General features: G+C 43.2%; 112 protein-coding genes, 1 pseudogene and 1 other annotated feature (1 of these 114 running past the window's edge). Of the genes and pseudogenes, 64 read left to right on the top strand and 49 right to left on the bottom strand.

Going from position 1 to position 115,343, the window contains the following annotated elements; translation table 11 throughout:
* Nucleotides 1–21: the 3' portion of a cupin domain-containing protein gene (locus tag CS562_RS23090; protein WP_099858352.1), read on the top strand. It extends 684 nt beyond the left edge of the window; 21 of the gene's 705 nt are visible here — the last part of the coding sequence; its start codon lies off the left edge, out of view; the stop codon is at nt 19–21.
* Nucleotides 22–143: 122 nt separating this feature from the next.
* Here the strand turns inward: CS562_RS23090 and CS562_RS23085 are convergent, their stop codons facing one another.
* Nucleotides 144–1,190, bottom strand: a complete 1,047-nt coding sequence (locus CS562_RS23085) for an aromatic ring-hydroxylating oxygenase subunit alpha (protein ID WP_099858351.1) — start codon at nt 1,188–1,190, stop codon at nt 144–146.
* 360 nt (nt 1,191–1,550) lie between these two features.
* Between CS562_RS23085 and CS562_RS23080 the strand changes: the two genes are divergently transcribed.
* On the top strand, nt 1,551–1,997 hold the full coding sequence (locus tag CS562_RS23080; RefSeq protein WP_099858350.1) for a carboxymuconolactone decarboxylase family protein: 447 nt from the start codon (nt 1,551–1,553) through the stop codon (nt 1,995–1,997).
* A 37-nt stretch (nt 1,998–2,034) separates the two neighbouring features.
* The gene (locus tag CS562_RS23075) at nt 2,035–2,961 is read left to right on the top strand and encodes a sigma-70 family RNA polymerase sigma factor (protein ID WP_099858349.1); all 927 of its coding nucleotides are present in this window, start codon (nt 2,035–2,037) and stop codon (nt 2,959–2,961) included.
* 145 nt (nt 2,962–3,106) lie between these two features.
* Here the strand turns inward: CS562_RS23075 and CS562_RS23070 are convergent, their stop codons facing one another.
* Together CS562_RS23070 and CS562_RS23065 are read right to left on the bottom strand one after the other, a co-directional pair.
* Complete coding sequence (locus tag CS562_RS23070; protein WP_099858348.1) at nt 3,107–4,063, bottom strand: hypothetical protein; 957 nt, start codon at nt 4,061–4,063, stop codon at nt 3,107–3,109.
* 216 nt (nt 4,064–4,279) lie between these two features.
* The gene (locus CS562_RS23065) at nt 4,280–4,906 is read right to left on the bottom strand and encodes a spore coat protein (protein ID WP_256716815.1); all 627 of its coding nucleotides are present in this window, start codon (nt 4,904–4,906) and stop codon (nt 4,280–4,282) included.
* Nucleotides 4,907–5,055: 149 nt separating this feature from the next.
* Between CS562_RS23065 and CS562_RS23060 the strand changes: the two genes are divergently transcribed.
* The 3 genes from CS562_RS23060 to CS562_RS23050 all read left to right on the top strand — a co-directional run bounded on the left by CS562_RS23060 (nt 5,056) and on the right by CS562_RS23050 (nt 7,469).
* Nucleotides 5,056–5,589: a hypothetical protein gene (locus tag CS562_RS23060; RefSeq protein ID WP_099858347.1), complete on the top strand. Its 534-nt coding sequence runs from the start codon at nt 5,056–5,058 to the stop codon at nt 5,587–5,589.
* A gap of 32 nt (nt 5,590–5,621) precedes the next feature.
* Nucleotides 5,622–6,353: a DUF1361 domain-containing protein gene (locus CS562_RS23055; protein ID WP_099858346.1), complete on the top strand. Its 732-nt coding sequence runs from the start codon at nt 5,622–5,624 to the stop codon at nt 6,351–6,353.
* An 87-nt stretch (nt 6,354–6,440) separates the two neighbouring features.
* Nucleotides 6,441–7,469 (top strand): serine hydrolase domain-containing protein, encoded by a 1,029-nt coding sequence (locus tag CS562_RS23050; RefSeq protein WP_099858345.1) that lies wholly within the window; start codon nt 6,441–6,443, stop codon nt 7,467–7,469.
* A 108-nt stretch (nt 7,470–7,577) separates the two neighbouring features.
* Here CS562_RS23050 and CS562_RS23045 read toward each other — a convergent pair whose 3' ends face one another.
* A complete protein-coding gene (locus CS562_RS23045) occupies nt 7,578–8,543 on the bottom strand; it encodes a serine hydrolase domain-containing protein (RefSeq protein ID WP_099858344.1) in 966 nt (321 codons plus the stop codon).
* 459 nt (nt 8,544–9,002) lie between these two features.
* On the opposite strand from CS562_RS23045, the gene CS562_RS23040 reads away from it, so the two are divergent.
* The 7 genes from CS562_RS23040 (at nt 9,003) to CS562_RS23010 (ending at nt 15,412) form a co-directional block, all read left to right on the top strand.
* Nucleotides 9,003–9,212 (top strand): hypothetical protein, encoded by a 210-nt coding sequence (locus CS562_RS23040; protein ID WP_257219585.1) that lies wholly within the window; start codon nt 9,003–9,005, stop codon nt 9,210–9,212.
* Between the two features lie 198 nt (nt 9,213–9,410).
* Nucleotides 9,411–10,478 (top strand): ankyrin repeat domain-containing protein, encoded by a 1,068-nt coding sequence (locus tag CS562_RS23035; protein ID WP_099858343.1) that lies wholly within the window; start codon nt 9,411–9,413, stop codon nt 10,476–10,478.
* 298 nt (nt 10,479–10,776) lie between these two features.
* On the top strand, nt 10,777–12,081 hold the full coding sequence (locus CS562_RS23030; RefSeq protein ID WP_099858342.1) for an SPFH domain-containing protein: 1,305 nt from the start codon (nt 10,777–10,779) through the stop codon (nt 12,079–12,081).
* Nucleotides 12,081–12,824, top strand: coding sequence for a hypothetical protein (locus tag CS562_RS23025; protein WP_099858341.1), 744 nt, complete (start codon nt 12,081–12,083; stop codon nt 12,822–12,824). The genes CS562_RS23030 and CS562_RS23025 overlap by 1 nt, the downstream gene beginning before the upstream one ends.
* Nucleotides 12,825–12,843: 19 nt before the next feature.
* Nucleotides 12,844–13,230 (top strand): hypothetical protein, encoded by a 387-nt coding sequence (locus CS562_RS23020; RefSeq protein WP_076289034.1) that lies wholly within the window; start codon nt 12,844–12,846, stop codon nt 13,228–13,230.
* A gap of 755 nt (nt 13,231–13,985) precedes the next feature.
* Nucleotides 13,986–14,570: a cupin domain-containing protein gene (locus CS562_RS23015; protein ID WP_063563127.1), complete on the top strand. Its 585-nt coding sequence runs from the start codon at nt 13,986–13,988 to the stop codon at nt 14,568–14,570.
* A 170-nt stretch (nt 14,571–14,740) separates the two neighbouring features.
* A complete protein-coding gene (locus CS562_RS23010; RefSeq protein WP_099858340.1) occupies nt 14,741–15,412 on the top strand; it encodes a hypothetical protein in 672 nt (223 codons plus the stop codon).
* Nucleotides 15,413–15,481: 69 nt separating this feature from the next.
* Here the strand turns inward: CS562_RS23010 and CS562_RS23005 are convergent, their stop codons facing one another.
* Nucleotides 15,482–16,369, bottom strand: coding sequence for a LysR family transcriptional regulator (locus tag CS562_RS23005; RefSeq protein ID WP_063563125.1), 888 nt, complete (start codon nt 16,367–16,369; stop codon nt 15,482–15,484).
* Between the two features lie 112 nt (nt 16,370–16,481).
* Between CS562_RS23005 and zwf the strand changes: the two genes are divergently transcribed.
* From zwf to CS562_RS22965, 8 genes are all read left to right on the top strand, one after another.
* A complete protein-coding gene (gene zwf / locus CS562_RS23000) occupies nt 16,482–17,999 on the top strand; it encodes a glucose-6-phosphate dehydrogenase (protein ID WP_099858339.1) in 1,518 nt (505 codons plus the stop codon).
* Nucleotides 18,000–18,041: 42 nt separating this feature from the next.
* Complete coding sequence (gene fsa / locus CS562_RS22995) at nt 18,042–18,707, top strand: fructose-6-phosphate aldolase (RefSeq protein WP_024630525.1); 666 nt, start codon at nt 18,042–18,044, stop codon at nt 18,705–18,707.
* A 59-nt stretch (nt 18,708–18,766) separates the two neighbouring features.
* Nucleotides 18,767–20,185, top strand: coding sequence for an NADP-dependent phosphogluconate dehydrogenase (gndA, locus tag CS562_RS22990; RefSeq protein ID WP_076289037.1), 1,419 nt, complete (start codon nt 18,767–18,769; stop codon nt 20,183–20,185).
* A gap of 286 nt (nt 20,186–20,471) precedes the next feature.
* Nucleotides 20,472–21,575, top strand: a complete 1,104-nt coding sequence (locus tag CS562_RS22985; protein ID WP_099858338.1) for a metallophosphoesterase — start codon at nt 20,472–20,474, stop codon at nt 21,573–21,575.
* Nucleotides 21,576–21,944: 369 nt separating this feature from the next.
* The gene (gene licT / locus CS562_RS22980) at nt 21,945–22,787 is read left to right on the top strand and encodes a BglG family transcription antiterminator LicT (RefSeq protein ID WP_099858337.1); all 843 of its coding nucleotides are present in this window, start codon (nt 21,945–21,947) and stop codon (nt 22,785–22,787) included.
* 144 nt (nt 22,788–22,931) lie between these two features.
* Complete coding sequence (locus CS562_RS22975; protein ID WP_099858336.1) at nt 22,932–24,851, top strand: beta-glucoside-specific PTS transporter subunit IIABC; 1,920 nt, start codon at nt 22,932–22,934, stop codon at nt 24,849–24,851.
* A 59-nt stretch (nt 24,852–24,910) separates the two neighbouring features.
* Entirely contained in the window at nt 24,911–26,374 is a 1,464-nt protein-coding gene (locus CS562_RS22970; protein WP_099858335.1) for a glycoside hydrolase family 1 protein, read from the top strand.
* A 124-nt stretch (nt 26,375–26,498) separates the two neighbouring features.
* Nucleotides 26,499–27,092 (top strand): 5' nucleotidase, NT5C type, encoded by a 594-nt coding sequence (locus CS562_RS22965; protein ID WP_099858334.1) that lies wholly within the window; start codon nt 26,499–26,501, stop codon nt 27,090–27,092.
* Between the two features lie 33 nt (nt 27,093–27,125).
* Here the strand turns inward: CS562_RS22965 and CS562_RS22960 are convergent, their stop codons facing one another.
* Nucleotides 27,126–28,007 carry an AraC family transcriptional regulator gene (locus CS562_RS22960; RefSeq protein WP_076289042.1) on the bottom strand — a complete coding sequence of 294 codons (882 nt, stop codon included), beginning with the start codon at nt 28,005–28,007 and terminating at the stop codon, nt 27,126–27,128.
* A gap of 137 nt (nt 28,008–28,144) precedes the next feature.
* On the opposite strand from CS562_RS22960, the gene CS562_RS22955 reads away from it, so the two are divergent.
* The 10 genes from CS562_RS22955 to CS562_RS22910 all read left to right on the top strand — a co-directional run bounded on the left by CS562_RS22955 (nt 28,145) and on the right by CS562_RS22910 (nt 40,352).
* Complete coding sequence (locus tag CS562_RS22955) at nt 28,145–30,856, top strand: alpha-L-rhamnosidase (protein WP_099858333.1); 2,712 nt, start codon at nt 28,145–28,147, stop codon at nt 30,854–30,856.
* A gap of 171 nt (nt 30,857–31,027) precedes the next feature.
* On the top strand, nt 31,028–31,423 hold the full coding sequence (locus CS562_RS22950) for a VOC family protein (protein ID WP_099858332.1): 396 nt from the start codon (nt 31,028–31,030) through the stop codon (nt 31,421–31,423).
* 49 nt (nt 31,424–31,472) lie between these two features.
* Nucleotides 31,473–32,000, top strand: coding sequence for a GNAT family N-acetyltransferase (locus tag CS562_RS22945; protein ID WP_099858331.1), 528 nt, complete (start codon nt 31,473–31,475; stop codon nt 31,998–32,000).
* A 151-nt stretch (nt 32,001–32,151) separates the two neighbouring features.
* The gene (locus CS562_RS22940; RefSeq protein WP_099858330.1) at nt 32,152–33,240 is read left to right on the top strand and encodes an acyltransferase; all 1,089 of its coding nucleotides are present in this window, start codon (nt 32,152–32,154) and stop codon (nt 33,238–33,240) included.
* A gap of 179 nt (nt 33,241–33,419) precedes the next feature.
* On the top strand, nt 33,420–33,980 hold the full coding sequence (locus tag CS562_RS22935) for a DEAD/DEAH box helicase family protein (RefSeq protein WP_099858329.1): 561 nt from the start codon (nt 33,420–33,422) through the stop codon (nt 33,978–33,980).
* 21 nt (nt 33,981–34,001) lie between these two features.
* On the top strand, nt 34,002–34,307 hold the full coding sequence (locus CS562_RS22930) for a hypothetical protein (RefSeq protein WP_099858328.1): 306 nt from the start codon (nt 34,002–34,004) through the stop codon (nt 34,305–34,307).
* 741 nt (nt 34,308–35,048) lie between these two features.
* Nucleotides 35,049–35,888 (top strand): BglG family transcription antiterminator LicT, encoded by an 840-nt coding sequence (gene licT / locus CS562_RS22925; RefSeq protein ID WP_063563219.1) that lies wholly within the window; start codon nt 35,049–35,051, stop codon nt 35,886–35,888.
* 366 nt (nt 35,889–36,254) lie between these two features.
* On the top strand, nt 36,255–38,165 hold the full coding sequence (locus tag CS562_RS22920; protein WP_099858327.1) for a beta-glucoside-specific PTS transporter subunit IIABC: 1,911 nt from the start codon (nt 36,255–36,257) through the stop codon (nt 38,163–38,165).
* Nucleotides 38,166–38,199: 34 nt separating this feature from the next.
* On the top strand, nt 38,200–39,642 hold the full coding sequence (locus CS562_RS22915) for a 6-phospho-beta-glucosidase (protein ID WP_099858326.1): 1,443 nt from the start codon (nt 38,200–38,202) through the stop codon (nt 39,640–39,642).
* Between the two features lie 311 nt (nt 39,643–39,953).
* Nucleotides 39,954–40,352: a RidA family protein gene (locus CS562_RS22910; protein ID WP_099858325.1), complete on the top strand. Its 399-nt coding sequence runs from the start codon at nt 39,954–39,956 to the stop codon at nt 40,350–40,352.
* Nucleotides 40,353–40,473: 121 nt separating this feature from the next.
* Here CS562_RS22910 and CS562_RS22905 read toward each other — a convergent pair whose 3' ends face one another.
* A complete protein-coding gene (locus CS562_RS22905; protein ID WP_099858324.1) occupies nt 40,474–41,634 on the bottom strand; it encodes a S8 family peptidase in 1,161 nt (386 codons plus the stop codon).
* A gap of 210 nt (nt 41,635–41,844) precedes the next feature.
* Here CS562_RS22905 and CS562_RS22900 point away from each other — a divergent pair, with 210 nt between their 5' ends.
* The 5 genes from CS562_RS22900 to CS562_RS22880 all read left to right on the top strand — a co-directional run bounded on the left by CS562_RS22900 (nt 41,845) and on the right by CS562_RS22880 (nt 44,685).
* On the top strand, nt 41,845–42,378 hold the full coding sequence (locus CS562_RS22900; RefSeq protein ID WP_257219584.1) for a GNAT family N-acetyltransferase: 534 nt from the start codon (nt 41,845–41,847) through the stop codon (nt 42,376–42,378).
* Nucleotides 42,379–42,466: 88 nt separating this feature from the next.
* A complete protein-coding gene (locus CS562_RS22895; protein WP_099858323.1) occupies nt 42,467–42,925 on the top strand; it encodes an SMI1/KNR4 family protein in 459 nt (152 codons plus the stop codon).
* A gap of 110 nt (nt 42,926–43,035) precedes the next feature.
* A complete protein-coding gene (locus tag CS562_RS22890; RefSeq protein ID WP_099858322.1) occupies nt 43,036–43,896 on the top strand; it encodes a Cof-type HAD-IIB family hydrolase in 861 nt (286 codons plus the stop codon).
* A 31-nt stretch (nt 43,897–43,927) separates the two neighbouring features.
* Nucleotides 43,928–44,188, top strand: coding sequence for a hypothetical protein (locus CS562_RS22885; RefSeq protein WP_099858321.1), 261 nt, complete (start codon nt 43,928–43,930; stop codon nt 44,186–44,188).
* 314 nt (nt 44,189–44,502) lie between these two features.
* Nucleotides 44,503–44,685, top strand: a complete 183-nt coding sequence (locus CS562_RS22880; protein ID WP_024630505.1) for a YjfB family protein — start codon at nt 44,503–44,505, stop codon at nt 44,683–44,685.
* A gap of 102 nt (nt 44,686–44,787) precedes the next feature.
* Here the strand turns inward: CS562_RS22880 and CS562_RS22875 are convergent, their stop codons facing one another.
* The 6 genes from CS562_RS22875 to CS562_RS22850 form a co-directional block, all read right to left on the bottom strand.
* The gene (locus CS562_RS22875) at nt 44,788–45,525 is read right to left on the bottom strand and encodes an HAD family hydrolase (RefSeq protein WP_076289053.1); all 738 of its coding nucleotides are present in this window, start codon (nt 45,523–45,525) and stop codon (nt 44,788–44,790) included.
* A 71-nt stretch (nt 45,526–45,596) separates the two neighbouring features.
* The gene (locus tag CS562_RS22870) at nt 45,597–46,646 is read right to left on the bottom strand and encodes a zinc-dependent alcohol dehydrogenase (RefSeq protein ID WP_076289054.1); all 1,050 of its coding nucleotides are present in this window, start codon (nt 46,644–46,646) and stop codon (nt 45,597–45,599) included.
* A gap of 278 nt (nt 46,647–46,924) precedes the next feature.
* Nucleotides 46,925–48,163, bottom strand: coding sequence for an aspartate aminotransferase family protein (locus tag CS562_RS22865; protein ID WP_076289055.1), 1,239 nt, complete (start codon nt 48,161–48,163; stop codon nt 46,925–46,927).
* Nucleotides 48,164–48,253: 90 nt separating this feature from the next.
* Entirely contained in the window at nt 48,254–49,462 is a 1,209-nt protein-coding gene (locus CS562_RS22860; RefSeq protein ID WP_099858320.1) for an MFS transporter, read from the bottom strand.
* Nucleotides 49,463–49,725: 263 nt separating this feature from the next.
* Nucleotides 49,726–50,358, bottom strand: coding sequence for a DUF1963 domain-containing protein (locus CS562_RS22855; protein WP_099858319.1), 633 nt, complete (start codon nt 50,356–50,358; stop codon nt 49,726–49,728).
* Nucleotides 50,359–50,428: 70 nt separating this feature from the next.
* The gene (locus CS562_RS22850; RefSeq protein ID WP_099858318.1) at nt 50,429–51,313 is read right to left on the bottom strand and encodes a hypothetical protein; all 885 of its coding nucleotides are present in this window, start codon (nt 51,311–51,313) and stop codon (nt 50,429–50,431) included.
* A 200-nt stretch (nt 51,314–51,513) separates the two neighbouring features.
* Between CS562_RS22850 and CS562_RS22845 the strand changes: the two genes are divergently transcribed.
* Nucleotides 51,514–52,206, top strand: coding sequence for a pseudouridine synthase (locus tag CS562_RS22845; RefSeq protein WP_076289059.1), 693 nt, complete (start codon nt 51,514–51,516; stop codon nt 52,204–52,206).
* 98 nt (nt 52,207–52,304) lie between these two features.
* On the opposite strand, the gene CS562_RS22840 is transcribed toward CS562_RS22845, so the two are convergent.
* From CS562_RS22840 to CS562_RS22830, 3 genes are all read right to left on the bottom strand, one after another.
* Nucleotides 52,305–53,228: a DMT family transporter gene (locus tag CS562_RS22840; RefSeq protein ID WP_099858317.1), complete on the bottom strand. Its 924-nt coding sequence runs from the start codon at nt 53,226–53,228 to the stop codon at nt 52,305–52,307.
* Entirely contained in the window at nt 53,225–54,076 is an 852-nt protein-coding gene (locus CS562_RS22835) for an AraC family ligand binding domain-containing protein (RefSeq protein WP_099858316.1), read from the bottom strand. Before CS562_RS22835 ends, CS562_RS22840 begins: the two co-directional genes overlap by 4 nt.
* A 204-nt stretch (nt 54,077–54,280) precedes the next feature.
* Nucleotides 54,281–55,408, bottom strand: coding sequence for an NADH:flavin oxidoreductase (locus CS562_RS22830; protein ID WP_099858414.1), 1,128 nt, complete (start codon nt 55,406–55,408; stop codon nt 54,281–54,283).
* 225 nt (nt 55,409–55,633) lie between these two features.
* On the opposite strand from CS562_RS22830, the gene CS562_RS22825 reads away from it, so the two are divergent.
* Together CS562_RS22825 and CS562_RS33060 are read left to right on the top strand one after the other, a co-directional pair.
* Nucleotides 55,634–55,891, top strand: coding sequence for a TetR/AcrR family transcriptional regulator (locus CS562_RS22825; RefSeq protein ID WP_099858315.1), 258 nt, complete (start codon nt 55,634–55,636; stop codon nt 55,889–55,891).
* Nucleotides 55,892–55,903: 12 nt separating this feature from the next.
* Nucleotides 55,904–56,218 carry a TetR-like C-terminal domain-containing protein gene (locus CS562_RS33060; RefSeq protein ID WP_257219592.1) on the top strand — a complete coding sequence of 105 codons (315 nt, stop codon included), beginning with the start codon at nt 55,904–55,906 and terminating at the stop codon, nt 56,216–56,218.
* Nucleotides 56,219–56,366: 148 nt separating this feature from the next.
* On the opposite strand, the gene CS562_RS22815 is transcribed toward CS562_RS33060, so the two are convergent.
* Nucleotides 56,367–57,620, bottom strand: a complete 1,254-nt coding sequence (locus CS562_RS22815; protein ID WP_076289064.1) for a cytochrome P450 — start codon at nt 57,618–57,620, stop codon at nt 56,367–56,369.
* 97 nt (nt 57,621–57,717) lie between these two features.
* On the opposite strand from CS562_RS22815, the gene CS562_RS22810 reads away from it, so the two are divergent.
* The 3 genes from CS562_RS22810 to CS562_RS22800 all read left to right on the top strand — a co-directional run bounded on the left by CS562_RS22810 (nt 57,718) and on the right by CS562_RS22800 (nt 59,834).
* Nucleotides 57,718–58,875, top strand: coding sequence for a YhgE/Pip domain-containing protein (locus tag CS562_RS22810; RefSeq protein WP_099858313.1), 1,158 nt, complete (start codon nt 57,718–57,720; stop codon nt 58,873–58,875).
* 71 nt (nt 58,876–58,946) lie between these two features.
* Entirely contained in the window at nt 58,947–59,492 is a 546-nt protein-coding gene (locus CS562_RS22805) for a PadR family transcriptional regulator (RefSeq protein WP_180287207.1), read from the top strand.
* A 33-nt stretch (nt 59,493–59,525) separates the two neighbouring features.
* Entirely contained in the window at nt 59,526–59,834 is a 309-nt protein-coding gene (locus CS562_RS22800) for a Dabb family protein (RefSeq protein ID WP_076289067.1), read from the top strand.
* Nucleotides 59,835–59,944: 110 nt separating this feature from the next.
* Here CS562_RS22800 and CS562_RS22795 read toward each other — a convergent pair whose 3' ends face one another.
* Nucleotides 59,945–61,006: an S-layer homology domain-containing protein gene (locus CS562_RS22795; RefSeq protein ID WP_099858311.1), complete on the bottom strand. Its 1,062-nt coding sequence runs from the start codon at nt 61,004–61,006 to the stop codon at nt 59,945–59,947.
* A gap of 355 nt (nt 61,007–61,361) precedes the next feature.
* Between CS562_RS22795 and CS562_RS22790 the strand changes: the two genes are divergently transcribed.
* The gene (locus tag CS562_RS22790) at nt 61,362–62,678 is read left to right on the top strand and encodes a nucleobase:cation symporter-2 family protein (protein WP_099858310.1); all 1,317 of its coding nucleotides are present in this window, start codon (nt 61,362–61,364) and stop codon (nt 62,676–62,678) included.
* 151 nt (nt 62,679–62,829) lie between these two features.
* Here the strand turns inward: CS562_RS22790 and CS562_RS22785 are convergent, their stop codons facing one another.
* The gene (locus tag CS562_RS22785; protein ID WP_076289070.1) at nt 62,830–63,270 is read right to left on the bottom strand and encodes a YhfM domain-containing protein; all 441 of its coding nucleotides are present in this window, start codon (nt 63,268–63,270) and stop codon (nt 62,830–62,832) included.
* 225 nt (nt 63,271–63,495) lie between these two features.
* Between CS562_RS22785 and CS562_RS22780 the strand changes: the two genes are divergently transcribed.
* The 4 genes from CS562_RS22780 (at nt 63,496) to tyrS (ending at nt 67,646) form a co-directional block, all read left to right on the top strand.
* Nucleotides 63,496–64,965, top strand: coding sequence for a protein adenylyltransferase SelO (locus CS562_RS22780; protein WP_099858309.1), 1,470 nt, complete (start codon nt 63,496–63,498; stop codon nt 64,963–64,965).
* Between the two features lie 66 nt (nt 64,966–65,031).
* A complete protein-coding gene (locus CS562_RS22775; RefSeq protein WP_180287206.1) occupies nt 65,032–65,490 on the top strand; it encodes an Imm63 family immunity protein in 459 nt (152 codons plus the stop codon).
* Nucleotides 65,491–65,495: 5 nt separating this feature from the next.
* A complete protein-coding gene (locus tag CS562_RS22770; RefSeq protein ID WP_099858307.1) occupies nt 65,496–65,945 on the top strand; it encodes a DMP19 family protein in 450 nt (149 codons plus the stop codon).
* Nucleotides 65,946–66,044: 99 nt separating this feature from the next.
* Nucleotides 66,045–66,266 (top strand) — a binding site (T-box leader).
* Between the two features lie 120 nt (nt 66,267–66,386).
* Entirely contained in the window at nt 66,387–67,646 is a 1,260-nt protein-coding gene (tyrS, locus tag CS562_RS22765; protein ID WP_063563092.1) for a tyrosine--tRNA ligase, read from the top strand.
* Between the two features lie 153 nt (nt 67,647–67,799).
* Here the strand turns inward: tyrS and CS562_RS22760 are convergent, their stop codons facing one another.
* From CS562_RS22760 to CS562_RS22745, 4 genes are all read right to left on the bottom strand, one after another.
* Nucleotides 67,800–68,078 (bottom strand): YxcD family protein, encoded by a 279-nt coding sequence (locus CS562_RS22760; protein WP_024630486.1) that lies wholly within the window; start codon nt 68,076–68,078, stop codon nt 67,800–67,802.
* 5 nt (nt 68,079–68,083) lie between these two features.
* Nucleotides 68,084–68,587: a hypothetical protein gene (locus CS562_RS22755; RefSeq protein WP_076289074.1), complete on the bottom strand. Its 504-nt coding sequence runs from the start codon at nt 68,585–68,587 to the stop codon at nt 68,084–68,086.
* Between the two features lie 99 nt (nt 68,588–68,686).
* Nucleotides 68,687–69,253 carry a PadR family transcriptional regulator gene (locus CS562_RS22750; RefSeq protein WP_076289075.1) on the bottom strand — a complete coding sequence of 189 codons (567 nt, stop codon included), beginning with the start codon at nt 69,251–69,253 and terminating at the stop codon, nt 68,687–68,689.
* A gap of 186 nt (nt 69,254–69,439) precedes the next feature.
* Nucleotides 69,440–70,003 (bottom strand): beta-class carbonic anhydrase, encoded by a 564-nt coding sequence (locus CS562_RS22745; protein WP_063563089.1) that lies wholly within the window; start codon nt 70,001–70,003, stop codon nt 69,440–69,442.
* Nucleotides 70,004–70,227: 224 nt separating this feature from the next.
* On the opposite strand from CS562_RS22745, the gene CS562_RS22740 reads away from it, so the two are divergent.
* The 16 genes and pseudogenes from CS562_RS22740 to CS562_RS22665 all read left to right on the top strand — a co-directional run.
* Nucleotides 70,228–71,742 carry a carboxypeptidase M32 gene (locus CS562_RS22740; protein WP_099858306.1) on the top strand — a complete coding sequence of 505 codons (1,515 nt, stop codon included), beginning with the start codon at nt 70,228–70,230 and terminating at the stop codon, nt 71,740–71,742.
* Nucleotides 71,743–71,888: 146 nt separating this feature from the next.
* Nucleotides 71,889–72,890, top strand: coding sequence for an ABC transporter substrate-binding protein (locus tag CS562_RS22735; protein WP_076289077.1), 1,002 nt, complete (start codon nt 71,889–71,891; stop codon nt 72,888–72,890).
* A 30-nt stretch (nt 72,891–72,920) separates the two neighbouring features.
* Nucleotides 72,921–73,715: an ABC transporter ATP-binding protein gene (locus CS562_RS22730; protein WP_076289078.1), complete on the top strand. Its 795-nt coding sequence runs from the start codon at nt 72,921–72,923 to the stop codon at nt 73,713–73,715.
* A 38-nt stretch (nt 73,716–73,753) separates the two neighbouring features.
* Nucleotides 73,754–74,545, top strand: coding sequence for an ABC transporter permease (locus CS562_RS22725; RefSeq protein WP_371121628.1), 792 nt, complete (start codon nt 73,754–73,756; stop codon nt 74,543–74,545).
* Nucleotides 74,546–75,001: 456 nt separating this feature from the next.
* Complete coding sequence (locus CS562_RS22720; protein WP_076289079.1) at nt 75,002–75,979, top strand: aromatic acid exporter family protein; 978 nt, start codon at nt 75,002–75,004, stop codon at nt 75,977–75,979.
* 75 nt (nt 75,980–76,054) lie between these two features.
* On the top strand, nt 76,055–76,615 hold the full coding sequence (locus tag CS562_RS22715) for an outer spore coat protein CotE (RefSeq protein WP_076289080.1): 561 nt from the start codon (nt 76,055–76,057) through the stop codon (nt 76,613–76,615).
* Between the two features lie 112 nt (nt 76,616–76,727).
* A complete protein-coding gene (locus CS562_RS22710) occupies nt 76,728–77,978 on the top strand; it encodes a putative amidoligase domain-containing protein (protein ID WP_257219583.1) in 1,251 nt (416 codons plus the stop codon).
* A gap of 199 nt (nt 77,979–78,177) precedes the next feature.
* Nucleotides 78,178–80,982 carry a DNA mismatch repair protein MutS gene (gene mutS / locus CS562_RS22705; RefSeq protein WP_099858305.1) on the top strand — a complete coding sequence of 935 codons (2,805 nt, stop codon included), beginning with the start codon at nt 78,178–78,180 and terminating at the stop codon, nt 80,980–80,982.
* 21 nt (nt 80,983–81,003) lie between these two features.
* Nucleotides 81,004–83,223 carry a DNA mismatch repair endonuclease MutL gene (gene mutL / locus CS562_RS22700; RefSeq protein ID WP_099858304.1) on the top strand — a complete coding sequence of 740 codons (2,220 nt, stop codon included), beginning with the start codon at nt 81,004–81,006 and terminating at the stop codon, nt 83,221–83,223.
* Between the two features lie 17 nt (nt 83,224–83,240).
* A complete protein-coding gene (locus CS562_RS22695; RefSeq protein ID WP_099858303.1) occupies nt 83,241–84,026 on the top strand; it encodes a class I SAM-dependent methyltransferase in 786 nt (261 codons plus the stop codon).
* Nucleotides 84,010–84,957, top strand: a complete 948-nt coding sequence (miaA, locus tag CS562_RS22690) for a tRNA (adenosine(37)-N6)-dimethylallyltransferase MiaA (RefSeq protein WP_373561759.1) — start codon at nt 84,010–84,012, stop codon at nt 84,955–84,957. The genes CS562_RS22695 and miaA overlap by 17 nt, the downstream gene beginning before the upstream one ends.
* Before the next feature lie 240 nt (nt 84,958–85,197).
* The gene (locus CS562_RS22685; protein WP_099858301.1) at nt 85,198–85,419 is read left to right on the top strand and encodes a hypothetical protein; all 222 of its coding nucleotides are present in this window, start codon (nt 85,198–85,200) and stop codon (nt 85,417–85,419) included.
* 234 nt (nt 85,420–85,653) lie between these two features.
* Nucleotides 85,654–85,896: an RNA chaperone Hfq gene (gene hfq / locus CS562_RS22680; protein WP_017687918.1), complete on the top strand. Its 243-nt coding sequence runs from the start codon at nt 85,654–85,656 to the stop codon at nt 85,894–85,896.
* A gap of 168 nt (nt 85,897–86,064) precedes the next feature.
* Nucleotides 86,065–88,731, top strand: coding sequence for a penicillin-binding protein 1A (locus tag CS562_RS22675; RefSeq protein WP_099858300.1), 2,667 nt, complete (start codon nt 86,065–86,067; stop codon nt 88,729–88,731).
* Between the two features lie 282 nt (nt 88,732–89,013).
* Complete coding sequence (locus CS562_RS22670; RefSeq protein WP_099858299.1) at nt 89,014–89,577, top strand: ribonuclease FAU-1 family protein; 564 nt, start codon at nt 89,014–89,016, stop codon at nt 89,575–89,577.
* Nucleotides 89,578–89,686: 109 nt separating this feature from the next.
* Nucleotides 89,687–90,259: pseudogene (locus tag CS562_RS22665) on the top strand (AAA family ATPase); the annotation flags it as partial.
* Between the two features lie 447 nt (nt 90,260–90,706).
* On the opposite strand, the gene CS562_RS22655 reads toward CS562_RS22665, so the two are convergent.
* From CS562_RS22655 to CS562_RS22550, 23 genes are all read right to left on the bottom strand, one after another.
* The gene (locus CS562_RS22655) at nt 90,707–91,093 is read right to left on the bottom strand and encodes a hypothetical protein (RefSeq protein WP_099858297.1); all 387 of its coding nucleotides are present in this window, start codon (nt 91,091–91,093) and stop codon (nt 90,707–90,709) included.
* Nucleotides 91,094–91,127: 34 nt separating this feature from the next.
* Complete coding sequence (locus CS562_RS22650; protein ID WP_099858296.1) at nt 91,128–91,520, bottom strand: hypothetical protein; 393 nt, start codon at nt 91,518–91,520, stop codon at nt 91,128–91,130.
* On the bottom strand, nt 91,510–92,304 hold the full coding sequence (locus CS562_RS32645) for an HNH endonuclease (protein ID WP_125477316.1): 795 nt from the start codon (nt 92,302–92,304) through the stop codon (nt 91,510–91,512). Before CS562_RS32645 ends, CS562_RS22650 begins: the two co-directional genes overlap by 11 nt.
* A gap of 1 nt (nt 92,305) precedes the next feature.
* Nucleotides 92,306–92,794, bottom strand: a complete 489-nt coding sequence (locus tag CS562_RS22640; protein ID WP_099858294.1) for a peptidoglycan recognition protein family protein — start codon at nt 92,792–92,794, stop codon at nt 92,306–92,308.
* A 4-nt stretch (nt 92,795–92,798) separates the two neighbouring features.
* Entirely contained in the window at nt 92,799–93,251 is a 453-nt protein-coding gene (locus CS562_RS22635) for a phage holin family protein (RefSeq protein WP_099858293.1), read from the bottom strand.
* A 58-nt stretch (nt 93,252–93,309) separates the two neighbouring features.
* A complete protein-coding gene (locus CS562_RS22630; protein WP_099858292.1) occupies nt 93,310–95,355 on the bottom strand; it encodes a DNRLRE domain-containing protein in 2,046 nt (681 codons plus the stop codon).
* A 32-nt stretch (nt 95,356–95,387) separates the two neighbouring features.
* Complete coding sequence (locus CS562_RS22625; RefSeq protein WP_099858291.1) at nt 95,388–97,409, bottom strand: discoidin domain-containing protein; 2,022 nt, start codon at nt 97,407–97,409, stop codon at nt 95,388–95,390.
* 52 nt (nt 97,410–97,461) lie between these two features.
* Nucleotides 97,462–98,640, bottom strand: coding sequence for a hypothetical protein (locus tag CS562_RS22620; RefSeq protein WP_099858290.1), 1,179 nt, complete (start codon nt 98,638–98,640; stop codon nt 97,462–97,464).
* Nucleotides 98,641–98,699: 59 nt separating this feature from the next.
* Entirely contained in the window at nt 98,700–99,932 is a 1,233-nt protein-coding gene (locus CS562_RS22615) for an SPRY domain-containing protein (RefSeq protein ID WP_099858289.1), read from the bottom strand.
* Between the two features lie 31 nt (nt 99,933–99,963).
* Nucleotides 99,964–100,224, bottom strand: a complete 261-nt coding sequence (locus CS562_RS22610; protein WP_099858288.1) for a hypothetical protein — start codon at nt 100,222–100,224, stop codon at nt 99,964–99,966.
* Between the two features lie 13 nt (nt 100,225–100,237).
* Nucleotides 100,238–100,804 (bottom strand): hypothetical protein, encoded by a 567-nt coding sequence (locus CS562_RS22605; protein ID WP_099858287.1) that lies wholly within the window; start codon nt 100,802–100,804, stop codon nt 100,238–100,240.
* A 1-nt stretch (nt 100,805) separates the two neighbouring features.
* Nucleotides 100,806–101,417, bottom strand: a complete 612-nt coding sequence (locus CS562_RS22600) for a hypothetical protein (protein WP_099858286.1) — start codon at nt 101,415–101,417, stop codon at nt 100,806–100,808.
* A 76-nt stretch (nt 101,418–101,493) separates the two neighbouring features.
* Nucleotides 101,494–102,033: a hypothetical protein gene (locus tag CS562_RS22595; protein WP_099858285.1), complete on the bottom strand. Its 540-nt coding sequence runs from the start codon at nt 102,031–102,033 to the stop codon at nt 101,494–101,496.
* A gap of 24 nt (nt 102,034–102,057) precedes the next feature.
* Entirely contained in the window at nt 102,058–103,212 is a 1,155-nt protein-coding gene (locus CS562_RS22590) for a hypothetical protein (RefSeq protein WP_099858284.1), read from the bottom strand.
* A 12-nt stretch (nt 103,213–103,224) separates the two neighbouring features.
* On the bottom strand, nt 103,225–103,698 hold the full coding sequence (locus tag CS562_RS32640; protein ID WP_125477314.1) for a hypothetical protein: 474 nt from the start codon (nt 103,696–103,698) through the stop codon (nt 103,225–103,227).
* Nucleotides 103,699–103,706: 8 nt separating this feature from the next.
* Nucleotides 103,707–104,345 (bottom strand): phage tail family protein, encoded by a 639-nt coding sequence (locus CS562_RS22585; RefSeq protein WP_099858283.1) that lies wholly within the window; start codon nt 104,343–104,345, stop codon nt 103,707–103,709.
* Nucleotides 104,346–104,355: 10 nt separating this feature from the next.
* Nucleotides 104,356–104,991 carry a hypothetical protein gene (locus CS562_RS22580; protein ID WP_099858282.1) on the bottom strand — a complete coding sequence of 212 codons (636 nt, stop codon included), beginning with the start codon at nt 104,989–104,991 and terminating at the stop codon, nt 104,356–104,358.
* 15 nt (nt 104,992–105,006) lie between these two features.
* A complete protein-coding gene (locus tag CS562_RS22575; RefSeq protein ID WP_306554809.1) occupies nt 105,007–105,621 on the bottom strand; it encodes a phage tail domain-containing protein in 615 nt (204 codons plus the stop codon).
* Between the two features lie 93 nt (nt 105,622–105,714).
* The gene (locus CS562_RS22570; protein WP_099858281.1) at nt 105,715–106,266 is read right to left on the bottom strand and encodes a GNAT family N-acetyltransferase; all 552 of its coding nucleotides are present in this window, start codon (nt 106,264–106,266) and stop codon (nt 105,715–105,717) included.
* Between the two features lie 21 nt (nt 106,267–106,287).
* A complete protein-coding gene (locus tag CS562_RS22565) occupies nt 106,288–106,470 on the bottom strand; it encodes a hypothetical protein (RefSeq protein ID WP_099858280.1) in 183 nt (60 codons plus the stop codon).
* 243 nt (nt 106,471–106,713) lie between these two features.
* Nucleotides 106,714–107,064, bottom strand: coding sequence for an SHOCT domain-containing protein (locus CS562_RS22560; protein ID WP_099858279.1), 351 nt, complete (start codon nt 107,062–107,064; stop codon nt 106,714–106,716).
* An 84-nt stretch (nt 107,065–107,148) separates the two neighbouring features.
* Nucleotides 107,149–107,703, bottom strand: coding sequence for a zinc-ribbon domain-containing protein (locus CS562_RS22555; RefSeq protein WP_099858278.1), 555 nt, complete (start codon nt 107,701–107,703; stop codon nt 107,149–107,151).
* Complete coding sequence (locus tag CS562_RS22550; protein ID WP_099858277.1) at nt 107,700–108,086, bottom strand: hypothetical protein; 387 nt, start codon at nt 108,084–108,086, stop codon at nt 107,700–107,702. The genes CS562_RS22555 and CS562_RS22550 overlap by 4 nt, the downstream gene beginning before the upstream one ends.
* Nucleotides 108,087–108,246: 160 nt before the next feature.
* On the opposite strand from CS562_RS22550, the gene CS562_RS22545 reads away from it, so the two are divergent.
* The gene (locus CS562_RS22545) at nt 108,247–108,717 is read left to right on the top strand and encodes a helix-turn-helix domain-containing protein (RefSeq protein ID WP_099858276.1); all 471 of its coding nucleotides are present in this window, start codon (nt 108,247–108,249) and stop codon (nt 108,715–108,717) included.
* 30 nt (nt 108,718–108,747) lie between these two features.
* Here CS562_RS22545 and CS562_RS22540 read toward each other — a convergent pair whose 3' ends face one another.
* The 3 genes from CS562_RS22540 to CS562_RS33055 all read right to left on the bottom strand — a co-directional run.
* The gene (locus tag CS562_RS22540) at nt 108,748–109,506 is read right to left on the bottom strand and encodes a stalk domain-containing protein (RefSeq protein WP_257219581.1); all 759 of its coding nucleotides are present in this window, start codon (nt 109,504–109,506) and stop codon (nt 108,748–108,750) included.
* Nucleotides 109,507–109,593: 87 nt separating this feature from the next.
* Entirely contained in the window at nt 109,594–113,127 is a 3,534-nt protein-coding gene (locus CS562_RS22535) for a phage tail protein (RefSeq protein ID WP_099858275.1), read from the bottom strand.
* Nucleotides 113,128–113,175: 48 nt separating this feature from the next.
* The coding region (locus CS562_RS33055) for a coiled-coil domain-containing protein (protein ID WP_180287205.1) at nt 113,176–115,343 on the bottom strand (2,168 nt) is incomplete at its 5' end.

Below are 115,343 nucleotides of genomic sequence, written 5' to 3'. Positions count from 1 at the left end.
AATACGAATAATCAAGGGTAAGTGTCCGATATAAGGCATTTATATGGGGTAAAACCCAGTACATTGTCACGAGTGAAAGTGTAGCAACTATACAAAAGAAGCGTTCGTAGGAACGCTTCTTTTTGTATTCATTTGTATTTATTTTATGATGTGTAATTCCGTCCCAAACCAAGCTCTGTCAATAACTGACGATAAGCGATAGAGGTACGGTCTGCGGGAATGTGCGCTTCTGCATGCAGATCCAGTGGCAAATCCTCTGGCTTTTGTGATTCCACCATTTCCCGATCTTCCTCAAATACTTGCAAGTTAAACTTAATGGTATCTTCAATCGGAGCATCCTTGTCAAAGTTACGGGTAATCGGACAGAACAACCGCGTAAAACGTGCTGAGATGGGAGAGGCACAGTTCAGAATGTTCAGCTTATCGTTCTCCGGGAAGTGAACCGTCAGTGATGCGGCGAATGGTGGAAATACGCGGAATTCACGCAGCCACTGAAAACCTTCGGGTGCTATATTATCTTGACCTTTGCCATAGTTGCTAACAGAACTCCAGTATTCGGCAAGCAGTTCTTTGCCTTCGCGTTTTACTTTGTATTGGGGCACTTCCGTGTTGTTTCGGTCCCCGAACGTCTCGGTATGCACGTAGGCAAAATGGGATACATCCAGAAATCCTTCCATTTGACGCCCAGCAGAACCTGCGATATCAAAGTTCGGGGGCAGGATATTAATATAATCTGGATCATCCCATCCCGGGAATGCAGGAATCTGCTCGTCGGTACCCGCAAGTGAAGTCCAGATGAGGCCATAACGTTCAACCGCAGGATATACGATAAGTTTCAGTTTGGGGGAGATTTTGGAGCTGGGGTGTGCAGGCACGGCGGTACATTTACCCTCACAGTTATAACGGAAACCATGATATGGACAGACGATTTCCCCATTTTCTACCCAGCCTTTACTGAGCGGAGCGCCACGGTGAAAACAAAGATCCTTAGCAACTACAACTTTATCATTGCTGCGATACAGGACCAAACGGACATCAAGCAATTGAGCGGCAAGTGGTTTATCTGTCACTTCGCTTGCCTGAGCAATCGGATACCAATATTGAGATAATACATGCCAGTCTTCAGCGGAGAACGTACAACCGCGAGGCAGTTCGAATGTAAGTTGAGGATTGGAATTGGAAGTTATCATGGAAGTCACTCCTTGCTAGGATAATGAATCGTTCATTTGTTTATGTCAGGAAAGTTTACTTTGTAGCCGTATGTTACTACTCTTTTGTTTCGTGTATCAATATGTATAAGGATTATTTGTTCAAAATCACAAACAATACATCAAACAGCTAACATAAATACGGAAAATTCTGTTTATACATAACGCTTTACGTGAACTATATTCATATCGGGCAAGCTCCACGCAAATTAATTATCTTAATTATTGATCGAGCTATATTCTGTGCCCTAATATGTTGAAAATTTTTTTTATAGAAAAGTGTCACAGATGTGAGCCTTGATTTGTCTTAAGGTAGTAGACCAAAATACGGAGGCGAATGCAATGAGTTTAAGAGTGAATTATAGAGTGGCTAACCAGGGTGCTTTCAAAGCAATGATGGCATTGGAGCAGCACATTTCAGGTCAGTTTGAAGACAAACCGTTATATGAGATGCTGAAAATCCGTGTATCCCAAATCAATGGTTGTGCGTTCTGTCTTGATATGCATGCCAAAGATCTGTTGAAGCTTGGAGATTATGCCGATCACATTTTGCTGCTGAGCGTGTGGCGCGAGGTGCCTTTGTTTACGGAAAAAGAACGTGTTATGCTGGAGCTGGCTGAGGCCGTAACACTTATTTCCGAACAAGGGGTACCACTTGAATTGTATGAAAAAGTTAGAGAACATTTCAGTGAGGCTGAACTTGTGGATCTGATCATGGCGATCAACACGATTAATAGCTGGAACCGGATTGCCATTACAACAGGGATGTATCCAGGCTGCTTTAATTAAGTAAACATTCGACCATCTGCCAGAGGAGGCCATTCTCATGAAATTCAATCCCCTCACCAATGAGCCAGAAGTGTCTTCTCTGGAAGTTGGTGAATTGTATATTCGTTATAAAGCCTATGCCTTTTCCATTGCTTACCGCATGCTTGGCAGTGTTGTGGAGGCTGAAGATATTGTGCAGGATTGTTTTGCAGAGCTTCAGAGCAAGTCTCTTGATGATATCCGTAATGCCAAGTCCTATATTGCTAAACTAATCGTAAACCGGAGTCTGAATCTGCTAAACTCTGCCCGTAATCAAAGGGAAAGTTATGTTGGAGAATGGCTTCCCGAGCCGATGAGCTACGGTGAAATGGGAAACATTCCGGAAGAAACCGTGCAGCAGAAGGAGATGATCTCCTATGCTTATCTGGTTATGCTGGAGCAGCTTTCCCCGATAGAGCGTGCCGTTTTTGTACTTCGTGAGGCTTTCCAGTATGAATATACGGAAATAGCGGATTGGTTGGGCAAATCAGAGAGCAACTGCCGTCAGATTTTTAGTCGGGCCAGACGCAAGCTTCCCGATAGACTTCCGCCGATGGAACAGAGTTCTGCAAATTATGCTGCAAAAAAGCAATTGCTGGCTCGTTTTACAACTGCTTTTCTAAATTATGATGTCTCCGAGATGCTTGAGCTGCTTGCCGAACAACCCGTTTTTACGGCAGATGGCGGTGGACGTGTGCATACGGTCATGAGAACGATGAGAGTTCATAAAGGTGTACTCGCTTTGTTGACCTCTCGCCGGGTACTTACCCGATTGCGAGAACGAGAGTGGGTGCCCACATATATCAACGGAGAGCAGCACCTTGCGTTACTGGAAAACGGACAGTTGTCCGAAGTTCTGTGTTTGGAACTGGACTCTCTTGGAGAAAGAATAGAGGGGTTCTATCTCGTTGTGAATCCAGACAAACTTACATCGGTATCGAGATAATACTTTTCTGAAATGATATAAGAAGGGCTCAAGGCATGTTAAAGCGGCACACCCTGTAAAGAGGAGTGCCGCTTTTTTAGCTTTAAGACTGTAGCTAATTTTATTGTAAACTAACAACCATCCACTTTGGACCGGTTAATATTTATTAGTCATTGGCAAATAGGTTTTCAACATGGTCAGTGATTTCTTTGATTTCTGGGGTGAGTTCGTCGTTACTCTCATCGAGAAGATGCAATATCCTCTCCACTGTATCCAGAAGTACACTCTTCGTATTGCGCTCCCTATTTGCCACAGCCTTTTCATATGCTTTTTTCACTTCTGGATCGATAGTACGAATTTCTTCTTCCGTGTACCAGTCATAGGCAGGAGAGTTATCACTTCCATAAAACAGGTAACCAACGTACAGTGAATTCTTGACTGCTGACGCACGATTAGAGCTTGGAAAGTTATTCAGAAAAGCTTCCTTCTCTAGAGTACGCCGGATGAGTTCATCCCAGGTTATGATAAAGGCCGCATCGGAAGTTGTGGGTTGGTTGGATTCCGCAGCCATAATATCAATGTAAGCAACAATGTCAGGTTTCACGTAGGGCTGAAACTTTTTGTACATCTCATAATTGATGATAGGATAGTATAGACCTTCACTGGTTTCCAGTTTGAATCCCAGATCGGAGGCTTCCTGCAAGAGCTTACGAACCGCCGGTTCTTTAATCACTTTGAGCAGACTGCTATATGTAAGCTTTTGTTCATAACCTATGTTGGTATGGGCTTCATAGAGAACGTTTTGAAACGGTTCCGTATACATTTTTTGATCCAAGTCAGCCAGTCTGATCTTTTGCAAATTCTCCAGTTGAAGGGTCATCAGGGTGGCCTGCCAGGGGCCGACTTCATCGATATGATTCAATAGATATTTACGTGCTTGAACCAGACTGGGCGTGGATTTCACTGCATTTTTTGAATACATTTGAAATTGATGATATACCGCTTTGGAAGCTGGGACAGGTGCAGCCGATGTAGTTTGGGATGTTATAAGAGTTGCACAGATGGTTGTAAAGCTTAATGTAATGGCTAGAAAACCAATTTTAATCGTTGGATTCAATCGCATTCAAAAACCTCCCATGTTACATAATGAGTAGTTGTGATCACATTCTGATTAAACCAGTTTCTGGTAATCGAATCAAGGTAGAATTCCTTGAAAATAAAATGTGTTATTCAAGATATGCTGCAAACATGAGATGATTCTGGAAATAACAAAGAACAGCATCTTTCAACCTTGAGTAGGTTGAAGATGCTGTTCTTTGTTGATTAAGCTTATTTTAGATTAATGCAGAGGTGGTTTATTGTTCTGTGGCATCTGAGGGGCTCCATTTGCAGGGACGTAGGCCTGAAGCATCTGTTTGGTATCATTTGCATTCAGTTGCGGAACTTGGTAATAGGCGTGTTGATTTTGATACATGAAAATTTCGTAGGCCATCTCAATAAAGTGTTGCACTTGGGAAGCGATGACTCTCCGCACGGCTCCGTTTGTAATTTCAGGCGCAGACATGGCCAGTAGAGAAGCGTGTGATTTGATCAAACCCAGCATATGACCGCTGATTCCAGCATCTTTGACATCGGTGAGGGATTGATTCGGCTTTTTCGGTGCGGACGGCTTGAGGCCATATACAGGCGGAACGATATTTGGGATCATGTAAGTTGCTGTCTCTTGATGAGGTTTGTGTCCAGTGGAGAAACATTCTGCAGTCAGATTGTATTGGGATAACATGAAATTGTATTGACGATCAAGGATGCCGAGAAGTTCAGTGTCTTGTACAAATGTTCTAAACATCATGTATTGATCCAATACGTTGATGGCTCCTGACAGAATTTCATGCATATCAAACATTTCATGCCCGCCATGGTTCAAGTGGGATGTGAAGTCTGAATTTGCGTTGTTAGCAGGTTGCATTCGGTTTGAAGGCTGCATTGAATTTGGATTCATTGTGAATTTGATTCTCCTTTGGGAAATGGTATGATCCTAGTATGGTCTTCAACAGTAAATTTATGTATTGTGTGCCGGTTATAAGCGAAAATAGAGACAGGTATGGTGGTGGTTGGATGGAAACCGATTGGAGTGTTCCCAAAGGGATATTCGTTAAACATTATGGGAGCGCAATTCAGATGCATCGTGGTGGTGTTTATACAGACTATAAGCAATGGGATGTGCCGCAAGAGCTGGAGCAGACATGGATGGATGAAAGAATAGGTCAGTTAACCGCTGGATTATCTATCATGAACTGGGACGCAGTTGATGAGCTTACGTTAATTGCCAAATATCATGCAAATCCTCTGATTATTGCTGCAGTCACAGCATTCGCATCAAGACAGTTGATGAGTTCGGACAGTATGGTGCGTCTAGTGTATGCGGAACGGCTGATTGAGTTGATCAAGCGATATGAATCGATTATTCCGGTGGATAAACTGCGTGAAACCTATCAACTGACAATGAACTTGTTGGAAGATGTAGTAATGAAACCGTTGGTGCTTGATCCGGGACATGAACTACAGCAATATGGGTTAAAGGATAAACGCGGACTAAATCTGCGTGTGGAAAAGAACAAGGAAGAGATCATCCGATATTTTCGGAACTGAATGTATTTCAGGATCAAGTGAGGTAAATATCATTGAGAAAACTGAATTATATTAAAGTATTTATTTTTCTAAGTGTGGTCACAGTGGTGACCCTGGGTTTGTATTACGCGGCTGCGGATTGGCTGGATCAGCGCTATTTTCGCTTCCTTATCTGGAACCTGTTCCTGAGCTGGATTCCTTTTGTATTCTCCTATATGGCTTATGGTTTTAGCCATGTTAAATGGAAAGGGGCAGCATGGTTTGCCGTTGCAAGCGGACTGCTCTGGTTATTGTTCTTCCCGAACTCTTCCTACATTGTAACGGATCTTGTTCACCTGACGGCACGCAGTTCCCGCTATTATGGCGGAGCCAATGGATTGGATTACAAGTACTGGTATGACTTAATTGTTGTCTTGATGTTCGTTTGGACGGGGTTATTGCTAGGATTCCTTTCGATGTATCAGCTTCAGGAAATGATCCATCACAAAATGGGACGATGGGGTTCTTGGATCTTTGTGCTAGGGGGTTGTGCACTGGGGAGTTACGGTGTTCTGCTTGGACGTGTATATCGCTTGAACAGCTGGGATGCGTTAACCAATCGTGAGACATTGGTTGAACTTATGCATGAAAGTGTAAGTCGTCCATCGCTGGCTTTCTGTATGTTCTTTGGCACGTTTATTCTTACGATCTACGCGACGTTATACTATTTAATAAATACGAGATCTTCCCGTGATAGGAAGACGGAGGTTGGAAGTTCAGCGGCTGATCTGCAAGGCTTGCGGTAATGGACTCCTTAACATTGAAACAAAAACAAAAACGTGATTGAGCAGCATCTGAGCATGGAAATCGAATTGAAAAAAGTTAGGTGGACGATGATGAAGCGTATAACGGATCTGACACGCAGAATAACAGAAGTGATGGAGAACGTTGATTTTTCGGGCGTAGTATTGATAAAACAAAACGGACATACCCTATTAAGTACGACTCGTGCATATGCCAATCGAAGTGATGAACGTTTGAATCAGCCACATACACGGTTTGGCATTGCATCTGGATGCAAGATTTTTACGGCAGTGAGTATTTGCCAATTGATTGAACAAGGAAAATTATCATATGATTCCAGATTGGCAGATGTCTTGAGCATTAAGTTTCCTCTATGGGATCAAGGAGTTACAATTCATCAGCTGTTAACCCATACTTCAGGCATCCCGGACTATTTTGATGAAGAAGTGATGGAGGATTTCGCTGAGTTGTGGAAGGAACGACCCGTCTATTCGATGCGGCAGTTGAATGATTTTCTGCCAATGTTTCAGCATCAGCCCATGAAATCAGCCCCGGGTGAACGGTTCCATTATAATAATGCGGCATTTATCGTATTGGGTCTCATTGTTGAAGAGCACACGGGGCAGTCGTTTACAGACTACGTAGAGCAAAATATTTTTAACAAGTGCGGCATGTCGGATTCGGGCTACTTCGAGACAGATCGTCTTCCCCGTAATACTGCGATCGGATATATGGATCAGGAGGATGGCTCCTGGACCAGTAACATTTTTTCCATTCCTGTTAAGGGTGGGGCTGATGGTGGAGCTTATATAACAGCGCCGGATATGATTCGTTTCTGGAATGCGTTATTCAGTAATGAACTGTTGGGCGAAGAAACGACGGGAAAGTTAATCACGCCATATGTCCATGAGGATGATGAAACCTTTTATGGGCAAGGGATCTGGATTAATCGGAGAGAGGAAGCGTTATTAAAATATCATGTGATGGGTTTCGATCCTGGCGTGTCGTTCATGTCTTCCGTATATCCAGATCACAACCTGCAAGTTGTTGTTCTCTCCAACAAAGAATCGGGTCCTTATCCCATAACCATAGCTGTGGAAGAGGCTTTGGTGAGATGAATTTGGCTGAGGATCGATGTACGAAGTAATGGAATAACCCTATAGTTACCGGTGAATGCCGGGTAACTATGGGGTTATTTGGTTTGATTCACAACTCAAAGAAAAGGTCTATAAGAATTTCACCAATTGGGGTGCAATCCGTTTGGGGAATACATCCAGCGGAGGTTTTTCCTTCTTTCTTTTGTCATTGGTGAGTACGGCAACGAGTTCCATGGACGGGACGATATATACAAATTGTCCACCAAATCCACGGGCGTAATAATAGTGGAGTGTGGAAGTGGGCTGTTCCGCAACCTTAGCTTCTGAAGTTTCGGCATCCACCCACCAATGCCAAGCGTAACTACCATGATTGGGTGGAGTAACCGAAATGGCAGGTTTTGTAGAGCGGCTAACAAGATCACTCGAAATCAGCGACTGCCCGTTCCACATGCCTTGTTGCAAAAACAGTTGTCCGAATTTCAGTAAATCCTCCGGCAACATCTTTAAGCCGAACCCTCCGGTATGTACACCCTGTGGGTCGCTTTCCCATTCATACTGTTGGATTCCCAAAGGGCCAAATAGATAACGTTCCGCGAATTCGGCTACGGACATTCCTGTACTTTGCATGAGGATGGCAGACAATATTTGTGATACCCCCGAATTGTATTCCATATATGTACCTGGCACATGACTTAAACGTTGCTCCAACGCAAAGTTCACCCAGTGATCCGTACGAGTCATACGAGGAAATGAATTCTGTCCTCCGAATTCGTCCCAGTTGAATCCAGCCGTCATCGTTAATAACTGCTCTAACGTAATCTCCGGTTTGCGGGAGTCAGGGTCTGACACCAACTGCGGGAAAAAGGTGGAGATTGGAGTAGGAGCTTCGGGCAGCCACCCGTGATCCATCGCAATACATATGAGTGCGGACAGCACACTTTTGGTGCAGGAATTGATTTTGGCAATATGGGTTGCTGCTTCTTGATTGCGGTAGTGCTCGTAAATGATTTCACCACGTACACTGACTAAGCAACTGCGCAGATCCAGCGGCGGGATGATTTGATGCAACATGGATGGTATGGATGAAGGATTCATAGTGTCCTTTCTTATTTGGGACTTACCCCATAAATTGAGTATTCATTAGAAAAAGGTTTGAATCATTATCTTAGCATAGGAATAAATAAGTTCTCAATTCATTCATCTCAGACTCAGGGATTAGTAAGAACTGGACCACAGACTGATTCAGTTATTGAATGCGTTGAACGATGGGCTAGTCGCAGCTGTAGTCATTCTGGTCATGTTGCTATACATGGGGGAAGCTCCTCCCATGACATGGTTGCACTAGGGCATAACATTGTTTGCGCCTGTCTTCATATTTGCCATCGTTGTATTTTTCTGCAACCGTGTGCTTTGGCGTTTTAGTCACATCTCAGCCGCTGAAGCATTTACGTTCGGGCAGTATGGGTGAGACGAGACTAAGTCAAAACAGACTAAATTTGTCCTAAAATAAGGTTTTTGGCCTCACTGCCTTTTGTCAACATGAGTGCAGATGTATTGGTTCGCAATAACATACCCAAAGAGAAACAAGGCAGGGTGTGGGGAATCATCGGCATTCTATCCCAATTGGGTTTTATTGTATCCTATAGTCTCGCAGGATTTTTGGCAGACCGTGTCTTTAACCCGCTTTTGGTGGAAGGTGGAGCACTAGCTTCGACCGTAGGATCATATATTGGCGTTGGTCCGGGAAGAGAATTCAGCGGATGATTGATTGTGTAATTTAAAGGATGATATTGGCCCCGGAACTTTATGTTTCGGGGTTGGTTTGTATGAAAGGCTTCAGGTCTGGAATCATGATTTTGGTAGAGGTTTGTACAAATGAAAAGGATAGCAGGTATACTAATAATAATGAGCATTATAGGACTAGTAGTCATGAGATATTTAACCAGAGGGAGGTAACACCTTTTGTTCAAAATCGGAAATCAAGGTACGTTTGAAACGTTGCCTGATCAAGCTATAGCGATTTACAAGGGAGATGTTATTGCTGTAGAAGAATTTATTAAACAGGGCATGGATCTCGAAAGAGAGATTACGCTCAGTAAATACATAGCGTTGACGCCATTGGATATTGCTCTAATCACCAATCAACAGGCAGTGGTCAAGCTGTTGGTAGATAACGGAGTAAACCTGAATGTGAAGGATAATCCAGCAATCCTCAAGGCGGTCAGATATGGCGGGGAAGAGATCATCCGATATTTGCATCAGAAGGGTGCCAGATTGAACGGTTTGAGCAGGGTGAAGTCGAATGCGTATGATGAAGCCTATTATGGTAACAAAAAGAACATCGCAGTGCTGAAGGACCTCGGACTGGATATTCGAAAATATGGTGGGAAAACATTACGAAAAGCCGTTTCGAATCACGGTATGAAGATGGTTCAGTATTTGCTGGACGAGGGCGTGGACATCAATTACAACGAGTCCGATATGGTGTATCCATACAAGGCTACACCGCTTACGGTAGCGGCTCGCAACAACAATATGAAGATGGTTCAATTTCTGGTAGAGCGTGGAGCGGATGTAACTATTCAAGAGAAGGATGGGGAGCGGGCATATACGATTGCGATCAGTCAGAAGAATGCTGAAATGGCAGAGTATTTGAAAGCTCATGAGCCGAAAGACTTTCACAATCTGAGCAATAAATTGCATGCGCTCAAATCGTACAAGCTGCCTGATGCATTAATCCGTTTTCTAACGGAAGGTCAGCGAAGAATCGACTTGCCGGACAATTCGTCCGGCGTGGGATACATCGAATTCTTCCATCTGGTCGATACGGTTGAAATGAAGATGGGCAGACAGAAACTGCTGCGTATATCCTCTGACGTGGATCAGTACTCCCATATCCTAATCGTCTGGAATCCAAGCAAAAAAATGATTGGTTACGCAGATATTGAACATCAGGAGATTGGAACGATCTCCACGTTCGAAGCGTTCATGGCCAATCCCGCATCATATATGGATAATCTCCTGAATTAACCAGAGGGACTCCACTATCACAAGAACCTCTGTATATTGTCGATATACAGGAGGTTTTTTAGTGTCTATACCATTCATCTATAGGAAAAATATCTCATGAAATATGAACTAAATTAGTGCGAAAGGAGGTTATAAATGGTAAAATAGCAATGCCTAAACATGAAAAAACATTTTTGTTGAAAGATTAGTCAGATAAATAAGATTTAAAATAGTTTAACTTTAGATTGTTAGAAATCGATTGTTAGTACAATTGTTTCAATGAAATTATAGTATTCTACTACTGGAGTGAGGAAGAAAAATGGCCATTATTGATGTAATCAAGTATGACGGTTCACCAGATGTATTTGCTTGGAAACATCCTGAGAATGAATTGGGAACATGGACCCAGTTGATTGTGAATCAATCCCAACAGGCGATCCTCTTTAAGGATGGAAGAGCGCTTGATATGTTCGGGCCAGGAAGACATACGCTAAGTACAGCGAATATCCCGATCTTAAACCGGCTCGTTAACCTTCCGTTCGGAGGTAAATCACCTTTTGCAGCAGAAGTGTGGTACGTCAACCAAGTAAGCGCACTAGACGTGAAATGGGGAACAGCAAATCCAATTCAGGTACAGGACCCAAAATATAATATTATCGTTCCCGTGAGAGCATTTGGACAGATGGGAATAAAAATAGCAGACTCTCGCAAATTTCTGGTCAAACTTGTGGGAACACTGCCTGAATTTAACCAGGCTAATATGGTCAATTACTTTCGCGGGCTAATTATTATGAACATTAACTCCATGCTGTCTTCCTATCTAATACATAGAAAAGTAAGTGTACTGGAAATCAATGCTTATATCGCAGAAATATCACGACATTTTGCTGATACGATTGCATCTGCTTTCGAAGAATTTGGTATCGAATTAATCAACCTGTATATCCACAATGTCAATCTGCCTGAAGAGGACCCTTCGGTCATTCGTTTGAGAGAAGCGTTGGCACGCAAAGCCGAAATGGATATTATCGGGTATACCTATCAACAGGAGCGTTCATTCGATACGCTTGAAGGTGCAGCCAAAAATGAAGGAAGCATGCAATCGGATATAATGGGTGCAGGGCTTGGTATGGGGATGGGTGTTGGACTGGGAGGATCATTCAGCAGCGAGATGTCCCAGATGTCCAAAGTGATGGCTACCACGGAAACACCTGCTGTACGCATATGCAAACATTGCAGTCATTCGAACCAGGAGCATAGTTCTTTTTGCAGCAAATGTGGCAATTCACTTGCCGAAAAATCAGCAATGACCGGTTGTAACAACTGTGGACATGCCTTGCAAAAAGGGACCAAATTTTGTCCTAATTGTGGTGACAAATATCATGCATGCCCATCCTGCGGGGCAGATAATGCGGAGAATGCTTTGGAATGTGTTCAGTGTCACGAACCGATGCCTAGCCCATGCCCCAAATGCAATCATATCAATTCGGGCCAAACTAAATTTTGCGGCAATTGCGGCTCCAGTCTGTCCTTGAAATGCAGTCAATGTCAACACGAAGTGAAGCCCGGTCAGAAGTTCTGTCTGGATTGCGGAAACAATCTGCAAGATGGAGGGCAGGCATAGTGATAATTAAACGGAGCAACCTTTTCATTTTGGATGCCATCTATCTGATCAGCATGCTGGTAGCCTCAGTCGTTTCTTTTACAGTGTTTAATCATGCCATTGTATCGTTTTCTTTCTGGATGAATCTTGTGGCTTCTTATGTCGCGATTACGGCGATTTGGATTTATATAAGGCATGTCATGCTACATATGGATCGCTTTAAACAATTGGTACCTGGTTACACAGCGTTAGGGATCGTGTTGGTGATGTATCTGATTTGTGTAATGATATATTCTCTGTTTACAGGTTTAGCAGATCATGGTTTACGCTGGTTCGTTTTGTTACATACGGTAACTTTAGCTATCGCCCTCATTCTGTGTGGCATCATTTTGATCTTTATTCAAAGTACACGTCGTAATGAAGCCGTTGAGCAAACGAAATTGGTCAATCTACATTTGATTGAGAACGCGTTGCAGCAGCTGCTTCACACGATGGAGCGCCATACCGTTCTGACTGCGGAAGAAGAGAGGAAGACCGTTCAAACATTAATAGAACTTGTAAAATATAGTGACCCGATCACTCCACAATCACTTGAATATAATGACCGCCAGATTTTGATGGATATTGAAAAGATAAACAGTGAGCTTTCAACTCATTACGAAGCAGGGGAACTGGTGAATAGCGAGCATCTTGTTTCACAACTATTCCGATTAAAGTCCCGTTTGAAAGAGCGGAATCAACAGATCGTGACAAGCAAATCATAAATTCATAGGAGGAAAAGCTGTGAAGAAATTTTTTGGAATTATATTCATTATACTTTCATCTCTGACCATCTTATTATCTATATTATTAATATCCCAGGGAACCGAAATGGCTATTATTAGTACGATTATTCTTTTTATACCTGGCGTTATCGTACTTGTTACAGGAATTAAAATGTGTAGTCGACCTAAATTCCATCCCAAGGCTGATCATTATCACTACCATTATGACAATGAAGAGGAATATGATGATGAAGGGTATTATGAAGATGAGTACCACAATCATGAATACGAGGAACCACAAGAACCTGTATCTGTGAATTGTTCGGGGTGTGGGGCAAAGGTAAAGGTTTATCCGAATTTGTCTTCGGACTGTGAGTATTGTGGAACAACGATGAGGATCTCCTAAATTACATAATAGACACCATGACCATTTTGTTGATTCCCGATGTGATAGAAGCGAGCTTTAAAGATTTGTTTTTGGAATAGCAATACCGTTAGTTACACCAGTCACAATACAATCAACTATACAGAAATTAATATATCCGATGAGAAAGACACTGAAGAAAAGGTCGAGGAACCACAAAGGAAGGTTTCGGTGAGTTGTCCGGGATGTGGGGCGAAGGCGAAGGTATATCGGAAGCAATCGACGGATTGTGAGTATTATGGAACAACTGTTGAAGCACCGTAGAATGATTGAGAATGGATACGAAAGGATAAAAGGCTGATTCCTACATGGAGTCAGCCTTTTATCTTTGAGCCCGTTTTACAGATAAAAGTAAGAGAAAATCTTCTGGTACTCGCAGTTTGGAGAGAGTTCATGAGAATCTTGGTGCCTTGCACGTTTCTTTCACCAATGATGAATGGGCTGAGATTGAACGGATATCTCCCAAAGGATTTGCCGCGGGGAAGATTCCCAGGTCTTGCTTAATTTAAGCCATGTCTATAGATAAAATAAAACAATTAACGGCCCAGACCTGTTTTCAACAGGAAAAGGGTGTTTTTGTATTTTACATGAGAGTGGATGATTTTCACCTAATGAACGGATGTAAGTTACACGGTCGGATAAAAATTACATTGGAGCCGTGTCCTCGGTATTATCTCCGCTAATTAGCGCATACAGTACAACAATGAGATGTATGCCTATAAGGAGGAAACAGCGGTATGACTAATCCGATTCTGCAAGCCCCGAATGTTCAGCTGGCGGCCGATTCGACAGCGGTGTTGAATTATCAGCGTGATTCGCGCAATTATATTACCCAATTGTTTGGACCGCAGCTGCCTACGATTAAAAATGGATTCTTCAATGTACACATGAGCAAAGGTATTATTGTGCAGCCACACTGGCATACAAATGTGACCGAGATGGTCGTTCTGATCAACGGGGAAATTACAACTTCTGTTTACGATCCGTTCAAGCGGGAGCGGATAAGTTATCACTTGAAGCCAGGTCAGGTTTCGATATTCCCTCAAGGATGGTTTCACTGGTTTGTGGCGGAGACCGATGATGTGCACTTGTTGACGATTTTTGATCAACCTACACCGGACATTGTGCTGGGGGCTGACTTCCTGGCTGCAACACCGCCTGAAGTTGCCCATCGTGCATACTGTATTGATGAGGAGGCGTACAGGACGGCAGTGGCATCCATTAAAAATGACGCGATTTTGGGACCGCCGATTGGATGTGTGGATTCTGTTTCCGATCAGGCGATCAAAGCTTCCAAATCTTCCAAAAATTCAAAGGGATAACGTTATTTCGTTCTCCTATCAAATGATTGATTTCAGGCCCGTGACCGGAAAACTTTCCGGTTACGGGCTTAAATTTTGTTCCAATTAACACATTCCGAATTCTCTGTTAAGATAGGCATAACATTGGCTTGTTACAGTAGTAGCACTCAAAGAATGTGGAGGGACGATCCATGACCATGACTGAGCAGGAAATGCTGGAAACCGCGATGAGCTATGCACCTGTATTGATGTTTGATCGAAATGAACCCTTTTACCCGGATTTTGTAGGCGTTTCCATTCTGGATCAATCAGGACCTTCACCGTCATTCGAGCGGGAGATTCATTTTCCGGTTGAGGCGGTCCAATATGTGATTGAATTTTCGATTTGGTGGGATTATGAAATAGGGCATTTGTACGAAATGGAGCATGTGTGGATATATGTGGGCCATGACGGTGAAGTTGTGGACTGTGAAGCCAGCTTCCATGGGAGAGTACTTCGGGGATTGCTGAAAGATCGAGTTAATGTGGTTGGACGCCATGTGTGTTTATACTCGCAGCCAGGCAAACATGCTTTTTCTCCGATTCCTGTGGTGTTTGAACTGTTGCCAGATTTGTATAGTGCAGCAGGCGCCAATGCGGGTTGTGACGGTCTGCTCGTAAACGAGATGTTCGAAGGTTATTTCCAGACCAATGAAGAAATTGACGCCAGCGTGCGAAGTTTTCTGCAGACCAAGGCGTTTGTTCCCTCTATGGAGTTTGAGGAGTTTGTACTTGAGCCCAGTCTATTCATGCCCTGGCAGCAACTGTTTGCTATGATTCCTGAGAGAATTGAGATCAGATTGAAAGAACTTGAATTAAGATGAGAAAAAGTGCTTCATCATCCTTTTGGGATGACGAGGCACTTTTTTTGTACACCAGCAGACCGACGAATCTTAATCCGCCTTGAAAATGAGATCCATAAACCGGTTGGCTGCCAGTGAAATTGGCATATTACGCTTGGTCATGATGCCCACATGTGAAGGGGGCAGGGCAACATCCAGCTGAATTTCGAAGAGAGAGCCTTCTTCCAGCTCTTTGGAAATAAATTCACGGGTGACATACGATATGCCCAATCCCCTCCGTGCAAATTCGATTAACAGATCGACACTGCCGACCTCAATTTCAGGTTTGAGTGTGTAGCCATAGCTGTTGAACAGCTCCGTAATTGCCATCCGAACCCGGCTGTTTCTGGAGAAAAGAATGAGCTGATGCTCCAGCAGCATTTCCAATGTCATAACTTTATCCTTCAGTTGAGCATAACGTTCGCCCGCGACAAAGCAGTCTTTGAGCTGGATACTTTCCCTGACCTCAAGTTGTGGGTCAACGATAGGCATCCGCACAACACCCAGATCAATTTTGCCTTCTTTCAAAAACGTGATGACTTCCGGCGTTGTCCCATGACTTAGATGCAGCTTGATGTTGGGGTAGAGTACATGAAATTCTTCCAGATAGGACAGCATGTAATGCTTGAACAGCGAATCACTGCCACCAATCCTTAGTTCTCCGTTGTCTAAACTCTTCAATGCAGCCATTTTCTCCTCGGCCAGCGAGATCAAAATCTGGGATTGTTCAATATAGGAATACAAACTTACACCTTCCTGTGTTAACGCAACTCCCTTGGAATTCCGGTAAAACAGCGTGAGACCAAAGCTTTCTTCCAACTGTTTGATGGCATGGCTGACACTTGGTTGAGTAATATATAGCGCTTTGGCGGCTTGGGTCAAACTGCCTGTTTTGGCAGCCCAATAGAATACCTTATATAGTTCATAATTTGTTGTCATAGATATCGTCTATAGCTCCTGTGAAATATATTAATTACTTGTATGGCTATGAAACGTATTATAGTGTAACTACAGCAAAGAAACCAGAGTTACTTGGAAGGAGAATAGTGAGATGGAACCAACGAGCATTATTTTATTTGGTGCGACTGGCGATTTAGCCAAAAGAAAAATATATCCAGCCTTATATAATTTATACATTGAGCAGAAACTTCCGGCATCCTTCTCGCTGATTGGCTTGGGACGCAGAGAATGGTCTGATGAATTCTTTCAGGCACAAGTGGAAAAATCATTAAATGAATTTTCCAGACGCCCTGCTGATCCTGAAGTTGTAAAATCATTCGTACAGGCTTTCCGTTACAGTGTATTGAATATAAGCCATAAGGAAGATTATTTAGAGCTGTTAAAGTTAGTGGAACAAAGAGAGGCTGAACTTGGCATTCCATCCAACCGTCTGTTCTACCTTTCGGTTGGCCCAGAATTCTTCGAACCCATTGCAGAGAACATTCAGGGTAGTGGACTTGGATCAACTGAAGGCTGGAAACGCCTTGTGATCGAAAAGCCATTTGGACATGATCTACAATCGGCTCGTGACTTGAATCGCAAGTTAAGCGAAGCATTCACGGAAGAAGAAATTTATCGGATTGACCACTATTTGGGCAAACCGATGGTGCAGCGTCTTGAAACCTTGCATCAAAGCAATCCGATCATGAAGGCATTGTGGAACAACCGTTATATCTCCAATGTGCAGATCACCGCTAATGAGACTGTTGGTGTGGAAGAACGGGCATCCTATTATGATCATGTAGGCGCCGTGCGTGACATGTTCCAGAATCATATGCTGCAATTGCTTATGATGATGGCGATCCAACTTCCATATAACAGCACCACGGAAAAAGTCGGTTTGAAGAAAAAACACATCATGGAATCGATCGAGCCACTGCAAAAGCAAAACGTGGGTGCAAGTGTCATTCGCGGACAGTATGCTAAAGGAAACATTCAAGGCAAATCCGTTAGCGGATATGCAGCTGAACCGGGTGTTGCCGAGAATACGATGAATGATACTTTTATTGCTGCAAAATTGCAGATTGATGACTTCTTCTGGCGCGGAGTACCTTTCTATATCCGTACCGGTAAACGAATGAAGGAAAAATCAACTCGCATCGTCATCGAATTCAAGGAACCATCTGGACAGGCTAACGTGGTTAACGGTTCCAAACCGAACCTGCTTGTGATTGAGATGAGTCCTGACCAGAGCATGACGCTGCAGCTGAATGCGAGCGATCCGCAAAACAAAGGGGAGTTCAAACCTGTTCATATCGATCTGTCACCAGATCGTGAGGATTTGGCCGAGGCTTATGAGAACTTGATTCATGACGCATTGCATGGTGATCCAACGTTCTTTGCCCATTGGGATGAAGTAGAGCTTTCTTGGGCTTGGGTACAACCTATTCTGGATGCATTCCAGGAGAATTTGCTCCCACTTCATCTGTACCCTGCTGGAAGTTATGGACCAGCAGAGTCGGATGCGATGCTCGCTGCGGAAGGGCACCACTGGTGGTTTGACCAACCTGCCGATCAGCAGGCTGAAGATGATATTGAAGTTCCTCTGGCTGTTAATGCAAATCTGTAACATAAAAAAACAAAAAAACATATCCCTTGGAGGTAATTGAATATGAAATTTTTCATCGATACAGCAAACTTGGTAGACATCAAAAAAGCATACAAAATCGGCGTCCTGTCTGGTGTAACAACGAATCCTTCTCTGGTAGCCAAAGAAGGCGTGAAATTCGAAGACCGCATTGAAGAAATTTTGCGTGAGGTACCTGAAGTTGAATCCGTATCTGCAGAAGTAACACCAGATGCAATCACAGCTGAAGAGATGATAGCTCAAGCAGACGAACTGATCAAAATCAATAACAACGATAAAAACATCACAATCAAGCTGCCAATGACACTTGCAGGACTGGAAGCTTGCCGTTACCTGACTAAAAAAGGTGTGAAAACCAACGTAACGTTGATCTTCACAGTGAACCAGGCGCTGCTTGCTGCTCGTGCCGGTGCAACATATGTATCCCCGTTCCTTGGACGTCTTGATGACATCTCCGAAGATGGCGTGCAATTGGTTGCCAAAGTTGCTGAGCTGTTCCGTACACATAACCTGGATGCACAGATTATTGCGGCTTCTGTAAGACATCCGGATCACGTTACACGTGTAGCAATGGCAGGAGCACATATCGCTACTGTTCCATTCTCCGTCATTGAACAAATTTCCAAACACCCGCTGACAGATCAAGGGATGGACAAATTTGCAGCAGACTGGAAAAAAACAGTTCAGTAATAAAGATTGTTGATCTCGAATTTTAACCTACTATATATAAAGAGTATTGGGAGGACATAATGAGTAAACAACAGATCGGTGTCATCGGACTTGCAGTAATGGGTAAAAACCTTGCCCTAAATATTGAAAGCAAAGGATTCTCGGTATCGGTATTTAACCGTTCCCCGGAGAAAACGAATGATCTTCTCAAAGAAGCCGAAGGCAAAAACCTGACAGGCGCATTCACGATTGAAGAGTTCGTAGCTTCCCTGGAATCCCCACGCAAAATCCTGATCATGGTTCAAGCAGGCAAAGCAACGGACGCTACCATTGAACAATTGCTGCCACACTTGGACGAAGGCGACATCATTATTGATGGAGGGAATGCATACTTCCCTGACACCCAACGCCGCAGCAAAGATCTGGAAGCCAAAGGTTTCCGCTTCATTGGTGCGGGTGTATCCGGTGGTGAAGAAGGCGCGTTGAAAGGCCCGGCAATCATGCCAGGCGGACAAGAAAGTGCGTATGAGCTTGTTGAACCCATTCTGACAGCCATTTCCGCTAAAGTAGGCGACGATGCTTGCAGCACATATATCGGACCAGATGGTGCCGGACACTATGTGAAAATGGTGCACAATGGTATCGAATACGGGGATATGCAGTTGATCGGAGAAGCGTATCATTTGCTCAAATCCGTGCTGAATGTGTCCGTTGAAGAATTGCATGCAATTTTCTCTGAATGGAACCAAGGTGAGCTGGATAGCTACCTGATTGAAATCACGGCAGACATCTTCTCCAAATATGATCCAGAAACGGGCAAACCAATGGTTGATGTCATTCTGGATGCAGCTGGACAAAAAGGAACAGGCAAATGGACAAGCCAAAGCGCGCTGGATCTCGGCGTACCATTGTCCATGATTACGGAATCCGTATTCTCCCGCTTCCTGTCTGCAATGAAAGACGAACGTGTGGCAGCAAGCAAAATCTTGAATGGACCAGCAACTGAAGCATTCTCTGGCGACAAAAAAGCGTTCATCGAGAATGTGCGTAAAGCGCTATTTGCAAGTAAAATCGTATCTTACGCACAAGGTTTTGCTCAAATGCGTGCAGCTTCAGACGAGTATGGCTGGGATCTGAAATACGGCAACATCGCTATGATCTTCCGTGGTGGCTGCATCATCCGTTCGCAGTTCCTGCAAAACATCAAAGAAGCATATGATAAGGATGCAGAACTGAAAAACCTGCTTCTGGACCCATACTTCCAAAACATTGTTGAATCCTACCAAGGTGCATGGCGTGAGGTCGTTGCAGCTGCGGTAACTCAAGGAATTCCGGTTCCTGGATTCTCCAGCGCGTTGTCTTATTATGACAGCTACCGCACTGAGCGTTTGCCTGCGAACCTGTTGCAAGCGCAACGTGACTACTTTGGCGCTCACACATTCAAACGTGTGGACAAAGAAGGTTCATTCCACTTCCAATGGATGGACACTAACGAGTAATATGTAATTCGAGATCATTCAGCATTCCTGTGCTCGTTCATGAGGTTAGTCAGTCATGAGCGGACGCAGGAATGTTTTTTTATTCAGATGACAGGCTATGGGTCGACGTATCGCCTAAATATTGATTGGAATTTAAGTATTCCAAATTGTAATAAAATGTACGCATCTGAGGAATGGAAACAGATGTCCTCACCTCTTTAACTACGTTATACTTGTTCAGATGGACTGGAATTTGGTCAAGAGAAAATTCAGCAATCAACTTATTGACGTGGAGGTTAACAGAGGCATGTTTGTACTTGCAGGCATCTTGTTTTTGGTTGTGTATGGTTTATTAGTGTTTTACATAGGACGGAGCGGATGGAGCTGGATGAAGCCGGTTGTATCTGCGAGATTTCGTTGGTTTTACATCGCTGCGCTTGTATCTCTTGCAATTTCTTTCATATTGGCAAGGTTGTTTGGAAGTATTTCCTTCCTGAGTGTTATCGGTTCATACTGGCTTGCAATCTTTTCTCTGCTGTTATTGATCCTGCCGGTGGTTCATCTAACGTTATGGTTACTTAGACTAACCCGTATTCCAAGACATTACGCTCATAAATGGGCAGGTGTGGTCACTCTCGTGCTGTTGCTGTCCACGTTGGGCTATGGTATCTATAACGCCTATAGTCCAGTCGTAAGACAATACAGCATTCAGATTGATAAAAAAGTGGAAGGTGTGGACAGCCTTAACATTGTTATGGCTGCGGATATGCACTTTGGCCTGCTGTCCGGCCCTGCTCACGCTAAACGCATGGTGGAAGAAATTAACGCGCTGAAGCCGGATTTGGTACTGTATCCTGGTGATATTATTGATGACAACCTGGATATGTACCTCAAGAGTGGAATTGCGGATATTATCAGCGGAATTCAGGCCCCTTATGGGGTTTACGCCTCACTGGGCAATCACGACAAGTATAACGGTCCGATCGAGGATCTGATTGCTGCTTTGGAGAAGAGTAATATGCAAGTTCTGTATGATGATAAAGTTACATTGGACGATAAGATTACGCTGATTGGACGGAAAGACCGGACAGAGAAGGATCGTGCAGAAGTAGCGACGTTGATGCAGGATACCGACTTGAGTATGCCTGTGCTTATGATGGATCACCAGCCTTATGATTTGGATATTGCGGAGCAAAACCATGTAGATTTAGTTGTGTCTGGTCACACCCATCGTGGTCAGATCGCACCCGCTCAGTTTATTACTAAGGCCATCTACGAGAATGATTGGGGTTATCTGCAAAAAGGGTCCATGCACTCTATCGTCACCTCGGGATTTGGCTTCTGGGGACCTCCGATTCGTACTAGCAGTCGTTCGGAGATTGTACAGATTCATGTGACGTTCCAGCAATGATTAGCGATATGAGTAACAGTGAGTCCTTCGGAAGAAGGGCTCCTATTTATGCTCAAGGCTGATGAGTTACCGTGAAAAGAAAAAATTTCCATTTTGAGTAGAAGACTTCTCCAGTTTGTTTGTGTATCAACATGTACATATTAAGACAGCATACCCTCACTCGTGGAACTGTAGGGAAATATTTGTTGAAAGCAAGACAAAGTAAAATAACAGTGGTAGCATTTTGGGTTGACACCGTTTTCAGGTTATGATAGATTATATCCGAGGCTTGTTACCGGTAATGCGGGCAAAACCACTATGGAAATGATTTATTATTTCTATTTTGGTTTTGCCCTTTTTTAATCCTCAAAAAAAACAGGTGGGTCCAACATGATTATTAAACAGATATTTAATAACAATATTGTCAGTACCGTGGATGACAAAAATCAGGAACTGCTGATCCTCGGCCGGGGTATCGGGTTTAAGTTCAAGGCGGGCGATGAGATTGATGAAGAACGGATTGAGAAAGTATTCCGGCTTCAGGATGCATCGATCTATGAGAAGTTCAAGTCCATCGTCACGGAAGTGCCGATTGAAATTCTGCAGGCGACAGATGATATTGTGACACTGGCACGTACACAATTGAACAAAACCATCAGTGACGGGATTTATGTCTCACTGTCGGATCACATTCATTTTGCTGTCCAGCGTCTGGAAAAGGGAATGATTACACGAAATCCGCTCTCCTGGGAAGTGCAGCATTTCTACAAGGCCGAGTTCGACGTGGCCCGGGAAGCGCTCACCCTGCTGAAGGAAAGACTGGATGCGGAGTTTCCGAAGGATGAAATATGCAACATAGCGCTGCATTTCATCAATGCGGAAGTCAATGATTCCATGAACGATGTCACTCATTTGATGCAGCTGCTTCAGGAGATCATGAACATTATCAAATATCACTTCAATGTCGAATTGGATGAAGATAGCGTCAACTATTTCCGTTTCATTACTCATTTGAAGTATTTCTGCCAACGGGTAATTACTCACTCGTCACATGACGATGCGGAGGAGTATTTATACGAGGTCGTACGGAAAAACTATCCCGTAACCTTCAAATGTATCGGCAAGATTGAGACTTTTATCCATAAGAACTATCAGTATGATATGACGCATTCGGAACAGTTGTATCTGACCCTTCATCTGGAGCGGTTAATGAAACCGAAGCGTGACCAATGAAATATCAGCACATGAACCAGAACCTAACTAAATATCAATTGGGCTTGTTACTGTTCAATCAGGCAATACCCGAATGAATGACACGTAGAAGACGTGGCTATTTGTTCGGGTATTTTTTATTGGAAAAATGAGGAGGAAATGATCATGAAACATCAGGAAACGGCACAGGAAATCATCAAAGCCGTTGGGGGAACAAACAATATCAACTCGGTGTATCATTGCGTCACACGACTGAGATTTGATCTGAAAAATAACGATAAAGTGGACAATAACTCACTTAAGAAACTGGATAAAGTCATGGGAACAAATATCTCAGGAGATCAATTCCAGGTGATTATCGGGAATGACGTGTCCAAAGTATTTGATGCTATGGTGAAGGAACATCCGGCAATACAGCAAAGTACAGAAAATAAACAAGCTAAACCGGAAAAAAATAAAAATGTAATTCTTAATATTTTTGAGACGATTGCGGGTGTCTTCGCACCAATGCTGCCAGCGATTACAGCTGCGGGTATGCTCAAAGGATTACTTGCATTATTCGTATCCCTGGAGTGGATGTCAGCAGGTACTGACACGTACCGTATCCTTTCCGCCATTGGGGATGGCGTATTCTACTTCCTTCCGTTGCTGATTGCGGTTAGTGCAGCTCGCAAATTCGGCAGTAATCCGTTTGTTGCCATTGCACTAAGTACTGCGCTGATGTATCCCGATATGGGCGCATTGCTATCCAGCGGTGAATCGGTTGCGTTTATTGGCATTCCGGTAACGGCTGTCAGCTATGCCTCATCAGTTATTCCGATTTTGCTTGCCGTATGGCTGATGTCTTATGTTGAGAAATGGGTTGACCGCGTTATTCCTGCAGCATTGAAGTTGCTGCTTGTACCACTGATTACCTTGCTTGTTATGGTTCCGGTAACGCTGATTGCGATCGGTCCACTGGGTACATTTGTAGGTAGCGGCTTGTCCGGTGGTATTAACTGGCTGCTGAACGAAGGCGGATTAATTGCAGGGATTATTCTGGGCGGCGCGATGGCGCTCATTATTATGACAGGTATGCACTATGCGCTCGTACCGATCATCCTGAGCAATATTGCTACATTAGGCTTCGATAAATTTTTGCCACTGACGTTCATCTCCAATATGGGACAGGCCGGAGCGACGTTGGGCGTATTCTTCCGTGCAAAAGACAAAAAGCTCAAAACCGTTGCATTGTCCACCAGCTTTACAGCTCTGATGGGTGTAACCGAGCCAGCTATGTACGGCGTGAACATGAAATATAAAAAACCGTTTGCCGCTGCGATGATTGGTAGTGCCGTGGGTGGCGGATTCGCTCTTGCTTTTGGAGCCAAAGCTTATGTGCTTGCAGGTAACGGTGGTCTTCCGGGTCTGCCATCCCTGATCGGACAAACCTTCTGGTACTCCTTTGGCGGTATGATTCTTGCCTTTGTTGTGGGTGCAATTATGTCTACTGTGTTCGGGATCAAGGAAGAAGAGGGCGATGCCGAGGCGTTGGCTCAATTCTCACCTGGCGCTTCTGCGGCACCAGCGGCAGCACCGTCCAGCAATGCTGTAACCTTGAACGTGGACGATATGGGTGCTCCAACACCAACAAGTGATGCAGTAGCCATTGCACCGATGACGGGTAAAGCGATCGCACTCAAAGAAGTTAATGATCCAACGTTTGGCGATGAATTGATGGGTAAAGGTGTGGCATTTGTTCCAACGGTGGGTGAACTGGTGTCACCAGTTACAGGTACCATCATGAATGTGTTCAAAACGAAACACGCGATCGTGGTCCGCAGTGATAACGGAATGGAGCTTCTGATCCATGTGGGGATTAACACCGTGAAACTGCGCGGACAGTATTTTGAAGCCCATGTCGCTACGGGAGCACGTGTACAGGCTGGAGACAAATTACTCACGTTTGAACTTGATCAAATTGCCAAGGAATATGACATTACAACGGCGATGGTCGTTACGAATACAGCAGATTACAAGCAGGTTCTGCCTGTGAAGTTGGGAGCAATTACGACCGGTGAAGAAGTATTGAAAGCTGAAATTTAAAGTCTAAAGACGAACTTAAGACGAAATAGACGACATCAATAAGAAGAGGAGAGATACGCATGATCAATCGACAAAGGTTTCCAGAAGGTTTTCTGTGGGGCGGCGCAATTGCTGCCAACCAGGCTGAAGGTGGATTTGATGCAGGGGGCAAAGGCTGGTCAACAGCGGATATGGTTCCTTATTTTGAGAAGAAGGATTACACCAACCTTAGAGAACTGATGCACGTGACCAGTGCAACGGTTGAGAAAGCGATGGCTCACCACAGTGCGAAGGGATATCCGAAGCGTTACGGTATTGATTTCTATCACCGCTTCAAAGAGGACATTGCGTTATTCGCTGAGCTGGGTTTTAAGACATTCCGTCTTTCCATCAACTGGCCGCGTATTTTCCCGAACGGGTATGATGCGGAGCCGAATGAAGAAGGATTGCGTTTCTATGATGAAGTATTCGACGAATTGCGGAAGCACAATATTGAACCTCTCGTGACGCTCTCTCACTATGAAATGCCAATGTCATTGGTATTGAAGTACAATGGCTGGACAGGACGGGAAGTTATCGGACATTTTGTAAGATACGCCGAGACTGTCATGAATCGCTACAAAGACAAGGTGAAATACTGGTTGACGTTTAATGAGATCAACACAACCATTATTGAGCCATTCACGGGTGGAGGCATCATTGAGGATCGTGTCGATAACGTGATGCAAGCTTCCTATCAAGCACTTCACCATCAGTTTGTTGCCAGCAGTCTGGTAACGCAGAAGGCGCGTCAGATTAACCCGGACTTCCAGATTGGCTGTATGCTTGCGCGCATGATTCACTACCCAGCAACGTCGAAGCCGGAAGATGTACTGCAAGCTCAGATCGATAATCAACTGAACCTGCTTCATACTGATGTACAAGTGCGAGGCAGTTATCCAACCTTTATGGCTCGTTACTGGGCTGAGCATGACATCTCCATTGCGATGGAACCTGAAGACGAAGCGATTATGAAAGAGCATACGGTTGATTTCATCTCGTTCAGCTATTACACATCGCTGGTATCCGCAGTGAATCCGGAGGAATATGGAGTAACTGGCGGCAACCTGTACAGTACGATCAAGAATCCGAACCTGGAGCGTACAGAATGGGGCTGGCAGCTTGATCCGATCGGACTTCGTGTGGCGTTAAAAGAGCTGTATGACCGTTACCAACTGCCGTTATTTGTCGTGGAGAACGGACTTGGTGCCAAGGATACGGTAGAGGCCGACGGTTCCATTAATGATGATTATCGGATCGATTATCTGAGAAAACATATTACACAAATGAAAGAAGCAGTCATGGATGGGGTAGACCTTATGGGTTATACCAACTGGGGTGCGATTGATATCATCAGTGCGTCCACTTCGGAAATGTCCAAGCGTTATGGCGTAATCTATGTCGATCAGGACGACAACGGACAAGGCACATTGAATCGCTATAAGAAAAAGAGCTTTGGTTGGTATCAGAACGTCATCGCTACGAATGGCGAAGATTTGGGTTGATTTCGGGGGCAGTCCTTGCGCAGCAGTTATTGCGGCGTAGGGGCCGCTTTTTATTTTGAGCTCAAAAAGGATAGCGCTGTTACATTGATGATGATATACTGTGATCCTATTGGAGGGGATAATGATGAAAAAACCTATTATTGCTGTAGATATGGATGATACCATATGTCATCTGGTCAAGCGAGCCATCTATCATAACAACATCAACTTCCCAACCCATCCGCTGCGATATGAGGATATGATACATTGGGATACATCCCATTTGCGCCATCCGGATTGTACGCATGATGTATTTTATGGTCGGCCAGGGCTGTTTGAGGAACTGGAGATTTATGATGAATATGTAGTAGAAGAGGTGGAAAAGCTCCATCAAGCCTATGATCTGCTGATCCTAACGGCGGCTGAGCCCAAAACGGTTGTGGAGAAGTGGAATTGGCTCCAGAAGCATATGTCATACATATCTCCAGAACAGTTTATAACCTGTAAACGGAAAAACTTGATTAACTTCGATCTGTTAATTGATGATGGAGCACATAACCTGATACCCGCGCTGAATGATGGGAAAAAAGTCATCTGTATCCCTCATCCATGGAATATAAATGAACGGGAGCAACATCAGTTTCCGTTGATGACCTCTTGGAAAGGTGCAAAGGCTTATGTAGATCGTCTGCTTGAAAGAGAACATGAAGAGATTAAGTTTGATCCTGTAAAGAGATGAGCCTTAAGAAAGGAACGGAAGACAGGAACACACTTAATTCAATGGTTCTGCTCTGAAGTTCCTGCGATAGCCTTGGGGGGTTTCTCCCGTAATTCGTTTAAAGACGGCGTAAAATGAATCTACATCACGGTAGCCTACAAGTTCAGCAATTAAACTGACTTTATGTTGTGAATTCTTCAGCAATTCACAGCTTTTTTGTATGCGCAAATGTTGCAGATAAGCACCAAACGTCCGCCCGGTATGGGTCACGAACATGCGTCCAAGATGTCTTTCGCTCCAACCAGAAATATTCACCAGTTCGCTTAGACGGATTCGTTCGTTAACATGTTGGTCCAGGTAATGAAGGATATGTTCCATATCAGTCCCATTTTCCTTCTCATTGCAGGTAGCTTGATGAATCTGTCTGTACGTTGTCACGACGAGTTGGCTAACAAGCGTATACAGGATCGTGGAAGAGCCAATTCCTGGAACGGCAGATTCGCGATACAGCTTTACCATTAATTCTTCCATCCGCTGGCTGTAATCTGTGATGGATACATAAGGAACCCGATTCTTTTCCAGGTCTGTCAGATGGTTTCGAATCTCCTGCTCCTGAATAATAATGGACAAGGTGTGGATCAGTTCGGAATTGAACAGACAGTTATAAATAATGAGTGGGTGCTCTGATACATTCGCGGTAGCTGGGCGGAATACATGAGGAACGCCGACCGGAATAACAAATAACATCCCTTTGTGTACCGGAATAATATCTTCACCAATGTGATGAAAGCCCTTTCCTTCTGCGACATAACTATACTCAACAAACTCGTGTGCGTGAAAAGGAACCACAAAATCTTCTGAACATCGGTTCACGAACAGCTTCAGATTATTTTGAAAAAAGGATTCACTCTTGAACAGTTGTACGGTTGGATTCACGGAATTGCCTCCTTGGTTGGCATGACCAGATTACCGGGTTAAACTGTCCTCATTGCCGGGTATTTCCGATCATAGAATCGATATAATTATATCGTAACCTTGATTTGGAAACCACGATGGAAAGGGATGTTTCTCTGATGTTGACTGTAAGTCATCTGCGTTGTGAGTATAGAATAAATCCGATTGGACTAGATATCACGGCACCCAGATTAAGCTGGCATTTGCAATCCGATCTCAGAAATTGTGTACAATCAGTTTATCAAATTCAGTTGTCACGGACGGAAGATATGGCTCAAATTGAATGGGATTCCGGCAAAAAGAGCTCTGATCAATCCATTCATGTTGAACTGGAGCACTGGGTGCCCGAAGCACGAACCCGCTACTATTATCGCATTCGTGCCTGGGATCGTGCAGGAGATGAATCGGACTGGTCGGAGATAGCGTATTTCGAGACGGGATTCATGGGTAGTGAAGATGCCTGGCAGGCGGAGTGGATCACAGTCGATCCTTCCTCTCAGCAGGATGAGTCTTGCCCACGACTGCGTACCTTGTTTGAACTGAAAAAGCCTGTCGCTTCGGCCAGAATATATGTGACTGCACTTGGATTGTACGAACTTCATCTGAATAATCAGCGAGTGGGCGAAGCATACTTCACCCCGGGCTGGACCAGTTATAGTAAGCGGTTACAATATCAGGTCTATGATGTTACCGATCAGCTTCATAATGGACAGAATATACTAGGTGCTTATCTGGGAGATGGCTGGTACAAAGGACATTTGGGATGGGAGAAAAAGCAGAAGATATACGGTACGAAGGCAGGTTTGCTACTGGAACTTCATATTCATTATACCGATGGTTCAGAAGAACGTATTATTTCGGATCGAAACTGGAAGAGTTCCCCCAGCGCTATTCGCAGTTCAGACATTTATATGGGGGAAACGTATGATGCACGTATGGAAGCCGAATGGCAGGATTCATCTTCAGTCCAATGGTCGCCGGTACATGTGCTGAATTACTCAAAGGAGATTATCATTGCACAAGAGAACGTACCCGTAAAGCCAATTGAGCAAATTAAACCTATCGCCTTGCTTACAACTACACTGGGAGAACGTGTGCTGGACATGGGACAGAATATGGTCGGTTGGGTGAGATTCAGCATTCAGGGTGAAACGGGGCATACGGTAGAGTTGCTACATGCCGAGATATTGGATCATCAGGGTAATTTCTACACTGACAACCTGCGTGGTGCAACGCAGTGCATTCGTTATACCCTAAAAGGCGGTGAAGTGGAGACGTACGAGCCACGTTTCACATTTCAGGGATTCCGTTATGTGAAGTTGATTGGATTCCCGGACGAGATTCGGCTTGAGGATTTCACAGGTGTAGTTCTGCATTCCAATATGGAGCGAACCGGTGATTTTAAAAGCTCCAGTTCACTCGTGAATCAGCTTCATCACAATATATTGTGGGGGCAAAAAGGGAATTTCGTTGACGTACCGACAGATTGTCCGCAGCGTGATGAGCGGCTGGGCTGGACGGGAGACGCGCAGATGTTTATACGAACATCCTCATACCTGATGAACACGGCGCCTTTTTTCACCAAATGGCTGAGGGATCTGCAGGCGGATCAGGGAGAGGATGGAGGCATTCCTTTCTACGTTCCTGATTTGAGGAGTTCGACGTCAGACGGGTGGGCGGATACGAATCATTCTTCCGCTGCGTGGGGGGATGCCGCGGTGATCTGTCCATGGACGATTTACGAGATGTACGGGGATGTCAGGCTGTTGGCTGAGCAATATGACAGCATGAAGCGCTGGATTAATTACATTCACGCTCAAGGAGAGAATCCTTACTTGTGGAATACTGGCTTTCATTTCGGGGATTGGCTCGGGCTGGATTCCAAGCCGGACAGCTATATTGGGGCTACAGATAAGGATTTTGTAGCAACTGCTTTCTATGCCTATTCTGTTTCTCTAACACGGAAGGCTGCTGAGGTGTTAGGGCAGGCGGAAGATGTAACTTATTATGAAAATCTGCATGACAACATTGTTGCTGCATTTCAAAATGAATTTGTGACACCTGCGGGCAAACTTGCAGTTCCCACTCAGACCGCGCATGTACTTGCTTTGCATTTCGAACTATTGGATTCAGCAGCTCGGAAACGTACCATTGATCAGTTGGGAAAACTGGTTGCGGACGCTGGAAACCACTTGACCACCGGATTTGTTGGAACACCTTATCTGAATCCGGTATTGAGTGATACGGGACATCATGATCTGGCCTATACGCTACTCTTTCAGGAAGACTATCCATCCTGGTTATATCAAGTGACACAAGGTGCAACTACGGTATGGGAGCATTGGGACGGAATAAGGGAGGATGGCAGTCTGTGGAGTGCAGACATGAATTCATTCAACCATTATGCTTATGGAGCCATAGGGGAGTGGTTATATCGTTATGTTGCCGGAATTAACACAGATGAGCAACAGCCCGGGTTCCGGATCGTACACATCGAGCCCAAACCAGGACCAGGACTGGAGTGGGTCGAAGCGAGTTTCGAGACCATGTACGGTTCTGTCACATCCAGTTGGTATCGCCGCGATAATAACGAGATGGAGGTTCGTGTGACCATTCCTGCCAATACGACGGGCACGGTCCTTCTGCCTGGAGCAGATGTACAGACCGTTCTGGAGAACGGAAAAGCGGTGGACCAAGTAGCGGACATTCACGAAATTCAAACGCAGGGATCAGATGTACGAATTGCTCTGGGATCAGGAAGCTATCAATTCACTTACAAGGTAATTCAAGCAGATCAGGAAGTGCACGCACAACAGGTGGAATCCGTATAACTAGTGTGCATTAGAGGAATAAGCAAGCAGGATCGTGAACTAATATAATAGCGAAAGCTGGACCCGAGTAGAGGATCTGCACACGCAGGTTCTCTTTTTTACTTGGATGGAGAAATTTTTCTTCATTTTGATACAAGAATCTCAATATGCAATGAAGGGAGAAGTATAAATTTGACGACGGGAAAAATATTAGGTATAGCATACAATGTCATTCCTGTATCCAATGTTGAACAGTCCGCTGCTTGGTTTGTGAACCATTTTGGGTTTAATATTAGACAGCCAAGGCAAGGCTATATTAGCCTTTTTAGAAACAATAGGCCGATTCTTGATCTGATTGAAAGTGATCATGATTCCAGAGCCGTATTTCAAGTGAAGCAGAAAAAGAGATGGGTGATCACCTTTTTTACAGACGATATCGTTAAACTTCATACTGAACTCATTGCTGGCCACGTCCGTGTTGGCAAAGTTAGTGATGAGGGCATATATGGAAAGTTTTTTACTTTTGAGGATCTGGACGGTAATCTGTTTGACGTCTGGGAGCATCACGACTGTGAATTAGTATATTAGGGTGAAGGAGTATGGCAATATCAATATGAGTAAGGAGGACGTAATTAAAATGAGCAAAGAAAAAGTTAGATTGGTTAAACCTTCAGCGCAATATAAAGAAGCGTATGTAGCATTTTATGAAGACTGGGTTACAAGCGGAGAATCGATGGTGCCGTGGGTCATTTCGAAAGAACCCTATCCTTTTGAAGAGATGTTAGCTTTTTTGGAACGTAGCGAACAAGGCATCGATATCCCTGAAGGCTGGGTCAGGGACAGTACATACTGGCTTGTGACGGAGAGTGATCGAGTTGTTGGAGCCGTAAACATACGACATGAATTGAATGAGAAGCTGTTCCATAGCGGAGGGCATATTGGTTATGGAGTTCGTCCAGGTGAGCGACAGAATGGATACGGTGCGGAGATCCTCAAGCTTTCCTTGGAAATTACCAAAAATCTCGGAATTACCAAAGTATTAGTCGTATGTGATGCGCATAATGAGGCATCCCGAAGAGTTATTCTTCGTAATGGGGGTATCCAAGATCAAGACTATGTAGAGCCTGACGGGAATATCGTTGAGCGGTTCTGGATAGGCAATTAGCTAATGTCGAATGATGCTGAATATTGTTGTAATTTAACAAAAATAATATAGATCATGATTGTAATACCCACGTCTGCTGATTAAAATAAAGGTTAGAATCTGGATTGCGGCCGGAAACTATCATCCTATCAGGCATAAGTGAGGTTTTATTATGAATCAACCGGTTAATCGGCCCCGGCGTATTGAGTATCTGGATCTCTATCGTGCTTTTGCAATTATGGCAGTGGTCGCCATTCATGCGACTTCAACAGCAGTTGCACATTATCCCAAGCACACGTTGGATCATAACTTTTATTATTTTTGGAACAGCTTTTTGCAATTCGCCGTACCTGCATTTTTGTTTCTGTCCTCATTGGTGTTGTTCTACAATTACAGCTCCAAGATAAAGGAACAGGGCTGGATGCCCGCTTTTTATAAAAAGCGATTATTTTATGTTTTTGTGCCTTATTTGGCCTGGTCACTCATTTATTTTATCGTCAAACAATGGCTAGCAGGCAAAGAGCCTCTGGCACATGTAAAGCAGTTCTCGGGGCAATTGTTAACCGGTACTGCACATACGCATTTATATTTTTTTCTGATTATTTTGCAATTTTATGTGGTTTTTCCACTGCTTCTTTCGTTAACACGTTATCGTGTATTTAATCGATATTTACCGCTGTTCTTTATTGCGGCGCAGGCTGTTTTCTACGCGCTACATTTGCAGTTTCATTTCTCACGGATGGGAAGTTTGCTGCCCAGTTACCTGATTGTTATTGGATTCGGTGCCTGGATTGGGTTGAACTTCGGTGCGGCATTGAAGAAATTGTTCTCGTACCGTTATGTGCTGATTGCTGCATTGTTGAGCGGAGGAGCAGTGTTTATTTACGGTAATACTTATATAAAAACGGCTTTCGCCACAACTCCGGCGCTAACCTATACGTTGCTATTTCTATTCCGTAATCTGTTTACCCTCTCGGCCTGCTTACTCTTGTTGATCCTTTGTGAACGGATGGGTGCATGGAAACAGAATGGATCTAATCGGACAACTCGTATTCTGAACTCTTTGGGTACGGTGGCGTTTGGTGTATTTTTAATACATCCGTTAGTGCTCTTGTTCTGGAGAAGAGAACTCACCGTGGAACTCGCCCCACACTTCAGTCTTGGCATTATGCTGTCTTATGTAGTGGCGATTTTGCTCTCATGGATTATTGCCATGGGACTTCGTCGAATGAAGTGGGGATGGGTTCTGATCGGACGTTAACGTTGGGCAGACTATGAAACAATGGATATAAAGTAAAACCGAAGAAGAGATTTCAAGCCCTGAACATTCAGCGGATGGCTTGAAATCTCTTTTTTATTTGTCGAATAGGCGTTATTATGGACTAATGTCCAGAAAATTCAATTAATGATATACATATCGCTGATGTCAGGAGTGATGAGATGAAGTTCATCATTATTTTTGGTCCACAGGCTGTGGGGAAAATGACGGTGGGTCAGGAATTGGAGAAGATCACCGATCTGAAATTGTTTCACAATCATATGACGATTGAATTAGTGTCACCTTATTTCAGTTATGGTACACCTCAAGGAAAGAGACTTGTTAATCTGTTCCGTCAGGAGATTTTTGAAGAAGTGGCGAAGAGTGAGCTGCCCGGTTTGATTTTTACATTTGTGTGGGCATTCGATATGAAAGAGGATTGGGAGTACATTCGCAAAGTCAGTGCGTTGTTTGAGTCCAGAGGTGCAGAGGTATGTTATGTTGAACTGGAGGCTGATCCGGCGGAACGATTGGAGCGTAACAAGAGCCCACATCGGCTGCTGCACAAAGCAACGAAGCGTAATGTCGAATGGTCAGAGCAGGATCTGCTTTCGAGTATGGAGAAATATCGATTGAATTCCGAGCCTGGAGAAATTACGCATGAGCATTATATTCGGATTAATAACACTGACAAGAGCCCGAAAGACGTGGCACAGCTAATCCAAGAACGATTCAAACTGTAATTGAAAGTGGAGGGGAAAAGCATGTATATCATTTTGGCTTTAATAGTAGGATTTGTTCTGTGTCTTCTGATGCCATATGGTACGATTCTGGCAGGCGCGATTATATTTGCACTTGTTGCAGACAATTATCGTCAGACCATGAGTATGCGCGAGGATATTCGATCCATTAAGCATCATCTAGGATTGATGCACAAGGGCGAAGCGGAAGAGTACCAGATCGATAAACAGTTAATGGATATCGAACACTTGAATTCGGACCAGTTGAAGATCATTAATCGAAGAATCGAAGCAGAACTGGAGAAGGAAAGCAAAAAGAGTAAATCATGATCAAATGACTGCACGAAAATGAAGAAATAGAGTGCCAATGGATTCGAGATTTTATATCTTTATAAGGATTGGCAAGGTACGCCGTTGATTGATGAGAGTTATGAGATGATATTTACGTCTGCAAAAACGCGCGAAAAGCGTGACTAAATAAAAATAATTATTTTTTTGTATGCAATTTTTCATCATTCGGACACATTAAGTCCTTCTCTACGGAGGGCTTTTTTGTTTATTTATGATCCGAATTCTACAGGATTTTAAGAAGAATTTAATCAAAAATATAGTAAATAAGTGCAAACACTTTTTGTCTGCAATGATATGGATGCACTCATGAATGTAATTATAAATTTCAGTTTATTAATGGTCGAAGTGGCAGGCGAGTAGTAGGCTTTATGATACCGATTGGATACAGACAGGTATTGAAATTCTGGATTTGGAGCTCTGGGTACAAGTATAATTCCATGGATAAGTCGTCATGCTAAGGAAATGCTTATAATGGGAAGGTTTGTAGATACAGAATGATTACTTCCAAACAGAAAAAAATACAAAACAGATAAACAGTATCATTTATGCATTCAGGAAGTGATTTGTTAGGGATAAAACATCATCGATTTTTTTGTTGCACAATGTAGAAAAATGTAATACCATGAACGCAAATATAGTTAACATTGAAGTGAAATGGGCAAGGCCAGTGACCTCATGGAAGGCACGGTTTGCCTTTTTCTGTATATTGGAGTGGATAAAGTGAAGATCGAGAAGGTGTTAAACAATAATGCTGTAGTTGCGATTAAAGACGAACGCGAAGTCATCGTTATTGGCCGGGGAATTGCTTTTCAGAAGAGAGCCGGCGATGAGGTGTCGGAGCAGCATATTGATAAGATATTTACTTTACAGAATGAAAATATTCAGGAAAATTTCAAGGCATTAATCGCGAGCATACCGTTGGAATACATGAAAGTGTCTGAAGAGATTATCGCCTATGCCAAGCTGAAGCTTGGGAAAAAGCTAAACGAGAGCATCTATCTGCATCTGACGGATCATATTCATTTTGCCATTGAACGTTATCGTAACAATCTGCCTATCCGTAATGGACTGCTGTGGGAGACCAAGCAGCTCTACAAAGACGAATATGAGGTAGGGCTGGAAGCGTTAAATATGATTTGTGATCAGTTTGGTGTACTTTTGCCTGAAGATGAGGCGGGGTTCATGGCACTTCATTTTGTAAATGCAGCACTTAACGAAGAGATGCCTAACATCCGAAGTATGACTCAGGTCATGCAGGAGATTTTGACGATCATCAAATATCATTTCAAAATGGACTTTGACGAGAACTCATTGAATTATTATCGATTTGTGACTCATCTGAAGTTTTTCGCCCAACGGCTGGTGAAAGGCAAGCATTATAAGAGCAACAACGACGATGAGTTATTCGAGATGATTCAGAAAAAGTATCCTGAAGCGCACAAGTGCTCGGAGAAGATTAGAAAATTCATTGAAAATAACTACACGTATCAACTGACTAACGAAGAAATGATGTATTTAACCATTCATATTGAACGCGTGGTGCATGCCACTTCAGAGTAACGATATTACAAAATAAAGATTCTTAAAAAAACGCTTGCAAAAGGTTAGAAGTTATTATATTATGAATCCATAAAGTAAGCGCATACATCAATCGGATTGTAACTGTTCAATCAGGCAATTCCGAGACTTCCGACCACTTTGGGTCCGTAAAGATGGGTTGCAACTTACTTTAAGATGAAGTTGTTAATGCTACAACTGAATATCGCTGTGTACAGCCTTACAGGGTTGCAACCGTTAAGGGCAAAACCTGAATTGCTGAATATCACGACTTGTTTCCGGATTTTCCGGTGCGTTGTGTATGTTCAGTAGTTCAGGTTTTCTTTGTTTCACAAGCATCGGGAGTCTACTTAGAGAGGGAGAATTACTATGAACTACGATCAACTGGCCAAAGACATCTTGTCTGGTGTAGGCGGAGCTAAAAACGTAAACAGTGTATTCCATTGCGTAACGAGATTACGCTTTAAACTTAAAGATGAAAGCGTTGCTAAAACGGAAGAGCTTAAAAATCTGCCAGGTGTCATTACCGTCATGCAGAGTGGTGGACAGTATCAGGTCGTAATCGGCAATGAAGTGCCGGATGTATATAAAGCTGTTGTAAAGGCAGGTAATCTGCCTGCTGAGGGACAGGTTCCTGAAGATCAGGATAGTTCTGGTAACAAGGGGAGTTTGTTCGGTCGTTTTATCGATATGATCTCTGGTGTCTTCACGCCGCTGCTTGGCTTACTGGCTGCAACAGGGATGATCAAAGGTTTTACAGCCATGTTTTTATCCTTCGGATGGATAGCGGACACATCAGGTACGTACCATCTGCTGAATGCAACGGGCGATTGTCTGTTCTACTTCTTCCCGGTATTCCTTGGTTATACGGCCATCAAAAAATTTGGCGGTTCACCGTTCCTCGGTATGGCGATTGGAGCTACACTCGTATATCCTACGCTGTCCGGTTTGACTGCGGGTGATCCACTGTATACGTTGTTCGCAGGTACATTATTTGAATCACCAATTCACATTACGTTCTTGGGCATTCCTGTAATCCTGATGAATTATTCATCATCGGTTATTCCGATCATTATCGCTACATTCTTTGCAGTGAAAATAGAGAAATTCTTCAAAAATGTTATTCCTAAAGTGGTTAGTACGTTCCTGGTTCCATTCTTCACACTGCTGGTTATCGTTCCTGCAACATTCCTTGTAATTGGTCCAATATCCACATGGGCAGGTCAATTGATTGGTGCAGGAGCAACAGGCATCTATGAATTAAGCCCACTCGTTACAGGTTTGGTCATTGGTGGTTTGTGGCAAGTGTTTGTATTGTTTGGTCTTCACTGGGGACTCGTACCAGTTATGCTTCTTAACCTGAGTACGTCCGGAGCTGACCCAGTGGTTGCAATGTCTTTCGCTGCTTCCTTTGCCCAAATTGGTGCGGTACTTGCTGTTATGTTAAAAACCAAGAATGCCAAATTGAAATCATTAAGTATTCCAGCTTTCATCTCGGGGATCTTTGGTGTAACTGAGCCAGCCATCTATGGTGTGACACTTCCACTGAAAAAACCATTTATCATGAGTTGTATCGCAGGTGGTATTGGAGGCGGAATTCTAGGGTTATTCGGATCGAAAATGTACATGTTTGGCGGACTTGGCGTATTCGGCTATCCGACCTTCATCAACTCAAAAACAGGCGTTGATTCCGGATTCTACATGGCTCTTGTAGCTACAGCGGTTGCATTCATCCTTGGTTTTGTCCTTACGTATGTTGTTGGTTTCAAAGACAAGGCAGATGCAGTTCCAGCGCCAACACCTGTACTTGATCCAAACCCGAACAACAGATATGAAATTTTCAGCCCAATGGCTGGTGAAGTGGTTGAACTGAAAGAGATCAATGATGTTACATTTGCAGGAGAGCATATGGGTAAAGGGATTGCGATTCGTCCAACCAGTGGCAGAGTCGTATCTCCAATCACGGGTGTCGTACAAACGGTATATCGCACCAAACATGCCATTGGACTTGTCACTGATGAGGGTGTTGAGATGCTGATTCATATCGGACAGGATACGGTGCAATTGAAAGGTCAGCATTTCACAGCTCATGTAAAAGATGGCGACCGCGTTAATGTGGGCGATCTGCTCATGGAATTTGATCTGCAAGCGATCAAGGATGCCGGATATGAGACAGTTACACCGATTATTATCACGAACACGTCCAATTATCTGGATGTAGTAGGCACGAAGGATGTATCTGTGAAAGAGAAAGACAAATTGCTCACAGTGCTCGGTTAAATGAACGTTCATTATGGATAGGAGGTAGACGTGAATGTATGAAAAATTAACAGCCTTCCCGGAGAATTTTCTCTGGGGAGGAGCAACGGCAGCAAACCAGCTTGAGGGAGCCTATCTTGAAGGTGGCAAAGGGTTAACTACGGTTGATCTGATTCCAACGGGGGCTAATCGCTTCCCTATTGCTTTGGGAAATCTCGATTCATATGAGCCCAAAGATGGAGAGTTTTATCCTTCGCATGAAGCGATTGATTTTTATCATCGATACCAAGAAGATATCGCACTATTTGCGGAAATGGGATTCAAGTGCTTGAGGCTCTCTGTAGCCTGGGCGCGGATTTTCCCTAATGGCGATGACGCTGAGCCGAACGAGGCGGGATTGCAGTTTTACGATGATGTCTTCGACGAATTGTTGAAATATAATATTGAGCCTGTGGTCACAATCTGTCACTTTGATGTCCCTGTACAACTGGTCGAAACGTATGGCGGATGGAAGAACCGTAAGATGGTAGTTTTCTTTGAGACTTATGCAAAAACATTGTTCGATCGTTACAAGGACAAGGTCAAATATTGGATGACGTTTAATGAAATCAATATGCTGCTGCATCTTCCGTACATTGGAGCGGGTATTGTTCTTCAGGAAGGTGAGAATAAAGAGCAGGTTCTCTATCAGGCAGCGCATCATGAATTGGTTGCTAGTGCTTTGGCTGTGAAAGCCTGTCACGAGATCATTCCAGGTGCACAGATTGGTTGCATGCTGGCAGCAGGCATGGTTTATCCGTACACTTCCAATCCAGATGATGTATGGAAAGCCATGGAGCAGGATCGGGAGTCGTTCTTCTTTATCGATGTTCAGTCCAAAGGAGCGTATCCTGGGTATACGAAGCGTTTCTTCAGAGAACATGAGATCGTGATTAATATGCAGCCGGAAGATGCAGATATTCTCATGCAGAATACAGTTGACTATATCGGATTCAGTTATTACGCCAGCCGCTGTACAAGTACCGATCCGGAGATTTTGAAGGATTCGACCGAAGGCAATGTGTTTGGCTCAGTGAAGAATCCGTATCTTCAAGCTTCCGAATGGGGCTGGACGATTGATCCGAAAGGTCTTCGAATTACCTGTAACCAGCTGTATGACCGCTATGGCAAACCATTGTTTATTGTGGAAAATGGACTTGGTGCAACGGATGTGTTGCTCGACAATGACACCGTTGAAGACGATTACCGTATTGATTATCTGAATCGTCATTTTGCCGAGATGGCTGAAGCCATTCAGGACGGGGTTGAGCTTCTGGGTTACACGAGCTGGGGACCGATTGATCTGGTCAGCGCAGGTACTGGGGAGATGAAGAAACGGTACGGTTACATTTATGTAGACCGGAACAATGACGGAAGCGGCACACTTCGCAGAGTGAAAAAGAAAAGTTTCCATTGGTACAAAGAGGTTATTGCCAATAATGGGGCGCAATATTTTTAACTCCAGGTGTAGTCCCTTACGTATACACAAAGAGCAGTCTCGTTGACACGGGACTGCTCTTTGCTTATGAATGATGAATTTGACTCATGATTTGTTTCATATATAATGAAAAGATCAAGAGAATCTTGTCACTTAAGAAGGGAGGAGCATCCAATCATGAAGAAAAAATCACTTGCGTTTATATCCCCGGGATATGGATACTCCACTGCTGTCTTTTTCTAGAATCTATTCCAAGGGAGAAGTGTGCCCAAATTAGGAAGAAAACTAGGAAATATCGCAGAAAAAATCTTAAGAATGACGAGGTAATCAACATGAAAACCGACAAAATTACTAGAAAAAATCCAGCTAATATGCCAGCTCCTGTAGGACAGTACACGCATATTACAAGAATTCCAAGGAATGCAGAGTTGTTTGTGACATCGGGTCAAATTGGAGCAGATCGTAGCGGACACTTTCCAGACAGTCTGAATGAGCAAGTCACGAATACATTCAATAATATTAAAACAGTGCTCGAATTCGAGCATTTAGATGCTGAACATATTATCAAAGTCAACGTATGGGCGACGGAGAAAATCGATTGGGATTTCTTATACGCTGAGTGGGGACAATTATTCAGCCATGAATATCCTGCGATGACAATTGGATATATTACGGAGTTGGGTTTACCCGAAATTAAAATTGAAATCGAAATATGGGCAGCAAAAGTGTAGAACCAAATAAAATTATTAAACCATGGAGCTTCGATAGAAGCCCCATGGTTTTTTTGATTTCTTTATTCATGAGAAATGGAAGTAGCGATGATCCATGCCATTATGAGTGAATGTATTTGTGTTATGGCACTTGCAGACTCTGATAGGCATTCAGTCTCCCATACGTCCAGTACACACCAGAGCCGGATACGGGATCGGATGCGAAGCATAGGGCATCACGAATCTGCGCATTAGTTTTCCCGCGTGCAGCAAGTAATGCAGCCACTCCCGCTACATGGGGAGCCGCCATGGACGTTCCGCTTAGATAGGTATAGGAGCCACCCAGGTATGTGGACAGAATCGTATCACCTGGTGCAGCCATATCAACCCACGATCCATAGTTTGAAAAATTGGATTTGAGGTCGGAAGGATTGGTTGAAGCTACCGCAATGACGTTTGGATAAGAGGCAGGTACAATCGGAAACGAAGTATTATCATTACCTGCTGCCGCGATGATGACAGCACCCCGATCCCATGCATACTGCACGGCAGCCTGAAGAAAAGCTTCTCCCGTTGGCCCACCAAGACTCAGGTTAACGACTTGAATACCGTTGTTGGCCGCGTAAACAAGTCCGTTTCCGACGTTACCCGTTGTACCTTGTCCATTGTTATCCAATACACGTAGCGGGACAATCGAAGCGAGCGGTGCCACACCAGCAATGCCAACTCCATTATTGGTTATAGAAGCTGCAATTCCAGCTACATGGGTGCCGTGCCCGTTACCATCTTCGGGAATACTATCATAATCAACGTAATCGTATCCGGGAAGGATCTTGCCAGCAAGCTCAGGGTGGTTTAACTGCACGCCAGTGTCAATGATCGCGATTTTGACCGAGCTGTTACTCTGGGAAATGTCCCAGGCAGCGGGAGCATTGATTTTTGGCAGGTTGTATTGGTAAGGAAAAAACGGGTCATTTGGCGTAAACGATGCCTGAAGGTAGTAGTTCGGTTCAACATGCTCGATGAGCACATGGTCCTTGTAGTGCTTTAACATACGCTGCATCTTCTTTCTTGATTCAATGCGATACCAGCCCAGATCTTCATACGTTTCGGCTACGTTGCATTTTGCTTTTTTATGCAGAGTGTACATCTCGTCGGCTGTCGTACCTTCCTTGAACTTGATTAACAGCTGCTTGGGTGCGTGGGGATGAAACTTTTTGGTTGCAAGTTTATCTTCCACATAACGATAGATGAACCCAATTGTCAGTAGTGCTGCAGCAGAGATTCCAAGCGATAACCACATATGTTCTTCCCCCTCGAAGTTGATTGATGACACGCCTTATCGTATGCGTTCCCTATCAAATCGCGCGGGCTTTCTTCTATTTTGGTTAGCCGTTTAGATAGATTGATAGGAAGAGCTTATTTCGGTAGAATTGTAAGCAGAGAGCGAACTTGCGGTTAGTTGGGTTCGTATACGGAGCTGAAAACGGGCCCGAATCTAAGGATAAGGAATGTGGATTTTGTGACACAGCTTCAGGCCGTACCGAAAGTGATAGCTATTCAAGAGCACCAAATCAATGATGCAATTGATTTTGCCATGCGTGTCCGCAAAGAAGTATTTCCAAAGCTGGATCATGAGGAGTTACCTGTAGATCTGGAGCAATTCAAAGAACATTATCTGGATTCAGCCGATGCTGTATTTCTGGTTGCTGTCACCGAAGAAGAAGAGATTGTGGGTTCCATTGGCATCCTGCCTTATGATGGGCGTATCGAAGTTGTGAAAGGACGATATCCTGAGCAGTCTGCCGCCGAAATTGTGAAATGTTATGTGGATCCTAAATATCGCAGATACGGTATTGGTTCACTCCTCGTAAGAGAACTGGAGAAAGTGGTGGCGGAGCTGCACTACACAACGTTGTATTTGCATACACATCGCTTTTTACCTGGAGCCGTGGATTTCTGGAAACGTCAGGGATATGTGGTTGTTGTGGAACAGGACGATGATTGGCAGACGGTGTATATGGACAAGTCAGCAGGCCAGATATAAAGATTTTCTATCAAGTGATGTACGCTTCAGCAAGAGACTGCAAGGTGGAACGACCAAACTTAAAATACGAGATAGGAGAGATCTGTTCATGTATAAAAGTCTGATTGAGAAACTGGAGCATACCGAGGCTATACGCTGGTTCCGGAATCATCAAGTTCAGGAAAGCTGGATTATTGAAGTGGAGCATGAATTGGGCTTTCCATTACCTCCTTCCTATCGCTGGTGGCTTCTTAACTATGGTGTAGCGATGTTAAGCGGAACAGAAATTCTGACCGTTACAGATCCAGAGCATCGAGAGTATACGGACACGGACATTCTGTATATATACCGACTTGCCGATGAACAGACGAAGCAGGAAGGGAAGTTGGAACTGTTTGTTCCGGATGAGGATGAATATTACTACTTTGATACACGTACGGCTGATGAACTAGGGGAATACAAAGTGATGCGTTTGGATTACTTTAATGGAGAACCTGAAGTGTATGCAGACTCCTTTACAGGATTTCTGGAGAAATTAATTGATCAGCGTACTCCTCGAAATCGGTAATGCTGTCACGTTTTGTATAACAAAGGCAAGCACTAGGAAGCAAGGGGATCAGCCAATGTGAATACAACAGAAGAAATTCTCGTGGGTGAAATAGATGGGGGCAAACGCAGATGAGTACAACGAATCGAAAAATTGTTTTTATAGATATTGATGGCACATTGGTAGATGATGACGGCAACATTCCGGTGTCCGCACAACAGGCGTGCAAACAGGCACGTGAAAATGGACATCTGCTCTATTTATGTACAGGACGATCCAAGGCGGAAATCTACGATTCTATATGGGAAGTAGGATTTGACGGTCTGATCGGTGCCGGCGGTGGCTATGTTGAGTTCGGTCAAGATGTGCTGTATCACAAAAGGGTAACGGCAGAAGATGTACGGCATATGGTCGATTTTTTCAATGAACACCAGATTGACTTCTACCTCGAATCTAATTCGGCCTTGTACGCCAGCTCCAATCTTCAATCTCATCTGGAACGTCGCATTTATGGTGATATAGAGAATGATCCCGATGCCAGAGCGAAAAAAGAACAAAAGCCACATCCGTTTATTGCTGGTCTGACGTATGGTGAAGCCGATTTATACAAGGACGACGTAAACAAAGTTTGTTTTCTGGAAAGCTCCACGATTCCGTTCGATCGAATCAAGCAGGAGTTTGAAGGCAAATTCGAAGTCATTCAGTGCACGGTACCTATCTTTGGTGAAGGAAGCGGTGAACTGATGATCCCGGGCATTCATAAAGCCATTGCTATTGCAGATTTATTGGAGCATCTGGGTATGTCACGTGAAGATACACTCGCCATTGGGGACGGCATGAATGATGCGGAGATGCTGGAGTATTGTGCTGTAGGGATTGCGATGGGTAATGCCAAGCCGGGTCTCAAAGCCATTGCAGATGATATAACTGGAACTATTGAAGAAGATGGCTTGTACCACAGTTTTGTGAAATATGGATTGATTGAGCCCTAATCAGTCTTAAACGAGTAAAGAGGTGAAACCAATGTCGGAAGGAATAAAAGTTGAGCTGGAAATTAGTGCATTCGGTCAGGAAACAGTTCCATCGTATGATGATTCTTTTCGTAAACATGAGATCGCAAGAACTCGTATTTTACCTAAAGAAACAACATTAGCGCAACTGGAAGAGATGGTAAAGGAATTGATGGCAGAGATCAAAGAGGATTTTCAGCAACCGGAACAGTTATTAGCCAAAGTCACCCTGAGAGCCAAGGAAACAGATGGGGTATTGAAATACTTAGGTTAGGAACTCTTTTCATAGAAATGTTCTAGACTCCTGACAGGACCCAATAGATAAATCCACCAAATAACCCGATACAAACTCCGGCAATGACTGAAAAAAGAATAACAAATTTTCTCCCGTTCATAAGCAACCCTCCTTCATGATTTTAACATATACGTATTAATAGATGTTTTGTTTTGCTATAGCATCTTCGAAAGGATTGGAAGAGGGCGAATGTTAAGCTTTTGAACATGAAGGAGAGAATTACATATTTCCTCCCATCTGACCGATATAAAATAGGTATGCCTATTGACCAGAAAACGAAAGGAGTGCAGAACATGGATATTGCAGCATTATCAATGGCTATGAGTCAAGTCTCAGTAGCGCAGTCGGCGAGCTTGCAAGTCATGTCCATGTCGAAAGACATGGCAGAGCAGCAAGGTCAGCAACTAACAGAAATGTTAAAGTCGGTTCCGGCTCCTCATCCCAATCTGGGTGGAAGTCTGGATATTTCGGTCTAGACGATATTCGAGTTTGTGTTATCGCGTTAAATTTGCAGCAAGCAAAACCCAAATAGCTCCAATTCCAAGGAATTGAAGCCATTTGGGTTGTTTTTTTTCGTGTTAGTTTATTTCCGACAAGCTTGGCGATCGGCCTTCCAACGGAAGTGTATCTTTCAGCGTCCATAACTCATCGTAACTGGAAATCTGAAAATCGGCTTTGGATAAGTCCTGGTCACCTGATCCCGGATTGCGGTATCCGATGCAGCGCATACCTGCACTTTTGGCGGCCTGAACACCATTGCGCGAATCCTCAATGACAAGACAGTTCGATGGGGATGCTCCAATCATCTCGGCTGTAGTCAGGAATATATCCGGAGCCGGTTTGCCATTCGTGACTTCCTCACCTGTCATTCGGACCTCGAAGTATTTTCCAAGTCCGGTCTTGTCCATGATCAGATCGATCAGTGCACGTGGAGATGAAGAAGCAACGGCTATCGGAATGTGCTGCTCATGCAGCCAGCTTAACCAGCGTTCTACGGAAGGCATGGCTGTCAGCTTCGGGTGAGCCAGCATCGTCTGCATCACATTATGTTGATGGTAGGCGAGGGCTTCTTCCACGGTAGCTGTTAACTGGTGCTTGTCCAATACTTGCCGCCACATCGATTCCAGCGTGACTCCAACATAGGTGTGATGTTCTTCCTCCGTCATTTTTGCGCCAAAATGGGCAAAAGAGCTGCGTTCAATCTCGAAATAAATCGGTTCGCTGTCAATCAGTACGCCATCCATGTCAAAAATGACCGCCTGAATGCTGTCATTCTTTGACTCTCCCAGCCCGTCAAACTCCTTGTTTGCTACCATGTTGTATTCCTCCTCCAGGATTCTGTAAGCAATTATCTCTAATTTATCTCAATCATGATTAACTTGCTACATTAGATACTGGAACCGCTGGATTGCAGCACCACTTTGATGGCATGTGAAGAAGCTTGAAGTGTACGCCCCTGAATATCGCAGCCAAGCGTGCGGAATGCCTCTTCGTAATCCTCCAACGGGAACGAGTGGGTGATAATTTTTTTCGCCGGGATAATCTGTTGCTCTATCATGTAGTGTGCTGTTGCGAAAGTTCCCAGGGAGTCGATGGAGCCAATGATTTTTAGACTGCGGTCCACAACTTCCTTGGGATTGAACGATGTGTTACCATCTCTCAGACCGACCAGCATGAGATAACCGCCGCTGGCGAGTTGCGAAAGCACTTGTGTACCCACGACGCCTGTCGTATCCACAATCATATCAACCTGATTGGTTGTGGGTGCCAGTGATTCTATCGCATTTTCAAAGGATGAATGAACCTCCCAACGGTCCGGTGCAATCGAACCTGCAATAGCCAGGCGTTCTTCCGAGATATCGACGAGACAGCCAGTGACGCCTTTGGAAGCGAGGGCATAGCTGTATAGAATACCAATCGGCCCTGCGCCGAGGATAATTGTTCTGAAATTCGGTAGCAGCTGGATCTGATTAATGCCTGTAAGCATGCAGCTCAGCGGTTCAGTCAAGGTAGCTTCCTCATAGCTCACATGGTCCTTCAATTTATACAAAAAGCGGTCCTCTGTTACATAATAATCCGTAAATGTACCATCAGCACTCACACCGGTCTCTGTAACCGACTTATGTGTACAGTGATTTTGTCTGCCTGTTCTGCACATGTCGCATTGCCCGCAATAATAGGTAGGATCGATGACAACCCGGTCTCCCGGTTGCAGTGTTGTTACAGCTGTGCCCACAGCAATGACTTCCCCGGCAGACTCGTGACCAAGTATGACGGAAGGAACCGCATGATATTTACCGCTGACAATACCGAGGTCGGTACCGCATACACCCGTTGCCCGGATTCGAACCAACACCTGATTATCTCTCGCGATTTCCGGAACAGGCCGTTCCTCAAGCGCTACATCCCAAGCCGATTTGTATACCAATGCTAACATGTTAAAACCTCCTTATAATAATATGAAATGTAACTATAGCGATTCATTTTAAAAACAGTTTCTGACAAGATACGAAAGTAGTGAAGGGGACGAAATCGATTCTGAAGAAGCGGAGCGTTCGCCTAAAAGCTTTCTGGAAGAAAGCTGCTTCGGAAGCATATGCTATCAACGGATTTTCCCCTCGGAAAAGGGAAATCAAATAAAATCCGGGGATAACAGCGATCAGAAGAACGATTCGTAACCGAAACGACCACTTCGAGCAATGGCATTGAAATGTTTTAATGGACGCTTGCAAGCACCGAATCGAGTCGCTCTACAATTTCAACCAACTCATCTTCTGTTGTGGTAAGCGATGGTCTGACCTTTACTACGTTCCCGAATCCGTAACGTGATCCTCTTAAAATCAGATGCTCATCCGTGAAGGCACGGTCGATAATGGCATTGGTTTTATCCGTATCCGGTTCATTATTGTCACCCACCATTTCCAATCCCCACATCAGCCCGACTCCGCGAGCTTCACCGATGCTTGGATATTTCATGGCCAAATCTTGCAGTAATCCGCCTAAGATTTCACCTTTGCGTTTCACGTCATCAAGGAATCCAGGTTCGGATACAACCTCCAGGGTAGATTTGGCAGCGGTTACGGAGATCAGATTGCTTCCAGAGGTGAAGGAATGTTCATGCTTTTCCAGTACATTCAATCGGGACTGCATCAATACCGCAGCAACAGGTACACCGATTCCGCCGAGACCTTTGGCAAGGGTAATCATGTCAGGTTGAATATCGAATAGTTCGCTGGCGAACATGTACCCGGTGCGTCCGATTCCCGTCTGTACTTCGTCGGCAATGAGAATGATATTGTACTCATCACACAGTTTACGCAGGCGCTTGAAATAACCTGCAGGAGGAATGATATTGCCGCCATTGCCGAGAATCGGTTCAATAATCATGCAGGCGACTGAGCCGGAGCTCGCATATTCTATAGCATCGGAGATAGCTTCAACGCATTGATATCCGCAGTCTCCGCTTGAAGATTTGAATGGGCAACGATAGCAGTATGGTGCAGGCACATGAACGGAGTTGGGAACAGCCGAATTTGGAAACCGTTTCCGTCGGAAGGCATTTCCCGAAATCCCTGTTGCAAACTGGGTCTGACCATGATGGGATAGGTACAGGCTGATAATGTCTGTGGATTGAGTGTATTTCTGTGCGATTTTGGTGGCACATTCATTGGCGGTTGAGCCCGTAATATCTCGCATCCAACCCGCATTAATATCGTTTGGAGCATATTCAATCAGATGATCGAGCACTTCATCCACATACGGTTCTGTGAAGGAGGAAGACATATGCGTCAGATTGCCGACTTGTTCCTGAATTTTGCTCACGACATGCGGATGATTGTAGCCCAGTGACAGATTGAATGTACCGGATACGCCATCCAGATATTCAACGCCTTCATCGTCAATCAACTTAATCCCTTGTCCGGTTCTGAAACGGTTTTTGGTTAAGGTTTGCATATGATTCCCTCCATAAATGTAATGTTCTAGCCTGAACGAAGATCAACAATTCTGGTTTACGCAGGCATCACCCCTCTCAAGAAGCAACGTTTAAATCTCTTTACTTTGATGTGCGAGAGTTCCACTTACGGTGCTGTTCCTTAAGTTCCAGAGATGAGAGAGAACGAGAGTGAGGAGTAGAATCAGACAAAATCCGGCCAAAATCCAGATCGTGTTTACTACAGGCCACGAACTCATGCTCCATCCGGTTACATACTGCAGGATGGCGCCACCGATACCGCCTGAGGCAATCAGGATGCTGGTTGTGCGCTCAGTCATGCCGGGAATCAGAATGTTGGCATAGACCAGTGCGATACAGAACAGTCCTGACATGAACAATCCGGTTCCGAAGATTAGCAGGTATGTTGCCCATTGGCCTGTTACGAACACCATGGCAACGGCGAACAGAAGTGTACCTACCGTACTCCAGATCAGGAAAGGCATGTAGTTGACGGCTTCAGCAATTTTCCCGGAAAAAAGACGACCGATAATCATGGCAATCCATAGAATGGATACGCTGAGTGAAGCGACAGATTCCTGTAACTGCAATCGTTCGACCAGAATGGAAGGCAAGAAGTTCATTAGGCCTAACTCCAGACCCATGTAAACGAAGAAAAAGACGACGAAGATTGTGAGCAGCCCCAGATGTTTTCTGGAATACTGGGATCTGCCCGTTGCATGTCCAACGGTATTTTCACCAGCTTGTTTCAGATAAGAAGCGGCGGAGGTGGGCATGGTCACCCATAACAGCATGAGAATAAGGGATAACGCGGAAACGGTATAAAACGTAAGATGCCAAAGATCCAGCCAAATGTATAAGGCAGCGACTGCCGGAATGAGAAGTGCTCCAAGGGCAAAATACACATCAAGCTTGGACATTGCTACTGCTTTCTGATTTTCCGTAAATTCTATCGTAAACGCACCAACGGAGGGTTCAATGATGCCAGACCCAAACCCGACAATAATGGTTAAAAGAAGAACAACTGTCCAGGATGGCAAGAATCCGAGAACGGCATAGGCAGTAACGATACAGATCAGGGCGATGGTTAACATGGATTTTCTGCCGATGCGAGCAGTCATGGAAGGAGCAACGAGCACCCCGACAAGAAAACCGAGGAACTGCAAAAACAACAAAAACCCGCCATCACTATAACCACGCTCATAATGTGTCAATAAGACGGGTAGAAGTGCACCAAGTACAACGCTGGTTATGCCGATTAATAGATAAAACCCGCAGCTTAAAGCGAAAATTCTTCTCATGTGTTGCCCTCCCTGAGATGGATATAAATTTTATATTATGTAAATAATGTTTCTTTCGTATATAACTTATACCATAATTATGCAATTGTACATGCTTTTTATTGTAAAATAATGTTAAATTTTGGCGAATGAATGATCTTTCTCACACAATGTTCAACCTAAAACGATTTCGTGTCGAAGCAAAAAAAGTTTCCTTGTCTGTAATTGACAGGAAACTTTTTGATGATCAGATCCTTATGAATAAACTTAAGCTATCGTCCCCACTAGGCAGTCTGCACAAAGAAAATTCCTTCCAAGGGTGCCTGAGCAGACGCAGGACCAGTTCGTAATAACAAATATCCGTTTGCATCGGAAAGTCCCAGTATATCCTGATAGGGATCAGGGAAATCCCCGGAATAAATCTGACAAACGAATTGATAGTCCTCTAACAAATGGCTAATTCCGTTCACACCGTTTGGTAGCATGGAAGAGAAAAATGAAAAGGCAGGGAAATCCTGTTCCTCTATCTCTATTTCCGTCAATCCTACTCCGCATAAAGGAATGGATTGAATGGGACATACGGAAGTTAGTGGCTCTGAAGATACGGATACATATGTACATCCAGCGAGAATATTCTCCTTCCATTCCAGCTCATCCCCCGTATAGGTTACCTGATCCAAAAAGTAATCCGAAGCGGAATAGGTGGAGAAGACCGAAATATACTTCCCAGGGGGCAACGAAGGGACATGCAGCTGTTGTAAAAGTGTATTGCAATCAATGGAGAACAGATGCAACAAGGGCTGACTCTCCTGATTAAGCGGCCAATCTGTAACATATGCGATTTCTCCGCCAATCCATATTCCAGTATTCTGGTTCTGAACATCAGGGTCAATTAAAAGTTGGGTAACTTTGTGCATGGGAAACTCCTTTTTATCTGGATTAAGCTGTTTATACAAACAGTAATTATTAAATATGACAGGGGACTGTTCAGTCTTTGAATTGAATCGCGTGTCCAAACAGCTTGCGTGCTTTGTCCCAATCGACGCCTAGTTTACCTTGCCAGCCCGCCCAAGGCATCTCCATATCAGAGCGGCCTTTGGTATTGTTAAGCAGCAATCCCCCGTTCAGGATATGCTCGTTGTTGGTCCAATGGTCTGCACTGAGGGAGAGAACTTGATTAGGCAGCACACCTACTCTGGACAGCGCTTGAAGGATACTTCTGCGAATTCCTGCGTGTCCTTTGACCAATTTCTCCGCAGTGAGTCGTTTCTCAAATTTTCCCGGAGACTCTTCATCGTCAGCCTGATCCAGCATATAAAGCAGTTGATTGAATATGTTGATATCCTCGGGAGTCGGTTTAATAGGTTCCTTCTCAAGTAAGTTGATGAATTCTGTTAGATCGGCGTATGCACCTACGCTTGACCCACTGTAATCATAACCCTGGTGAAGGGCGTAACGGATATTGGATAGATTCTCCCAGCCCTCATCGCTATGACTGAAACCGCAAACTCGGCAAGCAAGGAACTGTTCAGTTTCCTCATAAGCATGCATCTGCGAGTGAATCATCATATGGTAGCTTGCGAGCGTAGATATGCCTCGTGGATAACTGCCCCCGACTCCTGCAATAAATGCTTGGGTAATCGTCGACCAGGAAAGAAGTTCATGCTGTTGGAAAGCGATTAGTTGTTGAAGGATATCATCATGGTGGATCAGTTCGAGATCATTAGCCACCCAGCCCTGTGCAGTCAGTAGCTCCTGTTCTGCTGCAGTTAGTGTATCCGTTTGATAGATCATTACTTCTCGTGCTCTGTCATAATCACCATTGGCGTGTAAATATAACTTTTTAAGCACTCTCATACACTTTTTGTCCATGGTTAACTCCTTTTCTCAGTTTAATTTGGGTTTCCTATGTACCTCCGTATAACAATTCATTTGCTTCGTTTCATTATAAGTGAGATGATGTGGGATGAAAATCAGTACAAGGTACTACCCTATTGAACGAAGCCGATGAACTGACAACATAAGCTCGCTAATGAACAAGTGGCAATATTACAGATGAGAAGTGGTGGAGCATGCGAATTAACAAATACATAAGTGAAACGGGATATTGCTCCCGCAGGGAAACGAACCGTTTAATTGCAGCTGGGCGTATCACGATTAATGGTAAAGTGTGTGAAAAAGGTGCGGACGTGGAGCCTGAGGATATCGTGCTCATTGATGGCCAGGAGATTCCTTTCAATGATCGCGAGCCTGTTTACCTTGCTCTGAATAAACCCATCGGCATTGTCTGCACCGCAGCAGAACAGGTGGAGGGAAACATCATTCAGTATGTGAATTATCCCTCGCGTATCTTTGCGATTGGCAGGCTGGATAAGGCATCTGAGGGTTTGATTTTTCTGACCAATGACGGAGATATTGTGAACAAGATGATGCGTTCGGAGCATAATCACGACAAGGAATACGTAGTGACCGTTGACAAACCAGTGACAGACGAATTCGTTCGAGCGATGTCGCAGGGGGTTGAGATTATGAATGTGGTGACGAAGCCGTGTGAGGTATATAAGCATAGTGAGAACGTATTTCGTATCATTTTGACTCAAGGGCTTAATCTGCAAATTCGCAGAATGTGTAAAGCCCTGGGTTACAGAGTGCTCAAGCTGGAGCGCATCCGAATTATGAATGTTACGCTGGATGGACTGGAACGTGGACAATGGAGACATCTGGAGAAGCAGGAGTTGGAGAAACTTCTATCCATGTTGAATTAGAAAAAGGCATCGAAGCAATGTCCTTGGCAAAATGAAGAGAGGCACTAATCCGTCAGGATTAATGCCTCTTTTTTGAGTTATGGTAGACGAACCATGCACTATTGAAGTTTCGGCAACGTACTACCGTAGTCTTTTCTTTGTACTTTTTTCTCTGAAACGAATGATCCGACCAACGTTAACAGAGCCCCGAGCAGCGTTATCCAGGTAATCCGCTCATGTAGAATCAGTGCAGAAGCGACGACAGTAATGACAGGCACCAAATAAATGTACACACTTGTTTTGACGGCTCCCAGAAGACTCACTGCCCGGTTCCAGGTTACAAAACATAAGGCAGAGGCACCCAGCCCGAGAAAGAGAAGGTTTGAGAGGTTGGCCATGTTGGCGAAGCGCCCAAGATCGAAATGGAATTCGAATAGGAACAAAGCCGGAAGCATGAATAATAGTCCATAAAAGAATACTTTGCGTGTAGCACCGATAGTGTAATAGGGAAGTTCACCTATTTTGCGCATGAGTACAGAGTAGACCGCCCATACAGCAGGTGCCACGAAAGCGAGCAGATCCCCCAGCGGATTCAGTTGCAGAATAAAACTGCCGTTGAATCCAATCAGGATAATGCCAGACAAGGCAATGACGAAGCCCACGATAAACCGCTTGTGCAATCTCTCTCCATCCAGGTAGAAATGTGCAAGGACTGCGGTAAAGAATGGGGCAATTGAAACAATAACACCTACATTGGAAGCGAAGGTATACACTAGTGCAATATTTTCAATGAGAAAATATAACGTAACCCCGCATAATCCAGCACCGATAAACAGCATTTCTTCTCGAATTGAGGTAATTCTCATCAACCGCGGATAGATCAGGAAGAGCACCACATAGCCTATCACGAAACGGAAAAACAGAATCTCCACCGGGGTGAATTCGATCAACAGCACCTTGGTGGAGATAAACGTTGTTCCCCAGATCAGGATCGTAAGTAAGGCCAGCAGATGTCCAGTGGAGATTTTGTTCTGACTTGTCATGAATGATCATCCGCTATACGCTTTGAATCCACTTCATGGTTAAAGATGCGTCTGTATTGCTTGGGCGTCAAGCCAATTAGCTTTTTGAAAAAATTCGTAAAGTGACTCTGGTCACTGAAACCTGTCTGCGCGGCGACCTCGATTGGGAGCTGGCCTTGTTCCAATAGCCGTTTGGCCTGATTGATGCGAATCGTTTCTAGGTAGCGGTAGGGAGATATCCCTTTTTGACGAGTATATAAACGCAACAGATGGTATTTGCTCAGCCCTGTTAACTCGACTAACTGGTTCAGCGTAATGCTCTCCATATAATGAGTCTCTATGTACTCGCATACGCGACTAATCTCGATGGTGACGTCCTGGGTGGAAATAGGCGGTTCGGCATCCGCATATTCTCTCATCAGCTGTTCCAGCAGAAAGAGCAGCAGCTCTTCTTTGTGAAAGTCAGCTTGCTCTTCCAAAATCATCTGATGCAGCTCATACAAGGAAGTAACATGTTCGCTCTGATAGAATACAGGGGAAGTAAATCGTGGCAAGTAATCTTGTCCGGTAATTTCCTGTACATATTGGCGCATGACCTCAGGTTGAATGTTGATGCAACGATAATCCAGGGTTCTGCCGTCCACCTGTTCGCAGGCATGGGGATCATGCGGATTAAAAATAATCATGTCTCCAGTGTTCAGCATATATTCTTCGTTATTACATACAAGATGGCGCTTGCCTTGCTCAATAAATCCAATGACGTAGTAGTCATGAAAATGATTGGGGAATTTCTGCATAATGCCTTCGAATTGATAGGCTTCGAGTTGTAGATCGGTATCGAACACGACGGTTCGCACTTCACGAGTCACCTGCTGCACCTTCTTTCTGGTAAGTTAAATGTCATTATAATATGAAAAGAAGGGACTTTCTTGGATGATATTGCTCGCCTGTTTTGTGTACACATGTAAAAAAACCAAAATACCCGCTGTCCCTAACTAAATGGATGACGAGTATTTTGGTTCAATTATAGCTCATTCAATGGATAACCATATGAATTCGGTCCTAAATTAATCTTATAGCAACGTAACAAGCGCTTCTGGCGAAAAGGCCTGAATTTCATTCACGCGGCCATCACGGATCTTCACAGCCCATGCCGGATCCGCGAGAAGTGCGCGTCCAACGGCAACTAGATCAAATTCCTCCTGTTCCAACCGATGAAGAAGATCATCCAAATCCTTGTGTCTTGCACCTTTACCTTCCGTATAGAGACTGGTAAATTCATCATCCAGACCGACAGAGCCCACGGCTATCGTTGGTTTGCCTGTCAGTTTTTTCACCCAGCCGGCAAATCCAAGTTCCGAACCATCATATTCCGGCTCCCAGAAACGTCGTGTTGAGCAGTGGAATATATCGACGCCGGCCTCTACCAGCACATTCAGGAATAGCTCCAGCTTATCCGGTGAGTCCAGCGGTTTGACGTAATAATCACTCATTTTCCACTGCGACAAACGAATGGCAATCGGGTAATCAGGACCCACGGCAGCACGAATCGCTTGAATAAGTTCGGTAGCGAATTGCGTACGCTTGATAAGATCGCCGCCATAGCGGTCTGTCCGTTTATTTGTTCTGTCCCAGAAGAATTGGTCAATCAGGTAACCATGTGCTCCTTGAAGTTCGATGCCGTCAAACCCAAGCCGTTTGGCATGAACTGCTGCGTCAACAAAAGCTTGAATGATGTTGGTGATTTCTTCGTCTGTCATCGGTTCACCCGTCAGATTTCCCTCGAGATCAATACCCGACGGCCCAATGGACGGAGCTTCCGGATAAGGCTGTGATCCCGCTGGACGAGCCATACCCATATGCCAAAGCTGTGGAAAAATCTTGCCCCCGGCTTCATGGACTTGTCTGACGACTTCTGCCCAGCCGTTTAATGCTTCTTCGCCATGAAAGCGGGGCACGCGTGGTTCGCTGGTTGCCGCCGGATGGTCAATAGTTACACCTTCGGTAATAATAAGTCCGACGCCATTTTCAGCACGTCTGCGATAATAAGCTGCTACATCGGAGCCCGGTACACCATCTGGTGAGAAAGCCCGACCCATAGCGGGCATAACGATACGAGACTGCAATGTTAAATGATGAATTGTATAAGGTTGAAACAGATTTTCCGTCAATTGAACTTGTTGCTGCTGACGATTACTCAAGTCAAACACCTCCATAATAGTGCACCTCCAAGCGGGGTATGAGTGCAATATTATCAATGGTGAAAGGCTGCATCAACCGACGATTTAACCAATGTGTTGCTTAAGCGAAGCCACCATAATAATGTCGGTTTAACCATGGATTACTTGTTGACCTAACAGTAGCTATCTATAATAGAAGCATTGAGAAGTATGATTACAAGATCGATTAAAAGGGGTACTTTGTATATGTCAGGTGAGTTTTCTCCAAATCCCAATGATCCACGGGTGATCCGAACCCGTCAATTAATTCAGGATGCGTTTTTTTATCATTTGAATAAAAAGGATTTCTCAGCTATTACAGTTCAGGATATTACGCAAAAGGCGACGATTAACCGGGCCACATTTTATGCCCATTTTGCAGACAAATATGAACTGCTTGAATCCGTTTTGTCCTATGCTTTCCAAGAATATGTGCTCAAACAGATTAATGTAGGGGCACATTAGACAGAAGAGACCCTGAAGCAACTGGTGATCTCGTTATGTAATTATCATGATTCAAGCAACCAATGTATCAAGAAATATGAGTCCGTAGCGCCAATCTTTGAGGAAAACATTAAGGCTCAGTTAGAGAAGCTTGTTCTGGAGATTGCCATGAGTCAAACAGATGGTGCGGAGCCGCCCAGAACATTGGCGTATTTGGCAACGATGCTGAGCTGGTCTATCTATGGGGTGACGTATCGTTGGAATCTGGAGGAGAGGCAGGAATCCCCGGCTGAGTTGGCCGAGCGAGTGGTGCCGTTTATGATGAGTGGGACAGGTTTGTTGAATTAACGAACGGTAGAATGGAAGGATAAAGGTTATTTATAAAGAAAAGAGTAGAGAAAAAGAGCAGAAGGGATCTGCTCTTTTTGTTTTGAGTGTATCCATAGAACTTATAGTGAAGATTATCAATTTATAAATGAATTTACGTCAGAAGTATTTACTTATACAACTTCATCGGAAGACTTGTTAAAGATTGTCCAGCCGCAGAAGGGATCAGGTTTTCCTCCAGATTGAATCCTTGCAAGGGTTCAATGCTGGTGAACGTTTTTAGAAATGCGGTCAGTACAATTTTGGCCTCTAGACGGGCCAGAGGAGCCCCCAGACAGAAGTGAGTACCAAAACCGAACGCAAGCTGTTTATTATTGTTTGAACGATGAACATTCAAGGTGAACGGATCTTCGAACATATTCTCATCCATATTGGCTGCACTCATCCACGCTACGATAGCGTCTCCCTTTTTCAGTTTAACTCCGAGCAGATCGTTATCTTCTTTGACCATACGGTCCATTTTGCTGATGTGAAACCTGTATCTCAGCATTTCCTCTACCGCGGCTGGGACAAGCTCAAGGTTATCCCTGAGTTCGGCATACAATTCCGGTTGGTCATATAGAAGGGCATAGAACGAGTTGGCCAGCAGGTTGCTTGTAGTTTCTATACCGGCGCCCAGAATAAACATGGTGGTTCGCACAATCTCTTCATCTGTAAAGTGCTCGCCATCGAGCTCAACCTGGATCAGGTCTGATATGATATCTTCTCCCAGATTGGATCTTTTGGAAACAACGAAGGGATACAAGTACTTGAAGTATTCCTCCCCGGCAATCTTTTTCATTTCGTTAATTTGATCAAAAGTGGCATCGGTAGTAGGCATAAACATGGTGTCCACCCAATCTTTGAACAAATGACGATCTTTGGAAGGGATGCCGAGCAGGTCAGACATGATAATGACAGGAAACATGCTCGTATAAGCTTCAACAATGTCCACTTCCGATTGACCTTCAAATTCTCTGATCAGCTCTTCGGCCACTGCCTCTATTCTCGGTTCCCAGAGCTTGAGACTTCTGGGTGTAAATGCACTTGCCAGCAATGATCTCCGCTTGCGATGTTCAGGCGGATCTACATTGTGAATATCCAGCTTGTCCGGCATATGATGCTCGCTGTCCGCACCTTTTTCTTCGCTTGAATATCCCACATTAACAATTGATCTTTTTCTCACACTGGAGAAATGCTCGTGATCATTAAGCACGGTTTTGACAAGATCATACCTGAATACATGCCAGGAATCGGTCTCTTCATTGTAGATGACGGGTTCCTGATTCAACATGCTGCGATACCAACGGTAGGGACTGAATTCTTCTTCTTTCGATTGGAAATTCGTAATTTCTGACAGAGAAATAATAGAGCTCTTCGTCATTCTTTTCGCCTCCTTGGTTGGTCTCATTGACAAATATAACAAATAAGAGTACTTTAATTCAAGTGGTTTAAGTTGAGACAACAAGGTGGAGTAGAGAGTGAAGAACATACTGAAGCACGGCGGAGTCAAGGCAGGCATATTCATGATCGTTTTTTATCAAATTGTAATGTTGACCGTTTTTATGTCGGGGTATAGCGCAATCCCCAAAAATGTAACGAATCTTACGGTTGCCATTGTCAACGAGGACCAGCAGTCCGGTACAGGATTTGTACAAAAGTTGCAAGAACAATTGCCATTTAAGGTAGTTACCAACGAATCATTAGAACAGGCGAAGACGGGGCTGGAAGACCGGGATATTCATATGATCATACGTATACCAGGTGATTTTACGGAGAAACTGTCTGAACAGGATGGTAAAGCTCAGTTACAGTACCTGATTAATGAATCGAACCCAACAACAATCACGAGCTCCATGAAAAATGTTGCAGCTGAAATCACCGCGCAGATGGGTGCACAGGTTCAGGCACAGAGCTTCGAGGGTGTGCTGAGCAGTATGCAGGTTCCTGCAGAGCAATCGAAACAGATTGTGGAATCCACTATGGGCAAAGTGTCATCTGACATTGTTCTGAGCAACCCGCAGCCAGCAGGCATGCAGAATCAGATGGCACCGATGTTCATCACCATGGCGCTCTATGTTGGAGCCATGATCTATGCGATGCAAAGCATTGGCGGAATGAAGCAACTGCAAGGACAGATGGGGAAATGGAGAGCATTCTTTGCAATGCGAGGTACGAACCTGCTTGTTTCCATCCTTGCTCCACTCGTAGGGATCGGCATTTATTTTATGGTGCAGGGGTATGGCGTGGAAGTATTCTTGAAAATGTGGATGGTACACAGTTTACAGCTGTTTGTGTCAATTGAGTTCACCAGCATCTTTATCATGCTTCTCGGTCAAGGCGGAATGCTGATCAATATGATATTTGTACTCAGCCAATCTATTGCAAACGGGACGTCTATGTCACCGGAGATGATGCCAGGATATTTCAAATTCGTGAGTCACATCACACCGATGTTCTATTCAACGCATCTGGATTATAATATTCTCTTCGGCGGAGGGAAGACGGTAGAATATACGGTTGGACTGGCATTGGTGGGCTTGGGAGCCTTTGTTATCAATACGGCTATTCATCATTTCAAAAAAGCCAAGCAAATTGATACCGTACAAGAACCTGTACAACAGCCCGTTATGATATAAAATAGAAGTTATGAGGGTAGGCGATCAGGAAGAAGCTGTACCCTTGGAAGAGCAGAATGGGGGCAGTCACAATGTCGATTCAAATATTTATACTCGGTGCACTAAGTGAAGGGAATTATTATCCCTATGATATTAAGAAGCGAATTGGTAAACATCTGGATCAAACGGATGCCAAGATTACCGAGGGCACCATTTATTATAATTTTGAAGTGTTGCTGAAGAAGGGTCTTATCGAGAAGGTAGAAACAATCCAGACTGAAAATCGCCCGGACAAAACGACATATGGAATTACCGAAAAAGGACGTCAGTCCCTGGAAGAGAGCATATATAAGGTGTTCCAGAAGTTTACGAACGTACAGTCCTTATACGCTGCGTTGGTCCATTTGGATAAGGTTGATAATCAGAAGATTGCTTACTTGATTGAGGATATTATTGAGAAAATGAATAAGAGGCTGGAATACATTGATTCTAATACACCTCAGGAGATTGATCTTCAGGAGGATTTGAAAGATGCATTGTTCTTGATGAGAGATCATGCCTACCACTCGATACAGAGTGATGTGCTCTGGCTTCAAAAGTTGCTGCATCATGTTCAGCGCAGAGTATTAAAGAGCTAAATAACTTGTTACAGGAATGAGGAGGAGCAGGTAATGTATGAACACTTGGTTGTATTCAAATTGAACGATAAAATTACTACGGTCAAACAGCAGGAATTGGTAGCTCAATTACTCGCCTTACAGGAACAGATTCCTGGAATTGTGGATCTCACCGCAGGCATTAATGTAACCGAGGAGACCGATCATATTCAGGGCTTCACACTTGGCCTGAGAGTGACATTTGAAGATCAGGAAGCGCTGCGTGCTTATGGTCCACATCCTGCTCATCAGGCATTTGTAACCTCCCTGAATGAGTGGGTGGAGAATGTGATTGTTGTCGATTATCCGATCCCCTCAAGATGAGGGGCTTGGAATCACTGGTTGCCTGAAATAGCTGTTTAATGGTTTATTGAAATAACAAAAAGCACTGAACCCGGTTCAGTGCTTTTTGTTATATATCAGTGTTTCTGATGTTATCCCTCATAAGGTAAAACCGCGTAGATTTTCCAGGTGTTATCATCCATTTTCTTGAGCCTATACAACCCGTCTAATGAAATGGTTTCTTCGTTTAGGTCCTTACCTGCATTGATGCTCGTTTTAATTTTGCCGCCATTCGCTTCCAATACGGCATATTGATTGGAGCGCTCCACAATGGAGAAAACAGGTTTGGAGATCCATTCAATATCCAGCTGGGTTTGCTCATCCAGAGCGGATGTCAGATCATCAAGTGAAGTGAGATTAAAGGAGAGCTGATAACCGGTGTAATATGTAGCATAGATATCAGAAACTTGATCGTAGCTGTGTTCAGACATCGCCGTAATCTCCTGTTCGGTTGCGTTGGAAGCCAGAGTTATCAGTTCAGTTGTATCAGGGAGCTGGGTTTGTTCCAAACGTAAAGCCCGCTCTAGCATGACAACCGATTGGGCGCGAGTGGCTTTCGCAAACGGTTGAAACGTGGTGGTCGTCATACCCGAAACGATCCCTGTTTGGCTTGCTTTTGCAATGGCCGAGGCTGCGTAATAGTTGGGGACATCCTTAAAGGTTTTGGCAGAGCCTTCAAATTGGATGGAGCTGGAGAAAGTCCGTACAACCATAACGGCAATATCTCCGCGGGTGATAGGGAGATCTGGACCAAATTCAGTACTGGATATGCCTCCAACTACGCCAAGTGAACTAGCGATCCGGACCGCATCGGCATACCATTTGCCTGCGTTCACATCATTAAAGGCTTTCCCTTGAGCAGTGCTATGTAGCCCTGCCGACTGTACAAGAATAGAAACAAATTCTGCACGGGTAATGGGATGATTGGGCTTGAGAGCCACTTCGCCAGTACTTAGGGGATACCCGTTTAGTAAATCAGCATTAACGAAGTTGTCAAGGGTATCGTATGCCCAGTGATCGTCAATGTCTGTTGGATAGTATAAGTCCAACGATTTGTAGGAATCGGCAGCAGCGGCCTTATTCCAAGGACAGGCTAGTAACACTAAAAGCATGGTTAAGTAAAATAGGGTGATACCTTTAAAATTTTGTCTCATCTAGGAAGTTCCTCCCGAATTTCTCAAATTTGCCGTTAATCATCATAACAGAGATCAAGAGATTGATCTAAAGGAAATCTTTACTACTAAATCGTGACGTGTAATTATCCTTAGCGAAGAAGTATGAAGAGTGCAACGTTATTCAACCTTTGTTGTTATATTAACTGACATGTAATAGGTCGGGTTATGTGTTAATTTTGTATAATGCGCATAAAAAGACTGAATCTATTTATATTTTGTAACAATTCCACAACATGAATCATGGAACTTGAAGCAATTGTTTATATAATGTGAATCAACATAACATGATTTTTGCAGCGGTAAAGTGATTCTAAATTACAGGGGGCAGGTAGGGATGAGAGAAACCAAGAGAATGAGGATTTTTTCACTGGGAATTCAGCACGTATTGGCGATGTATGCCGGGGCCATTTTGGTTCCGCTGCTTGTGGGAAGGGCGTTAAACCTGACTGCAGAACAATTGGCGTACCTGGTATCGATTGACCTGTTAACCTGTGGTATCGCGACATGGCTTCAAGCACGTAAAGGGAAGTATTTGGGGATAGGCTTGCCAGCAGTTCTTGGAAGCTCATTTGTTGCTGTGACTCCGATGATTGCGATTGGATCACAATATGGAATTCCAGCCATTTACGGTTCCATCATTGCAGCAGGAATATTCATCGTTATATGTGCTGTCTTCTTTAGTAAAATCGTCAAACTGTTTCCTCCCGTAGTGATTGGAACAGTCGTAACCATTATTGGTCTGGCGTTGATTCCAACAGGTATCAAAAACATGGCAGGCGGAGCAAACAGCGAAAATTTCGGAAGCTTAGACAATCTGGCCCTCTCATTCGGAGTACTGCTCTTCATTCTGGTGCTGAATCGATATGCTCGCGGCTTTGTCAAATCCCTCGCAGTTCTCCTCGGTATTATTGTGGGTACTCTCGTCGCTGCCCTCATGGGAAAAGTGAATTTCAGCTCTGTTCAGGAGGCCTCCTGGTTTCATTTGCCCCAGCCCTTTTACTTTGGATGGCCAACCTTCGAAATCGGCCCCATTATTACAATGATCATTGTAGGTACGGTAGTTATCATTGAATCAACAGGTGTATTTATGGCTTTGAGTAAAATTTGTGATCAACCAATCAACGAAAAGGATCTGGCACGAGGATATCGCGCAGAAGGTCTAGCGTTTGTGCTTGGTGGAATCTTCAATGCTTTTCCGTACAACACATTTGCCCAGAATGTCGGTTTGGTTCAGCTCTCCAAAGTGAAAACGACCAATGTGGTTGTTGCTGCCGGGGGTATTCTGGTTTTTCTCGGACTCATCCCCAAAGTTGCGGCATTCGCAACGATTATTCCCAGCGCGGTACTCGGCGGGGCAACAGTGGTTCTGTTCGGCATGGTGGTCTCATCTGGGATTAAAATGCTGCAACATGTGGATTTCAGCAAGCAATCCAATCTGTTAATCGTTGCTTGTTCGGTCTCACTCGGTCTTGGCGTCACGGCTGTGCCTGATCTGTTTGCCCAGCTGCCTCAAAGTATCCGCATTATTGTTGGTGATGGTATTATCACAGGCAGTCTATGCGCCATTCTGCTCAATATCTTCTTTAACCTCGGATTTAAAAAGGAGAGTCTGCCCGTACAGCCTGTACAGGCTCAAGAAGCACATACGTAAGATTGTCTTGTTAACTTGCATGCGATCTGAGTAAATTGAACAGACCCAAGATGGTAATCATTGAGGTGGAATGATCGGAATGACTCCCCCTTACGAATAAACCTCTTGGGTTTTTATATTGGGTTGAACTGTGGAGTACGAGTGGCTGGTTTTATTCAACATACCCCGGAAGCTTTTCACCTGTGATTAGTTCGAAAAGCTTGGCAGATTTCTCCTTAGTTAATTGAACATAGGTAGGCTTGCTTTCAATGATGATTTCAACCTGATCCTGATGGGGACTGATCCAGAGATTATAGATGTCACTTTTATCTGAGGAAGTTGTATTCTTTTTCTCAAAAAAGAATTTATAATCCGGAGGCCGTACCATATCCGCTATAATGTGGTTCGATCGAATGGAGCGGGTGATGCTCCTAATGGCATGCACCTGTGCTGGATCGGTAATTTTTCTATACAGAGTGTATTGATTGGAGTTCTCAACCGGTTGTTGAACGATAACCTGATTTCCCTTTGATTGTATGTTGTCCGCTGAACACCCGGTAAGGCACATGAACAAAAGTGTCATACAGCCAATCACATAGATATATTTTCTCAATCTGATCCCCCCCTTGAAACTTAAACGGTGCCTCGGGTATGAAAGTTACAGCAGGATGAATGCAAAAGGGATATAAATATGCTAAAGTTTCATCATGAACATGCTACATGTTCTTCCCGTTGAATTTCCATGCGACTACATAAATGAGCATTGGTTCACAAGGCTAAAATAAAACGAAGAGATATCCTGATATCGCTTGGTTACAGAAAAGGAGTTGTGATCACCATGCAACAAGAAACGTTGAAAAAAGGCTGGCACTTTGACAATAGTTATGGACGTTTGCCACAGACCTTTTTTACAAATCAGGGTGCGGCACCTGTTCAAACACCGAAATTGATCATCTTCAATACATTGCTTGCAGCCAGCCTGGGGCTGAATGTTGAGGCTCTCAACAGTGATGAAGGAGCGGAGGTGTTTGCAGGTAACCTGATTCCGGAAGGTGCCGAGCCTCTGGCTCAGGCCTATGCAGGTCATCAGTTCGGCAATTTTAACATGCTTGGTGATGGACGGGCTTTGCTGCTGGGAGAACAGATCACGCCACAAGGCGAGCGAGTGGATATCCAGCTGAAGGGTTCGGGAAGAACCCCATATTCTCGCGGAGGCGATGGACGTGCTGCTGTTGGGCCAATGCTGCGTGAATATATTATTAGTGAAGCGATGTATGCACTGGGTATTCCAACAACGCGAAGTCTGGCGGTTGTATCTACTGGAGAAAACATTACACGCGAAACAGAGCGACCTGGTGCAATCCTGACTCGGGTGGCTTCAAGTCATTTACGTGTAGCAACCTTCCAATACGCAGCCAGATGGGGATCGATTGATGAGCTCAGAGCATTGGCTGACTATACACTGAAACGCCATTTTCCCGATATTGCCGAAGCCGATAATCGCTATCTCCAGTTACTTCAGGAAGTCATTCGTCGACAGGCTTCACTTATCGCTAAGTGGCAACAGGTTGGTTTTATTCATGGCGTAATGAATACAGATAATATGGCCATCAGTGGTGAAACCATCGATTATGGGCCGTGTGCGTTTATGGATGCCTACAATCCAGCGACGGTATTTAGCTCCATTGATACGCAAGGTCGGTATGCATATGGAAATCAACCGTATATTGGCGGCTGGAATCTGGCTCGGTTTGCCGAAACGCTTCTGCCACTGCTGCATGAGGATGAAGAACAGGCTGTACAAATTGCTCAGGATGCCATTGCACAATTCTCCGAATTGTATCATCACCACTGGCTCTCGGGAATGCGGAGCAAACTGGGCTTGTTTAATGAAGAGGCTGAGGATGAAGTGTTAATCAGAGATCTTCTTGAATTGATGGAGAAGCATAGTGCAGATTACACGAATACGTTTCTCGCACTAACCTTTGATACGCTCAACGGAGCTCCCTTGTTCGACACTTCAGAGTTTGCGGAATGGAATGAGCGTCGCCAGGCAAGATTAGGCAGACAGCAAGAAGGGAAAGAAGAATCGCAGCAATTGATGAAGTCTAACAACCCGGCGGTGATTCCTCGTAATCATCGGGTGGAAGAAGCACTGGACCGAGCAGAGAATCACGGAGATCTTAGTGTTATGGAGAAACTTCTAGCTGTTCTTTCCAACCCGTTTGAACATTCTACCGAACAGGCTGAGTACGCGGAACTGCCTACGCAGTGCGATACCTCCTACCGGACTTTCTGTGGGACCTGATTGAAAACTTGTTATGAAGAGGCTGCCATTGGCAGCTTTTTCATTATCATGTCAAAAGGAGATTTTATGTCCAACATACTAAGCAAACCAGAGATTGCAAGAACTCTTTTTCAGTTGCTTGAGCGGACATCCTTCCGCAGGCAGCATATAGAGAACTATGTTAACCGCTTGTTTGAGAGCTTTAAAGGGGAAGGTGTTCCATATGTAGAGAGTGAAAATGATGCATATATAGTTCGTATATACGAGCGTGGCATGGTCATGTTGGAAAAAAGAATGGAACAGACGGAAGAAGTGATCTACTGGCTGCTGGAGGATATCATTTTTACGGCAGCGCATGTGGAATTGCTGAAACGATATGGTGTGGATAATAAACAGACACATTTGAATTACACAAACGCAGTGATGCAAGAATTGACCCAAAGTATTGAGAAGGCTTTCCAACAGCTTGGAGAACCTTACTTGTATTGGCATCAGACGGGTAAACGGCAAGATCTGGAGATGCTGGAACCAAGAAAAGAGAGGTGATTGACATGAGTGAACAGGATATTAATGATGTGTGGTATGAATATGCGTTAACCTTTGTGGGGAAAAAGAATGAATCCGCTCAGGGCTGGGCTGCGTTAACAACGAATGAACAGGAAATTGCTGTTTTATGGCTGCTAGAGGTGGACGTCTTTAACGGTGGTTTTGTTCAATTTTTCTGCAACTGGGGCGAAGAGGCATACCTTTACGCATTGCAGGCATTACATACCATTGGTGCGACTCAAGTAATGGACATCATAAAGTCAGCATATGGCTGCATTAAGCATTTGGGAGAGGATGAAAGAATTGCTGAACTGTGGGATATTCCTAAGTTTCTAACATCAGAGGAGGAACACCAGTTGGATACGCTGGATCAGCAATTTTGGAACAATGAAGATCAGATTGCAGAAAAGGCATATGCATATTATCACGGGAAGTTGAACATGATGTCTTTATAAGTTTGGCGTAGGCACTCATCTGTTGCTCTATATAAAGATTAAATACTTGGCCTTGCAATGATATTAACGTTCGGCTATACTGGCTATAAATTGAATACATGAATTACGTTGATAGAGCGCAGTAGCGGCTTTGTCCCTGTTACAGAAAGTCAGGGGTTGATGGAACCTGATACATACAAGGGCTGCGAATTACACTCTGGAGTACTTGGGTAATGCCAAGCGGAATGGCAAACGATATTATGCTGAAAGCGGTATGGACAACGTGTGAGTTGTTGTCTGTGCAAGTTGGGTGGTACCACGGTTATGATAATCGTCCCTTATGTCTATTGAAGACAAGGCGGCGATTTTTTTGTGTCCAAAAAAGCCTCGCCCGGCTTAGCTCCTTGTGAATTAACGTAGATCATGGCCTAATACCAATGCATAGAGAAGGGGTTGTTTGTTTTGAATATTATTGATGAACTGGAATGGCGCGACGCCATTAATCAACAGACAGATGCGGAGGGTCTGCGTGAGCTGACCGAGACCACGTCGGTTTCATTGTACTGCGGGGTTGACCCTACAGGAGACAGCATGCACATCGGACATTTGATTCCGTTCATGATGCTGAAACGTTTCCAACTCGCTGGGCACCGTCCAGTCATTCTGATTGGTGGGGCAACAGGGACTATTGGTGATCCAAGTGGTCGTCAATCGGAACGTTCCCTTCAAACGTTGGAAGAGGTACAGGCCAATGTGGACGCTCTGACTGCACAAATGAAAAAGCTTTTCGTAACGGATGGTGACAATCAGGTACGTATGGTCAACAACTACGACTGGACACACAAAATCAATGTGATTGAATTTTTGCGTGACTACGGTAAAAACTTTAACCTCAACACAATGCTGGCTAAAGATGTAGTTGCGAGCAGACTGGAAGACGGAATTTCATTTACCGAGTTTTCGTACCAGATTCTCCAATCGCTCGATTATCTGCACCTGTTCCAACATGAGGATGTACAGCTGCAAATCGGCGGTTCCGATCAATGGGGCAATATTACAAGTGGTCTGGACCTGATCCGTAAAAAAGAAGGGCCAGAAGCAAAAGCTTACGGTCTGACAATCCCACTTATGCTTAAATCTGACGGAACGAAATTCGGTAAATCCGCAGGAGGGTCCATCTGGCTGGATGCGAACAAAACGACTCCATTCGAATTCTACCAGTTCTGGGCGAACACGGATGACCGTGATGTCATCAAATACCTGAAATACTTCACGTTCCTCAGCAAAGAGGAGATTGAAGCTTTGGCTGAAAAGGTAGAAACGGAGCCGCACAAGCGTGAAGCACAAAAGGCACTCGCTGAAGAAATGACGAAATTTGTTCACGGCGACGATATGTTGGAGCAGGCGAAACGCATTACCGCAGCACTCTTCAGCGGAGACATTCGTTCCCTCACAGCCGACGAAATCGAGCAGGGCTTTAAAGAAATGCCGACCTTCGAAACCGATGGTGAAGCAAAAAATATTGTAGACTGGCTCGTGGATCTTGGCCTGGAGCCATCTAAACGTCAGGCGCGTGAGGATGTCACCAAAGGGGCTATCTCCATGAATGGTGAGAAAGTGACGGAGCTTGAGTTCACGGTCTCTGCAGAGCACGCAATCGGCGGTAAATTCATCATTATCCGCAAAGGCAAGAAAAACTACAGTCTGGTGAAATTGAAGTAGCCATAGGATTACAGTATGAATCTTGGGAAGGTAGATACAAAGGTTTCATCTTCCCAAGGAACACAAAAAAAGGACCGTCTCCAATCATGTCAATGACATCATGGAGACGGTCCTTTTTATATTCCATCCGCAAATGGCTTATTAGTTATTCATTTATTGATTCACAATCGCTGTAATCTCTTCATCCAGATCCAGTCTTACATTCTCACGGTAAGCCCGAATGTCGTATTCACTGTGCAGGTAGCGCAGGATCGCTTCAATCATGTTGGATTCGACCAGATACTGACTGCGGCCTTGAATCCAGACTTCTGCGGAATATCCCGTATCTTCTTCCCAGCTCAGTTCCACATTGACATCGGTTGGGCGAACACCCTTGCGTTCAGCCATGTGAATGCAGATCGCGTTTACAATTTCATCCATGCTTAGAACCATAGAGATTAGTACCGTCCGTTTCTGTTACGGTCATCATCATCACGATCATTACGGCGGTCATAACGACCATCTGCTGCTGGTTTACGGCGATTTGTAATGGCTCTGAACAGGGCCATCGCGAGCATCACGATCAGCATGATTGCAGCTACGTTTACGAGCAATCCAAGAATGTTACCCAGAGCGCCCATGCCACCGAACAATCCGCCGAACATCATACCAGCAAGACCGCCCAGCATCATACCTTTCATAAATCCACCGCCACCGCCGAAGAATCCGCCACGGTTCGTTGTAGCTGCTCCATTGGAGTTGTTATTCGTATTAGATTTGCTCACATTACTGTTGGAATCGGATTTCTTAGGTGTGTTGGTATAGCTTTTTGTTCCTGATTTGAAACCGCCACCACGTCTAGCATCAGCAGAATCCGGATTCGCGACTCCGACTGTTGCAAACAACAATGTAAAGGCCATGAAAACCATCATGAGATGTTTAATTCCGAATTTTTTCTTCATTGTAAAGATCGTAACCCCCCGATTAATTTGTTTGATTCGCCCAAAAATGGGCCTTACTCAAGTAATACGGTCAACTTACAGGAACGTTTCAAATTTTGTTTAATTTTCTGAAATACTTGGACAAGGGTCCTGAATTGCCGCTTGACCATCGAGTAGTTGGGTTACCCAGTTACACCATTCGATGCCTGTTTGCGCGTTCATTAACCCTTTTTGTACCAGAATGTAACTTCCGAATTCCCGACTGCCTACTCGCAAATTATCCTGAGGTATACGGGATTTCAAATCCTCGAAATAACGGATGCGTTCCAAAAACCAGTTTTTGCGCTCATTCAGAATGCGTCTCATGCTTCCATCTTCCGCAATGCCGACACATAAAATACGCAGATTGAACTCGTCACGCGTAACCGGAGCGGTAACGGGAGTGATCATCCATCCCAGCAGTTTTTCAATACCTTTTTCCGTGACTGCATACATTTTTTTGTCCGGTTTGTCAGACTGTTGCACCCAGCGGGAGGCTAAAAGCTCATCGTTTTCCATTTTGGAGAGGAGCGGATAGATCTGACTGTGTTTAGCCTGCCAATGGGGCTGGATCTTCAGCATTAGATCATAACCTGATGACTCCTCGCGGGTAAGAAGCCCGAGCAATCCGTAGGAAAGTATGTTCATGCACATGTCTCCTTAATATTAGGGCTGGGCCAGCAAAAACAATGTAAATTGCTTTCTTTGACCGCTTTCATAAAAGTGTACACTGAAACTGTATGGTTTGACAACCTGACAGAACAACTGCCTCAATTTAGACAAAAAAAGAGTGCGGACCCTGAGGTCCGCACCCAAAACCATTTAGAGAGATGTCTATTGCCCATACCCATCTGCGACAAGATCAAGTTCACCTGTGTAGGAGTCGATGACCATGCCATGAACGGGTACAGTAGGTGGAAGCAATGGATGTTTCTTGATCACTTCCACAGTATGTTTTACCCCTTCTTCAACGCTGTCAAACCCGCGTAGCCACTTTTGTAAACGTATGCCGGAGTTCTCCAGTGTGCTCATGACTTCCTCAGATACACCCCGTTCAACCATATGTCCAATCATGGTCTCTGCGTGTAGGGAAGCCATACCGCATTCCGTGTGTCCAACAACCAGTACTTCGTCGGCACCAAGCTCATAGATGGCGACGAGAACACTACGCATAACAGACCCGAAAGGTTGAGAAATGATTGCGCCAGCGTTTTTGATGATTTTCACATCGCCGTTCTTCAGGTTCATGGCCTTGGGCAGCATTTCCACCAGACGAGTGTCCATACAAGTGATGATGACCATCTTTTTGGTTGGAAACTTGCCTGCCGTATACTTTTCGTATTCTTTAGTCTCGACAAATGATTTGTTGTAAGCCAGAATCTCTTGAATGTTGTTCATGTCTATTGCCTCCTGTTATCCAATACGATGAGCACGGCCACTTGCATAAAATGCAGCTTGTCCTACGCCCTTTGGTTTTTTATTATACCACGGTCAGCAAATTGCATTATTCCTCGGATTGGAGGAATAATGCAATTTGCATCTGTTAAAAGTTGATTATACGCATTGCAAAAAGTATCATCAATAGGGAAACCAACATTTTTTTGAAGAGGTGAACGTTAACAATGGAACAACACACGCAGCAACAGCTGGAATCCTTCCGTAATCTCGCTCGCAAAATCAAGAGTTATCATGAAGCCATTGGTTTGCTTCACTGGGATTTGCGCACAGGTGCGCCCAAAAAAGGTGTCCCGACACGTTCGGAAACACTGGGAATGCTGTCAACCGAAGCATTCAAACTGCAAACCTCAGCCGAGATGAAATCCTACCTGGATACATTAACAAATCCAGCCGTACTGGAACAGCTGGAAGATATCGACCGTCGTCAGGTGGAAGATTGCCAGAAAGAATATAATCGCAGTCAGTCCGTACCACCAGAAAAAGTACAAGCGTATACCGTACTTACCGCCAAATCAGAGACGGCTTGGGAAGATGCTAAGCATAACAGTGATTTTGCAGGTTTTTCGCCCTACCTCACCGATATTGTGAAGCTCAAACAAGAGTTCATTGACTACTGGGGTGTGAAAGATACTCGTTATGATACCCTTCTGGACATGTATGAGCCGGAACTGACTGTAGAAAAGGTGGATGCGGTATTTGCCCGTCTTAAAGCCCGTTTGGTTCCGCTGCAAGAGAAGATTAATGCTTCGGCGAACAAGCCGAACACGGAGTTCCTGAACCAGCTGTTTGACAAGGATCAACAGGAGAAATTCAGTCTGTTTATTCTGGGACAAATGGGTTATGACTTTGAAGCAGGAAGACTTGATGAGAGTGTTCATCCGTTCGCAACGGGCCTGAATCCAGGTGATGTGCGGATCACGACGAATTATTTGCAGGATGATGTGACGAGTGCAGTCTTCAGTTCACTCCACGAAGGCGGACACGCCCTGTATGAGCAAAATATTGACGACAGCCTGGCTGGTACTCTTCTTGCGGAAGGAACGTCCATGGGTATCCACGAATCCCAGTCGCGTCTTTGGGAAAATATGATTGGTCGCAGTCTTCCATTCTGGACGCGTTATTATAAAGATTTGCAACAGCACTTCCCTCAATTAAACGAGGTTGAGCTGGAAGACTTTTATCGGGCGATTAACCGGGTTGAAAGCTCTCTGATTCGGATTGAAGCTGATGAGCTGACGTACAATCTGCACATCATCATTCGTTATGAAATTGAGAAAATGCTGTTTAACGAAGGTCTGGAAGTCAAGGACCTGCCGGAGACCTGGAATGCAAAATACAAGGAATATCTTGGCGTTGTGCCACCAAATGATGGTGTGGGTGTGCTTCAGGACGTTCATTGGTCGGGTGGTGACTTTGGTTACTTTGCATCATACTCGCTCGGCAATATGTATGCTGCACAGATTCTACATACACTGCGCAAAGAAATGCCGGAGTTCGATGCCCATATTGCTGAAGGTAACCTGATCCCCATTAAGGAATGGTTGACTGACAAAATTTATCGTTACGGCAAAAGCCGTACACCTTCTGAACTGATTGTGGCCGTAACGGGTGAAGAGCTGAATCCGGACTATTTGGCTGATTATCTGGAAGCGAAATATGCCGAGATTTACAAGCTGTAAACAGATATAACATCATTATCCAATTTTTGAAGAGCGGGGCATCATTGCCCGGCTCTTCTTTTGCATGCAAGTTCTTAACCTTTTGCTGGGCATCAGCATATCAATAATAGAGAGAACAGCTGAAACCAGTGAAGGAGGGAAATATCATGAAATACACGCCCTGGTTCATCCGGGCCATCGTCATTTTGCTCATTATCATCGTGGCTCTCACCAGCTGCAATAAAGATAAGGATGAAACCAAAATTACGATCGGTGAGGTCACACGTTCTGTTTTTTACGCACCTGAATATGTGGCCGTGGCCCAAGGTTTTTTTGAGGAACAGGGGCTTGAAGTGGACATTCAAACGACGGCTGGTGGAGACAAAACGATGGCTGCACTGCTTGCAGGCTCAGTAGACATCGCGTTGGTCGGAGCTGAGACGTCTATTTATGTCTATCAACAAGGCGCAGAAGATCCGGTCATTAACTTTGCCCAGCTTACACAGACGGACGGAACGTTTCTGTTTGCCCGCGATCCCGAAGGCGACTTTAATTGGGATCAATTGAAACAGAGTACATTCCTTGGACAAAGAAAAGGCGGCATGCCTCAAATGGCAGGTGAATTCACACTGAAAAAACATGGTATTGATCCGCAGAATGATTTGGAATTAATTCAAAATGTGGATTTTGCCAACATCGCTTCTGCATTTGCTTCAGGTACGGGGGATTATGTGCAACTGTTTGAACCTCAGGCTTCCATCTTTGAGAAAGAGGGTCGCGGCAAGGTTGTAGCCTCGTTTGGAACGGAAAGTGGCCATCTGCCTTATACGGTCTTCATGACTAAACAAAGTTACATCAACGACAACAAGGACATCGTTCAGAAGTTCACTAACGGCTTGCACAAAGCACAAGCATGGGTGGATTCCCATACCGCTGAAGAGATCGCTGAAGTCATCAAACCTTATTTCAAAGATATCGATCCAGCCATTCTGGTAAGCAGTGTGAACCGTTACAAAGAACAGGGCACGTATGCAACCGATCCAATCATTGATGAGGACGAATGGAATAACTTGCTGGACGTCATGAGCGCAGCGGGAGAACTGAAACAACGTGTGGACTCTCCAACGATTGTCGATAATTCCTATGCAGAACAAGCAACAACGAAGTAACCAGGTATTCGGGAAAGGACGTGAGCATGTATGCCTGAATCCGAAACGGTGATCAGACTGGAAGGGATTTCGCAAGTCTATGTCAGCGAACGTGAAGCATCACTGGTTATTGAAAATTTGAATCTTCAGGTCGAGCAGGGAGAATTCGTTAGTCTTGTTGGCCCAAGCGGATGTGGTAAAACGACATTGCTGTCGATCATCGCCGGGCTGCTCACACCAACCGCAGGCGAGGTCAAGGTAAAAGGAAAACGCATCGAAGGTCCGTCTGCCCAGATTGGCTATATGTTGCAACAGGATTATCTGTTTCCATGGCGTACCATTTTGGACAATGTCTTGATCGGACTTGAATTGACAGGTGGACTCAATGACGAGAGTCGCGAGCGCACACGTGAGCTGCTGGCAGGTATGGGTCTAGCTGGAACTGAAGCCCAGTATCCTTCAGAGCTATCCGGGGGGATGAGGCAACGGGTGGCTTTGGTACGTACACTGGCTACGGATCCGGGAATACTGTTGCTGGATGAACCCTTTTCTGCACTCGATTATCAAACCAAGCTGCAGCTGGAGGATCTGGTCTCAGACACATTGAAGAAATCCGGCAAAACTTCGGTGCTTGTCACCCATGATCTGTCCGAAGCCATTGCCGTCAGTGACCGCGTCATTGTGCTTGATCGTAATCCGGGTCGCATTCGGAAGGAGTTTATCATTCCCGAAGATCTGCGGAACGCACAGCCTTTTCACGCGAGGGAGCAGCCAGGGTTCAATGAGCTGTTTCAGGCGTTATGGAGTGAACTGGATCAGTCCGGAGGAGGTGAGAAAAACGGGTGAATCAGACGAACCAGAAGCAGGAAATGCGTGATGATTGGATGAGACAGCTGCACCAAAGTCATATTCAGCAGGTTGCCAGATGGCGACATAAAGTGCTGGCGGTGCAGCTGTCCATGCTGGTGTTTATGTTTTTGCTGTGGGAACTGGCAGGAAGACTGCGCTGGATTGATGTGCTTTTGTTCAGTTATCCCAGCAAAATTTTCAATCAGATCTGGAAGGACATCGTCAGTGGAGAACTATGGGCTCATGTTGGGGTAACCGTTGGGGAAACGGCAGTCGGCTTTTTGCTGGGGACACTCGTCGGAACACTGCTTGCGGTTCTGATCTGGTGGTCTCCTTTTTTGTCCAAAGTGCTTGATCCCTATATGGTTGTGTTCAACAGCATGCCCAAAGTAGCGCTGGGTCCAATCTTTATCGTCATGTTTGGTGCAGGATTTACGGCTATTGTCATGACGACGTTATCCATTACAGTCATTATTACTACACTCGTCGTGTATAACAGTTTTAATGAAGTAGATCAGAACTATATTAAGGTTATCCGTACGTTTGGTGGCGATCGTTCCGAGATTTTCAGCAAAGTGGTATTACCCGCATCCTTTCCTGCCATTGTCTCTACCTTAAAAGTAAACGTGGGCATGGCCTGGGTCGGTGTGATCGTGGGTGAATTTCTGGTCGCCAAGCAGGGATTGGGCTATCTGATCATCTATGGATTTCAAGTGTTCAACTTTACCCTTGTTTTATCGAGCCTGTTGATCATTGCGGCTGTAGCTACAGCGATGTACCAACTCGTTGTATATGTAGAACGCAAGTTGCTGGCAGGGCGCAGGTGATTTTGCGAACCATGCGTGTGCAAAATAGAATGCTTCATGATATGTATACAATTTCACAAGAGGTGTCACGTTGCCTGAACCCGTAAAATCAAGTACCATACTAATACGAATATTCCGCGCAGTCCGGAATGAATGCGACGATTGGAGAAGAGGGCCTAGAGGCTTTTGTCGCATCAATCAAATTGCCAGCGTCCCTCATCCGGGGCGCGTTATTGTGACCGACATGCATATGCATGTCGGTTGATGCCGTTTATGAGTGTAGCAGCGAAATAGATATACGGTTCTTCCAGAATGATTCTTTTGATTAGATAAGAAATGGTTTTTGGCAGGATGTGTAATACTAGGGATATGATATATGACGACACACGCTGTCAGGCATTGGTGGACAAGTGCTCACCCGGATAGGTATGGCTCGCTGGCTTTGCCATTTTTGCAGCTTAGAGGAGAGGGAGTTAGATGGGTTTTAGGGTAATTAAAACCGCAATAGCCGCGCTGATGGCCGTGCTGATTGCGGACTGGTGCGGCTTGCCCGGACCAACATCGGCGGGCTTGTTAGCCATACTCGGCGTTGATGTGACACGAAAAAGAAGTATTCGCACCATATCTGCGAGATTTTTCGCTTCCGTAGTGGGGCTTTTATTTGCAAGTGTACTTTTTCACTTTCTTGGCTTCCATTACTGGGTGCTGGCGGTTTACATACTGATTGCATTCCCGGTTATCGTTCGGGCCGGATTCAAGGAAGGCATTGTGACGGGTTCTGTCGTGGTGTTCCGGGTATTTAGCGGCGGCGAAATGGACGTACAGGTGGTTTTGATCCAAATTGGGCTGCTGCTGATTGGTCTCGGTTCCGCGATGGTTGTCAATCTGGCCTATATGCCGGCTGCGGACCCGCAGATGCTGCGTATTCGCAAAAGAATTGATGAATTATTCTCGGTTATCTTCCAGGAGTTTGCAGCCACGCTGCGCAATCCAAACGAAGTATGGGCAGGGAAAGAGCTCATTGAAGCCGACAAGGCTGTACTAGGCGGCATTGAAGCGGCCAAACGTTCATTGGAAAATCAGGTCATCCACCCGAACGAGGGATGGAGTGTTTACTTTTATATGCGCAAAACGCAATTGGATTCCATCCAGCATATGATGCATCTGGTATCCCAGATCTATCAGAAGATGCCGCATGCGGAAATGGTATCGGAGCTGTTCGACCAGCTCAGTCAGGATGTGCTCACTGAATCTTACACCGGACGTACAGAAAAACTTCTCGCAGATGTGCAAGAAGAATTCAAGCGAATGGAGTTGCCGGATACAAGGGAAGAATTCGAGATTCGTTCCGCGATTCTCCAGCTGTGCCGGGAACTCGCGCTGTATCTGAAAATAGCCAAGAAGGACAAAGCACCGTCTCCAGTATCGGACCGGTCCCAATCTACAAATGAATAATAGAAAATAGTTGTCACCCTAGACGGATGCCCTGCATACACTTGTAAAGAATGATTGTATGGAGGAGGTTTAAAGATGTCATTGAGTCATAAACATCAATGTAGAGAGATCATCACGAAGGCGATCTGCGGCAAAGGTCGTAAGTTCTCTACCGTAACACATACCGTGACTCCGCCACATGGTCCGACCAGTATTTTGGGGGCTTGGATTATCAACCACCAATATGAAGCCGTATCAGCGGGGGACGGAATTGAAGTTATTGGTACTTACGATATCAACATTTGGTATTCCTATGACAAAAATTCACAGACGGATGTAGCCAAAGAAACGGTGTCGTATGTAGAACATGTGCCTTTGTCCTATCTGGACCCGAAACACCGGGCCGCCACTGTAGAGGTATCTGCGGATGCAACGCAGGAACCGAGCTGTGTGGAAGCCACGGTGTCGGCAGGTGGAGGCAGCGTAATTATCCGGGTAGAACGGGAATTCGCTGTTGAACTGGTCGCCGAGACCAAAGTATGTGTGAAAGTGTGCACGGATGGCTGTGGAGATTACGAAGACAAGGATTATGACTACGGCAGTGGCGATGGAGATTATGACGATCTCGATCCCGACCTGCTTGACGATGAGCTGTAAGCTCAGTGATCCGGATTCATAAACTTAAGGTATTATATGCGCCGCAAGCGGCAGTGAAGAGGGCGTAAGCCCTCTTTTTTCATTTTGGGCGAGTATCGGGAGGTGGGACAGAATGAATGTGATAGATGAGGCCGAGGAGGCGGTGCGCCGATATGAACGCATGCTCCCTCGTGAACGGGCAGATCGCCTGAAACGATCCGGGATTGAAGTGCTGGCATCGCAGGGCAGACGTGACCGGGAGTTGGGTCTACGTGTACGTTACGATGTAGAGATATGCTGTCTTCAAGCGATTCGCATCAAACGTAGGGACACCAGTGGCATGGGTGGAGCGCAAGAAAGTGTGCTGGATCGTGAAGCGGCATCAACTTTATTCAAACGCATTGAACGGCTTGCCACCAAAGCATTGTATACGGTTGGACTGGATCACGGCGCTATAAGACTGGAAGCGTCAGGAAAGAGCGGTTGTGCTGTCATCTCGATTGACCCAAGGCCATGGAAGGGCATGACGGATCTCTCTGCCATGTACCGTGCAGGCTGGAAACAGCTTCAGTCCGAACTGGATGAAGAGCGGCATCGTAATGCAGCCCCCATACTTGGAATGGACCCTGAGTTCCTGCTTGTGCAAATGCCAGAATCCAAAATTGTGCCCGCCTCCAGGTTTCTCGAACGAACAGGTGTAGCCGGCTGTGATTCCGTGACGATTAATGGACGACGAATATATCCTGTTGCCGAACTACGACCTGCACCCAGCTCTGAGCCGCGCGAGTTGTTGGCTCATCTGATGAGAGCCTTTGCGGCGGCTTCCCGCAGTATTAGTGATCACTCGCTGATCTGGCAGGCAGGGGGAATGCCCCAGCGTGGCTTGCCACTGGGCGGACATGTTCATTTCAGTGGCGTTACATTAAACGGGGACCTGCTGCGTGCGCTTGACAATTATCTGGCGCTGCCGCTTGCCGTTCTTCAGGATCCACGAGGATCAGGTCGCCGTCCACGTTATGGGGCATTAGGTGATTTTCGACTGAAATCTTACGGTGGATTCGAATACCGCACATTACCCAGTTTTTTGGTATCTCCTTTGGTTGCCAAAGGAGTTGTGGCTTTGGCTGGTCTTATCGCGAGAGGTTACCAACAATTGCGTCAACGTCCATTGGCGAAGGCTGTTATTCATACTGCTTTTTATGAAGGCAACCGTGAGGTGATGCAGGCGCATATTCCGGCACTGCTGGATGACCTGACACAAATGGATGGTTATGAACGTTATGAACTTTACGCTGCTCCATTAATTAGCCAGTTAAGACAGGGTAGGACATGGGACGAGAGTCGGGATATACGTAAACTCTGGAATATTCGAGCAGGTTCATGAAGAGTGGGCACTTTTTTGTTATAATGAGAAATAAGTCGATTTTGATCATCGTTATGGAAGAAATGGAACAGCAACCTATGAGGGAAGCGGCGGATGCCGAAACATGAGGCGGTGGCACGATTAAGGTGCCTAACCGCCTTATTGCTCCTTCCGGGACAGCTTCTCTTCCTGACAACATTGGAACGGATGGAGGATACTCATGGCTCAGTATACGCCAATGATTCAACAATATTTGCAAGTGAAGGCCGAGGCGCAGGACGCTTTTCTTTTTTTTAGATTAGGTGATTTCTATGAAATGTTCTTTGATGATGCAGTTAATGCTTCCCGTGAACTAGAAATTACATTAACAGCACGTGCAGGTGGGGGAGAAGATAAAATCCCGATGTGCGGTGTGCCTTATCATTCGGCTGACAATTACATACAGCGCTTGATTGAAAAAGGATACAAAGTAGCCATCTGCGAGCAGATGGAAGATCCAACGGTAACCAAGGGCATGGTGCGGCGTGAAATTGTACGAGTTATAACACCCGGAACGGTAATGGAAGGCAAGACCTTGGGGGACAAGTCCAACAACTATATGGTGTGCCTGACAGGGAATCAGAACACACTTGCACTGGCTGCCTGTGACTTGTCCACAGGGGAACTCTATGTGACGTCAGTTCCTTACTCCCAAGAGTGGCTCAAGGATGAGATCGGGATCTATGAACCTTCGGAACTGGTGGGGGATGCTGCGTTGCTGGATACGATGGCTACCCAGGCATCTCCAATTGGTCGGCCTGTGGTATACACACCATGGACGAAGAGCAAGGAAGATTTGGTGCGTCAGCAATTCGGCGAAGCGGTGTGGGCACGTCTGGAGCCTGAACGTCAAGCTTGTATAGCGCGTCTTTTCTCCTATTTAAGTGAGACGCAGAAGCGTTCACTTGGCCAATTGACACAGGTTTCAACGTATGAGCCGGATCACTTTATGATTCTGGACCCCTTTACTCGGCGCAACCTGGAACTGGTGGAAACCGTACGTGAGCGTTCGAAAAAAGGTTCGCTGCTCTGGCTGCTGGATCGCACAGAGACGTCCATGGGTGCCCGGATGCTGCGTCGTTGGGTGGATAAACCCTTGCTGCAAAAAGGCAAAATCAATGAACGTCTGGAAGCGGTAGATACGCTGTATAACCAGTTTATATTGCGGGAAGATCTGCGTGCAGAACTTAAAGACATCTACGATCTGGAACGCCTGGTGGGTCGAATTGCCTTCGGTAACGCCAACGGCCGGGATCTGAATGCACTGAAGGTGTCACTGGATAAAATTCCGGGGCTACGTCAGTATTGTGCAGGTTCGCCTTCTACAACGCTACAGCACATTGCTGGTATTATGGATGATTGCAGTGATTTGCGAGATGCAATCGGTCAGGCTATCGTTGATGAGCCACCGGTGTCCGTGCGTGATGGCGGCTTAATTCGTGAAGGGTACCACGAGCGGCTGGATGAGCTCCGGGAAGCCTCGGTGAATGGTAAACAGTGGATTGCTGAATTGGAAGCCAGAGAGCGTGAAGCAACCGGCATTCGCTCGCTGAAAATTGGTTACAACAAAGTGTTTGGGTACTATATTGAAATTACCAAGTCGAACCTGGCTTCTCTGCCAGAAGGCCGTTATGAGCGGAAACAAACCCTTGCCAATGCTGAGCGTTATATTACACCGGAGCTAAAAGAAAAAGAGACGCTGATTCTGGAAGCTCAGGACAAGATGGTTGATATTGAGTACGGCTTGTTCGCGGAATTGCGGGAACGGCTTAATCAGGAGATCGCCAGGCTGCAAAAACTGGCTGAGCTGGTGGCGGAAATTGATGTGTATCAATCCTTTGCCGTTATCAGTGCAGAGCGCAATTTCGTACGGCCTACATTGACCGATGGTTACGATCTGGTCGTGGAACAGGGGCGCCATCCGGTAGTTGAAGCAGTGATGAGAGATGGAGCTTTCATTGCCAACAACACTGCAATGCAGAAGGAAGAGGCGCGCATTCTGCTGATTACCGGCCCGAATATGGCAGGGAAAAGTACGTATATGCGGCAGGTAGCGCTGATTTCGATTCTGGCGCAGATCGGCTGTTTCGTGCCAGCCGGGCAAGCTGAAGTACCGATTATGGATCGTATTTTCACACGGATTGGTGCGGCAGACGATCTCATCGGCGGACAAAGTACGTTTATGGTGGAGATGGCCGACATTCAGGTCATGACGGATAAAGCAACACCACGCAGCCTGATTATTATTGATGAATTGGGCCGGGGGACGTCTACCAGTGAGGGAATGGCGATTGCCCAGTCTGTCATTGAATATGTGCACGATATCATTGGGTGCAAAGCGCTGGTATCAACTCATTTCCATGAGCTTGCTCATTTGGAAGAGAGCTTGGACAAGTTGGCGAATTACTCGATGGCCGTTCAGGAGAGCGGGGACAAGGTTAATTTCCTGCGTAAACTGATCGCCGGGGCTGCAAGCAGCAGCTACGGAATCTATTGCGCACGGCTTGCAGGTCTGCCGGACAGCATCATTGAACGAGCGAATGGCTTGCTGCACGGTTTCGAACATGCGGCGGCTCAGGTTGCGGTTGGAAGTGAATTTGCCGGGAAGGACAAGCAACAATCGGATGATCATGCTCGAGATGGTGTAGAGTTCCAGTCAACTGATCATTCGTCATTGATTCGGGAGCAGGAATCTACAGAACCTGTCGAACTCTCTGTTGCGACTGAAGCTCAAGAATGGAAACAACAGGACAAAAAACAAAACGGCAAGCAGCAGTCAGTCTCCAAACATGCGGATGTGGTTCAACTGTCCATCTTTGGGGATGAAGAGCCAAGTGTAACTCCGAAAACCGAGGTTGTTGCCCTTGACAAGCCTGCCAGGGAGTTTATTCGTAATATGAAAGATATTGATGTAATGAACATGACGCCACTTCAGGCGATGCAAATACTGAATGATCTCAAATTAAAGGCACAGCAATTATCCTGATTATAGGGGAGGGGAAAACCTGTGGCGAAAATTCATGTGCTTGATGAACATATTGCCAACCAGATTGCGGCAGGTGAGGTGGTCGAACGGCCTGCTTCAGTCGTTAAAGAGTTGCTCGAAAACTCGGTGGATGCAGGCGCCTCCAAAATTGATGTTACGGTGGAAGAGGGCGGACTGCTCCGTATTCGGGTCAAAGATAATGGTTCCGGTATCGAGCCGGAGGATATGGAAAAGGCCTTCTATCGTCATGCAACCAGTAAAATAGCTCATGGCCGCGATCTGTTCCAGATCACAAGTCTTGGATTCCGGGGAGAGGCCTTGGCGAGTATTGCCGCTGTCTCCAAAGTGGAAGTGTTATCAGCTAGCGGGAATGACGGGCGAGGACGCCGAATCGTGATTGAGGGCGGCAAACTTCTCTCACATGAGGATGAAACCTCACCCCAGGGCACCGACTTTGAGGTAAAAGAACTATTTTTCAATACGCCGGCTAGACTTAAATATATGAAAACGATCCAGACTGAGCTGGGACATATCTCGGATGTTCTCTATCGCATGGCGATGTCTCATCCTAATATCTCGTTCACGCTGCGACATAATGAAAATACGCTGCTTCAGACGCTGGGCAATGGGGATCTGCTGCAAGTGGTTGCAGCAATCTATGGTACAAGCGCCGCCAAAGCGATGCTTCCCATTCAGGGAGAGAGTCTGGATTATCGTGTGAGTGGGCTGATCAGTTTGCCGGAATGGACTCGTGCCAATCGTGGCGGCATGTCAACCATTGTGAATGGACGATTTATTCGGAATTACGGGCTCAACCAGGCTATTCTGAAGGCGTATCATACGCTGCTGCCCATTAATCGCTTCCCACTTGTCGTGGTGCAATTGGAAATGCATCCATCCCTGGTCGATGTGAACGTGCATCCGGCGAAGTTGGAGGTTCGTTTTAGCAAGGAAGCGGAGCTGTACGAGTTTGTGGAAACGACACTGCGTGGAATCTTACGGAAGGAAGTGCTTATTCCTCAGGTAACCAAGCAGCAAATCAGACGTGGAGATAACAGTTCCTTTATCCAGGAACAATTTCTGTTCCCAAGAGGTCCTTTAAAGGACGAATCGGAATCTGCGGGGTATGGGCAACAGGGTCCATTAGGGAAAACTGCTGGCCTCGATAAAACGACTTCAGAGGACGATGACCTGGATGCTCCAGCTGATTTGGCTCCGTCTGATGTGCAATCAGTTCCTGATGGAAACGGTGAGGGTCAGTCGCTGCCATTGCCTGAAGCCCCACCCGAGATACCACCATCCTATGATCCATTCGGGATGTTGAGCGGGGACCTAGGATCTAATGTCCTGAAGCAAAATTATAGTCCTGACGAAAACCCCCATAGCGATGAAGCTTCTACTTTGAGTGAAAGTACCGGTGCTAACGGAGATCGTGCTGCGCAAGATGCCTTACCTTTAACTGAAGATAAGGGGCTGTCTACTTCACAGGCTCAGGCTTCTGCGTATCGTTCCAATTCGGTGAATTCTCCGGTTAGAGAAGGGCGTTCATCTTATAATTCATCTGCAGTGGCTGCAAAAGGAGAACGGAGCTGGAAGACTCCAAGTTTACCGGACCCGGCAAAGCTGGCATCCGCCATTAAGTCGGATGTTTCCATGCCCGCGTTTCCCGAGCTAAGTCTGATTGGGCAGCACCACGGGACGTACTTGATTGCACAAAATCAAGATGGTCTATATCTGATTGATCAGCATGCTGCCCATGAACGGGTGAATTATGAATATTACTACGAGCAGTTTGGCAATCCGGCTCAGGCTTCGCAGGAGTTGTTGTTGCCCATTACATTGGAGTTCACACCATCCGAGACCGAAAAGCTCAAAACAAGACTGGCATGGTTCGAGCAGGCTGGTGTCTATTTGGAACATTTCGGTGGGCAGACTTTCCGGGTGCGTTCTCACCCGTTCTGGTTCCCTAAGGGGGATGAGAAAGACATTATTGAAGAGATGTCAGAATGGGTGCTGAGTGAACGTAGTATTGATGTTGCCAAAATGCGAGAAGCAGCCTCCATTATGTGCTCTTGCAAAGCTTCCATTAAAGCCAATCAGAAATTGACGGATCAGGAGGCGGAAGTGTTGATTCAGCGCCTAGGTTCTTGCCGTCAACCATATACTTGTCCACACGGGAGACCGATTGTGGTGTCATTTTCAACCTATGATCTGGAGAAATTGTTCAAACGGGTCATGTAGCTACTTAGGAGGAACTTATGTATATTACAACCGGTGAAAAGGAAGCAGGCCACCTTGTGGAACGTGCACGAAACCTGGCGGAAACAACAGGAGGGACCTATGTACCGCGCAAAAAAATGTCTTTACCTGCACTGACTGCACATTATGGGATAGATGAAATTGTAGTTGTGCTTCAGGGTAAAGTTCGTTTGTTTCGTCCGGATTCACCGCTGCTTGAGTTTCACCCCAGTATGGGATTTGTTCGGGCCAAACGTGTGTTAAATGGAGAAGCTGATCCGATGCTGGACGCAGGGGCGATTCTTGAAGGGGATACTGTTATCGATTGTACAGCAGGATTGGGCACCGATGCACTGGTATTCTCGGTTGCTGTAGGCAAAAGTGGTCGGGTCATCGCCTGTGAAAGCTCCCTCCCACTGTACACGTTATTAGTAGAAGGCATGTCTCAATATGAGAGCATTAAGCCTGCGGTAAACGAAGCTTTCCGGCGCATTGAGCTGCGGCATGCAAATCATCTCGATTTGCTGCGTTCCTTGCCAGACCGAAGCTGTGACACGGTATATTTCGATCCGATGTTCCGTGAACCAATGCTTGATTCAAGCGCCATTCAGCCTTTGCGAGATTATGCGAATCCAAGTGCACTGGATAAACAGAGTATTATTGAAGCGAAAAGAGTTGCCCGCAAGCGGGTAGTTATGAAAGAGAAGCGCGGCAGCGCGGAGTTTACGAGACTCGGTTTTGAAGTGCATGACCGGGGCAATGCAAAAACACTGTACGGAGTGATTAATGTTGAAAGCGGAAGTTAAACCGAAGCTGCTTGTGCTGGTTGGACCAACAGCGGTAGGCAAAACAAGAATGAGTATCGAGCTTGCACAGGCGTTCAATTGCGAGATAATTTCAGGGGATTCAATGCAAGTATATCGCGAAATGGATATCGGAACGGCTAAAATTACTCGCGATGAAATGAAGGGTGTGCCCCATCACCTCATCGACATCCATGAACCGGAATACCCCTATTCCGTGGCGGAATTTCAGGAAAGCTGCACACGTCTGATTGTGGAAATCCATGAGCGCGGCAAGTTGCCTTTTATTGTTGGTGGTACTGGTCTGTATGTGGAATCGGTATGTTACGGCTTTCAATTTTCGGACAGCGGCTCAGATGAAGCGTTCCGGGATGAACAGTTCCGTTATGCAGAGCAACATGGCCCGCAGGCGTTACATGATAAGCTGAGGGTCATTGATCCGGTTAGCGCAGAACGACTGCATCCGAATGACCAACGCCGAATTGTTCGTGCACTGGAGATCTATCACCTCACAGGTGAGAAGTTATCCGAGCAGCTGGCTTCCCAGAAAAAAGAGTCTCCATATGATCTACTTATTGTGGGTTTGACAATGGATCGTCAGAAACTGTATGCCCGAGTGGAAGAACGAATTGATCTTATGATCGAGCAGGGTTTGGTAGATGAGGTCAAGTCTTTGCTGGAGCGAGGCGTAGCGAGAGGACATATTTCCATGCAGGGGCTCGGCTATAAGGAAATTGCGGCTTATCTTCAGGGTGAAGTAAGCTGGGATGCTGCGGTGGAGTGGTTGAAAAGGGATACGCGTCGTTTTGCCAAGCGGCAATTGTCCTGGTTCCGGCATATGAAAGATATTGAATGGGTAGATATGACGGATACCGAAGATTTTGCAGGGAATTATGCCCATGTAAGTGAGATGATCAAACGCAAGTTTGACTGAATATAGAAGGTGGGATTTGTCACCTATTAGGACTTTAGAACCTCTATCTTTTAGAAATAAAAGGTAGAGGTTCTTACTTTTTTGATATGAAATGACGTCATTAAAAGAGGCAATAATCGGTGGTGTATACAGATTTAAGCAGAAAATTTCATTGTGAAAAAATAACATAAATATTAAAATGAATTCACATGACAGGCTAATTGTTTTGATTCAAAGCTAAAGTGGAAGGGGGAAGATTTTATGAGTGCAGAACCGAGCGGAGTGGCAAGTTTATATCTCTTTTTTTCAGGATTGATTGGAATTGCTTTCGCCATTGGAGGTCTTGTCGCATTAATTTGGTTAATTATTGTTCTAATCAATACCAATACATACCTGAAACTCTTGATCAATGATAAGAAGAATCGGAAAAATATTACGTTAGTCAAAGAAGAAGAGAAACCGTATACAAATCCAGAAAAATAGAAGGGAAACGTGGGAAAAGGTAGAATTTGTCCCTCTTTTGCAATTCTGACAAGCGGTGTATAATGGATAAGTCTTCTAGTTGCAAGCGAAGCTCAGGCATAGGTGCAAAATAGCAGACAAGGGGTTTTTGTGGATTATATGAATCCGTTCATGATATAATAGCACGAAAGCTACTCAGCGATATTGAATATTACTTATAACACGAATTCAAATGAACCAATGGGGGTACGGCTAATGAACAAGTCCATCAACATCCAAGATACGTTCTTGAACCAACTGCGGAAAGAAAACATTCCAGCTACAGTCTATTTGACTAATGGCTTTCAAATCCGCGGAACGATCAAGGCATTTGACAATTTTACGATCGTCATTGACAGCGACGGACGCCAGCAAATGGTCTACAAGCACGCCATCTCCACGTTCACGCCGCAACGCAGCGTATCGCTGATGCAGCAAGATAATAGCGGCGAAGCTTAAAAAATTACGAAACCTTTTTATCAACCATTTCGTCTACATGTATAGGAATTGAAACAGAGCAACCTGAATAAGGGTTGTTCTTTTCATTCCGGGCAAAATAAGCTCTATAGGAGTTTGAGCCAGCAGACGAATAGAAATTATGCAACTGAAAGGGAGTCAGGAGGTAACATGCCAAACGATCCGTTGTCGAGGTCTAACAATCGCAACAGTAATAACAAGTCAACCAAAAAAGCGAAGCCAAAGACCTCTAAAAAGAAAAAAATTACGGGTAAACGCGTTGGATGGACACTGTTTTTCACCATGGCAATCGCCATATTCTGTGCACTGGGTGGATATTTATTTATTATGGTGAGTGGCGAAAATCTGCTCAAAGCCAACAAGGACAAAACAACAATCAATGAAACTTCAAAAGTATATGATCGTAACGGTCAGTTAATGGGCGAGTTGTCCATTCAAAAGCTGGAGCCGGTCAATGAAGAAGATATTCCGGATTTGGTAAAGGAAGCTTTTGTTGCTACGGAGGACAGACGATTCTACGAGCATCAGGGCGTGGACATCTGGTCCATCGGACGGGCGGCGGTTAAAGACGTCATGGCCCGCTCCATGGTGGAGGGTGGTAGTACACTGACTCAGCAGCTTGCGAAAAATATGTTCTTGTCCCGTGACAAAACTTTCTTCCGGAAAGCGACGGAGGTTTCCATTGCAATGGCATTGGAGCGCAAGTACTCAAAAGACGAGATTCTGACGATGTATCTGAACCGGATTTTCTTTGGTCATCAGCGTTATGGAATTAAGGCTGCGTCTGAATTTTATTTTGGAAAAAAAGATTTAAACGATCTTAAGTTATGGGAAATTGCCACATTGGCAGCGATGCCTAAAGGGCCTTCAGCTTATAACCCGCTGAGCAATCCCAACGATTCCAAGGCACGTCGCGCTGTGGTATTGCAGCTGATGTATGAGCAAGGTTACATCACCAAGGCTGAAATGGATGAAGCCAAAGCAGTAGATTATGACTATACACCGCCTGAGAAAGATCAAAAGTATCAAGCCTTTATTGACTATGTTCTTCGTGAAGCAGAAAAAGTGACTGGTAAAACGGAGGATGATCTGAATATCGGCGGGTACAAAATTTACACGACGATGGATGCTCAGGCTCAAACAGCCATGGAAAGTGCTTTCTCGGATGATAGTTTGTTTGAGTCAAGTAAAGACGATCAGCCAGTTCAAGGCTCCATGGTCATTATGAACCATGAAAATGGCAGTCTCGTCGCCTTGATGGGCGGACGGGATTATCAAACGAAGGGCTATAGCCGGGTAACACAGAGCCGCAGACAACCTGGATCGGCATTTAAACCGATTGTGACTTATGCACCGGCTCTTGAATCAGGTAATTACAATGCAAACTCAGCTCTTAGTAATGAAAAGCAATGCTTCGGCAATTACTGTCCGGGTAACTTGCATGGGTATTCTTCTACCATTAGCATGACGGATGCCATTACCAAATCGGAGAATATCCCGGCAGTATGGCTCCTAAACAAAATTGGTGTGAATACAGGTGTTCAGTTTGCCAAAAGCGTAGGTATCCAGCTTACGGATGAAGACAAAAACCTGGCGATCGCGCTGGGTGGTCTTAGCAAAGGTACGAATACGCTGGAAATGGCGCAAGCCTATAGTGCATTCGCTAATCTGGGTGAGTACCAGCAGGCGTATTCCATTAAGGAAATTAAGGATAGCGCTGGGAAAACGACCTATAAACACGATAAATCGGAAACAACACGTGTCATGAGTGAGCAAAATGCTTATTCCCTGACTAAGATGCTGCAAAATGTCGTGAATGACGGTACAGGTCGTTCAGCACGTCTGGATCGACCCGTTGCTGGTAAGACGGGAACCGTTCAAAGTGGTATTTCCGGCAACAGTGCCAACCGTGATGTTTGGTTCGTCGGATACACGCCAGAATGGACTGCGGCAGTATGGATGGGTTACGACAATCCAGATGCAAACCATATGCTCAAAAATAGTAGTAAGCTGTCAGCGGCGTTCTTTGCCAAAGTTATGGGGGATGCGTTGAAAGGAGTTCCTGTGAAGGACTTCAAAGCTCCAGCAGGTGCCCAGACACCTCCACCGGAAAAAGAACCAGAGCAACCAACGCTTTCAGTGAGTGGTTTGAATGGAGCTTATGATCCATCTACGCAAACTGTATCGTTGAATTGGACTTCAACGGGGGATTCCTCGACACAGTATCGGATTTACAGAAAAGAAACATCTGAGGGCCAGTTCACCCACCTCATTGATGCAGTTGGTTCGACCAGTGCGCAGGATCTAAGTGCGCTCCCTGGTCTCACTTATGAGTATTATGTAACAGCATATGATCTGGCTTCCGGACAGGAAACGGATCCTTCCAATACCATATCGCTTATGATTGAAGCGGAGGAATTGGAACCGGAACAGCCAGATACGGGCACGGAGCCAGGAACGACGGAGCCGGGTACAGAACAGCCTGGAACAGAAAATCCAGACAACGGTTCGTCGGGGAATGGAAGTTCTGAAGGTAACAATGGCAACGGAAATGAAAATGGTAACAATGGTAACAATGGTAACGGCAATAATGGAAATGGAAACAATGGCGGGACAGGTCAAGGGAACGGACAGACCGGAGAAGGAAACACACCGCCGGGACAGGGAACAACAGAACCTGGAGGTACGGGTGAAGGTTCCAATGATGGGTCTGTAACGACACCAGGCGAAGTGGTCACACCGCCAGATAGTGGAAACAACGGTAACACTGGAGAAACGGATACACCCACTGATTCTCAAACTGGAACTGGCGGTTAACAAAAATAAGCCGCATTAAATAATTACAGCCTAAAACCTGCTCCCTGATGTTGGGGAGCAGGTTTTTTGGTTTGTGTAGCGTTCGGCGTGGAACCAAAGCTCTCCGATAGATGGGGCAAAGCTTGATTTTGAGTGTATAACTTAAATATGGTAAGCTGTAACTATTCGTAATACGTTGTGCAAAGCGGATTCAGGGGCTTGTGGAATCGGTAATGCGGACGTTATTCGCTGTTCACCAATATCAGCAGGTCACGGACCTGTGGTCGGCAAAGAGGGGTTCGTATGAAACGGAAATTCGGGGACCGCGCGAACTGGCGCCGGATTACGAACCGACAATTTACATGCCGGTTCGTTCAATCCAAAATTTTTACGGGTTACATTACGCTGTATACGATACAAGATTTGAAAGAGCCTTTGTGGAAAACCTATGGAGGAAGTACCTTCTGCATTGCGGATAAAGGTTATTCCTGGTTGCAGTATTATCCAAAAGGCGAGCATTTTGTTGTTACGGCGATGTTTGATGATCAGGAGCGGATTGTTGAATGGTACATTGATACATGCCGCAGCCAGGGCATAACCGATCAGGGTGTTCCATGGTTTGATGATCTGTATCTGGATGTCGTTGTCCTGAAGGATGGAGAAATATTTTTGCTGGACGAGGATGAACTTGAAGATGCTCTTTCTCGTAAGCACATTACCACGGGGGATTATGATCTGGCTAACCGAACAGCAAAGGAATTGTTGCATGCTATTGATGCTCATGTGTTTCCCTATTTCCAACTGTCTCTGAAGCATAGACAGACCCTGTTTGAGAATGGGGAGTTTAAAAAAAATATTCAGATTTGAGTCATGGAAAAGTCCCATAATTCTTCGCCATACTTCTAATATTAGAGCACCTGATAGAATACATTAATAATCAGGAGAGTTCAGCCCGATAAAATAGAGGTGATGGCGAATGAACGGACGGGTCATGGCTGCAGGAGGGCAACCGGGAGGCAGACCATCCAGACAAATTAATGTTGTTTTGCGTAACCAGGAACCTCAGATGCTGGTCAAAGAAGAAGAGACAGCAATACAAGCAGCAAAAGGTTTAGCCAAACATGCGCATTTTCAGGAAATTCAAGGTGAGTTAGAGCAACTGGTTGGACTTGAAAATATCAAAGATTTAGTATTTGAAATCTATGCTTTCTTACAGATTGCCCAGATGCGTACCGAAGCTGGTTTGATAAGTGGGGCGCACGTGTATCATATGATTTTCAAAGGCAATCCGGGAACCGGAAAAACAACGGTAGCACGAATTGTTGCGAAGCTTTTTCAGAAGATGGGTGTATTGAGTAAGGGTCACTTGATTGAAGTGGAACGTGCAGACTTGGTCGGAGAATATATTGGGCATACGGCACAGAAAACCAGAGACTTGGTCAAGAAGGCACTGGGTGGAATTTTGTTTATTGACGAGGCTTACAGTCTGGCTCGCGGGGGCGAGAAGGATTTTGGGAAGGAAGCGATCGATACACTTGTAAAGTCAATGGTTTGGAATATTATGTGTTTGATTCACTCAGCTTTGATAAGCCAAAGTGGGGAGGTGAAACCTTTACCCACAAATGGAGCAAAATTGAACCTTTGTTCCCCATGATGTTGGACAAGTATCAAAAGGACTTACTCAGCTTTGAAAAAATAGCAGAAGCCACTGAGACTGATTGGTGGACAATCAAGGAAATGTTTAAAGCAAAAGGGGTAATACTCGAATCAACTAAAGAAAGAGCCAAGAAGAGGCGTTCACGCGACTTTGAGAGGATATACAATCTTCACTATGTTGATGGACTATCTTTCACCAAGATCTACAAGCAATATGGTCTAAGCCCAACTTACTGTAAACAAGTACTCTCAGAAAACATACACAAGTTAAAAAAATGAAAAAAATACCCCTCAAGAGGAATTGCTTAGCCTCAAGAGGGGTATAGTTATATCTAATTCATTATTTAACCTGTGCTGATCGTTTTAATGCTGCATCGATAATAATCTCAATAAGTTGTCGTTCAGAATCCGTTGGTACGACTGCGTTTTTTGCAAGCAAATCATCAATAATTCTAAGTGAAATTGCCCTTTTATCAACATTGTCTTCCATTTGCTCATCTACATATTTAACAACTAACTCTGCAATATCCAATGCAAATGATGCTTTATTCTTGTTTAATCCTCTGACATTTATCACATCTAAAACAAGGTGTGTTACTAGCAGCATCTGTTGCATCCCTTCAGTCTTTTCCTTGTTAATCCAACCTTTTTTCTTTGCATATGGAATGACAAACAATCCTCCTGCAACAGCAGCAAGAATAATAGCAATAATATATATGTTGTCCATTTAATCTAATCTCCTTTTATGTATGATTACTTAATTACTTGCTTACTTTGATGTTATTATCTTTACGGAAGTTAATCACAAGCTGTCTCCAGAAATCGTAACTACCTGTGGTGTCAGAAATATAATCTTTGTAATACTCATATGCAGCTTTAGCCCAAGAAGGACATTCCATATTAGCTTTTGCTTTCTCAGCTTTGATCCAATCTGATTGTGATTTTACTGTTTTCTCAAGTGTGTCCATTTGCAATTTTTCTGCTTCAGTCATTTTTTCATCATCCTTTGGTTTTGTAGTTGTAATTGGATTCGTAATTCCACTTCTTAAACGTTCTAGTTCTGCTTTGACTTGAGGAATAAAGTTTTTATTCGCAGCAGCAATTGTATTACCGTCTCCCCAAAAGTTTGTTCCTGGGCATGATTTAAATGACATGTAGCACTCCGTTTCTTAACGATATGTATTCCATTAACTGCTCTTCGTTATTGTTTTTTGTTCCATAAACATAATGAAAAGAGCCCCGCACACTAGGATTGTGGCAGGACTCGCATAATGTTATTCCGTTGTCTAATTCAAATCTTAGATTTGCGTGTGCCGAGAAGTTTAAAATATGGTGTGCATGTAAGTTTCCACCTTTACAATCCCCGCAGCACTGACAAGTGAACCCATCTCGTATAAAAACAGATATACGCCAATCTTTATATTTCTTAGAACTTCTGATTCTAGATAGTTCGTTTTTATCATCGCCTGTCCAATTCCAGACATTTTCTCCGCGATGATACTCGTTGTAACACCTTCTACATCGTTCTTGTCTTTTAAAGTTATGCAAACTGTTCTTACTTTCTGCTCCACATGAACATAGATACTTCATAGGTGTGTTTGCGCTAATGTACTCATCCTCTAATAAAATACAGTTTCTTTTGAGATACAATTCTCTGACCTTTTCTAAATCGTATTTATTGTGATTGCAAAATTTTTGTTGAGTGTTCGGTACAGCTAAACCCAAAAAGTCATATATTGGTTCAATATGTTTCCCAGGTGCAGAAAATAATGATCTTACAACCGAATAAGAAGGAAGCCAACTACAGTTATCAATTAGATATGAAGAAAGCTTCCCTTCCTCTTGATAGAGTTTATGTAAAAGTGGCACTACAACCGCTAATCGCTCTTCTCTGGGACTATTTCTTTTGAAATAATTCTTTGCTCCTATTTGCTTCAAATTAGTATTTTTCTCTCTTTCCCGTCTCAAGATTGTACCAATGATGATATACAATGTGATTTGTATCTACAGGAATATTGAATTTTTCACATAGGCAGGCATAAATATGGACAATCGCTCTTTTTTGAATGTCGGTCATGCTATCTCCACCGACATCAAAGTTTCCAATTATCTCAATACATAGTGCTCCAGTGTTTGCACCTTTTATTCCAGCAGGAGTTACGTTCAAATTGCGACCAAGACTGTATCCAATTTGGCCTGTTTCAAATAATGTGAAGTTTTGCCCAATATCATTCCAACCTTGATTTAAGTGACTATTTCTCATGCCCTCTAAGCATTTAAACGGATCTTGATTCTTTCTTGTTGTGTAGTTTGGCAAGTATGTATGGTGCACTTGTAATTTGTTAATGTCTCGTGTTATCTTCTGCTTTTGAAGCCATGGACGAAACTCTTCAATATCAAGTAGAAGGAAATTCCCTTTCTGAATCATTCAATCACTCCTTATCTTTGTCTTTATCTTCAGTTCCACTCTTATCTTTTAAGATGGAAACAGCCTTTTTTACTTGTTCAGGTAGTGGGAGATCTAATCTCCCGTAGTTTTCAAGCAAACTAATAAACTCATTCATTAGGTAGAAGTATGTAGCACCAACGGCAAGACTCAATGTCCCATTTAAACCAAGCAAGGTATCAATCCTAAAAAGGACTGCAATAACAGTGAACATGAGGACTTTCTTCAAAATTCCAAAGAAACCTTTACGCGAATTTAATCCCTTGTCGTCACGTGTTGGATTCTTATACCCTTCGTATGCAGATGCAGCTAAACCAGTAATCCAATCCAACACTGTAAAGATCACGAGCAAAGCAAGAGCTTCATTCCAACCTCCGAATGCATAACTTACTATTGCACCAACCACCCCCACAATAAAATTTAAAAATTTGTCTGACACATCGTTTTCCTTCTCTCAATTAAAATAAGACTCCCCAAAATGGAGAGCCTTGTGAAACTTACAATATGTAATAATAAGAACCTGAAGAAGCGCCTCTAATAATTAGAGTGGAGTTCATGTCACTAACATCGCGTTTGCGGATACTCACTAGTCCATCAATATCATGAAGGCCACCAACTCTAGGGTACAAGAATCCACCAAGATCAGGCTTAGATATAACCACTTCCGATGCAACCTCTGTAAACTGTTTAATCATAATGGTTGATTCCATATCACTGAACTGTCTAATATCAATTGAACTATCTAGGTATTCTCTATCTTTGATATAAATTGTACCATCTTGTTCAGATACATATTTTATTTCTAGTGTGGAATACATATCCGGTCTTGATACAGAGATGATTGACTCACAATCCTCAAATGCTGGAACATCAATAAATGATTCAATATCTGAATTTCTTACTGCACGTATGAGCAACTCTGAGTTAATATCTGGTCTTGATATACCAATACTCGATTCATAATCATCATATGCTCTAATGTTTACGTAAGCTTCGATATCTTCGTCATAAACACCACGTATGTAAAATTCTGCATCCATGTCAGGACGATTTACAGATATGAAGCCCTCCTGATAATTGAGGTTTGGTATGTCGATCATTGCGTTGAGATCACCAAAACCTTGCTCACGAATAGTAAAAATACCAGACAATTCAGGATTTGATATAGCTATAAATGATTCAGTATCATCGTAGAACTCATTCCTAATGGACACTTCAGAACTCAAGTCATGTCTAATACGAGTATAGTTAGACACTTCAACATAGGAGGCTATGTCGGGCTTAGAAATTACAATGTTACCGTTTAGATCGTCAAATGCTCGATTTGCAATTGATACTTCACTAGTTAAGCTCATCTTAGGGTCAATAGTTATTGTTGATAGCAACTCAGGAATAGATACGGCTAATGATGTATCCATTTCAACTATTCGACTCTCAATAATCGTGACACTTGAATCAATTTCACTTTCTGTACGAATAGCCACAGTTAACGAAGAGTATATATCTGGGCGACTTATGCCCAGTACGCTGTCCATTTCTTTCAACATTGGATCTTCGTATCTGTGAACATAAAGGAACGAATCTAAATAGTGCAAACCTCTGTCGCTGTGTACAGTTAATGTGGAATTAATATCTTTATAGCCCTTTTGATAAATAAATAACTCTGAATCCATCTCTGCTCGACCATAAGATTGAACGGCAGAGGTTATGTATCTGACTTGGAGTATTGGAGGCTTACTGGACTCCCTAGTATTAAAATAGATAGGAGTATCATCGACAGACTTAATATTCAATCCATAGTTGTTTAATGACCCATCTTGCCAACGTTTCAGAACTTCTAATACATTGATTTCAATATATTTCTCAATCGTATTAACTGTGTACTGATACGCCAGTATTTCCTCAGATCGTGGCTTATTGGCATAAGTAATTCCATACTCACGCCAGATTGTGCTAGGCTGATAAATCTCAATATTAGCACCAGTTTTAATTGTTCCTGTGTAATATAATCTCAATTTAGCATCTTCGAGATACAGAAGGTCGGGTATAGCAACCTTCAAATCTCCAAAGTTTACAAAAGACTCAAACTCCTCAACAGTATCATGACCAACCATCATTCGTTGTGTGTCGCCATAGTTGATTGTTTGCAAATCGATTCGACTTCGAGTGGTTGCATCGCCAATAGGTTTTAAGTCAATGACTGTACGAGGGGCTTCAATTAACTCAAATCTACCCTGAGTTCTATTGTGTGGTCTAACATTAATGGAACATTCTAATTCGCTAAACGCTACAGCCTCAATTGTTGAAACTAAATCACTATTGGATCGATACATTACGTTAAGACTGCTTGATATATCTTTGTTTTGTATAGACGACTTAATTGAAATAGCTGAATCTAGTGTTGACTCTCTTCTTGCAGCAATAACTAGTTCTGATTCTAATCTTGTCTCATCTTGAACATATAATATGTATTTACTTGTAAAACGGTTGGAGGGACTTTTTACATATAGAATCCCCTCCGTATCATGGTCATCATAGTACAAAAATGTCACTCCTCATCTCATTGTATTGAGATTTAAACACGATCAGCGTTTACCACTAACTCAAATAAACCATTTGGATTGGGCTGTGCTCTCATGTCTGTTGCTATACGCACATAAAAATCAATTGTTTCATCTGGCTGTGTGAGTCCATATGTCAGATAGTCAATGGGGAGGAATGGGTTGGCCTGTCTGGATAGTTCGACCACAACACCATCTCGTTCGTATTTCTTATCCATTTCTAAATAGACATTATCAATAGCATATCCAAGTTGATTTTTTATTCTGACTTTTTGAGTTAGAGTTGTTTGTCCAGCTATGATAACTCCAAAGTCTAGCTGCTTCAGAATTCCACCAAATGTATCTGATAGATATTCTCCCGACTCATCCATAAACATCAATCCAGAATAGGAACCAATAAATGTAGTTTCCCAATAATCAGTTTCTCCCCAATAGTCTTGGAACTCCACTTTGAGTTTGTTAGGTTGATTAAATATAATATCTCGATCAGAAATGTTGATATCAATATCTTGAGGCGAGGGAGCTAATCGAGTAAAACTACCATCAGATGGATAGTAAGGTTTATCATTGAGGAGTATTCGATATTGAACTCTACCTTTATCGCTATCATCTAGGACTCCAGTCAACTTGCCGCCCGTCAGAGAAAGTTGAATAGTTGCATTAGTATTCAAAACATAGAAAGCTACATTATCCATCTTAATTGTTTCTGTAGCTGAGTTGATATTAAGTTTCATATTGTCAATTTGAATACCCGCATCAGAGTTATGTATATTATCTTCAATGTAGTAAGCGAATCGAATTTTATTCCCTTTGTCTTTCAGCGATTTTGAACCGATAAGAGAGAGATCATAATGACTCATTCCGCTTTGTTTGAATGTGAATAAACTTGAGATGTCGATAGTTTTCCACTTACCAAATTTACACACTTCCCAAGTGTCACCTTCATTGAACGAGACCGCAAATCTTAAAGTCCCATTTGTAGAATTGAGTTTATCTACAATAGAAAGTAGATCACCAAACATATAATAATCGTCTGTTTGAATTATGGATTGAGGAGAGGGGATAGATGAGGATGTAACTGTTTTGGGATTATTATTATCACTCCACGTAACCACGTCAAAATCTCCCTCAAGTTCATCCAATGGGGAGTAATTAGCCGTGATATTTAGTTCAGCTGACGTTTTAGAGGGATCGTCTGTGTAGTATAGAACATCCACACTATCACCCAATTCGTCATAGATGGTAAAAGGTTCGGTTTCAATTGTAATCGTTGATTCCGTTTGATTTGGGTCATCAGTGTATTCTATAATTTTGATTTCTTTGTCTTCCCACTCTTGTGCGAGGGTAAAGGGTTCAGTTTCGATATTGAAGGATACCTCTGTTTTGGCTGGGTCGTCTGTGTAATAACATAATTCAACCTCACCTTTAAGTTGTGACCATGCGGTTTCGGGGATGAGAGATAATTCGCTCAATGTGCTTCCATTCAAATAATCTGATTCTGTAGGACTACTAGAAACTTCAATCCATGAACCACTATGATATTTTTTGAAGGATTGATTATGCATCACCAAAACCCTACTTTCAAGGATCATTTCAAACATCTCTAATTCGCCTATCAGGACGTAAGCTCCCGCATTGCCTATGTCGGTTACATTAATTCTATATAATTTAAATTTTTGTGGATTGGTAATAGTGTACTCTTGCCTCAAAACACCAGCACTCCAGTTGATAATGTTTGATCGGCTATCTAAAACAGTCCAATTAGATCCATCATTAGAACCTTCAAAAGTCCAAGATTTTGGTGTGGCTGCATACTGTACACCTACAACTGCAATGCTATATTTATATATAATTATGTCACGTTGAAAATTATAGCCAAGCCAACCCTTCTGTGCTGTATTCGATGTCCAACCTGTATTTAGATTTCTGTCATAAGCACCATATATAGGATATGTGGTATTTGATCCACTAGCTATAATATTTGAGTTTGCGCTTGTAGTTAGCGGTATTGCATTGATCGTTGAATAATTAGCCATTTTAAAGATCATCTCCGTTCTCAAATTTAAATCAAACAATCATTTTACATACTTATGTGATCGAGGCTTTCTTGATTGGTATTTTAGTTGTATCGATTGACTTTCTAAACACTCTACCTGTTCCCATTGGAGCGATTTCCTTTGTTGAAAAACTTGTTTTTTCGAAATTTTCATTTAAGTCTACAACAATCGACTTATCCATTCCCTTGCTCAAAAATAACTCTTCATTTGAATTTTCATTAATTTCTAAAATTGAATATTTTACTGAATTTATCAATTCGAAATCTGTGATAATATAATACAAACCTGAGACAGCTGCAGTAAAAACGATTTGGTAGAATTTATACGGTGTATTGTTTGTGATATCCACTGATAAAGAATCATTGACATCCCAACCTGAAATAGAGCTTTTTGTATCCAATATAGTCCATGTCTGTGCGTTATTTGAACCTTGAAAAGTCCACGAACTTGGTGATTGTGCTAACTGTTTCCAGCATCTAAGTATATATTTATTTATAACTTGAGGTGATGGAAACTCATATCTTAGCCATGAATTCGATGTAGTATTGATGGCAGAACGCCATGTAGATTCAATTGTTATAGTTCTATCAAATGCTCTCCATGCTTCATACGAGGAGCTTTGAACTGAGCTTGCACTAACAATACCACTTGGTAAAATATTTGATGTCATAATTGGTGTCATAATTGTGTCTGTTGTTTTTGTTTTAACTGAGTAAATTTTATCTTCTGATGAAATCAAGAATTTATTCGAATATAGCCATTCAAACATTTCTAATTCTGAAATATCAGTATATGAAGCATCTCCATTGTTAACAGAGCAATTTATTCTGTACATCTTATAGCTTTTTACCTTAGACGAATCGACAATAAACTCTTGCTTAACACCAGCGACCCAAGTTGTTATGTTTATTCGTGTATCAAGAACTTCCCAAATCGTTCCATCATTCGATCCTTCAAATGTCCAACTCTTCACTGACCTAGTTGGAGTCCAAGTTGCGATGGAATATTTAGCTATTGCTTTGGATGTTGGAAATTCATATCTTAGCCACTGGTTGGTTGCTCCAAGACCACGCCATCCTGTAGCGTTAAAAACTCCATTGAAAGCTAGGTATGCGGGGAACGATGCGTCTGCACTACTCGCACTAGCAATACCACTCGGAGCAGTATTTGATGTCATTATTGGGATAGCAGTTACTGTTGAAATTGCCATTAACCCATCTCCTTTCAAAAACAAATAGAACACACCATATAGATGTGTTCCTCGTAAATTTAGCCAAGTATAATCTTGTCTACTCGGCGTTTTGACATATCAATTGTGTGTTCAAAGTTTTTGCCTGAATTGTAAGATTTATTATTCAATAGAATGTGTCTTTTCCTTTCAGATTTACTATTGAAAGGGAAGTTGGTTGAACCATATTTCATAATGGTTCTTTCGTCCAACGATACTGTCTCAATTATGCTTACAACAATAGATTTTTGTTCCATCATTTCGATTGAAGATATCGATGGTCCCGCAACACTTGTTCTCGTCGTATTTATTCGATACTGTTTATAGAAATTTTCATTACTAAATACAAACTCCTTAACTTCCGCATCATTACTCCACGTTATTCCTGTTACCTGATGCAATGTTACCCAAGTATTAGAGATTTCACTATAAGCGTCAAATGTCCAATCTAGGGATTTTTGGGCATTACATGCAATCGTGTATTTAATGATTTTTTTAGGTTCCAGAAACGCAAATCCTACATATGAAGCAGATGTAACAATGGATGCCCACCTTGTAGATATGTCTCTGTCAAAAGCCTTCCATGCGGCATATGTCGCACTATTCACACTGCTTGCTATTGCGGTTCCTACAGTTGATGTATCACTTGTTAACTGAGGAATCAAATTTTCTGTATAGACATATTCTGTTGATCCATAGTATTTATTATCGCCAGATGAAAGTAAGATTTTATTTGAAGGTTTACTATTATAAGCTAAAAATCCACTAGGCATCTTGTAAGCAAAAGGAGTCGCACCAAAATTAAAAGTAACAACTCTGGCAGTACTGTTACTTGCTATTAAAGCACCCATAGTTGGATAAACCTCTCCAAGTTCTTTCACATCGGTATGACTGATACCCATACTCACACCATTTTTGTAAAACTCCAATTTTCCATTATCTAAATCTAGTGCTACTCCAATTACATCTCCAACTGCCAATCCAGTACCGTAACTACTATTCTCTGGATATCTATATCCGTTACCACCAAAAGATCTCCAGTTTGGGCTTGTAGTTACTATGCTAGTAAAAGAATATGATTTATTTGATATTCCCAAAGCAAATCTTAGATCGGTTCCGCTAATAAGGCTCACTTCCCAGTACCATTTACCAGATGTTTTCCCATGCGTTGCACGTACACCATAACTGGTACTTGACACAGTTAAATTCCCGTTACTCAGGGTATTGCCTGAACCCATATCATTAGGATTTAATGTTATATTTAAAATCTCCATAAACAGTCCATCTCCTTTCTAATTGAAATCATTATTTTACAGATAAATTTGTGATCTCAATATATTTCTTTAAATTTACTGTTGATTTAAAAACCTTGCCTGAACCAAGCACTCCATTGTTGGTCATGTTTTGTACAATAACTTTACTACTTCGATTAAACACATTAAGATCAACTATGCCATCCGAAATAAATAAGCTTTTAAGTGGCAATGTTGTTGATAAATTAATCCAAGCGTTATTCTTAAATGTTTTATAGTTCACCGAATCCTGAATCAATGAATAGTTAGCCAAGTTGTCACCTCATTTACTGAAACGTTATTCCGTTAATCTTGCTTAATTTGTTACGCTCAAATTTTGTGCGATAAAGATAACCGTCTTCATGTACCGATACAGTAGGGGAGAGAGCAATGTTACGTTTTAATCTTAAAGTTCCATCAGATGATGAGACATAGTTTGTATTGTATTTACCATCTGTAAACTCATCTACAGTGAGCAGCGCAGGAACAGGGGTTGAGGATAGTTCAATCTTAATTCTTGCATACAACCCCACAGGACTATTTATTTTCCCATCTACATATGTAATCTCAACATAGTCAGTCCAGTCTATATTATTCGTGGATGACTTTGTATAAATTTTGTAATCCACATTTGAACCAGTACCCACCATAGTTTTGACTACTCGTTGAAAGGCAGTTACTTTATCTCCAATTGAAATAATAGAAGATTCCCAAGAACCTTTTGAAGCATAGACTGATTTGCCTGTGGAATCTGTAGCAACTACTTTGAGTTGTAGTTTTCCATCTTTGATTTCTGTACCATCATGCACACCCCCAGTTAAGGAAATGGGGAGTCCAATTTCTTTTGTGCTCAATTTATCTCAACTCCCAATTTATCAGTCCGGAGTGATTAGCTTTCAATGGAGCAACTATTCGATCTATGACAATACCATTCTTGCGGATTATTAATTGACCATCCAAATCCTTATCTGATGTGATTTTAATTTGTAAGTAAGGAATTTCTACATCTGGAAGAGAGAAGATACATTGGTAGTTGATATTCACATCATTAAGATTCATAGTCTTCTTGTAGCCAAAATTAAAACAGTCAATACTATTCTTGAATTTTCCTTCTCTGTCTTTGGTGTTCAAGGTAGCTTCAGAAAAACCATTTTTAAATTGAATGATGTCATTATATAGAAAGGTTCTTCCGGTTAGAGGTAGTTCTTCATCATCTACAATATATGAAACAGCAAAGCGATCCTGATTAACATGAAATACACCATTAGCAACGTTGTAATAGAGCTGCGATCCTTGTCCAACAATACCAAAACTGATTAATTTATCTCTATTAATAATGTAAAAGTCATTTGGTTTTTTAGACTCTAAATCGTATTCTGTCAAGCAAGTGTCATCATAATAATCTGCAATCCAAATATATTTTTGTGGAACTGGAGAGCGAGTATATTGTCTATTTCCTAGGATCAAAGTTAAACCTCCTTATAATAAAAAAAGAGGACAGGAAGTTACCCTGTCCAATTGAGATATGAGTATATGTAATTATTTACACAAAGCGATATGAAATTCTTTTCTTGAAATTTTGTTTCCCTGAACGAGCATTCAAAGGTACTTCACATTGAATAGACAGTGTTACATAGTTACCTGCTGCATCTTGTGGATTACCATTGTTGTTTACACCAAGGATTTCTTTTACTCCTGGCTTTATTGGAGTTGTGTAATTCGCTCCAGAGTGGTCTTTCTTTGTTGTTCCTTTTGTGCCTATTGGCTTTGAAAAATCCTTGCCTACACGAGAGCTTTCCTCGTCAATATCTGTCTCATCTAGAGAGTCTACTTGAACATGAAACCAGTTGTTCTTTACAACTTCAACTTCATTTCCAACCGTATCGCCCGTACCACCGCTCATATCACGAGTAGTAATTGTGCAATCTTCCATTTTAGATACATCCGTTGCACCATTGTAGTTATTCCATACATTAAATATGTAGATTGGACTTTTGCTATCGGCATCGATTACGCCATAATCAAATGGCCCTGTAATTTCTTGCGTGTGAGTCGAATTTCTCCATGAGATAATTGGTTGCATTTGTGTTCCTCCAATATGTATTTTCTATGTTCTTATAGTTAAGTGGACTGTTAGATTTTGCAGATTCAATCCTGCTTTTTTAACATTGATTCTAAAAATATCTCCTGCTAATACTTGCTTTGTTTGAATTACCGCTGCTTTATTGTCGTAATGGCTCTGTGGATTGAATTTTAGATTCGAACTCATCACATTTAGCCATGTATTAAAATTGCGCGTTCTTTCAATCTCGATCTCTGTTTCCGTTTCTCCAGCGACACCACAAAAACCCTTAACATCAACCAACTCACCGTTGAAAGGGAAGGGTGCTAGAATGCCTATGGGTTCCTGAAATACATATGAGTCTTTGCACAACACAATTACTCTATCTTGCAATTCCAAAGGCATATCTTTGAGTTTTAAATGTTCAGCAACACTCATTAATCCATCCTTGAACTCATTGACAACTTGCAAATTTGAGCCGAATATATCGATTTCAATCCAGCTCTTCCCGTCATATCTATATCTTTTACCATCTTTATATGTCTGTGCCGTCCATCCGATTTCAGGAAGAGGGTATTTTAAACGGAGTTCTGACAAGTCCTGAACGGGTTCTTTGTACACAAGGCGGGTAGTATTGTAGGCATCTTTTGCTTTGATTGCTGATTGCGTTGCGTCTTCGGCAGCTAGATTAGCCTTGTCGGTTGCCACTTTAGATAATTCTGTCTGAGCTTGTGACTCCTTAATGGCATCTTCAATCTTACCCAATGCAATCTGATTCTCGTTAATCTTAGCTTGGATTTGATCAATATAATCTTGCAATGTGATAACTACATCTGGATTGCGCGCCACCATAGCATAAATACGAGAGGCAGGGTACATTATCAAGCCTCTTCCCTTGTACCTGCAAAGATGAGCCGTCCCCTCTTGAGAGGAGTTGAATTGAACTACTCCCATTCCATAGTGAACTAAAAATTCGTGTTCATTGATGTATGGTCGATTCTCAAAAACTTCTTGATCAATCTCAACAAATCCAGCTATGTTAACTTTATCAGTAGGGGAGGGGAGTTCTAGTAAGGTAATCATGCCGTTTATAACAGGTAGTGAGTCAGCTCGATCAATAAAGGGGTCTTGCGGTGTTCCACTACGAGAGATAATTGTAACGGGGTCATTGTACTGTAGATATGTACTTAAATCTGGCAATTGTTCACCTCCTTAGTTAACGAATACATTACTACTGCCAGAGGTAATCGGAGTTGTAGTGCTAAGATGTGTTGTTACATTTTTGCTTATGCTAGACACCGCTTTACCACCAACGAAAACAGTTGAGCTACCTGTTGATACTTGGCCTGATCCTGAACCAGATGTACCCGGGCTGATTGATATGATTGATCCACCAAGTTTAGGGGAAGGAGAGGGGTCAGCTATCCATTGTTCTTGTGTAGGTGATGATACTGAGGCGATTGGTTGTCCATTGACATAAACTGTTGAGGTTGAGTTAACTGTTCCAGTGATTTTTGCACCAGTAGTATGTGTAGTGGTGCTATAAACAGGACTATAGCCCGTACAGTTGCCGAATTGATCCCATGATGAGCAAGTTGTACCACTTTGATAGCGCTCAACATACGATACATGTCCGCTTTTATTCGATTCCTGAATTGTTGAACCTTTGTATGCTACTCCAGTCATGCAACCTCCTATTGTAACAATTTGAATTGATATCTGAATTTGATATCTGCATTACCAGTTACCCTTAATATATTTTTGCCAACAGGGAATGAGAGATAGTTATTGTTGAAATCCTTGTATCGATAAGTTACAGCCAATGAAGTTTCAATGTCTTGATTCTCATTGTCTACAAATACAGTTTCATCATGAATAAGGTTCTTGAATTTAAACTCTTCGTTGTTATGAGAAGAATTAACTATACTAAAATCTCCATTACCTTGCTTAGTGATCCATATCTCAGGATAACAATTCTTATCGCCTTTGTTGTCGAAGACAAGAACAGGCTCAAAATTAAAAGTAATACCTTTAAATTCTGGGACTTCATTATATGTATTTCTCATAATCAACACTCTGAACATAATGCTCACATTGTAAAATCCTACATCTTCAACAACATCGGGGATATGAGCACCATTTATACAGTTTTGCCACTCTGACCAGTTGAGATTGTCTCGGGTAAATCTAGTTTGGACAACCAGACTAGATCCAGATGGTTCAACACTTTCCCATGATATCCTACTTAGTACACCATCTGCACTAATTGGAATTGGGATTGGTTCAGATGTATAGTTTCCTTTTAAATTGATAATGGATTGCCATGTTGTCATATGATCTCACCTATCCAATCTTACCGAAAGGGTAGAAGAGAGCAGCAGATCCAGCTTCTTTCCACCTCGTTATTCTGTAGGTAGCCCATGAAGCATTCTTATCATAAGTGGTAGCACCATCAACAGTTTGCCAAGGTGGTTCCGTATTGCCAGATTCACCAGCCTGAATACATATGTAAAATCGACCATTTTCTATTGTAGGCAAAACAATATCATTAAGTTTATACTGTGTGGTAGCAGCCCACGTACTTGCTAATCGAGTATCATTGAATTGAGCGTCAGTGGAGACGGGGAAGACAGGTTCTGTATGTCCCGATGTGCCAGATTGGACACAAATATAAACATGACCATTATCAACTCTAGGTATAATGTAATCACCAACGGTATGACTCTTAAGCCTTTGCCAGAATGGAGCTGCTTTACCTGTGCGGACATTTACCCAACCAACATAGCCTTCATAAATAGGAGCGCTATTGTATAAACGCTTAGTTCTTAAATAGTCTCCACTAGTAGGAGTGGCGGACACATAATCATCTGATATGAGATCAAGTAAATTAAAATTATCTCCAAGTTCTCTGATAGTTTTTTCTATTTCATCTGTAAAGGAGGGTATCTTGAGTTTAAGTTTATTTGATTCAGTAGACATTTGATTCTCCTTTCTTTAAATATCTGACCATTTAGTACCTGTCTCAAAGTCTGACCATTTTGGCTTTGCTGGATTAAGTATTAAATTCCCTTGTGGATTAGTTATTGTTGATTGATGCGTTCCAGTTAAGTATGTATTCTTCTTGATCTCCATTGGAGTGTAATTCCATTGGTATGTACGAGATGTCATGATGGGGGAGTATGAGTAGGGGGAATCGCAGCGAAAGGTCAAGTTGATATAGCCTTGTTTGAGACAGTTATGAACCAAAGTGGAATCATCGACAACCATGGCGTAGAAAATACGTTCGGTTCCTATTGCAAGATCATTAGTAAAATACAGTTCTTGATAATAATCATGCTGAGTCAACCATCTTGCCACTTCACGTATTTTCTCTGTGTTCCATGTTTCTTCAAATGCGAAAGAGACCGAAAACTTTAGCGGTTCAGTTTCAGTCCTCATAAAATATGGTTTGTCATTACCTTTAACTTTTTCCTCAACTATTTCTCTAGAAGGAAAGAACATCTCTTCTTGCATACCACTGTTTAAATTTACGTTGATGAGTCCATGTTTAACGGAAGTTTCACCAGCGAATGAAAAGTAAAGGGAGTCACGTATTGTAATCCAAATCACCTCCAATATAAAATTTGGACAAATAAAAAAGCCCTATTTATAAGGCTTTTTAGTAGCTAATTTCTATGTAAAATCGGTATTTCATTTAAACTATTAATCTAATCGCTCATACTCAAAATATTGAGGAGGTATACTGAATAACATTTTAGCGACACCTAGAACCTCATCTTTTTCAAGTTCATAGAAACCCAGACTTTCATAAAATTTAATGGGTTCTTCGTCGAGATAGGATTCTAAATAAACAAAGTTGCAACCAATATTTTCTATTAAGTCAATTGTCATAGCTAACACTTGGGTAACTGCAAGCCTTGCTATTCCAGTGCGTTTATGCTTTTTATCTACTCCTAGGAATTGAATATGTACAATTGGATACTTCTGATTTTTGTAATAAGGATTTTTAGGGAGTGTACCAGCTAGGCCTAAACGATCAATATCCTTTGAGTTAACTGCTACCTCCCCCAAACGAGTACTGATGAAGCCAACAATTTCATCATCTTTGAAGAATAGTTTTGTTATACAAAAATTGCACTGATGTAGTTCAAGAGCATGTTCTTGTAAAAACTCATTTACGGAATCATTTCCACAGTCAAAGCTCAATACTTTATCCATATAATCTTCTGAAATAAAATCAAATTCAAGTGACATGGGTTTTCTCCAAAAATATAATTATTTTTTTCTTCTAGGAATAGAAGGTGTTGACTTAATCTTCTTAATTAATTCCTCGTTTGTTTTCCCTCTGTTAAACAACAGATCTGTGAACAGTTTTACTTTTTCTTCTGATTTCAACGTGATCTCAGGACTTTTCACATTTAATGTTGCCATTTTCTTTCCCTTCTTTCTATTAGTCATTCAATCATCTCCTATCTATTTTCATTAGACAGTAGATTGTATGATTGAATCTCTAAAATTAGTATTCTTAATGCGGATTTTTGATAATTCGGTCTAGTTAAATTATATAACATATACAATGTATATGCGACACTTTTATCAACTATATTATGACTTATACGAACTAAAAACGTTGAAGTTAAATGAAATAGGTGGTAAAAGTATGCTTTCATGGGAATATAAAAAGCACTCAAATAGTGAGTGCTAACTGTTATGTATATAAGTCTCAACAGAACCCGAGTATTGAGTTTTAAGGCTATCTTTTTTAAAGTTATATTCTTCTTCGGTAATCATACTACTAGCATACATCTTTTCTAATTTATCTAACTCCATAGTGAGGACTCTAACATCCCCTTTTGCATTAGTTATTTTTTCTTGTGCTTGTTTGAATTTGTATGCGATATTCCCATGCATAATTAAAAACACAAACCCAGTGGACATTAATATTATAGGTATAGGATGATACCTTCCAACTTGGAACATTGTTATAAACCCCAAAACAAATAATCCCAACCACACGAACATATACATAACCATTTTATTTTCTTCACTCATATGTAGACCTCACTTCCTAATAATGGAATGATTATACCATGCCTAAAGGAGTGGGTCTACGGTAATGGATAGTTTTATTAAACCTCAACTTAAAGCAAGAGAGAGGACACCCAATTCAGTCAATCGCTCGGTGAGTGTCGAGTCAATGTTTTTGAAATCCCAATATGGGATGCGTATTAGTGGGATGTTGTTAGCTTTGCAATAGTCGTCTTTTATTTTGTCGTTATGTTGTATATATTGTAGTCTTTCTTCACCGATCATGGGTCTATAGTGAAATTCACCATCAAATTCAATTAAACACATTATCATATTACATTTATCTAAAACTGCGAAATCAAAAGGTAGTGATTGTTTATTAATACAGTCTGAGAAAGTCCATTGTCCTTTATAGTTGATTTTATTTGCATTAAGAAATCTTTGAACTGATAATTCACCCTTTGACTCTTTACACCGAGGACAGCCTACATAACTACGTGAATAAATAACCGCTTCCCATTCATGTTCTTTTTTACATTTCCACCAGACTTTTTTATGACTGCCAGCCGAGACATCTGTAGGTTTAATATCTGTATTCTTTTTAAAATTCCATTGTTTCAGTGAATCAGGATGAGTTTGTGATAGTGGAATTATTTTTTTCATAACTCAATATCCTCTAACATTCTTCGCTGATATTTGTTAATCTCCAGCAGCAAATCGCAAGGCATGAGAGAGGACTTCTTCATAAACTCAAACACCTCATTGGCGTTCCATTCCAAAACAAATTCGTATTCATATGTATCTTCCAAATTCATTTGTTCCAACATGTCGAGGATTAAATTTTTGAAGTCGTAGTTGTGGAATTTCTTATGTTTGTGGGGATTATAAAGCATGTAGTTTAATATTTCCTCTTTACCTTTGGCTTGTTGTGTAGCATCTTTCTCGTCTTTCCCAATTGAGTGCCACACACGTCCATAGGGATCTCTGACATAGTAAATATTCTCGAATGAATCAAAAGGGGCAACATATTGAACTTTGGTACGCATGATATCAACTCCTATTTTGTTTTACAAGAAGTACTTGTTATCAAAATAGTACATCGGTATTTATTACTTGTCAATCATGTTGAACAAGTGAATCTTGATTTACCTTTTGCTATGACTAAGATATAATTGACTATAGTCAACAAGCGAGAAGGAGTAGTCTATGAATCCATCAAGTATGAGTGCTATCGAACTAGGTCAATTTTTGCGAAAGCTTCGTGGTAAGGAAAGTCTTAGAACCATTGCTGAGAAAAGTGGACTGAGTTACACATATATAAGTACGATAGAGAAGGGTGTAAGACCCGGAACAAATAAGCCAATTAAAGTAACTCCAGATGCATTGCAAAAACTTTCTGTTGCATACAATCATCCATATGAAGACCTTTTAATTAAGGCGGGGTACTTATGGAATCAACTTGCCTATAAATTTGAATATGATGAGAATGGGTTCAAAGGTTATACAATTGAAGAAACACCAGAGGATTATGGGGTCAATGAGAAGATAGAAGAGAACGATCTTCAAAAGATAATGTTAAATAATAACTACTTGTCTTTCGAAGGAGAAATTCTAACAATGGAAGACAAACTCCAGATACTTGATATGATTCCTGTTTTGCTGAAAAGGAGAAAGTAAAAAGAAGCCCATAAGAGCTTCTTAGTTAGTCTACATCATATAAATTTGAAGTCGATAATAATCACTAGATCCTTTTTCGGTGTAATCAATGGCTTGTTTAGAATTCGAGTCCTTCAGAGAAGCATCAACTTTGAGATTATCCAAGAGTTCTCCTCTAAAGAAACTATTGTTGCTAATTACAGCTAAATGAAGAGGGGTTTGTTTTTCGTTATTCTGAATATTCGGATCGAGAGCATTTCTTTTTATGGCTTTATATGCTTCAAAGTTATTTTCTAAAATCACTAGGTGTAATAGTGAATTGCCAGTCACACTATCAACGGAATTTACATCTAGAGTACCGTTGTTCAATGCTGTACGCAACTTTTCAGCATCTAACTTATCATCGGTTGAGTATGTTTCCTTCAAATTGTTCACCTTTTTGCTTGTTGTCGTGTTATTACTTGAACTTGGAGTAATTGAGTTTGAGCTATTTTGACCATTTGTTATATTACTATTTGTTGTCGATTGAGAAGTAGAAGTTCCTTCTTTTAATGAAACCTGAGAGCTGGTAACGGATTCAACTGAATAACCCAAAGCATTTGCGGTGTCTCTAACTGGAAGATATAGTTTTCCATTCACATTAAGTGGACTATCAGATAACTTTGCTTGAGTTCCATCTACCACGATTTTCACACTTGATTGGGTTGCTTTAAAATATGTAGCTGCCCCAGCCACAGACCCTGCTGTAGCAACCACACCTACGATTGCACCTAACATAAATGTAGGAATTTTTGAAACTAGTTTTTTCATGGTATGTACCTCCGAAGTTTATAGTAAAATTCTCCTGTATAATTAGATAAATTATACTATGTTTATCGGTTAATTGACTGAAAATGTTTAGTTTAAATTTATGCGGTTTGCTTTTAAATTCATAGTCCCTGCTGCTTCGAAGTTCATATTTCGGGATGCTTTGGCATTAATGTCTCCTGTGGATGTCATCTCGAATGTAGTACCGTTTGGCAATGCTATCTTTACATTCCCTCCATCGGCAATAATGTTAAATTCTTTGCTGGCTATTTGAACATTACTTTCTGCTGAGATAATATAAACCCCATCATCTTTGTAATCAATACTTCGCACTTTAGCTGTATTTGAAGCTTTGTACTCTTGTTTATAACCACCGTTGTATTTAGTGTTGACCATTTTAGCTCGATCATTAGCACCGCCATCACCTGTACCAATCTTTTCAACAGGTTGGGCTGCATCACCAGAGCCCTCAAAAGTTGTCTCCCGCTTAATCTTCATGCTTTCTTTAGGGAGAGTATAAGAATATGCAATAATACCAGTGTTTTCTGTGGTCAAGATACGTTTTTCACTGTCTTGCCAAAATAAGAGTCGATTACGAGAATCTTTTGCCTGTTCCTTTGCTGATACTTGAGCTGTAACGTACCGCTGGAAATTATCTTGTATATCAATGTAGTCGATATACTGACCAACATTGGCATCTTTACCAATTGTCTTTAATCGGTTTACGGTGAGGTTGTTGATGTAACCATCATCTGCAAGAATCGTGTTTACCTCTAACATTTCAGCCATCAGCTTGCCGACATTGATCATATCGAAATGGTCAAGATCTATAACTCCAGCATCAGTATCAATAAGCAGTTCTCCAGCCTTACCGTAAAATTTAGCTTTGTGAGCTTTGAGGTTTCCGAAGAGATCCACACTGAACGCTGCATTATCGAAATCTTCTGCGCCCTCTGATATTCTTCCAGCCCACATTCCGATTTTTGGGAAAATCTTAAACACTCCATCTCCATCACGCAGGGTTAGAGAAGAACCTTCAATTGCTCCATTCAGGAATTTGGAGTTTTTAATCTCGGCTCGATCTGCAAACAGGGCATTTAAGTAACAATTTCCAAAATAATCCACTCGGAACGGAGCATTGGCCCACACATCAGATCCAATCCCAAGGCCAAATTCATTTATCACAATAACTTGATTATCATCGCCAACACGCAATCTAAAGTTACCATCCAAAGATAAACCTAAAACATTCGAAGTTACTCCATTACGAATCTTATCTATATAGAATCCTCTAGAATTGTCCATGCCTGATACGTTGGTAATAGTCCTATCATTACAATTACTTGAAGCATATCGATTTACATGTAACCCAAATACATCAGGCAGTTCTGAGGTTAATCCCAACCTTACTACTGGGCGACCACAGCGATCATCAATCATCAGTTTTGAGCCTTCGATTGTAAATACGCCCGTTGTGTCACCAATAACTACACGCTGTCCTAAAATTATTTTTCCAAGGACTTGCTCTGCAATCAGTCCATCAGCGGTCAGGGCAGACTCGTATTTTAAGCCTCCGCTCCTTGTGAGTGCAATAACACCATGAGTCGCCCTTAGGAATCTAAGATGGTCATTTGGGTCGACTATCGTCAGCCCTGTGCGATCCAGTGTAACAAATTCATTGCTTGCCATGTTAACTTCATTGGTAACTTTGTTCCATACATTTTCAAATAGTCGACTCATTTCTGACGAATCAGCTACTGCTTTAGTCCAATCGGGTCTGCCGTTACCTACAACAATAGTAGTGTTCTTACTGTTGCTTAGAAATTTCTCAATCCGAGTACTCTCATCATTCACATTTTTAGCATTGCTCAATGTCAACTTAATACTCGAACCACCATAGTCATAACTAATCTCGCTAATCCTAGCTGTCAACGCTATATCCAATGGTTCATACTTTACATTAACGAAATCCCCAAGAGTTAACTTGTCCCAATTACGTTGTTCCTCAACGATCTCCAAAAAGTTAACAATATCAATCTCAACAGAGAGTTGAGGGACTTGTAACTCCTTAAATTTCTCTAAGGTTGCATCGTAAAGGTCTTGCTCATCTATGTATACGTCATCTGCAAACTCACGTTCAATTACAAAGTAATTCAACTCTTGTAGTTGAGCACTTGTAAAATTGTTCTCTGAATCCAATAAAGTTTGCAGTCCGTTTATTCGGTTTTGAACATTTGTAATCTGATTTAACTTATTACTAATCTCAATTTGCTTAAGGTTGATCTGATTTTCTTTATTGTCTAAACTGTATCTCTCTACAATTACATTGTCATTACCAGCCATTTGATACTCTTCAATACTAATGGTGGCAACCTGCATGAATACACCCGTAGATGTACCATTCACGGTAATTGTTGTTGTCTCCAAGTTGTTTAGTTTACCTAACAGAACCCATTGTCCTGAAACGGTTGATTTGGAAGAGCCATTTAGACTAACAGTTAAACCAGAGGAAGAGTCAACCTTGATCATTGCCGCATAGTTATAGCCCTTGTTCAGTTTAAATTCTCTCGATGAACTACCGCTATGTTGATACTTTTCAAAATACATCTTATCGCCAAACTGCTGAGCAAGTGTTACTTCTTGTACGACTTTTTCATCTTGTTGTAGCTTATTCAGATCAATTTTCAGTGTGTTTAGCTGTGTTTCATAACCTTCTAATTCTTCAAGGTATTGTTTAAACAATCCAGTCTTACTTTCAACAAACGCTTCATAGTCGAGTAGGGCATGGCAAAGCGAATCTGACATCCAATGACTTGATGAAATCACTGTTTTATTGGCATCTCGTTCAAATGGATAGATCCAATATCCGTAGTTTTCAATGTAATTTTGTCCAGTTGGATTAACTTTCTGAATACCCAGTCCATCTTTACCAGAAGCGGAGAGACGTGTAACCATTTCTTCCGAACTGGTATTACGAATCATGTTCTTCATTAGCTTACCGTGTGAAACTGTCCAACCTCTGTTGTTGCCTGTAAGTTCAGGTTTGGTCATTCGAAGTGTTCGCTTATCTGTATTAAAAGTAACGATTGCATTATATTTTTCGGCAACAGAATAAATCGCTTCAAGAACAGTAGATGAGGGGTATTCGAAAGCTCTTCTCGTTAAGATAAAATCGGCATCAATATACTCAATATCCCAAATAGTATTTCCCATTGTGAGTAAGTCATTAAGTACTTGATCCGCTCCATAAGCTTCTACAGAGTAACTTTTTATCAATTTATTACTCAATTCACGTACCAATGAATAACACTTAACATTCATCACATCTGAATCATCAATATTGTCTTCAATATCGTTCACCATAAACCAATCAATTTGAGATCCAGTTACAACTTTGATTAGATAGCGTTCTTTTATCAATGACACATTTTTATTGGGTTTTAATTTATGATGTTTGTCGAGGAAGTAGGGGAGAGTGAAAGAGAGTTCGGCGACATCGTTCAACTTCACATCGATATTATCATTGAATATTTCACTAAGTTTACTGATAATTTCTCTATCAGGTTTAGCCAAAAAGTATTGGGGTTGGATAGGTTTTCGCTTATAATCTATTTCTCCTAGCATGTATTCACTCCTTTCAAGGTAAAATAAAAAGAGAGGGGGTTACCCTCTCTAAATCGTTCTTGTTTTTAACTTACTGTTAAACGCACTGCTTAATTTATTGAGAATACTGTCGCCAGATTCCTTGTCGTTTGCATAAATTTCAACTTTATCTATACGTACACTATTATCATTGCTAGATGGGGAAGATGTAGCTTTAGGCATTAGCCCAGCGAGATTTAACCCACTCTTAATCTTATCAGTGATACCACGCACAACATCTACTACTTTCAAGATATTGCTTGTATCTGACTCTTTAAGAATTAGCTCCTTTTTATGTGCTAAGATGTACTGCCCCTCTGCGGGCACATCACTAGGAGTCATACCACCAGTTTTAGCACTAAAGATTTTCTGATTTACGAGATCCTTAAAACTGCCATCAGGGAATCCATAGACTGAACGTAACTGATCATTCTTAGCTTTCAGAGTATCAAACTGTTGATTAAGATTTTTGTATTGAGTTGAAGCCTTATCAAGTTTAGCCATTTCTGCTTTAATCGACTCAGCAGATTGTTTATTACTCAGATACTCAGTCCACGCTACACGAGCTGCGGTTGTGCCTTTAATAGTTCCCGTTGAGCCCGATGTACCTCCATTAGAACCACTGGATGAACCAGAATTAGGAGCAGAGTAATCACCACCAGAATACTTATTTAGACTCTCCATGGATTTCTGGAAGTCGTAAACCATATTCTGCATCGCTTGAGAGGTTTCAAAAGTATGATCTTTAATAGTGGCAAATAACTTATCGTACTCTCGACCAATTGTGCCGAGTGTTGCTGTGACAACTATTGCATCATTGCTCATCAAGCCTTGCTTAAGATCATAGAAGTACTTTTGATTTTCAAGAATATCTTTGTATTTACGCTCAGTTTTCTTCTTTTCTTCATCCAATTTATCGAGCGTGTCATCATGGAGTTTGTCTTCTTCATCTTTGATTTCATCGTTATAATTCTTATGGTCGTCAAGTTGATCTTGTAAGCCTTGTTTAATGAGCTCTCTCTCTCGATCACGTTGAAACTTACGAATCTCTTCATCAATGGCTGCAAGCTGCTTCTCAAGTTCATCACGTTTAGCTTTCCCTTCCATAGTTCTATCCATGGCATAGGTATTCAACTTGTCTTGAACTTTCTGACGCTCATCCATTTTATTTTGAAGTTCTTCAGTATAATCAACATCTGCATTTTCACGATCAAAAGCCTTTAGACGTGCATTGATGTAGTCTTCAAATTTCTTTTGTTCATCATCAATATTCTTCATGGCCTCTTCGTGACGTTTGTCTTCCTTATCACGGAGTTGATCAAGAGCTTCCAGTTCTAAGTCGCGCTGCTGTTCGATGACTTTTTTGTATTCATCAATGATATTGTCAGCAGCAGATTCGCGGAGCTCTTTTAGCTTATCATTAACATCAGTTAAGGCTGATTTGGTATCAAGCAGGGAAAGATTAAGTTCTTTAAGTAAGTTGTTGTATTTAACCGTTTGCTCAGCATTGAGTTTTCCACTGGTTAATAGGTGTTTTACATATTCAATCTCTTTAGCAACAATACTATTCTTTTCCTCAAGGATGGGGATCTGACTACGCAATTCTTTATTGTAATCTACCGAACCTTCGGTTAATCCTTTTAGATTTGCCTCAGACAGAGACAAAGCATGATCTTGTTCTGCTAACTTATCATTATAGCTTCCAATGAATGACTCAATTACATTCTCACGCTTTGCATAGATCTCTGCTTCATCAGCCAACATTTGAGTCTCTATATCAGAAATCTGCTTGTTATACTCCTGAGAAGTAATCTTTTTCTGCTTCATCAACTCATTGATTTTCTTTATTTCATCTTCTCGGAGTTTTAACTGCTGTCCAATTAAGCTGACTTGAGTTTGTTCTTCTTTTCGCCATTCCTCAGAATTTACATACATTATTGATTGCTTATTGGACGATTTATCGATTTTACTTTGAACTTTTTCGATAGCGTTAGAATACTGTAGAATCCAGTCATCAATTAATCTGAACTGGTTCTCCTTTTGTTCAGTACGGAGCTCTTCAAGTTCTTTTTTAGCATCTTCTTTAGCTTTCGCTTTGTCACTATCAGATGCAGCTTTGGTTGATGTTTTTGTTCCAGAAGAGCCAGTTGAACTAGAAGAGGAGGCAGAGGTAGAGGAGCTTGAACCAGAGATTTCAT

Origin of the sequence: Paenibacillus sp. LK1 (assembly GCF_002750415.1) — a bacterium.
GTDB lineage: Bacteria > Bacillota > Bacilli > Paenibacillales > Paenibacillaceae > Paenibacillus > Paenibacillus taichungensis.
The sequence above is the reverse complement of the archived record's forward strand: the minus strand, read 5'-3'. Positions and strand labels throughout refer to the sequence as shown.

What these genes read in the sequence shown, in the direction of transcription:
- licT (WP_099858337.1), top strand. Translation starts at nt 21,945, where the DNA reads ATGATTATTAAACAGATATTTAATAACAATATTGTCAGTACCGTGGAT.
- CS562_RS23015 (WP_063563127.1), top strand. Translation starts at nt 13,986, where the DNA reads ATGACTAATCCGATTCTGCAAGCCCCGAATGTTCAGCTGGCGGCCGAT.
- CS562_RS22745 (WP_063563089.1), bottom strand. Translation starts at nt 70,003, where the DNA reads ATGAACAACATTCAAGAGATTCTGGCTTACAACAAATCATTTGTCGAG.
- CS562_RS22655 (WP_099858297.1), bottom strand. Translation starts at nt 91,093, where the DNA reads ATGGACAACATATATATTATTGCTATTATTCTTGCTGCTGTTGCAGGA.
- CS562_RS22890 (WP_099858322.1), top strand. Translation starts at nt 43,036, where the DNA reads ATGAGTACAACGAATCGAAAAATTGTTTTTATAGATATTGATGGCACA.
- CS562_RS23010 (WP_099858340.1), top strand. Translation starts at nt 14,741, where the DNA reads ATGACCATGACTGAGCAGGAAATGCTGGAAACCGCGATGAGCTATGCA.
- CS562_RS22975 (WP_099858336.1), top strand. Translation starts at nt 22,932, where the DNA reads ATGAAACATCAGGAAACGGCACAGGAAATCATCAAAGCCGTTGGGGGA.
- CS562_RS22920 (WP_099858327.1), top strand. Translation starts at nt 36,255, where the DNA reads ATGAACTACGATCAACTGGCCAAAGACATCTTGTCTGGTGTAGGCGGA.
- zwf (WP_099858339.1), top strand. Translation starts at nt 16,482, where the DNA reads ATGGAACCAACGAGCATTATTTTATTTGGTGCGACTGGCGATTTAGCC.
- CS562_RS22865 (WP_076289055.1), bottom strand. Translation starts at nt 48,163, where the DNA reads ATGCAAACCTTAACCAAAAACCGTTTCAGAACCGGACAAGGGATTAAG.
- CS562_RS22805 (WP_180287207.1), top strand. Translation starts at nt 58,947, where the DNA reads ATGTCGATTCAAATATTTATACTCGGTGCACTAAGTGAAGGGAATTAT.
- CS562_RS22740 (WP_099858306.1), top strand. Translation starts at nt 70,228, where the DNA reads ATGGAACAACACACGCAGCAACAGCTGGAATCCTTCCGTAATCTCGCT.
- CS562_RS22675 (WP_099858300.1), top strand. Translation starts at nt 86,065, where the DNA reads ATGCCAAACGATCCGTTGTCGAGGTCTAACAATCGCAACAGTAATAAC.
- CS562_RS22560 (WP_099858279.1), bottom strand. Translation starts at nt 107,064, where the DNA reads ATGAGTGAAGAAAATAAAATGGTTATGTATATGTTCGTGTGGTTGGGA.
- CS562_RS22775 (WP_180287206.1), top strand. Translation starts at nt 65,032, where the DNA reads ATGTCCAACATACTAAGCAAACCAGAGATTGCAAGAACTCTTTTTCAG.
- CS562_RS22930 (WP_099858328.1), top strand. Translation starts at nt 34,002, where the DNA reads ATGTATATCATTTTGGCTTTAATAGTAGGATTTGTTCTGTGTCTTCTG.
- CS562_RS22855 (WP_099858319.1), bottom strand. Translation starts at nt 50,358, where the DNA reads ATGCACAAAGTTACCCAACTTTTAATTGACCCTGATGTTCAGAACCAG.
- CS562_RS23080 (WP_099858350.1), top strand. Translation starts at nt 1,551, where the DNA reads ATGAGTTTAAGAGTGAATTATAGAGTGGCTAACCAGGGTGCTTTCAAA.
- CS562_RS22545 (WP_099858276.1), top strand. Translation starts at nt 108,247, where the DNA reads ATGAATCCATCAAGTATGAGTGCTATCGAACTAGGTCAATTTTTGCGA.
- CS562_RS22565 (WP_099858280.1), bottom strand. Translation starts at nt 106,470, where the DNA reads ATGACTAATAGAAAGAAGGGAAAGAAAATGGCAACATTAAATGTGAAA.
- CS562_RS22670 (WP_099858299.1), top strand. Translation starts at nt 89,014, where the DNA reads ATGAAACGGAAATTCGGGGACCGCGCGAACTGGCGCCGGATTACGAAC.
- gndA (WP_076289037.1), top strand. Translation starts at nt 18,767, where the DNA reads ATGAGTAAACAACAGATCGGTGTCATCGGACTTGCAGTAATGGGTAAA.
- CS562_RS22915 (WP_099858326.1), top strand. Translation starts at nt 38,200, where the DNA reads ATGTATGAAAAATTAACAGCCTTCCCGGAGAATTTTCTCTGGGGAGGA.
- CS562_RS23030 (WP_099858342.1), top strand. Translation starts at nt 10,777, where the DNA reads ATGGCCATTATTGATGTAATCAAGTATGACGGTTCACCAGATGTATTT.
- CS562_RS22725 (WP_371121628.1), top strand. Translation starts at nt 73,754, where the DNA reads ATGAGACAGCTGCACCAAAGTCATATTCAGCAGGTTGCCAGATGGCGA.
- CS562_RS22875 (WP_076289053.1), bottom strand. Translation starts at nt 45,525, where the DNA reads ATGGTAGCAAACAAGGAGTTTGACGGGCTGGGAGAGTCAAAGAATGAC.
- CS562_RS22770 (WP_099858307.1), top strand. Translation starts at nt 65,496, where the DNA reads ATGAGTGAACAGGATATTAATGATGTGTGGTATGAATATGCGTTAACC.
- fsa (WP_024630525.1), top strand. Translation starts at nt 18,042, where the DNA reads ATGAAATTTTTCATCGATACAGCAAACTTGGTAGACATCAAAAAAGCA.
- CS562_RS22730 (WP_076289078.1), top strand. Translation starts at nt 72,921, where the DNA reads ATGCCTGAATCCGAAACGGTGATCAGACTGGAAGGGATTTCGCAAGTC.
- CS562_RS22850 (WP_099858318.1), bottom strand. Translation starts at nt 51,313, where the DNA reads ATGGACAAAAAGTGTATGAGAGTGCTTAAAAAGTTATATTTACACGCC.
- CS562_RS22650 (WP_099858296.1), bottom strand. Translation starts at nt 91,520, where the DNA reads ATGTCATTTAAATCATGCCCAGGAACAAACTTTTGGGGAGACGGTAAT.
- CS562_RS22685 (WP_099858301.1), top strand. Translation starts at nt 85,198, where the DNA reads ATGAGTGCAGAACCGAGCGGAGTGGCAAGTTTATATCTCTTTTTTTCA.
- CS562_RS22580 (WP_099858282.1), bottom strand. Translation starts at nt 104,991, where the DNA reads ATGTCTACTGAATCAAATAAACTTAAACTCAAGATACCCTCCTTTACA.
- CS562_RS22535 (WP_099858275.1), bottom strand. Translation starts at nt 113,127, where the DNA reads ATGCTAGGAGAAATAGATTATAAGCGAAAACCTATCCAACCCCAATAC.
- CS562_RS22585 (WP_099858283.1), bottom strand. Translation starts at nt 104,345, where the DNA reads ATGACAACATGGCAATCCATTATCAATTTAAAAGGAAACTATACATCT.
- CS562_RS22620 (WP_099858290.1), bottom strand. Translation starts at nt 98,640, where the DNA reads ATGGCAATTTCAACAGTAACTGCTATCCCAATAATGACATCAAATACT.
- CS562_RS22800 (WP_076289067.1), top strand. Translation starts at nt 59,526, where the DNA reads ATGTATGAACACTTGGTTGTATTCAAATTGAACGATAAAATTACTACG.
- CS562_RS22640 (WP_099858294.1), bottom strand. Translation starts at nt 92,794, where the DNA reads ATGATTCAGAAAGGGAATTTCCTTCTACTTGATATTGAAGAGTTTCGT.
- CS562_RS22750 (WP_076289075.1), bottom strand. Translation starts at nt 69,253, where the DNA reads ATGAACATACTTTCCTACGGATTGCTCGGGCTTCTTACCCGCGAGGAG.
- CS562_RS22885 (WP_099858321.1), top strand. Translation starts at nt 43,928, where the DNA reads ATGTCGGAAGGAATAAAAGTTGAGCTGGAAATTAGTGCATTCGGTCAG.
- CS562_RS22970 (WP_099858335.1), top strand. Translation starts at nt 24,911, where the DNA reads ATGATCAATCGACAAAGGTTTCCAGAAGGTTTTCTGTGGGGCGGCGCA.
- CS562_RS23045 (WP_099858344.1), bottom strand. Translation starts at nt 8,543, where the DNA reads ATGAATCCTTCATCCATACCATCCATGTTGCATCAAATCATCCCGCCG.
- CS562_RS22895 (WP_099858323.1), top strand. Translation starts at nt 42,467, where the DNA reads ATGTATAAAAGTCTGATTGAGAAACTGGAGCATACCGAGGCTATACGC.
- CS562_RS22840 (WP_099858317.1), bottom strand. Translation starts at nt 53,228, where the DNA reads ATGACAAGTCAGAACAAAATCTCCACTGGACATCTGCTGGCCTTACTT.
- CS562_RS22720 (WP_076289079.1), top strand. Translation starts at nt 75,002, where the DNA reads ATGGGTTTTAGGGTAATTAAAACCGCAATAGCCGCGCTGATGGCCGTG.
- mutS (WP_099858305.1), top strand. Translation starts at nt 78,178, where the DNA reads ATGGCTCAGTATACGCCAATGATTCAACAATATTTGCAAGTGAAGGCC.
- CS562_RS23075 (WP_099858349.1), top strand. Translation starts at nt 2,035, where the DNA reads ATGAAATTCAATCCCCTCACCAATGAGCCAGAAGTGTCTTCTCTGGAA.
- CS562_RS23005 (WP_063563125.1), bottom strand. Translation starts at nt 16,369, where the DNA reads ATGACAACAAATTATGAACTATATAAGGTATTCTATTGGGCTGCCAAA.
- CS562_RS22845 (WP_076289059.1), top strand. Translation starts at nt 51,514, where the DNA reads ATGCGAATTAACAAATACATAAGTGAAACGGGATATTGCTCCCGCAGG.
- CS562_RS22735 (WP_076289077.1), top strand. Translation starts at nt 71,889, where the DNA reads ATGAAATACACGCCCTGGTTCATCCGGGCCATCGTCATTTTGCTCATT.
- CS562_RS23050 (WP_099858345.1), top strand. Translation starts at nt 6,441, where the DNA reads ATGATGAAGCGTATAACGGATCTGACACGCAGAATAACAGAAGTGATG.
- CS562_RS22695 (WP_099858303.1), top strand. Translation starts at nt 83,241, where the DNA reads ATGTATATTACAACCGGTGAAAAGGAAGCAGGCCACCTTGTGGAACGT.
- CS562_RS22755 (WP_076289074.1), bottom strand. Translation starts at nt 68,587, where the DNA reads ATGAAGAAAAAATTCGGAATTAAACATCTCATGATGGTTTTCATGGCC.
- CS562_RS23060 (WP_099858347.1), top strand. Translation starts at nt 5,056, where the DNA reads ATGGAAACCGATTGGAGTGTTCCCAAAGGGATATTCGTTAAACATTAT.
- CS562_RS22790 (WP_099858310.1), top strand. Translation starts at nt 61,362, where the DNA reads ATGAGAGAAACCAAGAGAATGAGGATTTTTTCACTGGGAATTCAGCAC.
- CS562_RS23085 (WP_099858351.1), bottom strand. Translation starts at nt 1,190, where the DNA reads ATGATAACTTCCAATTCCAATCCTCAACTTACATTCGAACTGCCTCGC.
- CS562_RS22555 (WP_099858278.1), bottom strand. Translation starts at nt 107,703, where the DNA reads ATGAAAAAAATAATTCCACTATCACAAACTCATCCTGATTCACTGAAA.
- CS562_RS22710 (WP_257219583.1), top strand. Translation starts at nt 76,728, where the DNA reads ATGAATGTGATAGATGAGGCCGAGGAGGCGGTGCGCCGATATGAACGC.
- CS562_RS22825 (WP_099858315.1), top strand. Translation starts at nt 55,634, where the DNA reads ATGTCAGGTGAGTTTTCTCCAAATCCCAATGATCCACGGGTGATCCGA.
- CS562_RS22570 (WP_099858281.1), bottom strand. Translation starts at nt 106,266, where the DNA reads ATGTCACTTGAATTTGATTTTATTTCAGAAGATTATATGGATAAAGTA.
- CS562_RS22965 (WP_099858334.1), top strand. Translation starts at nt 26,499, where the DNA reads ATGAAAAAACCTATTATTGCTGTAGATATGGATGATACCATATGTCAT.
- CS562_RS22985 (WP_099858338.1), top strand. Translation starts at nt 20,472, where the DNA reads ATGTTTGTACTTGCAGGCATCTTGTTTTTGGTTGTGTATGGTTTATTA.
- CS562_RS22860 (WP_099858320.1), bottom strand. Translation starts at nt 49,462, where the DNA reads ATGAGAAGAATTTTCGCTTTAAGCTGCGGGTTTTATCTATTAATCGGC.
- CS562_RS23065 (WP_256716815.1), bottom strand. Translation starts at nt 4,906, where the DNA reads ATGCAACCTGCTAACAACGCAAATTCAGACTTCACATCCCACTTGAAC.
- CS562_RS22935 (WP_099858329.1), top strand. Translation starts at nt 33,420, where the DNA reads ATGAAGTTCATCATTATTTTTGGTCCACAGGCTGTGGGGAAAATGACG.
- CS562_RS22540 (WP_257219581.1), bottom strand. Translation starts at nt 109,506, where the DNA reads ATGAAAAAACTAGTTTCAAAAATTCCTACATTTATGTTAGGTGCAATC.
- CS562_RS22615 (WP_099858289.1), bottom strand. Translation starts at nt 99,932, where the DNA reads ATGGAGATTTTAAATATAACATTAAATCCTAATGATATGGGTTCAGGC.
- CS562_RS23070 (WP_099858348.1), bottom strand. Translation starts at nt 4,063, where the DNA reads ATGCGATTGAATCCAACGATTAAAATTGGTTTTCTAGCCATTACATTA.
- CS562_RS22910 (WP_099858325.1), top strand. Translation starts at nt 39,954, where the DNA reads ATGAAAACCGACAAAATTACTAGAAAAAATCCAGCTAATATGCCAGCT.
- CS562_RS22550 (WP_099858277.1), bottom strand. Translation starts at nt 108,086, where the DNA reads ATGCGTACCAAAGTTCAATATGTTGCCCCTTTTGATTCATTCGAGAAT.
- CS562_RS22715 (WP_076289080.1), top strand. Translation starts at nt 76,055, where the DNA reads ATGTCATTGAGTCATAAACATCAATGTAGAGAGATCATCACGAAGGCG.
- CS562_RS32640 (WP_125477314.1), bottom strand. Translation starts at nt 103,698, where the DNA reads ATGACTGGAGTAGCATACAAAGGTTCAACAATTCAGGAATCGAATAAA.
- CS562_RS22905 (WP_099858324.1), bottom strand. Translation starts at nt 41,634, where the DNA reads ATGTGGTTATCGCTTGGAATCTCTGCTGCAGCACTACTGACAATTGGG.
- CS562_RS22870 (WP_076289054.1), bottom strand. Translation starts at nt 46,646, where the DNA reads ATGTTAGCATTGGTATACAAATCGGCTTGGGATGTAGCGCTTGAGGAA.
- CS562_RS22815 (WP_076289064.1), bottom strand. Translation starts at nt 57,620, where the DNA reads ATGACGAAGAGCTCTATTATTTCTCTGTCAGAAATTACGAATTTCCAA.
- CS562_RS22760 (WP_024630486.1), bottom strand. Translation starts at nt 68,078, where the DNA reads ATGGTTCTAAGCATGGATGAAATTGTAAACGCGATCTGCATTCACATG.
- hfq (WP_017687918.1), top strand. Translation starts at nt 85,654, where the DNA reads ATGAACAAGTCCATCAACATCCAAGATACGTTCTTGAACCAACTGCGG.
- CS562_RS22940 (WP_099858330.1), top strand. Translation starts at nt 32,152, where the DNA reads ATGAATCAACCGGTTAATCGGCCCCGGCGTATTGAGTATCTGGATCTC.
- CS562_RS22945 (WP_099858331.1), top strand. Translation starts at nt 31,473, where the DNA reads ATGAGCAAAGAAAAAGTTAGATTGGTTAAACCTTCAGCGCAATATAAA.
- CS562_RS22880 (WP_024630505.1), top strand. Translation starts at nt 44,503, where the DNA reads ATGGATATTGCAGCATTATCAATGGCTATGAGTCAAGTCTCAGTAGCG.
- CS562_RS22795 (WP_099858311.1), bottom strand. Translation starts at nt 61,006, where the DNA reads ATGAGACAAAATTTTAAAGGTATCACCCTATTTTACTTAACCATGCTT.
- CS562_RS22955 (WP_099858333.1), top strand. Translation starts at nt 28,145, where the DNA reads ATGTTGACTGTAAGTCATCTGCGTTGTGAGTATAGAATAAATCCGATT.
- CS562_RS22595 (WP_099858285.1), bottom strand. Translation starts at nt 102,033, where the DNA reads ATGCAACCAATTATCTCATGGAGAAATTCGACTCACACGCAAGAAATT.
- CS562_RS22625 (WP_099858291.1), bottom strand. Translation starts at nt 97,409, where the DNA reads ATGGCTAATTATTCAACGATCAATGCAATACCGCTAACTACAAGCGCA.
- CS562_RS22780 (WP_099858309.1), top strand. Translation starts at nt 63,496, where the DNA reads ATGCAACAAGAAACGTTGAAAAAAGGCTGGCACTTTGACAATAGTTAT.